The sequence below is a fragment of the Microbacterium sp. WHRI 7836 genome, assembly GCF_040223885.2.
GTDB lineage: Bacteria > Actinomycetota > Actinomycetes > Actinomycetales > Microbacteriaceae > Microbacterium > Microbacterium oxydans.
The window spans coordinates 2707262-2817404 of record NZ_CP168171.1 but is presented as its reverse complement, the minus strand read 5'-3'; the positions used below and the strand labels follow the sequence as shown (position 1 = coordinate 2817404).

General features: G+C 68.2%; 114 protein-coding genes, 5 tRNA genes and 1 pseudogene (1 of these 120 only partly in view). 64 read left to right on the top strand and 56 right to left on the bottom strand.

Annotated elements, in window-relative coordinates; genetic code table 11:
• The 10 genes from ABRP18_RS13510 to ABRP18_RS13465 all read left to right on the top strand — a co-directional run.
• On the top strand, window positions 1–248 hold the end of the coding sequence (locus ABRP18_RS13510) for a glycoside hydrolase family 65 protein (RefSeq protein ID WP_046747903.1). It extends 2260 nt beyond the left edge of the window; the window shows 248 of its 2508 coding nt (coding positions 2261–2508); its start codon lies off the left edge, out of view; the stop codon is at window positions 246–248.
• Between the two features lie 45 nt (window positions 249–293).
• A complete protein-coding gene (locus ABRP18_RS13505) occupies window positions 294–2606 on the top strand; it encodes a DNA polymerase III subunit gamma and tau (RefSeq protein WP_349884817.1) in 2313 nt (770 codons plus the stop codon).
• Window positions 2606–3199, top strand: a complete 594-nt coding sequence (recR, locus tag ABRP18_RS13500; RefSeq protein WP_046747905.1) for a recombination mediator RecR — start codon at window positions 2606–2608, stop codon at window positions 3197–3199. The genes ABRP18_RS13505 and recR overlap by 1 nt, the downstream gene beginning before the upstream one ends.
• Window positions 3196–4113: a DMT family transporter gene (locus ABRP18_RS13495; protein WP_349884816.1), complete on the top strand. Its 918-nt coding sequence runs from the start codon at window positions 3196–3198 to the stop codon at window positions 4111–4113. Before recR ends, ABRP18_RS13495 begins: the two co-directional genes overlap by 4 nt.
• Window positions 4114–4218: 105 nt before the next feature.
• The gene (locus ABRP18_RS13490; protein ID WP_046747949.1) at window positions 4219–5499 is read left to right on the top strand and encodes an aspartate kinase; all 1281 of its coding nucleotides are present in this window, start codon (window positions 4219–4221) and stop codon (window positions 5497–5499) included.
• A gap of 180 nt (window positions 5500–5679) precedes the next feature.
• Window positions 5680–6750 (top strand): aspartate-semialdehyde dehydrogenase, encoded by a 1071-nt coding sequence (locus ABRP18_RS13485; protein ID WP_113681259.1) that lies wholly within the window; start codon window positions 5680–5682, stop codon window positions 6748–6750.
• Window positions 6751–6832: 82 nt separating this feature from the next.
• Window positions 6833–8305: a malate:quinone oxidoreductase gene (locus ABRP18_RS13480; protein WP_046747908.1), complete on the top strand. Its 1473-nt coding sequence runs from the start codon at window positions 6833–6835 to the stop codon at window positions 8303–8305.
• A gap of 9 nt (window positions 8306–8314) precedes the next feature.
• Window positions 8315–8968 (top strand): thymidine kinase, encoded by a 654-nt coding sequence (locus ABRP18_RS13475; protein ID WP_058632094.1) that lies wholly within the window; start codon window positions 8315–8317, stop codon window positions 8966–8968.
• Window positions 8969–9072: 104 nt separating this feature from the next.
• Window positions 9073–9795 (top strand): FadR/GntR family transcriptional regulator, encoded by a 723-nt coding sequence (locus ABRP18_RS13470; RefSeq protein ID WP_046747910.1) that lies wholly within the window; start codon window positions 9073–9075, stop codon window positions 9793–9795.
• Window positions 9796–9805: 10 nt separating this feature from the next.
• Window positions 9806–11065 carry an alpha-hydroxy acid oxidase gene (locus ABRP18_RS13465; protein ID WP_179515850.1) on the top strand — a complete coding sequence of 420 codons (1260 nt, stop codon included), beginning with the start codon at window positions 9806–9808 and terminating at the stop codon, window positions 11063–11065.
• A gap of 38 nt (window positions 11066–11103) precedes the next feature.
• Here ABRP18_RS13465 and ABRP18_RS13460 read toward each other — a convergent pair whose 3' ends face one another.
• From ABRP18_RS13460 to ABRP18_RS13430, 7 genes are all read right to left on the bottom strand, one after another.
• Window positions 11104–11946, bottom strand: coding sequence for a DUF1295 domain-containing protein (locus ABRP18_RS13460; RefSeq protein ID WP_058632092.1), 843 nt, complete (start codon window positions 11944–11946; stop codon window positions 11104–11106).
• A gap of 52 nt (window positions 11947–11998) precedes the next feature.
• Window positions 11999–12754 (bottom strand): HAD-IIB family hydrolase, encoded by a 756-nt coding sequence (locus tag ABRP18_RS13455; RefSeq protein ID WP_058632091.1) that lies wholly within the window; start codon window positions 12752–12754, stop codon window positions 11999–12001.
• A complete protein-coding gene (locus ABRP18_RS13450) occupies window positions 12751–13227 on the bottom strand; it encodes a VanZ family protein (protein WP_179515851.1) in 477 nt (158 codons plus the stop codon). The genes ABRP18_RS13455 and ABRP18_RS13450 overlap by 4 nt, the downstream gene beginning before the upstream one ends.
• 66 nt (window positions 13228–13293) lie before the next feature.
• A tRNA-Pro gene (locus ABRP18_RS13445) sits at window positions 13294–13370 on the bottom strand.
• Window positions 13371–13425: 55 nt separating this feature from the next.
• Window positions 13426–13971 carry a hypothetical protein gene (locus ABRP18_RS13440; protein WP_113681257.1) on the bottom strand — a complete coding sequence of 182 codons (546 nt, stop codon included), beginning with the start codon at window positions 13969–13971 and terminating at the stop codon, window positions 13426–13428.
• A gap of 9 nt (window positions 13972–13980) precedes the next feature.
• On the bottom strand, window positions 13981–14928 hold the full coding sequence (locus tag ABRP18_RS13435) for a metallophosphoesterase (RefSeq protein WP_258546422.1): 948 nt from the start codon (window positions 14926–14928) through the stop codon (window positions 13981–13983).
• The gene (locus tag ABRP18_RS13430; RefSeq protein WP_061016518.1) at window positions 14919–17480 is read right to left on the bottom strand and encodes a transglycosylase domain-containing protein; all 2562 of its coding nucleotides are present in this window, start codon (window positions 17478–17480) and stop codon (window positions 14919–14921) included. The genes ABRP18_RS13435 and ABRP18_RS13430 overlap by 10 nt, the downstream gene beginning before the upstream one ends.
• Window positions 17481–17569: 89 nt before the next feature.
• Here ABRP18_RS13430 and ABRP18_RS13425 point away from each other — a divergent pair, with 89 nt between their 5' ends.
• Both ABRP18_RS13425 and ABRP18_RS13420 read left to right on the top strand, forming a co-directional pair.
• Complete coding sequence (locus ABRP18_RS13425; protein WP_021199127.1) at window positions 17570–17794, top strand: hypothetical protein; 225 nt, start codon at window positions 17570–17572, stop codon at window positions 17792–17794.
• Window positions 17791–18249 carry a RidA family protein gene (locus ABRP18_RS13420; RefSeq protein WP_179515852.1) on the top strand — a complete coding sequence of 153 codons (459 nt, stop codon included), beginning with the start codon at window positions 17791–17793 and terminating at the stop codon, window positions 18247–18249. Before ABRP18_RS13425 ends, ABRP18_RS13420 begins: the two co-directional genes overlap by 4 nt.
• 90 nt (window positions 18250–18339) lie before the next feature.
• Here ABRP18_RS13420 and acs read toward each other — a convergent pair whose 3' ends face one another.
• Window positions 18340–20307: an acetate--CoA ligase gene (gene acs / locus ABRP18_RS13415; RefSeq protein ID WP_113681256.1), complete on the bottom strand. Its 1968-nt coding sequence runs from the start codon at window positions 20305–20307 to the stop codon at window positions 18340–18342.
• 413 nt (window positions 20308–20720) lie between these two features.
• Between acs and ABRP18_RS13410 the strand changes: the two genes are divergently transcribed.
• The 12 genes from ABRP18_RS13410 to ABRP18_RS13355 all read left to right on the top strand — a co-directional run bounded on the left by ABRP18_RS13410 (window position 20721) and on the right by ABRP18_RS13355 (window position 31236).
• The gene (locus tag ABRP18_RS13410; RefSeq protein WP_231589625.1) at window positions 20721–21731 is read left to right on the top strand and encodes a TadA family conjugal transfer-associated ATPase; all 1011 of its coding nucleotides are present in this window, start codon (window positions 20721–20723) and stop codon (window positions 21729–21731) included.
• Entirely contained in the window at window positions 21722–22627 is a 906-nt protein-coding gene (locus tag ABRP18_RS13405; RefSeq protein WP_046746460.1) for a type II secretion system F family protein, read from the top strand. Before ABRP18_RS13410 ends, ABRP18_RS13405 begins: the two co-directional genes overlap by 10 nt.
• A 64-nt stretch (window positions 22628–22691) precedes the next feature.
• Window positions 22692–22889, top strand: coding sequence for a DUF4244 domain-containing protein (locus tag ABRP18_RS13400; protein WP_349884815.1), 198 nt, complete (start codon window positions 22692–22694; stop codon window positions 22887–22889).
• Between the two features lie 20 nt (window positions 22890–22909).
• The gene (locus ABRP18_RS13395) at window positions 22910–23284 is read left to right on the top strand and encodes a TadE family type IV pilus minor pilin (RefSeq protein ID WP_058632085.1); all 375 of its coding nucleotides are present in this window, start codon (window positions 22910–22912) and stop codon (window positions 23282–23284) included.
• Window positions 23284–23610, top strand: coding sequence for a hypothetical protein (locus tag ABRP18_RS13390; protein WP_058632084.1), 327 nt, complete (start codon window positions 23284–23286; stop codon window positions 23608–23610). The genes ABRP18_RS13395 and ABRP18_RS13390 overlap by 1 nt, the downstream gene beginning before the upstream one ends.
• Window positions 23611–23690: 80 nt before the next feature.
• Window positions 23691–26522 (top strand): type I DNA topoisomerase, encoded by a 2832-nt coding sequence (gene topA, locus ABRP18_RS13385; RefSeq protein WP_349884813.1) that lies wholly within the window; start codon window positions 23691–23693, stop codon window positions 26520–26522.
• Window positions 26519–27148, top strand: a complete 630-nt coding sequence (gene tmk / locus ABRP18_RS13380; protein WP_193761436.1) for a dTMP kinase — start codon at window positions 26519–26521, stop codon at window positions 27146–27148. The genes topA and tmk overlap by 4 nt, the downstream gene beginning before the upstream one ends.
• 59 nt (window positions 27149–27207) lie before the next feature.
• The gene (locus ABRP18_RS13375; protein ID WP_046746466.1) at window positions 27208–28365 is read left to right on the top strand and encodes a DNA polymerase III subunit delta'; all 1158 of its coding nucleotides are present in this window, start codon (window positions 27208–27210) and stop codon (window positions 28363–28365) included.
• The gene (locus ABRP18_RS13370; RefSeq protein WP_141368905.1) at window positions 28362–29915 is read left to right on the top strand and encodes an alpha/beta hydrolase; all 1554 of its coding nucleotides are present in this window, start codon (window positions 28362–28364) and stop codon (window positions 29913–29915) included. The genes ABRP18_RS13375 and ABRP18_RS13370 overlap by 4 nt, the downstream gene beginning before the upstream one ends.
• A 69-nt stretch (window positions 29916–29984) precedes the next feature.
• Window positions 29985–30057, top strand: a tRNA-Thr gene (locus ABRP18_RS13365).
• 67 nt (window positions 30058–30124) lie between these two features.
• Window positions 30125–30706: an isochorismatase family protein gene (locus ABRP18_RS13360; protein WP_058632080.1), complete on the top strand. Its 582-nt coding sequence runs from the start codon at window positions 30125–30127 to the stop codon at window positions 30704–30706.
• The gene (locus ABRP18_RS13355; RefSeq protein ID WP_349884812.1) at window positions 30703–31236 is read left to right on the top strand and encodes a DUF1697 domain-containing protein; all 534 of its coding nucleotides are present in this window, start codon (window positions 30703–30705) and stop codon (window positions 31234–31236) included. Before ABRP18_RS13360 ends, ABRP18_RS13355 begins: the two co-directional genes overlap by 4 nt.
• On the opposite strand, the gene ABRP18_RS13350 is transcribed toward ABRP18_RS13355, so the two are convergent.
• Window positions 31226–31441: a hypothetical protein gene (locus ABRP18_RS13350; RefSeq protein WP_058632078.1), complete on the bottom strand. Its 216-nt coding sequence runs from the start codon at window positions 31439–31441 to the stop codon at window positions 31226–31228. The two genes, ABRP18_RS13355 and ABRP18_RS13350, sit on opposite strands and share 11 nt — an antisense overlap.
• Window positions 31442–31466: 25 nt before the next feature.
• Here ABRP18_RS13350 and ABRP18_RS13345 point away from each other — a divergent pair, with 25 nt between their 5' ends.
• Complete coding sequence (locus ABRP18_RS13345; protein WP_058632077.1) at window positions 31467–31982, top strand: CGNR zinc finger domain-containing protein; 516 nt, start codon at window positions 31467–31469, stop codon at window positions 31980–31982.
• An 8-nt stretch (window positions 31983–31990) separates the two neighbouring features.
• Here ABRP18_RS13345 and ABRP18_RS13340 read toward each other — a convergent pair whose 3' ends face one another.
• The 3 genes from ABRP18_RS13340 to ABRP18_RS13330 all read right to left on the bottom strand — a co-directional run bounded on the left by ABRP18_RS13340 (window position 31991) and on the right by ABRP18_RS13330 (window position 33545).
• Window positions 31991–32536: a type 1 glutamine amidotransferase domain-containing protein gene (locus tag ABRP18_RS13340; RefSeq protein ID WP_046746470.1), complete on the bottom strand. Its 546-nt coding sequence runs from the start codon at window positions 32534–32536 to the stop codon at window positions 31991–31993.
• A 140-nt stretch (window positions 32537–32676) separates the two neighbouring features.
• Window positions 32677–32749 (bottom strand) — tRNA-Lys (locus ABRP18_RS13335).
• A 136-nt stretch (window positions 32750–32885) separates the two neighbouring features.
• Complete coding sequence (locus tag ABRP18_RS13330; protein WP_046746471.1) at window positions 32886–33545, bottom strand: fasciclin domain-containing protein; 660 nt, start codon at window positions 33543–33545, stop codon at window positions 32886–32888.
• 174 nt (window positions 33546–33719) lie between these two features.
• Between ABRP18_RS13330 and sigK the strand changes: the two genes are divergently transcribed.
• The 4 genes from sigK (at window position 33720) to ABRP18_RS13310 (ending at window position 36841) form a co-directional block, all read left to right on the top strand.
• The gene (gene sigK / locus ABRP18_RS13325) at window positions 33720–34307 is read left to right on the top strand and encodes an ECF RNA polymerase sigma factor SigK (protein WP_045262427.1); all 588 of its coding nucleotides are present in this window, start codon (window positions 33720–33722) and stop codon (window positions 34305–34307) included.
• Window positions 34304–35092 (top strand): anti-sigma factor domain-containing protein, encoded by a 789-nt coding sequence (locus ABRP18_RS13320; protein WP_046746473.1) that lies wholly within the window; start codon window positions 34304–34306, stop codon window positions 35090–35092. The genes sigK and ABRP18_RS13320 overlap by 4 nt, the downstream gene beginning before the upstream one ends.
• A 29-nt stretch (window positions 35093–35121) precedes the next feature.
• Window positions 35122–35751, top strand: coding sequence for a hypothetical protein (locus ABRP18_RS13315; protein WP_046746474.1), 630 nt, complete (start codon window positions 35122–35124; stop codon window positions 35749–35751).
• A 205-nt stretch (window positions 35752–35956) separates the two neighbouring features.
• The gene (locus ABRP18_RS13310; RefSeq protein ID WP_113680764.1) at window positions 35957–36841 is read left to right on the top strand and encodes an aminodeoxychorismate lyase; all 885 of its coding nucleotides are present in this window, start codon (window positions 35957–35959) and stop codon (window positions 36839–36841) included.
• Between the two features lie 234 nt (window positions 36842–37075).
• On the opposite strand, the gene ABRP18_RS13305 is transcribed toward ABRP18_RS13310, so the two are convergent.
• The 8 genes from ABRP18_RS13305 to ABRP18_RS13270 all read right to left on the bottom strand — a co-directional run bounded on the left by ABRP18_RS13305 (window position 37076) and on the right by ABRP18_RS13270 (window position 46297).
• On the bottom strand, window positions 37076–37882 hold the full coding sequence (locus ABRP18_RS13305; protein ID WP_349885361.1) for a type IV toxin-antitoxin system AbiEi family antitoxin domain-containing protein: 807 nt from the start codon (window positions 37880–37882) through the stop codon (window positions 37076–37078).
• Between the two features lie 296 nt (window positions 37883–38178).
• Complete coding sequence (gene pstB, locus ABRP18_RS13300) at window positions 38179–38958, bottom strand: phosphate ABC transporter ATP-binding protein PstB (RefSeq protein WP_017828973.1); 780 nt, start codon at window positions 38956–38958, stop codon at window positions 38179–38181.
• Between the two features lie 28 nt (window positions 38959–38986).
• Window positions 38987–40090: a phosphate ABC transporter permease PstA gene (pstA, locus tag ABRP18_RS13295; RefSeq protein WP_058633071.1), complete on the bottom strand. Its 1104-nt coding sequence runs from the start codon at window positions 40088–40090 to the stop codon at window positions 38987–38989.
• 1 nt (window position 40091) lies between these two features.
• Entirely contained in the window at window positions 40092–41042 is a 951-nt protein-coding gene (gene pstC, locus ABRP18_RS13290; RefSeq protein ID WP_021199103.1) for a phosphate ABC transporter permease subunit PstC, read from the bottom strand.
• A gap of 92 nt (window positions 41043–41134) precedes the next feature.
• Complete coding sequence (gene pstS / locus ABRP18_RS13285; RefSeq protein ID WP_058633070.1) at window positions 41135–42241, bottom strand: phosphate ABC transporter substrate-binding protein PstS; 1107 nt, start codon at window positions 42239–42241, stop codon at window positions 41135–41137.
• Between the two features lie 171 nt (window positions 42242–42412).
• A complete protein-coding gene (locus ABRP18_RS13280) occupies window positions 42413–43402 on the bottom strand; it encodes an NUDIX domain-containing protein (protein WP_349884811.1) in 990 nt (329 codons plus the stop codon).
• Window positions 43399–45564, bottom strand: coding sequence for an RNA degradosome polyphosphate kinase (locus ABRP18_RS13275; protein WP_046746479.1), 2166 nt, complete (start codon window positions 45562–45564; stop codon window positions 43399–43401). The genes ABRP18_RS13280 and ABRP18_RS13275 overlap by 4 nt, the downstream gene beginning before the upstream one ends.
• Window positions 45565–45613: 49 nt before the next feature.
• A complete protein-coding gene (locus ABRP18_RS13270) occupies window positions 45614–46297 on the bottom strand; it encodes a response regulator transcription factor (RefSeq protein WP_046746480.1) in 684 nt (227 codons plus the stop codon).
• Between the two features lie 71 nt (window positions 46298–46368).
• Here ABRP18_RS13270 and ABRP18_RS13265 point away from each other — a divergent pair, with 71 nt between their 5' ends.
• The 3 genes from ABRP18_RS13265 (at window position 46369) to ABRP18_RS13255 (ending at window position 48566) form a co-directional block, all read left to right on the top strand.
• Complete coding sequence (locus ABRP18_RS13265) at window positions 46369–46659, top strand: hypothetical protein (RefSeq protein WP_046746481.1); 291 nt, start codon at window positions 46369–46371, stop codon at window positions 46657–46659.
• A gap of 172 nt (window positions 46660–46831) precedes the next feature.
• Window positions 46832–47434 (top strand): FABP family protein, encoded by a 603-nt coding sequence (locus ABRP18_RS13260; protein WP_058630984.1) that lies wholly within the window; start codon window positions 46832–46834, stop codon window positions 47432–47434.
• A gap of 1 nt (window position 47435) precedes the next feature.
• Complete coding sequence (locus ABRP18_RS13255) at window positions 47436–48566, top strand: folate-binding protein (protein ID WP_349884810.1); 1131 nt, start codon at window positions 47436–47438, stop codon at window positions 48564–48566.
• Window positions 48567–48587: 21 nt separating this feature from the next.
• On the opposite strand, the gene ABRP18_RS13250 is transcribed toward ABRP18_RS13255, so the two are convergent.
• Entirely contained in the window at window positions 48588–49415 is an 828-nt protein-coding gene (locus tag ABRP18_RS13250) for a class I SAM-dependent methyltransferase (protein WP_349884809.1), read from the bottom strand.
• 59 nt (window positions 49416–49474) lie between these two features.
• Here ABRP18_RS13250 and ABRP18_RS13245 point away from each other — a divergent pair, with 59 nt between their 5' ends.
• On the top strand, window positions 49475–50224 hold the full coding sequence (locus ABRP18_RS13245; protein WP_349884808.1) for a phosphoglyceromutase: 750 nt from the start codon (window positions 49475–49477) through the stop codon (window positions 50222–50224).
• 72 nt (window positions 50225–50296) lie between these two features.
• On the opposite strand, the gene phoU is transcribed toward ABRP18_RS13245, so the two are convergent.
• The gene (gene phoU / locus ABRP18_RS13240) at window positions 50297–51007 is read right to left on the bottom strand and encodes a phosphate signaling complex protein PhoU (protein ID WP_046746522.1); all 711 of its coding nucleotides are present in this window, start codon (window positions 51005–51007) and stop codon (window positions 50297–50299) included.
• Between the two features lie 216 nt (window positions 51008–51223).
• On the opposite strand from phoU, the gene ABRP18_RS13235 reads away from it, so the two are divergent.
• Complete coding sequence (locus ABRP18_RS13235) at window positions 51224–52447, top strand: cell wall metabolism sensor histidine kinase WalK (RefSeq protein WP_046746523.1); 1224 nt, start codon at window positions 51224–51226, stop codon at window positions 52445–52447.
• Complete coding sequence (locus ABRP18_RS13230; RefSeq protein ID WP_349884807.1) at window positions 52444–53127, top strand: response regulator transcription factor; 684 nt, start codon at window positions 52444–52446, stop codon at window positions 53125–53127. Before ABRP18_RS13235 ends, ABRP18_RS13230 begins: the two co-directional genes overlap by 4 nt.
• Window positions 53128–53215: 88 nt before the next feature.
• Here the strand turns inward: ABRP18_RS13230 and ABRP18_RS13225 are convergent, their stop codons facing one another.
• Window positions 53216–53749, bottom strand: coding sequence for a restriction endonuclease subunit M (locus ABRP18_RS13225; protein WP_046746524.1), 534 nt, complete (start codon window positions 53747–53749; stop codon window positions 53216–53218).
• A 137-nt stretch (window positions 53750–53886) separates the two neighbouring features.
• On the opposite strand from ABRP18_RS13225, the gene ABRP18_RS13220 reads away from it, so the two are divergent.
• The 6 genes from ABRP18_RS13220 (at window position 53887) to ABRP18_RS13195 (ending at window position 59428) form a co-directional block, all read left to right on the top strand.
• Window positions 53887–54369: a CarD family transcriptional regulator gene (locus ABRP18_RS13220; RefSeq protein WP_017201416.1), complete on the top strand. Its 483-nt coding sequence runs from the start codon at window positions 53887–53889 to the stop codon at window positions 54367–54369.
• A gap of 69 nt (window positions 54370–54438) precedes the next feature.
• Window positions 54439–55620: a 2-C-methyl-D-erythritol 4-phosphate cytidylyltransferase gene (gene ispD, locus ABRP18_RS13215; protein WP_349884806.1), complete on the top strand. Its 1182-nt coding sequence runs from the start codon at window positions 54439–54441 to the stop codon at window positions 55618–55620.
• A 69-nt stretch (window positions 55621–55689) separates the two neighbouring features.
• Window positions 55690–56280 carry a short chain dehydrogenase gene (locus ABRP18_RS13210; RefSeq protein WP_113681572.1) on the top strand — a complete coding sequence of 197 codons (591 nt, stop codon included), beginning with the start codon at window positions 55690–55692 and terminating at the stop codon, window positions 56278–56280.
• A gap of 71 nt (window positions 56281–56351) precedes the next feature.
• Complete coding sequence (cysS, locus tag ABRP18_RS13205; RefSeq protein WP_349884805.1) at window positions 56352–57752, top strand: cysteine--tRNA ligase; 1401 nt, start codon at window positions 56352–56354, stop codon at window positions 57750–57752.
• Window positions 57745–58749, top strand: a complete 1005-nt coding sequence (gene rlmB / locus ABRP18_RS13200) for a 23S rRNA (guanosine(2251)-2'-O)-methyltransferase RlmB (RefSeq protein ID WP_058630990.1) — start codon at window positions 57745–57747, stop codon at window positions 58747–58749. Before cysS ends, rlmB begins: the two co-directional genes overlap by 8 nt.
• A 37-nt stretch (window positions 58750–58786) precedes the next feature.
• On the top strand, window positions 58787–59428 hold the full coding sequence (locus ABRP18_RS13195) for an NAD(P)-dependent oxidoreductase (protein WP_046746529.1): 642 nt from the start codon (window positions 58787–58789) through the stop codon (window positions 59426–59428).
• Between the two features lie 26 nt (window positions 59429–59454).
• On the opposite strand, the gene ABRP18_RS13190 is transcribed toward ABRP18_RS13195, so the two are convergent.
• The gene (locus tag ABRP18_RS13190; RefSeq protein ID WP_046746530.1) at window positions 59455–60759 is read right to left on the bottom strand and encodes a DUF4032 domain-containing protein; all 1305 of its coding nucleotides are present in this window, start codon (window positions 60757–60759) and stop codon (window positions 59455–59457) included.
• Between the two features lie 84 nt (window positions 60760–60843).
• Window positions 60844–61947: an ABC transporter ATP-binding protein gene (locus ABRP18_RS13185; RefSeq protein WP_046746531.1), complete on the bottom strand. Its 1104-nt coding sequence runs from the start codon at window positions 61945–61947 to the stop codon at window positions 60844–60846.
• Between the two features lie 230 nt (window positions 61948–62177).
• On the opposite strand from ABRP18_RS13185, the gene ABRP18_RS13180 reads away from it, so the two are divergent.
• The 3 genes from ABRP18_RS13180 (at window position 62178) to ABRP18_RS13170 (ending at window position 63753) form a co-directional block, all read left to right on the top strand.
• Window positions 62178–63122 carry a thioredoxin domain-containing protein gene (locus ABRP18_RS13180; RefSeq protein WP_058630991.1) on the top strand — a complete coding sequence of 315 codons (945 nt, stop codon included), beginning with the start codon at window positions 62178–62180 and terminating at the stop codon, window positions 63120–63122.
• A gap of 45 nt (window positions 63123–63167) precedes the next feature.
• A tRNA-Thr gene (locus ABRP18_RS13175) sits at window positions 63168–63240 on the top strand.
• Window positions 63241–63354: 114 nt separating this feature from the next.
• Window positions 63355–63753 (top strand): VOC family protein, encoded by a 399-nt coding sequence (locus ABRP18_RS13170; protein ID WP_058630992.1) that lies wholly within the window; start codon window positions 63355–63357, stop codon window positions 63751–63753.
• A 39-nt stretch (window positions 63754–63792) separates the two neighbouring features.
• On the opposite strand, the gene ABRP18_RS13165 is transcribed toward ABRP18_RS13170, so the two are convergent.
• Entirely contained in the window at window positions 63793–64425 is a 633-nt protein-coding gene (locus ABRP18_RS13165; RefSeq protein WP_349884804.1) for a hypothetical protein, read from the bottom strand.
• Window positions 64426–64540: 115 nt separating this feature from the next.
• Here ABRP18_RS13165 and ABRP18_RS13160 point away from each other — a divergent pair, with 115 nt between their 5' ends.
• Window positions 64541–64819, top strand: a complete 279-nt coding sequence (locus tag ABRP18_RS13160) for a hypothetical protein (RefSeq protein ID WP_061018024.1) — start codon at window positions 64541–64543, stop codon at window positions 64817–64819.
• A 30-nt stretch (window positions 64820–64849) separates the two neighbouring features.
• Here ABRP18_RS13160 and ABRP18_RS13155 read toward each other — a convergent pair whose 3' ends face one another.
• Window positions 64850–65173 carry a hypothetical protein gene (locus ABRP18_RS13155; protein WP_061018027.1) on the bottom strand — a complete coding sequence of 108 codons (324 nt, stop codon included), beginning with the start codon at window positions 65171–65173 and terminating at the stop codon, window positions 64850–64852.
• Between the two features lie 263 nt (window positions 65174–65436).
• Between ABRP18_RS13155 and ppk2 the strand changes: the two are divergent.
• Together ppk2 and ABRP18_RS13145 are read left to right on the top strand one after the other, a co-directional pair.
• Window positions 65437–66204, top strand: a pseudogene (ppk2, locus tag ABRP18_RS13150) (polyphosphate kinase 2); the annotation flags it as partial.
• A gap of 68 nt (window positions 66205–66272) precedes the next feature.
• Window positions 66273–67226 carry an aldo/keto reductase gene (locus ABRP18_RS13145; protein WP_349884802.1) on the top strand — a complete coding sequence of 318 codons (954 nt, stop codon included), beginning with the start codon at window positions 66273–66275 and terminating at the stop codon, window positions 67224–67226.
• On the opposite strand, the gene ABRP18_RS13140 is transcribed toward ABRP18_RS13145, so the two are convergent.
• From ABRP18_RS13140 to ABRP18_RS13120, 5 genes are all read right to left on the bottom strand, one after another.
• A complete protein-coding gene (locus tag ABRP18_RS13140; RefSeq protein WP_061018031.1) occupies window positions 67189–67908 on the bottom strand; it encodes a response regulator transcription factor in 720 nt (239 codons plus the stop codon). The genes ABRP18_RS13145 and ABRP18_RS13140 overlap by 38 nt on opposite strands.
• Window positions 67905–69179 carry a sensor histidine kinase gene (locus tag ABRP18_RS13135; RefSeq protein ID WP_061018033.1) on the bottom strand — a complete coding sequence of 425 codons (1275 nt, stop codon included), beginning with the start codon at window positions 69177–69179 and terminating at the stop codon, window positions 67905–67907. Before ABRP18_RS13135 ends, ABRP18_RS13140 begins: the two co-directional genes overlap by 4 nt.
• A gap of 9 nt (window positions 69180–69188) precedes the next feature.
• The gene (locus tag ABRP18_RS13130; RefSeq protein WP_046746539.1) at window positions 69189–70004 is read right to left on the bottom strand and encodes a transporter; all 816 of its coding nucleotides are present in this window, start codon (window positions 70002–70004) and stop codon (window positions 69189–69191) included.
• Window positions 70001–70912 (bottom strand): ABC transporter ATP-binding protein, encoded by a 912-nt coding sequence (locus ABRP18_RS13125; protein WP_046746540.1) that lies wholly within the window; start codon window positions 70910–70912, stop codon window positions 70001–70003. The genes ABRP18_RS13130 and ABRP18_RS13125 overlap by 4 nt, the downstream gene beginning before the upstream one ends.
• 96 nt (window positions 70913–71008) lie before the next feature.
• Window positions 71009–71689 (bottom strand): SOS response-associated peptidase family protein, encoded by a 681-nt coding sequence (locus tag ABRP18_RS13120; RefSeq protein WP_349884801.1) that lies wholly within the window; start codon window positions 71687–71689, stop codon window positions 71009–71011.
• A 48-nt stretch (window positions 71690–71737) separates the two neighbouring features.
• Here ABRP18_RS13120 and ABRP18_RS13115 point away from each other — a divergent pair, with 48 nt between their 5' ends.
• A complete protein-coding gene (locus ABRP18_RS13115) occupies window positions 71738–72649 on the top strand; it encodes a DMT family transporter (protein ID WP_349885360.1) in 912 nt (303 codons plus the stop codon).
• A gap of 1 nt (window position 72650) precedes the next feature.
• Here the strand turns inward: ABRP18_RS13115 and ABRP18_RS13110 are convergent, their stop codons facing one another.
• Together ABRP18_RS13110 and msrB are read right to left on the bottom strand one after the other, a co-directional pair.
• Window positions 72651–73214: a nitroreductase family protein gene (locus ABRP18_RS13110; RefSeq protein WP_113681370.1), complete on the bottom strand. Its 564-nt coding sequence runs from the start codon at window positions 73212–73214 to the stop codon at window positions 72651–72653.
• Entirely contained in the window at window positions 73211–73615 is a 405-nt protein-coding gene (gene msrB, locus ABRP18_RS13105; RefSeq protein WP_017828933.1) for a peptide-methionine (R)-S-oxide reductase MsrB, read from the bottom strand. The genes ABRP18_RS13110 and msrB overlap by 4 nt, the downstream gene beginning before the upstream one ends.
• Window positions 73616–73686: 71 nt before the next feature.
• Between msrB and ABRP18_RS13100 the strand changes: the two genes are divergently transcribed.
• The 4 genes from ABRP18_RS13100 (at window position 73687) to groL (ending at window position 77338) form a co-directional block, all read left to right on the top strand.
• Window positions 73687–74679 carry a DUF2332 domain-containing protein gene (locus ABRP18_RS13100; protein WP_349884800.1) on the top strand — a complete coding sequence of 331 codons (993 nt, stop codon included), beginning with the start codon at window positions 73687–73689 and terminating at the stop codon, window positions 74677–74679.
• A 9-nt stretch (window positions 74680–74688) separates the two neighbouring features.
• Complete coding sequence (locus ABRP18_RS13095) at window positions 74689–74946, top strand: DUF3263 domain-containing protein (RefSeq protein ID WP_046746544.1); 258 nt, start codon at window positions 74689–74691, stop codon at window positions 74944–74946.
• An 81-nt stretch (window positions 74947–75027) separates the two neighbouring features.
• The gene (locus tag ABRP18_RS13090; RefSeq protein ID WP_307723494.1) at window positions 75028–75594 is read left to right on the top strand and encodes a LytR C-terminal domain-containing protein; all 567 of its coding nucleotides are present in this window, start codon (window positions 75028–75030) and stop codon (window positions 75592–75594) included.
• A 124-nt stretch (window positions 75595–75718) separates the two neighbouring features.
• Window positions 75719–77338 carry a chaperonin GroEL gene (gene groL, locus ABRP18_RS13085; protein WP_058631003.1) on the top strand — a complete coding sequence of 540 codons (1620 nt, stop codon included), beginning with the start codon at window positions 75719–75721 and terminating at the stop codon, window positions 77336–77338.
• A gap of 63 nt (window positions 77339–77401) precedes the next feature.
• Here the strand turns inward: groL and ABRP18_RS13080 are convergent, their stop codons facing one another.
• The 3 genes from ABRP18_RS13080 to ABRP18_RS13070 form a co-directional block, all read right to left on the bottom strand.
• Window positions 77402–77689 carry a WXG100 family type VII secretion target gene (locus ABRP18_RS13080; protein WP_058631004.1) on the bottom strand — a complete coding sequence of 96 codons (288 nt, stop codon included), beginning with the start codon at window positions 77687–77689 and terminating at the stop codon, window positions 77402–77404.
• Window positions 77690–77811: 122 nt separating this feature from the next.
• Entirely contained in the window at window positions 77812–79506 is a 1695-nt protein-coding gene (locus ABRP18_RS13075) for a HAMP domain-containing sensor histidine kinase (RefSeq protein ID WP_349884799.1), read from the bottom strand.
• Window positions 79507–79567: 61 nt separating this feature from the next.
• Complete coding sequence (locus ABRP18_RS13070; protein WP_017828926.1) at window positions 79568–80260, bottom strand: response regulator transcription factor; 693 nt, start codon at window positions 80258–80260, stop codon at window positions 79568–79570.
• 163 nt (window positions 80261–80423) lie between these two features.
• On the opposite strand from ABRP18_RS13070, the gene ABRP18_RS13065 reads away from it, so the two are divergent.
• Window positions 80424–81488, top strand: coding sequence for a type II CAAX endopeptidase family protein (locus tag ABRP18_RS13065; RefSeq protein WP_349884798.1), 1065 nt, complete (start codon window positions 80424–80426; stop codon window positions 81486–81488).
• 10 nt (window positions 81489–81498) lie between these two features.
• Here the strand turns inward: ABRP18_RS13065 and ABRP18_RS13060 are convergent, their stop codons facing one another.
• The 3 genes from ABRP18_RS13060 to ABRP18_RS13050 are packed head-to-tail and all read right to left on the bottom strand — an operon-like array spanning window position 81499 to window position 85172.
• Window positions 81499–83139 carry a DNA repair helicase XPB gene (locus ABRP18_RS13060; protein ID WP_349884797.1) on the bottom strand — a complete coding sequence of 547 codons (1641 nt, stop codon included), beginning with the start codon at window positions 83137–83139 and terminating at the stop codon, window positions 81499–81501.
• 37 nt (window positions 83140–83176) lie between these two features.
• Complete coding sequence (locus ABRP18_RS13055) at window positions 83177–84886, bottom strand: helicase-associated domain-containing protein (RefSeq protein WP_349884796.1); 1710 nt, start codon at window positions 84884–84886, stop codon at window positions 83177–83179.
• 10 nt (window positions 84887–84896) lie between these two features.
• A complete protein-coding gene (locus ABRP18_RS13050) occupies window positions 84897–85172 on the bottom strand; it encodes a hypothetical protein (protein WP_046746551.1) in 276 nt (91 codons plus the stop codon).
• 118 nt (window positions 85173–85290) lie between these two features.
• Between ABRP18_RS13050 and ABRP18_RS13045 the strand changes: the two genes are divergently transcribed.
• The gene (locus ABRP18_RS13045) at window positions 85291–85671 is read left to right on the top strand and encodes a cold-shock protein (protein WP_045263389.1); all 381 of its coding nucleotides are present in this window, start codon (window positions 85291–85293) and stop codon (window positions 85669–85671) included.
• Window positions 85655–86257: a DUF3027 domain-containing protein gene (locus tag ABRP18_RS13040; protein WP_349884795.1), complete on the top strand. Its 603-nt coding sequence runs from the start codon at window positions 85655–85657 to the stop codon at window positions 86255–86257. Before ABRP18_RS13045 ends, ABRP18_RS13040 begins: the two co-directional genes overlap by 17 nt.
• A gap of 10 nt (window positions 86258–86267) precedes the next feature.
• On the opposite strand, the gene serC is transcribed toward ABRP18_RS13040, so the two are convergent.
• Window positions 86268–87380, bottom strand: a complete 1113-nt coding sequence (serC, locus tag ABRP18_RS13035) for a phosphoserine transaminase (RefSeq protein ID WP_193761515.1) — start codon at window positions 87378–87380, stop codon at window positions 86268–86270.
• 101 nt (window positions 87381–87481) lie between these two features.
• Here serC and ABRP18_RS13030 point away from each other — a divergent pair, with 101 nt between their 5' ends.
• The 3 genes from ABRP18_RS13030 (at window position 87482) to ABRP18_RS13020 (ending at window position 90107) form a co-directional block, all read left to right on the top strand.
• Complete coding sequence (locus ABRP18_RS13030; RefSeq protein WP_045263392.1) at window positions 87482–88183, top strand: metal-dependent transcriptional regulator; 702 nt, start codon at window positions 87482–87484, stop codon at window positions 88181–88183.
• 361 nt (window positions 88184–88544) lie between these two features.
• Window positions 88545–89300, top strand: a complete 756-nt coding sequence (locus tag ABRP18_RS13025) for a M23 family metallopeptidase (protein WP_046746555.1) — start codon at window positions 88545–88547, stop codon at window positions 89298–89300.
• 309 nt (window positions 89301–89609) lie between these two features.
• Window positions 89610–90107, top strand: coding sequence for an HNH endonuclease (locus ABRP18_RS13020; protein ID WP_045263393.1), 498 nt, complete (start codon window positions 89610–89612; stop codon window positions 90105–90107).
• A gap of 62 nt (window positions 90108–90169) precedes the next feature.
• Here ABRP18_RS13020 and ABRP18_RS13015 read toward each other — a convergent pair.
• The 9 genes from ABRP18_RS13015 to idi form a co-directional block, all read right to left on the bottom strand.
• Window positions 90170–90242 (bottom strand) — tRNA-Arg (locus tag ABRP18_RS13015).
• A 60-nt stretch (window positions 90243–90302) separates the two neighbouring features.
• Window positions 90303–92489 (bottom strand): MMPL family transporter, encoded by a 2187-nt coding sequence (locus tag ABRP18_RS13010; RefSeq protein WP_113681617.1) that lies wholly within the window; start codon window positions 92487–92489, stop codon window positions 90303–90305.
• A 35-nt stretch (window positions 92490–92524) separates the two neighbouring features.
• Window positions 92525–93418: a prenyltransferase gene (locus ABRP18_RS13005; protein WP_058631267.1), complete on the bottom strand. Its 894-nt coding sequence runs from the start codon at window positions 93416–93418 to the stop codon at window positions 92525–92527.
• A complete protein-coding gene (locus ABRP18_RS13000; protein WP_308431887.1) occupies window positions 93415–93762 on the bottom strand; it encodes a lycopene cyclase domain-containing protein in 348 nt (115 codons plus the stop codon). The genes ABRP18_RS13005 and ABRP18_RS13000 overlap by 4 nt, the downstream gene beginning before the upstream one ends.
• A complete protein-coding gene (locus ABRP18_RS12995) occupies window positions 93759–94103 on the bottom strand; it encodes a lycopene cyclase domain-containing protein (RefSeq protein ID WP_127012508.1) in 345 nt (114 codons plus the stop codon). The genes ABRP18_RS13000 and ABRP18_RS12995 overlap by 4 nt, the downstream gene beginning before the upstream one ends.
• Window positions 94103–95704 carry a phytoene desaturase family protein gene (crtI, locus tag ABRP18_RS12990; RefSeq protein WP_349884794.1) on the bottom strand — a complete coding sequence of 534 codons (1602 nt, stop codon included), beginning with the start codon at window positions 95702–95704 and terminating at the stop codon, window positions 94103–94105. The genes ABRP18_RS12995 and crtI overlap by 1 nt, the downstream gene beginning before the upstream one ends.
• Window positions 95701–96609: a squalene/phytoene synthase family protein gene (locus ABRP18_RS12985; protein ID WP_113681619.1), complete on the bottom strand. Its 909-nt coding sequence runs from the start codon at window positions 96607–96609 to the stop codon at window positions 95701–95703. The genes crtI and ABRP18_RS12985 overlap by 4 nt, the downstream gene beginning before the upstream one ends.
• Window positions 96606–97688: a polyprenyl synthetase family protein gene (locus tag ABRP18_RS12980; RefSeq protein ID WP_113681620.1), complete on the bottom strand. Its 1083-nt coding sequence runs from the start codon at window positions 97686–97688 to the stop codon at window positions 96606–96608. Before ABRP18_RS12980 ends, ABRP18_RS12985 begins: the two co-directional genes overlap by 4 nt.
• A 3-nt stretch (window positions 97689–97691) precedes the next feature.
• The gene (gene idi / locus ABRP18_RS12975) at window positions 97692–98213 is read right to left on the bottom strand and encodes an isopentenyl-diphosphate Delta-isomerase (RefSeq protein WP_058631261.1); all 522 of its coding nucleotides are present in this window, start codon (window positions 98211–98213) and stop codon (window positions 97692–97694) included.
• A gap of 89 nt (window positions 98214–98302) precedes the next feature.
• Here idi and ABRP18_RS12970 point away from each other — a divergent pair, with 89 nt between their 5' ends.
• Window positions 98303–98950 (top strand): MarR family winged helix-turn-helix transcriptional regulator, encoded by a 648-nt coding sequence (locus ABRP18_RS12970; RefSeq protein WP_113681621.1) that lies wholly within the window; start codon window positions 98303–98305, stop codon window positions 98948–98950.
• Between the two features lie 39 nt (window positions 98951–98989).
• Here ABRP18_RS12970 and ABRP18_RS12965 read toward each other — a convergent pair whose 3' ends face one another.
• Together ABRP18_RS12965 and ABRP18_RS12960 are read right to left on the bottom strand one after the other, a co-directional pair.
• Window positions 98990–99337: an Lsr2 family protein gene (locus tag ABRP18_RS12965; RefSeq protein WP_058631260.1), complete on the bottom strand. Its 348-nt coding sequence runs from the start codon at window positions 99335–99337 to the stop codon at window positions 98990–98992.
• A gap of 96 nt (window positions 99338–99433) precedes the next feature.
• Window positions 99434–100291: a LuxR C-terminal-related transcriptional regulator gene (locus ABRP18_RS12960; protein WP_046749803.1), complete on the bottom strand. Its 858-nt coding sequence runs from the start codon at window positions 100289–100291 to the stop codon at window positions 99434–99436.
• Between the two features lie 109 nt (window positions 100292–100400).
• Here ABRP18_RS12960 and ABRP18_RS12955 point away from each other — a divergent pair, with 109 nt between their 5' ends.
• Entirely contained in the window at window positions 100401–100748 is a 348-nt protein-coding gene (locus ABRP18_RS12955) for a DUF485 domain-containing protein (protein WP_058631259.1), read from the top strand.
• Window positions 100745–102379 (top strand): cation acetate symporter, encoded by a 1635-nt coding sequence (locus ABRP18_RS12950; RefSeq protein ID WP_058631258.1) that lies wholly within the window; start codon window positions 100745–100747, stop codon window positions 102377–102379. The genes ABRP18_RS12955 and ABRP18_RS12950 overlap by 4 nt, the downstream gene beginning before the upstream one ends.
• Before the next feature lie 66 nt (window positions 102380–102445).
• Here ABRP18_RS12950 and ABRP18_RS12945 read toward each other — a convergent pair whose 3' ends face one another.
• The gene (locus tag ABRP18_RS12945; protein WP_193761521.1) at window positions 102446–102958 is read right to left on the bottom strand and encodes a methylated-DNA--[protein]-cysteine S-methyltransferase; all 513 of its coding nucleotides are present in this window, start codon (window positions 102956–102958) and stop codon (window positions 102446–102448) included.
• Window positions 102959–103186: 228 nt separating this feature from the next.
• On the opposite strand from ABRP18_RS12945, the gene ABRP18_RS12940 reads away from it, so the two are divergent.
• The gene (locus tag ABRP18_RS12940; protein WP_349884793.1) at window positions 103187–106855 is read left to right on the top strand and encodes an AAA family ATPase; all 3669 of its coding nucleotides are present in this window, start codon (window positions 103187–103189) and stop codon (window positions 106853–106855) included.
• Window positions 106856–107139: 284 nt separating this feature from the next.
• Here the strand turns inward: ABRP18_RS12940 and mscL are convergent, their stop codons facing one another.
• The 3 genes from mscL to ABRP18_RS12925 are packed head-to-tail and all read right to left on the bottom strand — an operon-like array spanning window position 107140 to window position 108470.
• A complete protein-coding gene (mscL, locus tag ABRP18_RS12935; protein ID WP_113681623.1) occupies window positions 107140–107562 on the bottom strand; it encodes a large conductance mechanosensitive channel protein MscL in 423 nt (140 codons plus the stop codon).
• Between the two features lie 24 nt (window positions 107563–107586).
• On the bottom strand, window positions 107587–107859 hold the full coding sequence (locus tag ABRP18_RS12930) for an FmdB family zinc ribbon protein (protein WP_046749796.1): 273 nt from the start codon (window positions 107857–107859) through the stop codon (window positions 107587–107589).
• Between the two features lie 14 nt (window positions 107860–107873).
• Window positions 107874–108470 carry a 5-formyltetrahydrofolate cyclo-ligase gene (locus ABRP18_RS12925; RefSeq protein WP_349884792.1) on the bottom strand — a complete coding sequence of 199 codons (597 nt, stop codon included), beginning with the start codon at window positions 108468–108470 and terminating at the stop codon, window positions 107874–107876.
• Window positions 108471–108511: 41 nt separating this feature from the next.
• Here ABRP18_RS12925 and galU point away from each other — a divergent pair, with 41 nt between their 5' ends.
• Both galU and ABRP18_RS12915 read left to right on the top strand, forming a co-directional pair.
• Window positions 108512–109399: a UTP--glucose-1-phosphate uridylyltransferase GalU gene (gene galU / locus ABRP18_RS12920; protein WP_046749794.1), complete on the top strand. Its 888-nt coding sequence runs from the start codon at window positions 108512–108514 to the stop codon at window positions 109397–109399.
• 43 nt (window positions 109400–109442) lie between these two features.
• On the top strand, window positions 109443–110054 hold the full coding sequence (locus tag ABRP18_RS12915) for a GNAT family N-acetyltransferase (protein WP_058631271.1): 612 nt from the start codon (window positions 109443–109445) through the stop codon (window positions 110052–110054).
• Window positions 110055–110143 lie beyond the last annotated feature (89 nt).

The window sequence follows — 110143 nt, the reverse complement described above, 5'->3', positions numbered from 1 at the left end:
TGACGAAGGACGAGCTCCGCGTGGAAGTGCGCAACGGGCCGCCCGTGCCCTTCAGCGTGCGGGACACGGCCTACATCGCGACGGTGGAGGATGAGGTCGTCGTGCCGCTCGCCGATCAGGGTCCGCTGATCCCCGGACGGCCGACCCTCCGGCAGTTCGCCGACGCCCGACGCGAGGACGGGACGCGCATGTCGGCGTCCGTTCCCGTGATCACCACGGCGATCCCGGTGATCGAACCGATCGACTGACCGCTCGGCCCGCCGAAGGTCGGTGGCACGCCGTAGGCTGTTGTGGTGACCACAGCCCTCTACCGCCGCTACCGCCCCGAAGCATTCGGCGAGATGATCGGGCAGTCCCAGGTGACCGATCCGCTGATGACGGCGCTGCGAGGCGACCGTGTCGGCCACGCCTACCTGTTCTCCGGTCCTCGCGGGTGCGGGAAGACGACGTCTGCGCGCATCCTGGCGCGGTGCCTGAACTGCGCCGAGGGGCCGACCGACGTGCCCTGCGGAGTGTGCCCGAGCTGCGTCGAGCTGTCGCGCGCCGGCGGTGGATCGCTCGACGTGGTCGAGATCGACGCCGCGAGCCACAACGGCGTCGACGACGCGCGCGACCTGCGTGAGCGGGCCACCTTCGCCCCGAGCCGCGACCGCTACAAGATCTTCATCCTCGACGAGGCGCACATGGTGACGCCCCAGGGGTTCAACGCGCTGCTGAAGCTCGTCGAAGAGCCGCCGGAGCACGTCAAGTTCATCTTCGCGACCACCGAGCCCGAGAAGGTGCTCGGCACCATCCGCTCGCGCACCCACCACTATCCGTTCCGACTCGTGCCGCCTGCCGCGATGCTCGAGTACGTCGCCAAGCTGTGCGCCGAGGAGGGCGTGATCGTCGAGCAGGGTGTGCTCCCGCTCGTGGTCCGCGCGGGTGGCGGTTCGCCGCGTGACACCCTCTCGCTCCTCGACCAGCTGATCGCCGGGTCGGACGCTCCGGCCGGGTCCGAGACGGTCACGGTGGGCTACGCGCGCGCTGTCGCCCTGCTCGGATACACGCACGCTGCGCTGCTCGACGAGATCGTCGACGCGCTCGCGGCCGGCGACGCCGCATCCGCCTTCCCCGCGATCGACCGTGTGGTGCAGACCGGCCAGGACCCTCGCCGCTTCGTCGACGACCTGCTCGAGCGTCTGCGCGACCTCATCGTGATCGCGGCGGTCGGGCCCGGAGCCTCCGCCGTCCTGCGCGGGGTCGCGGAAGACGACCTGGAGCGCATGCGGGCTCAGGCCGACGCATTCGGCTCCGCCCGGCTCTCGCGCACGGCCGATGTGGTCAGCGCCGCCCTCGACGACATGTCCGGTGCCACCTCGCCACGGCTGCACCTCGAGCTCATGGTCGCGCGCGTCCTCGCCGGAGCGACCGACACCGCCGCGTCGGCGCCCGTGGCTGGAGGCGAGCGCGCGGCCACGGCTTCCGCCCGTCCGACTGCTGCTGCGGCCGCGGCAGCCCCAGCCCCGGCAGCTCCAGCCCCGGCAACTCCGGCCCCGGCAGCGGTAGCACCGTCTGCACCCCCGGCAGCCCCAGCTCCAGCGCCAACTGCGTCGGTTCCGTCCGCCGCTCCTTCGGGGGCGCCCGCCGCTGCTGCAGCGGAGTCCGCCCCTGCCGATCAGCGCCCGGCAGACGAGCAGGGAGAAGGCGCGCGAGGCGCAGACGAGACCGCCGGCGTCGCTCCCGAAGCAGCAGCCCCCGAGGTCGCCGCACCGCAGGGGCCGGTCACCTTCGAGCGGATCCGTGCAGCGTGGCCGGCGGTGCTCACGCGTCTCGAGAGCATCAGCCGCACGTCTTGGTTGCTGGCCACGGCCGTGCAGCCGCTTGCCTACGTCACCGAGACCGAGGTGTTGACCCTCGGGTTCACCAGCCAGCACGATGTGGCGAAGTTCAAGGGCACGACCCCCGGCTCCGGTCCCTCCGATCACCTGCGGTCGGCGATCGAGAACGAGCTCGGCGTGCGCGTGAAGTACCTGCCGGCGCCCATGCCGGCGGGAGGTGCTCCGCGTCAGCCCTCGCCGTCAGGGGCGTCGACGCCGGCGGATGCCGCTCCCGCATCGGAGCCTGCGTCAGCGGGTTCCCCCCGTCCGCAGTCCCGCAGCGCCTCCGCCTCGGCGGTGACGGAATGGGCTGTCGCGCCGATCCCGACCGCGACCGAGCGGCCGGTGAACCAGGCTCCGGTTCCGACGGCGCCCCTCGCCGTCGACGACGAGCCCGAAGAGGTCGAGGCTGCCGCTTCGGCTCCCGCGCCCCCCTCCGACGGTGCCGTGGACCGAGACGAGCCCCCGCTGCCCGGCGATGACGAGGCTCCGGCCTTCGACTATGAGCCGCCGTACGACCCTTCGTACGAGCCGCCCGCAGAGTCGCCGCTCCCGCGGCAGGCGTCTCCTGCGCGGTCCGCGCCGCAGACGCAGCGCACCGCTGTCGCCGCCGCCCCGCCGGTCGTCGTCGAGCGCCAGCCCTCCGCCGGGGGAGTGCAGCGCTACGGTGAGGCCGTGATCCGCCAGGTGCTCGGCGCGACGTTCGTGCGCGAAGAGCCCTACGAGCCCCCGACGAGGTTCTCCTGATGTATGACGGCATCGTCCAAGAGCTGATCGACGAGTTCGGACGGCTTCCCGGTATCGGGCCCAAGTCCGCCCAGCGCATCGCATTCCATATCCTGCAGACGCCGACGTTCGATGTCGCGCGTCTCGCCGAGCTGCTCGGCGAGATCCGTACCCGCGTGCGGTTCTGCGAGGTCTGCGGCAACGTCGCCGAGCAGGAGCGCTGCGCCATCTGCCGCGATCCGCGCCGCAGCCAGGCGCTGATCTGCGTGGTCGAAGACGCGAAAGACGTCGCGGCGATCGAGCGCACCAGGGAGTTCCGCGGGCTCTACCACGTGCTCGGCGGAGCGATCAGCCCCATCGCCGGCATCGGTCCGGACGATCTGCGCATCGCCCAGCTGATGACACGCCTCGCCGACGGCACGGTGCAGGAGGTCATCCTCGCCACCAACCCGAACCTCGAGGGGGAGGCGACCGCGAGCTACCTCAGCCGTCTGCTCACGACGATGCAGATCACGGTCTCCCGCCTCGCTTCCGGGCTGCCCGTCGGCGGAGACCTCGAGTACGCCGACGAGGTCACCCTCGGTCGTGCCTTCGAGGGCCGGCGCATCCTGTGAGCCCGAACGCGGGCTTCTCGCGGCGCGGCTGGCTCCTCTTCGGGGCCATGGCGCTGCTGTGGGGAGTGCCGTATCTGTTCATCAGCATCGCGGTCGAGTCGTTCTCCCCGCCGGCGATCGTGGCGGGGCGCACTCTCATCGCGGCTCTCCTGCTGCTGCCCTTCGCGATCCGCAGCGGAGCGCTGCGAGCCGCTCTGAAGCACTGGCCCTGGGTGCTCGCCTTCGGTGCCGTCGAGATGGCAGGGCCTTTCGTGCTGCTCGGGCATGCCGAGATGACGCTGCCCTCGGGCATGACCGGTCTGCTCGTGGCGACGGTGCCGCTGTTCGCCGCCCTGATCGCCCTGGGCGGCGGTGACCGCGGAGTGCTGAGGCCCGCCCGCGGCATCGGACTGCTGGTCGGCTTCGTCGGCGTGGCGGTCGTCGTCGCCGGTCCTGGACTCTTCGGCGGCGAGGTCAGCCTTCTCGCCGCTGGTGAGGTGCTCCTGGTCGCCGTGCTGTACGCGATCGCGCCGTTCATCGTGGCGCGCAAGCTCAACGACGTCCCCTCGCTCGGCACCATCACCCTGTCCCTGCTGATGATCGGGATCTTCTATCTGCCGATCGGAGCGCTCACCCAGCACGAGGTGCCCACGCTGCCGTCGATCGCCGCGCTTCTCGCACTCGCAGTGATCTGCACGGCGGTGGCGTTCCTGGCGTTCTTCGCGCTCATCCGTGAGGTCGGACCGGTGCGCGCCCCGCTGTTCACCTACGTGAATCCGGTGGTCGCGATCATCCTCGGTGCCATCGTCCTCGCCGAACCCCTGACTCCCGGTCTGCTGCTCGGCTTCCCGCTGATCATCGTCGGATGCTGGTTCGCTGCCACCGGCGGCCGCCTCCGTCCGGTCTCGCCCCAGGCGCTCCCGCCCTCGCTCTGACGCCTGCTCGCCGCGCACCCGGCAGGCGTCACATGCGCGGCGGGGCATACGCGCCGATCGTAGAATGAGCGTGGGCGGATCCGCCCATCATCCCAGGGAGTGATCGTGGCCCTCATCGTGCAGAAGTACGGCGGCTCATCCGTCGCCGACGCAGAGAGCATCAAGCGCGTCGCCAAGCGCATCGTCGACACGCGTCGCGCAGGACACGACGTCGTGGTCGCCGTGAGCGCCATGGGCGACACCACCGACGAGCTGCTCGACCTCGCGAACGAGGTCGCACCGATCCCTGCTCCGCGCGAGCTGGACATGCTGCTCTCCAGCGGAGAGCGCATCTCGATGGCGCTGCTGGCCATGGCGATCCACTCGATGGGCTTCGAGGCGCGCTCCTTCACCGGCAGCCAGGCGGGCATGATCACCGACTCGCAGCACGGTGCCGCCCGCATCGTCGACGTGACGCCGGTGCGCCTGCGTGAAGCCCTCGACGAAGGGGCGATCGTGATCGTGGCCGGGTTCCAGGGCTTCAACCGCGACACCCGCGACATCACGACCCTCGGTCGTGGAGGATCCGACACCACCGCCGTCGCGCTCGCCGCCGCGCTCGACGCCGACGTGTGCGAGATCTACAGCGACGTCGACGGCATCTTCACCGCCGATCCGCGTGTGATCCCGAAGGCGCAGAAGCTCGACCACGTCTCGAGCGAGGAGATGCTCGAGCTCGCAGCCAACGGGGCCAAGGTGTTGTACATCCGCGCCGTCGAGTACGCACGCCGCCACGGGGTCCTCATTCACGCCCGGTCGACCTTCTCGTCGTCCGAGGGCACGTACGTTCTGGGCGAGGGCATGAAGAACCCTCGCGAAGCCGAGGGAGCAGTCATGGAAGAACCGATCGTCGCCGGCGTCGCCACCGACTTCAGCCAGGCCAAGATCACGGTCGCGGGCGTGCCCGACGTGCCGGGCAAGGCCGCCGAGATCTTCAAGATCGTCGCGAAGTCGGGCGCCAACGTCGACATGATCGTGCAGAACGTGTCGGCGACCGGACGCACCGACATCTCCTTCACTGTGCCGAAGGCGGATGCCGCCGGTGCCCTCAAGGCCCTCGCGGGGGAGCAGACCGAGGTCGGGTTCCAGAACCTGATCCACGACGACCAGATCGGCAAGCTCTCGGTCGTCGGGGCGGGCATGCGCACGCACTCGGGCGTCTCCGCGACGCTCTTCGAGGCGCTCTCCGCCGGAGGAATCAACATCGAGATGATCTCGACCTCCGAGATCCGCATCTCCGTGGTGCTCCGCGACACCGACCTCACCGAGGCCGCTCGCACCGTGCACACCGCCTATGGGCTCGACGGCGACGCCGAGGCCACGGTCCACGCCGGCACCGGCCGCTGATCTCTGCCGTTCCCCCTCGTTTTCCTGCCGACGACTCGAGTGCGGGGAGCGGAGAGCCGGCACTCCTTCCGGTCGCGGTAGACTCACCGCAACCCTGACACCGGCGCCAGGCGCAGCCTCAGCACCCCGACGCCGCGCCCGAAGCCTCGTACGCAGTACCGCACGACGCCAAGGAACATCATGACCCGCATCTCCGATTCAGGACTCTCCGTCGCCATCGTCGGCGCCACCGGCCAGGTGGGCACCGTGATGCGCGAGATTCTCGCCGAGCGGTCGTTCCCGATCCGCGATCTGCGGCTGTTCTCGTCCGCGCGCTCTGCCGGCACGGCGATCGAGTTCGGCGGCGCCACCGTCATCGTGGAAGACGTCGAGAGCGCGGACGCTGCGGGGATCGATATCGCCCTGTTCTCGGCCGGTGCCACGGCGAGCCGTGCCTACGCACCCCGATTCGCCGCAGCCGGCGCCGTGGTCGTCGACAACTCCAGCGCCTGGCGCATGGACCCCGAGGTGCCGCTCGTGGTCAGCGAGGTCAACCCGCACGCGATCGACGAGCGCCCCAAGGGCATCATCGCGAACCCGAACTGCACCACGATGGCCGCGATGCCCGTGCTGAAGGCGCTGCACGCGGAGGCCGGTCTCGAGCGTCTGATCGTCTCCACCTACCAGGCCGTCTCCGGGTCCGGTCTCGCCGGTGCCCAGGAGCTCCTCGGTCAGGTCGAGGGAGTGCTGGCCCAGGGCGACACCCTGCGCCTCGTGCACGACGGATCCGCGGTCGACTTCCCCGAGCCGGAGAAGTACATCGCGCCCATCGCGTTCGATGTCATCCCGTTCGCCGGCAACCTCGTCGAGGATGGCGACAACGAGACGGACGAGGAGAAGAAGCTCCGCAACGAGAGCCGCAAGATCCTCGAACTCCCCGATCTTCGCGTCGCCGGCACCTGCGTGCGCGTACCGGTCTTCACCGGGCACTCGCTGTCGATCAACGTCGAGTTCGCCGACGACATCACGCCCGAGCGTGCACGCGAGGTCTTGAGCGCTGCGCCCGGCGTCGTGCTCGACGAGGTGCCGACGCCGCTGCAGGCTGCGGGGCAGGACCCGAGCTTCGTGGGTCGCATCCGTGCCGACCAGTCCGCCCCCGAGGGCAAGGGGCTCGTGCTGTTCCTCAGCAACGACAACCTGCGCAAGGGTGCCGCGCTGAACGCGGTGCAGATCGCCGAGATCCTGGCCGAGCGCCTGGCGGTCATAGCCTGACTGCATCCCCGTCATGTGGAAGCGGTCTGGTGGAACCCGCCGCATGGTCGGCGGCAGCGCGCCCGCGAACTAGACTGGCTCGGTGACTGAAAACGTCGATGTCGTCCTGATCGGCGGTGGCATCATGAGCGCCACCCTGGGTACTCTCCTGCACGAGCTGCAGCCGGAGTGGAAGATCGTCGCCTTCGAGCGACTCTCCGAGGTGGCTCAGGAGAGCTCCAACCCGTGGAACAACGCCGGCACGGGCCACGCCGCCCTGTGCGAGCTGAACTACATGCCCCAGCAGGGCGACGCTCCCCTCGACCCCGCCAAGGCGGTGTCGATCAACGAGCAGTTCCAGCAGAGCCGTCAGTTCTGGTCGTCTCTGGTGGAGCGGGGCGTGCTCGACGAGCCGTCGACCTTCATCAACGCGACACCGCACATGACGTTCGTGCGGGGCGAGAAGGACGTCGCCTACCTCAAGAACCGCTACGAGGTGCTGAAGAAGCAACCGCTGTTCGCGGGCATCGAGTACAGCGAGGACTCTCGCGTCATCAACAAGTGGGCGCCGCTGCTCATGCAGCAGCGGCGCAAGGGCGAGCCCTTCGCTGCGACGCGTGTGCCCGCCGGTACCGATGTCGACTTCGGCTCCCTCACGCACCAGCTCTTCGACCACCTGACCGACGCTGGCGTGTCGTTGCGCACGAATCACGAGGTGCGCAGCCTGAAGAAGCAGAAGGACGGAACCTGGCTGGTCAAGTACCGCAACAGCATCGGTCACACCCCGAGCGAGGTCAGGGCCCGCTTCGTGTTCGTCGGTGCGGGTGGCTGGGCGCTCAAGCTGCTGCAGAATTCCGGCATCCCCGAGATCAAGGGCTACGGCGTCTTCCCGATCGGCGGGCAGTTCCTCAAGACCACGAACCCGACCATCGTCGCTCAGCACAAGGCGAAGGTGTACTCGCAGGCGTCGGTCGGCGCTCCGCCCATGTCGGTCCCGCACCTCGACACCCGTGTCGTCGATGGCGAGGCCTCGCTCATGTTCGGACCGTTCGCGACCTTCAGCCCGAAGTTCCTGAAGAACGGCTCGATGCTCGACATCGTCACCCAGGTGCGTGCGCACAATCTGCTGCCGATGCTGCAGGTCGCGGTGAAGAACCCCGACCTCATCACGTATCTCGTGAGCGAGCTGCTGAAGAACCACGCCAAGAAGGTCGACAGCCTCCGCACCTTCATGCCCACGGCCAAGGATGAGGACTGGACCCTCATCGATGCCGGTCAGCGCGCCCAGGTGATGAAGAAGGACCCGAAGAAGGGTGGCATCCTGCAGTTCGGCACCGAGGTCGTCGCGGCGGCCGACGGTTCCATCGCGGGCCTGCTGGGGGCGTCGCCCGGAGCATCCACCGCCGTCCCGATCATGCTCGACCTGCTCAAGAAGTGCTTCCCGGCCGAGTACCCGGGGTGGGAGCCGGAGCTGCGTGCCCTGATCCCCACATTCGGTGAGAAGCTGAACGAGAACCCGGAGCTCGCTGAGAAGTCGACCGAAGCCACGGCAGCCGTCCTCGGCATCAACGTCTGAGATCGTCCCGTGGCGAAGCTCTACTTCCGCTACGGCGCGATGAACTCGGGCAAGTCGACCGCTCTGCTGCAGGCTGCCTACAACTACGAGGAGCGTGGGCAGCGGGTGCTGCTCGCGAAGCCGGCGATCGATACCAAGGGCGCGTCCGAGATCGAGAGTCGGCTGGGCGTCACACGCCGGGTCGACTTCCTCATCGCCCCCGACGACGATGCACGAAGGGTGTTCGCGAAGCATCGTGAGCGCATGCAGCATGCGGCCGACGACGAGCTGCTTCCCGAAGGCCCGCGCGACGTCGCGTGCCTGCTGATCGACGAGGCGCAGTTCCTCACCCCGACTCAGGTCGACGATCTCTTCCGTATCGCCGTCGTCGACGGCATCCCGGTGATCGCCTACGGCATCCGGAACGACTTCCTCACGCACGCCTTTCCCGGTTCCGCGCGCCTGCTCGCGATCGCGCACTCGCTGGAGGAGCTCAAGACCATCTGCCGGTGCGGACGGAAGGCCGTGTTCAATGGCCGCGTCGTGGGCGGGCGCTTCGTGTTCGACGGCGACCAGGTCGCCATCGACGAGGGCGCGACCGGGTCGGCGTCGCCCGAGCTGACCACTTACGAGTCGCTGTGCGGCACCTGCTATCTCGAGGAATCCGGCGGACGCCTGGGCTGAGCCCGCCGCCCTCCACCCGCGCCCGGCGCAGCGGGTGTGTCGGCGACCCTGTTTGCGTGGTCTGACCACACGCGATACTCTGTGGTCAGACCACAGGAGGATCGATGGCGGACCAGCCGGCACGCGCTTGGCGCCTCGTGCTCGAGCACATCGAACGCGACCTGCTCGACGCGCGCCTCGGCCCAGGTGACCGACTGCCGTCCGAGCGGGATCTCGCCACCGAGCTCGGCGTCGGGCGCTCGAGCGTCCGTGAGGCGTTCCGCGTGCTCGAGGTGATGGGGCTCATCCGCACCGCGACCGGTTCCGGCCCGCAGTCGGGGGCCATCGTGATCGCGACGCCCACGGGAGGCATGTCAGCGCTGCTGAGGCTTCAGGTCGCGGCGCAGGGGTTCCCCCTCGACGATGTCGTGCGGACTCGTCTGGTGCTCGAGGATGCGGTGGTGGTGGCGATGGCCGGCGCACCGGAGCGTGACACGAGCCGCGCGCGGGAACTGCTCGCCGCGATGGACGAACCCCTGCTCTCGCCATCGGAGTTCCTCGCCCTCGACGCTCAGCTGCACCTCTCGCTCGCCGAGGCCAGCGGCAACACGGTCATCGCCGCGATGATGGCTGGCCTGCGTTCCTCGATCGAGTCCTACGTGCAGGCGGGCGTCGCCACCATCCCGGACTGGGAGGCGATGTCGGCCCGGCTCCGTGCCGAGCACCGCGCGCTGGTCGCCGCGATCGATGCCGGCGACGTGGATGCCGCGCGGTCCCTGATCCACACGCACATCACCGGCTACTACACGTCCACGGGCCTCACCCGTGAGATTCACCCCCAGATCTGAGAGGCACATCATGGTGCAGCGCCAGTTCCCCAACCCCGCCGAACTCCTCGAGCTGATGAAGTTCAAGAAGCCGGAGCTCGACGGCCGCAAGCGACGGCTGGAGGGGGCCCTCACCATCGACGACCTGCGCCTGATCGCCAAGCGACGCACGCCCAAGGCGGCCTTCGACTACACCGACGGAGCCGCGGAGGGCGAGCTGTCCCTCACCCGGGCCCGTCAGGCTTTCCGGGACGTGGAGTTCCATCCCGGCATCCTGCGTCCGGCTCCCACGGTCGACACGACCGTCGAGATCCTCGGCGGTCCGTCCGCTCTGCCTTTCGGGATCGCGCCCACCGGCTTCACGCGCCTGATGCAGACCGAGGGGGAGACCGCCGGTGCCGGAGCTGCCGCGGCCGCCGGCATCCCGTTCACGCTCTCCACGCTCGGCACCACCTCGATCGAGGGTGTCAAGGCTGCCAACCCGCAGGGGCGCAACTGGTTCCAGCTCTACGTCATGCGCGACCGCGAGATCTCCTACGAACTCACCCGTCGTGCGGCGGCGGCGGGCTTCGACACCCTCCAGTTCACGGTCGACACTCCGGTCGCCGGTGCGCGCCTTCGTGACAAGCGCAACGGTTTCAGCATCCCGCCTCAGCTCACGCTCGGCACGATCATCAACGCGATTCCGCGGCCGTGGTGGTGGTATGACTTCCTCACCACGCCGAAGCTCGAGTTCGCCTCCCTCAGCACCACAGGGGGCACGGTGGGGGAGCTGCTGGATGCGGCGATGGACCCGACGATCAGCTACGACGATCTCGCGGTGATCCGCGACATCTGGCCGGGCAAGATCGTCATCAAGGGCGTGCAGAACGTCGAGGACTCGGTGCGCCTGCGTGACGCCGGAGTCGACGGCATCGTCCTCTCGAACCACGGAGGGCGTCAGCTCGACCGCGCGCCGATCCCCTTCCATCTGCTGCCGGAGGTGCGTCGGGCGGTCGGCGACGACTTCACGGTCATGATCGACACCGGCATCATGAACGGCGCCGACATCGTCGCCGCGGTGGCGCTCGGCGCGGACTTCACGCTGATCGGGCGGGCCTACCTCTACGGTCTGATGGCGGGTGGACGTCAGGGCGTCGACCGCACGATCGCGATCCTGCGCAGCGAGATCGAGCGCACGATGCGCCTGCTGGGTGTCGCGTCCCTCGCCGAGCTCGAGCCCGCGCACGTGACCCAGCTGACCAGGCTGGTTCCGGTCGCACGTGCCGCCGCGGAGGCCCGCGTGAGCTGAGATCCTGCCTGAGCGTCAGCACCCGGTGGGCGCCGGCTTCAGGACTGCGTGGCCACGGATCGCGTGCGTGGAGGCCACGGCACGAGCATCGATGTCGTGCGGCGGTAGTCGGCGTATGCCGGGTACTTCGACGCGGTGATCGACTCGGTGAAGATCGTCGAGCCGATGAACAGCACGGTGAGGAGCGCGGGTCCGATGATCGTCGGGTTCAGCACGCCGCCGATGACTCCGGCGCCACCCGCGACCGCTGCCGTCGCACCGATCGCGTAGAAGGCCCACCACTGCGCCTGCTCGAAGAAGAAGTTGGGGTGCCTGCTGTACCGGAACAGTCCGGTCGTGGCGAAGCCGGGAGGGAGGGTGCCGCCCGCCTTCTTCTTCCGCTGATGGAACACCCACTGCTGCTGGTCGGCGATCGTCTCGCCGACCAGGAACGCGAGGAACGCGGCGATGAACAGCGCATCCCATCCGGTGAGCGCAGACGGATTCCGGGCGGCGAGGGCAGCCGGCAGCGTGATGAGCACGAGCAGCGCCATCTGGTAGCAGATGATGAACAGCAGGTTGAAGATCTGGAACTGCCAGGGACGCATGCGTCCTCGGAGGATCGCCCAGCGGTAGTCCTCCATCCCGGTGTAGCCGCCCTTGCGGGCGAAGTTGAAGGTCAGCCGGGCTCCCCACGCCGTCGCCAGGACACCCATCAGGACGACGCGTGCCGAACCCTCGCCGTTCACGAAGGCCCCAGCGACGAAGATCCACACATAGGCGACGGGGACGATCGACCAGGCGCGATCGACCCAGGAGGTGTCACGGGTGATCAGGGAGAGCACCCAGCAGGCCGCACTGGAGACCGCGGCGACGACGATGACGATCAGCAGGGCATCCATGACGCCATGCTAGGACCATGCGGCGGTGGCGTGCCGCACGGCACCATGTGGATCAGAGGGTCAGCAGGAGTGCGTCGAGTCTGTCGGCGGTGTCTTCCCAACCCTCCACGGCGATGGAGGGCACGCCGATCGCGAGCACCGGATAGTCGTTCCCGCCCTCATCGAGCCGGTCGCCGTAGAACAGCATGTCGGTGAGGGCGATGCCGGTGTGTTCGGCGAGCTGCCGCATGCCGAAGGCCTTGTCGATGCCTGCCTGGGTGATGTCGATGGAGGTCGATCCACCGGAGCGGACCTCGAGGCCGGGCAGACGTGCGGCGACGGCGTCCCTCAGAGCGCTCCGCTTGGCGCCCGTCGGGTCCCAGTCGTGCTTCGCCTCGCGCGGTGCGCGCTGCCCGAGTGCCGAGAACGTGATCTGGGATCCGCGGTCTTCCAGGATGTCGCCCCACGGCTCGGCTTCCCACAGCCCGAGGCGCTCGGCCTCCTCGCGCAGAGCCGTGAGAGCCGCCTGCTTGTCTGCGTCGCTGAGATCGTGCGCGTAGACCGGTGCGAAGTCCGTGCCGTCGTGGCGGAGGTAGCGGGTGCCGCAGGTGGGCAGCAGGTGCAGGCGCGCGAGGTCAGCGGCATCCGCATCGCCGAGTCGGGCGACGACCTGCGATCGGAACTGCGCCTCGTTGCCGCCGGAGATGATGGCGACGTCGACGGTGCGCAGGAGTGCGCGCAGCAGATCGGCGATCCTCGGGTCGATCAGACCCTTCGAAGGGGCGAGCGTGTCATCGAGATCGAAGGCGACGAGCGTGGGCGTGGTCATGATGTCTCCAGCTTAGAAGGTGGACGCTGAGAGGATCTCGGGGCGAGCAGCAGGGTGAAGACGACCGCGACGGCGACGCCGAGGATCGCGCCGGTGGAGTTGGCCACGACATCGTTCACGGTCGCCGCGCGGTGGGGGAGAGCCATGCGCTGAGCGGTCTCGATCATCGCGGACAGCAGCGGTCCCACCAACAGTGCGAGGAACCACACGCGGCGGGGGAGGAGCAGGAAGGCGAGGATGCCGACCGGCACGAAGACCAGCACGTTCGCGATGATCTCGAGCCGCGTGAAGTCGAGCCACTCCCAGCCGAGACGGTGTGTGGTCGTGAGGATGACGTCGAGCAGATTCGGCATCGAGTCCTCGACCTTCGATGGCGTGAGGGTGAGGGCGGCGAGGCCGATCAGGAACGGGACGCTGAGGGCGAGCGCCCATACCCGGGTGAAACGGCGCGGCGGCGGGAGCAGAGAGCTCATGCGTTCCCTTCGTGCACGGTCCCGGTACAGAGAAGGCCGCCCCTGAGGGCGGCCTTCCGGTGTTACTGGTCGGGGTGACAGGATTTGAACCTGCGACCTCTTCGTCCCGAACGAAGCGCGCTACCAAGCTGCGCCACACCCCGTTTGCAACCCTCCGAGTCTACAGGGAAATGCTCCCCGCGCCGAATCGAGGCCGGATCACACCTGTGCGGTGATGCGTACGGTGATGAGCGCGACGATCAGGAGCAGGAGCCCCCCGCCCGTGGATGCCGCGAGCGTGATGAGGCGCGCACGCCCGCGTGGCAGAGCCATGCAACCGGCTGTGACCAGGATGGGCCAGACATTCGACGTCGTCAACACCCACACGGACAGCATCCCGACGGCACTTTCGCTGTTCCCTCCGCTGGCGCCCAGACCGATGGCCCACGCGACGATCACACCCCAGATCAGCGTGAACAGGAATGCGAGAGCGGCGAGAAGCACGCGCGCAGGGGGACGCACGAGCGAGCGGATTCCACGGAGGAGAGCCATCGCGGGCAGCAGGACACCGATGATGGACACCGCGAGCAGAGTGAGGGCGGATCGAGGCCAATCCGCCAGTCCGAGCGGTGGGCGCGTGGCCTCACTGACGAGGGGCAGAGCGAGCACCGAGAACGTCAGTGGGATCAGGAGGTACATCGCGCTCGCCCCGAAGGCTGCGGTCCGTGCCGTCTTCGCCTCGCCGGGCGGAAGCAACTGCGTCACCCGGCGCGCTCAGCGCCGAGGCTGTGCCGTGAGCGTGAGAAGCGTCGCCTCGGGTCGACAGGCGAAGCGGACCGGCGCGTAGATGGAGTGTCCGCACCCCGCGCTGACGTTGAGCGGCACGGTGCGTCCGCCGTGCGACCAGGTGCTGAGCCCCTTGGCCTGCTTGAGCGGGATGTCGCAATTCGCCACGAGAGCCCCGTACCCGGGAATGCACACCTGACCGCCGTGCGTGTGGCCTCCGAGGATCGCATCGGCGCCGAGATCGGTGAAGCCGTTGAGCACCCGCTGATACGGCGCGTGCGTGACGCCGAGGACGGGCGTCGCCGCGTCACGAGCGCCGAGTGCCGAGATCGCGTCGGGAAGCTCGTCCAGCCGGTCCCAGTCACGGTGGGCGTCGTCGACGCCGAAGAGATGGACGTCGGTGCCTGCGATGCGCAACCGTGCTGCGGCATTGTTCAGGTCGGTCCAGCCCAACTCATCCGTGAAGTACCGGTCCATCGCGTCGGTGTCGAGCAGCTCCGGTTTGTGGTTCTTCTTGGATGGGCCGAGGAAGTAGCGGAAGGGGTTCCGCGGAGACGGCGCTGCCACGTCGTTCGAGCCATGCACGAACACGCCGGGGATACCGGCGAACGGAGCGAAGGCACGCCGGATGCCGTCGAGTCCGTTCTCATGGCCGAGGTTGTCCCCGGTGTTCACGATGAGGTCGGGCTTCAGTTCGGCGAGGGAGGCGAGCCAGTCCTGTTTGCGATGCTGCCACGGCGCCATGTGCGCATCGGAGATGTGCAGGATGCGCAGCGGTGCTGCGCCGGGCGGAAGGGCCACTGCTGAGGCCTCGCGCACGGTGAACAGGTACCGCTCGATGCCGATGCCCCAGATGGCAGCGCCGGCACCCACGGCCCCCACCGCGCCGAGCGCGATGAGGGCCGGGTGCGCGCCGCGTCGTGCCGCTACTGGCACGTCACACGCACGGCGGTGGACTTGCTGGCCGCAGTGCCCGGCGCAGGGTCGGAGTTGCCCACGACGGATGTCGGCGGATTGCACGAGTTGTCGAACTCGATGTCCGTGAAGCCGGCCGCCCCGAGCGCAGCGGTCGCCTGAGCTCTCGACATCCCCACGAGGTTCGCGGGGACGGTCGTCCCCTGGCCGTTACTGGTCGTGAGCGTGACCGTCGCGCCGTTCGGAGCTTCCCCTGTGGGGTCCTGACCGGCGACCAGACCGGCGGCGAGATCGCTGTCGACCGCCCCTCCGACGGAGACCTGGAAGCCGGCGTCGGTGAGGATGCCGGTCGCCTCCTCGACGGACTTGCCCACGACGCTCGGAACCGTCGTCAGCTGCTGTCGGGTCAGCTTGCCGTCCGGCTTCGGGAAGGCGTCTCCGCCGTACGCGGCGTTGGCTGCCCCCTGCGCGGCCTTGGCCAGGGGGTATCGCATGTCGTTGAGGTTCCAGCCGTTGGCCCGCTTCTGGTAGATGTTGGCCTGACCCTGCCAGCGACCCGCCCAGACCGCGGTGGTGACCTTGGTGCTGGACTCGATCATCATGGTCGACCAGCGGTCGTGCGTACCGGTCTTGCCGATGAGGGGAGTGCCGTCGTTCGGGTTGGCGCGGGATCCGGTGCCACCGCCGCTCATCACGCTCTGCAGCGCGAAGGCGGCAGTCGCCGCGATCTCGGGCTGCAGCACGCCGTCGGTGCAGGACGACGCGGGCAACTCGCGGTCTTTACCGTCGGCGCCGACCACGCGATCGATCGCGCGAGGCGTGCAGTACTTTCCGCCGCTCGCGACGGTCGCATAGGCGTTCGCCATGGCGAGAGGAGAGATGTTCTTCGGTCCCAGCACATCGAAGGGGACGTTCTCGTCGGTGACCTTGCCACCGTTCGCGAGCGTCACACCCATGCGGTCGGCAACCTTGTTGATGTCGCAGACATCGAGCTTCGACGCCATCGCGAAGTACCCACTGTTGAGGGAGTTCCTCGTGAAGTTCAGCACCGAGCTCGTCCCGCCGCCGCCGCCGCCGAAGTTGCCGATCTTCTTCGTGTCGGTGCTCTGCTTGGCGCCGCACACGGGGATCCTCAGATTCGTCTGGACGCTTCCGTTGAGCACCTCGTTGACGGAGTGGCCCTTCTCGAGCCAGTCGATCAGCGTGAACAGCTTGTAGGTCGATCCGACCTGGAAGCCCCCAGAGTTGCCGTGGTCCTTGTCACCGGCGAACACCAGCGATGTGTAGGCCTGGTCGTCGGTGGGCGTCTCGGTGAACATGGTGTTCTGCGTCATCGAGAGGATTCGTCCGGTGCCGACCTCGACCGAGACGCCGGCGGCGCCGAAGTTCTGGTTGTCGGCGTTGGCGGGAACGATCTCGGACATGCTCTCGGCGGCCGGGTTCTGGATGCGGTAGTCCAGCGTGGTGTAGATCTTCAGGCCACCGCGGCGGAGCAGATCCGTGCGCTCCTGCTGCGTCTTCCCGAAGGCCTCGTCGTTCAGGACGATCGACTTCACGTACTGGCAGAAGTACGCGCTGGTTCCGGCGGATGCACACCCCTGCGTCGGGGGGTTGAGCGCGGGCGCGATCTCCGATGCGTCGGCCTCGTCGTACTGTGCCTGCGTGATCTTGCCGTCGGCGAGCATGCGACCCAGCACGTAGTGACGGCGGTCCTTCGTGAGTGCGTACCCATCCGCGGCCGTGTTCAGCGCCACGCCCTCGGAGTTCGTGATCGTGCCTTCCGGCTTGTCGATCCGGTAGGTGTTCGGGTTCTGCACGATGCCGGCGAGAGTCGCCGACTGCGCGACCGTGAGGTTCGCGGCCGTCGTGGAGAAGTAGTAGTTCGCGGCCGCCTCGATGCCGTACACGGTTCCACCGAAGTTGGCGATGTTCAGGTAGCCGAGGAGGATGTCGTTCTTGGAGAAGTCCTTCTCGATCTGGATCGCGTAGCGCATCTCCTGCAGCTTGCGCTCGATGCCCTTCGCCCCTGTCGCGTTGGTGGCGTCGAGCCAGCACTGCTGGAGGTCTTCCGAGTAGGTGTCAGACGTGGTGTCGACGTCCTGCTCGCACTTCTGGATCAGCACGTTCTTCACGTACTGCTGGCTGATCGTCGAGGCACCACGGCTGGAGGTGCCTCGTACGTTGTCGACCAGGGCCTTCACGGTCGCGCCGATGTTGACGCCGCCGTGACTGTAGAAGTTCTTGTCCTCACTCGACAGGATCGCGTCGTAGAGGGTGGGGGAGACCTGCTCGTAGGTCACCGGCACGCGGTTCTGCTCGTAGAACGACGCGAGCTCGACCTGCGAACCGTCGGGGGCGGTCGCGTAGATGGTCGACTGCTCCATCGGCGTGCTCGGGTCGAGGCTCTCGGGGAGCTGATCGAAGAGGGTGAGAGCCTGGGTGCCTGCGAGGCCGGTCATCGCGAGCACCGGGGTGACGCTGGCCGTGACGAGGAGACCGGCGACGGCGCTCAGGCCGACGAGCCCGACGAGACCGCCGAGCACGCCTCTCACCGTGCGATTCTTTTGGGGCATACGCTTGATCGTAGGGGAGTTCCCTGAATACCGCCTTTGACGAGCCCGCCCCGGATTTCCGGTGCCGCGCCCCGATCGACAGGAGTGCCATGACCACGTGGGAGTACCTCACCACGCCGCTGCTGATCCACAACACGGCAGCCATCCTCAACAACTGGGGCAAGCAGGGCTGGGAGCTCGTGCAGGTCGTGCAGGGGCCCGAAGGCGGGCTCGTCGCCTACCTGAAGCGCCCCGTCACGTCCGACGCGTCGACGAATGCCGGCCTCGCCGCCGCAGAACAGGCCGCCCGTCAGTTCGAGGGAGGCCAGGCATGAGCGTCTCCGCCCGCCTCGCCGAGCTCGGCATCGAGCTGCCTCCGGTCGCCGCCCCGGTCGCCGCTTACGTCCCTGCGGTCGTGCACGGGGGCCTCGTCTACACCTCGGGCCAGCTGCCGTTCGTCGACGGTGCGCTGCCGGCCACGGGCAAGGTGGGCGCCGACGTCTCCGCCGAGGATGCGAAGACCTACGCCCGCACGTGTGCGCTGAACGCTCTGGCCGCGGCGGCGGATGCCGCGGGTGGTGTCGACTGCATCGGCGGTGTGCTCCGCGTCGGCGGGTTCGTCGGATCCGCGGACGGTTTCACGGGGCAGCCCGCCGTCATCAACGGCGCGAGCGAGGTGCTCGGTGAGATCTTCGGTGACGCGGGGCGCCACGCACGGGCGGCTGTCGGCGTCGCGGAGCTCCCGCTCGGCAGTCCGGTCGAGGTCGAGGTGACGTTCCTCCTCGCCTGAATGCGTCCCGGCGGCGTCCTCCGTCGTGTCCGCAAGAGAAACGCGCCTCCCCGAGATGGGGAGGCGCGTTTCTCTTGCCTGCTGCTCGTCCTACTTCACCTGCGCCGAGATGATGCTCATCACGGCCGTGTCGGCGAGCGTCGTCGTGTCTCCCACCTCGCGGCCCTCGGCCACATCGCGGAGAAGGCGACGCATGATCTTGCCGGAGCGGGTTTTCGGCAGCTCGCCGACGATGTAGACGTCGCGCGGACGGGCGATGGCGCCGATCTGCTCGCCGACCCACAGGCGCAGCTGCTGCGCGAGGCCCGCGGGCTCGTGCGCGGCGAGGTAGCTCTCCTTGATGATGACGAAGGCCACCACGGCCTGTCCTGTGGTCTCGTCCGAGGCTCCGACCACGGCGGCCTCCGCCGTCGCCTCGTGCGCGACCAGGGAGGACTCGATCTCCGCGGTCGACAGGCGGTGGCCGGAGACGTTCATCACGTCGTCGACGCGGCCCAGCAGCCACAGGTCGCCGTCGTCGTCGAGGCGCGCGCCGTCGCCCGCGAAGTAGTAGCCCTGGTCCTCGAACTTCTCCCAGTAGGTCTCGCGGTACCGTTCGGGGTCGCCCCAGATGCCGCGGAGCATGCTCGGCCACGGCTCGGTGATCACGAGCAGCCCGCCGCTGCCGTTGCCGACCTCGACGCCCTGCTCGTCCACCACGTCGATCGAGATCCCGGGGAGCGGCACCTGAGCCGAACCCGGTTTGGTCTCCGTCACGCCGGGGAGGGCGGACACCATGATCGCGCCGGTCTCGGTCTGCCACCAGGTGTCGACGATCGGCGTCTTGCCGGCGCCGATGACCTCGCGGTACCACATCCACGCCTCGGGGTTGATGGGCTCTCCCACCGAGCCGAGCAGTCGCAGCGACGAGAGATCGAACTTCGCGGGGACGCTGCGGCCGATCTTCATGAACGAGCGGATCGCGGTCGGCGCGGTGTAGAAGATCGACACCTTGTACTTCTCGATGAGCTCCCACCAGCGGCCGGGGTGCGGGGCGTCCGGCGTCCCCTCGTAGAGCACCTGGGTCGCACCGTTGGCGAGGGGTCCGTAGGCGACGTAGCTGTGCCCGGTGATCCAGCCGATGTCGGCCGTGCACCAGAACACGTCGGTCTCCGGGTGCAGGTCGAAGACGTACTTGTGCGAGTACGCCGCCTGGGTCAGATACCCGCCGGAGGTGTGCAGGATGCCCTTGGGCTTCCCGGTGGTGCCCGACGTGTAGAGGATGAAGAGGGGGTTCTCGGCGGGGAAGGCCTGTGCCGTGTGCTCGGCGGAGGCTGCGGGGACGGCGTCATGCCACCAGATGTCGCGGCCTTCGATCCAGTCGACCTCGTTCTCGCCGCGCTTGACGACCAGGACGTGCTCCACGGTCTGCTGCTCGCCGTCTCCGCGGTCGGAGAGTGCCTGGTCGACGGCGGGCTTGAGGGCGGAGACGCGGCCCTTCCGGTAGCCGCCGTCCGCCGTGATGACGAGCTTGGCGCCGGCGTCGTCGATGCGCGAGCGGAGGCTGTCGGCGCTGAATCCTCCGAACACCACGGAGTGGATGGCGCCGAGGCGGGCGACGGCCAGCATGGAGGCGATCGCCTCGGGGATCATGGGCAGGTAGATCGCGACGCGGTCGCCCTGACCGATGCCGAGTCCCTCCAGTACGTTCGCGACGCGCTTGACCTCGTCGGTCAGCTCGGCGTAGGTGATGCGGCGCGAGTCGCCGGGCTCGCCTTCCCAGTGCAGCGCCACGCGGTCGCCGTTGCCGGCCTCGACGTGGCGATCGAGGCAGTTGTACGCGACGTTCAGCTCGCCGTCGTCGAACCACTTCGCGAAGGGCGGGTTGGTCCAGTCGAGCACCTGCGTGAACGGCTTGTGCCAGTGCACCAGCTCACGGGACTGCTCGCCCCAGAAGCCCTCGCGGTCGGCGGCCGCCCGCTCGTAGAGCTCGGGCGACGAGATGGTTTGGGCGACGAACTCCTCCGACGGTGCGAACTTCCGGGTCTCGTCGAGAAGATGGTCGATCTGGCTGCTCATCGGCAGGCGCTCCTTTGCGGCATACGGGTCTTGCGAGCATGGTCGTGGGGGTGGGCGACCAGGTCAGGGCGAATCTATCCCTGCGGCCTCGCCGCGCATACTGCCGAAAGTCGGTAGTGTTGCCGGTTTTGTCAGGACGGTCGCCTTGCGTACACTCGACGACAGCCGAATTCTCATTCCGGCCTTGGCGTGCCCGATTCCCCCAATCGTGGAACGTCGTGGGCGGCATCTCATTCCCCCCGTGAGATGCCGCCCATTCCTTTGGGAGCGCTCTCTGCGTCCTCGGGGCATCCTCGGTCTGCCCGACAGCCAGGCACTGCACCACGCGGTGACGAACCGGCTTCTCCACAGGCGCTGGAGGATCCGGATTTCTCTGGACTTCCCCCTCCGCGACTGCGCATAACGTCGCCGTCATGCCTGATTCCTTCGTCATCCAGCCCAGGGGAGTGCGCTCGCTCGCATCCGAGGAGACCACGTCGCCGGCACCCCTCCGTCTGGATCCCGTGTTCGGACCGCTTCTTCCTCACATCGACGACGCGGTGACCGATGTGTTCGTGAACGGTGCGGGCGGGCTCTATGTCGACCGGGGGAATGGCGCCGAGCCGGCTGCCGCCTGGAGGGCCTCGGAGCGTGAGGTTCGTGACCTCGCCGTCGCACTGGTCGGGCTCGGCGGACGCCATCTCGACGACCAGGCGCCCTGCGTCGACGTCCGCCTCGACTCGGGCGTCCGTGTGCATGCCGTGCTCTCTCCGGTGTCGACGACAGGAACCGCGCTCTCGATACGCATCCCCCGGGTGCGCGCCGCGGACCTTCGATCCCTCTCTGCGCTCGGCGCGTTCGATGCGCGCCAAGAGGCCTGGCTTCTCGGCCTGGTGGCCGAGCGGGCGAACATCCTCATCACCGGGGGAACGGGAACGGGCAAGACCACGCTGCTCTCCGCTCTGCTGTCCGAGGTCGCGCCAGGGGAGCGCATCGTGACGATCGAAGACGTCGCCGAACTGCGGCCGAGGCATCCGCACCACGTCGCTCTCGAGGCGAGGCAGCCGAATCTCGAGGGCGCCGGCGGCATCACGCTGAGCCGCCTGGTCCGTGAGTCTCTGCGCATGCGGCCGGATCGCCTGGTGGTCGGCGAGTGTCGCGGAGAAGAGGTCCGCGAGCTGCTCACCGCACTCAACACCGGACACGATGGCGGCGCAGGCACCCTGCACGCCAGCGGGCTCCGTGACGTTCCCGCCCGCCTCGAAGCACTGGGCGCCCTCGCCGGCATGGATGCGGTGGCACTCGCGCGACAGGCCGTGAGCGCATTCACCATCGTCCTCCATCTCGACCGTGCCCCCGGCGGCATCCGTCGGATCCGCCAGGCGGGCCGGCTCGTCATCGCAGCGGATCGGCTCGACATCGAGGAGGTGCAGCCGTGGCGGTGAGGCGATCTCCTCGCGCGGCGCAGCGGCGGGATGCGACCTCAGCGGACGCTGCGACGTCGGTGCAGACGCTGGCTGTGCTGCTGCAGGCCGGAGCGGTCCCCCTCGTCGCGTGGCGGCATCTCGCCGCCACCGACGACGTGCCAGCACGCGCCGTCGTCGATCGGCTCGATCGTGGCATCCCGCTCCTCGACGCCATCGAAGCAGAGGGCGGGGCCTGGGTCGATCTCGCCGCGGCCTGGGAGGTCGCGACGACGGTCGGGGCCCCGCTCGCCGAGGTTCTCCGCATGATCGCGGAGACGTTGCGGGATGCCGCCGCTGCTGCCGATGATGTGCGCATCGCTCTCGCGGAACCGGCCGGGACGGCGCGTCTGCTGCTCTGGATGCCCATGGCCGGGCTGCTCCTCGGTTTCGCGCTCGGCTTCGACACCCTCAGTGTCATCTTCGGGAGTGTGCTCGGGGCCGCCTGCGTGATTCTCGGCCTCCTCCTCGTGGTGGCGGCGCGGCTGTGGACATCGCTGCTCCTGAGGAGAGCGGCGCCGGAACCCGGCACCCCCGGCATGCGGGCAGAACTGGTCGCGATCGCGCTCGCCGGTGGCGCCTCCATCGACCGCGCGCTGCACCTGGTCTCGCAGACATCCGTCTCCGGAGGCGGCGACGAGCGGGTCGCCGCCGTGCTCGAGCTGTCCCGCGCTGCAGGGGTGCCTGCCGCAGAGCTCCTGCGGGCAGCGGCCGCCCAGGACCGGCATGCCGCGAGGGTCCAGGGGCAGCTCCGTGCGGCGAAGCTCTCGACACGGCTCTTGTTCCCGCTCGGTATCTGCACGCTGCCCGCCTTCCTGCTCCTCGGCGTCGCGCCTCTCCTGCTCAGCGTCCTCGCATCCACTCCGATGCCCCTGTGACCGCCAACAGTCCATCAGCACCATCCGATGCCTACGCATCGCCCAGAGAGAAAGAAGGAACACCATGAAGAACATCCCTGCGCTCGACCGCCGACGCGCGGCCATGCTGTTCGGCGACGACACCGGGGCGGCCACAGCCGAATACGCGATCACCACGATGGCCGCGGTCGCCTTCGCCGGGCTCCTCGTCGTGATCATGCGCTCCGATGAAGTCCGCGGCATCCTCACGGAGCTCGTGCGGCGCGCGCTCACGGTGTCGTGATGTGGGCAGGGAGACGCGCGATGACCGAGCTTGGCGGTGGCGATGCGGCGCCGACGCCGCGACATGCGGACGAGCGCGGATCCGCCGCAGCGGAGCTGGCACTCGCGCTTCCCGCCGTCGTGCTCGCGCTCCTTCTCGGGGCAGGGGCGCTCGGAGCGGCGTCTCGCCAGGTCGCGCTGCAGGACGCCTCCGCGGACGCGGCTCGTCTTCTCGGACGTGGCGAGGGACACGGTGCGGCAGAGCGGGTGGTGCATGCTGCCGTGCCAGGGGCGGGGATGTCGTCCTCGCCCCGGGGCGACCTCGTATGCGTCACCACCTCCGTCGATGTCTCCGTCGGCGCGCTGATCCGCATGCCGCTGCGGGCCTCGAGCTGCGCACTCGAGGGAGGACTCTGATGGCCGGTTCGGCGCTGGCGGCTGGCATACTCGCGGTCGCGGCCACCATCTCCCTGGGGCTCGCCGCTGTCGGAGGTGCGGCCGTGACGGCGCAACGAGCGGCGGGTGCGGCCGATGCTGCGGCGCTCGCCGCTGCCGATGCGGCGAGCGGTGCCGTGACCACATCCGAGCAGCCCTGCGCACTCGCCGAGAGGGTCGCGCTCGCTGCCGGCGCGACCCTCACCGGCTGCGTCCTCGAGGGCTTCGTGGCGACCGTGGAGGTGCAGGCGGCGTACGCTGGACTCGCAGCCGTCTCCCGAGCCCGTGCCGGGCCACCCGAGGGATAGCGACGGCAGCGCGACCTCGCTCACTGTGAACGACCCCACACAGTGGTGTGTATGGTGTGCTTCGAAGAAAGGACGCACCCTTGGCTGAAGGCAAGAAGCTCGTCATCGTCGAGTCCCCGACGAAGATGCGGTCTATTCAGGGATACCTCGGCGACGGCTACGAGGTGCTCAGCTCCGTCGGCCACATCCGCGACCTCGCTGACAAGAAGGACATCCCGGCTGCGGACAAGCAGGCGTACGGGAAGTACTCCATCGACATCGACAACGGGTTCGACCCCTACTACGTCGTCTCCGATCGGAAGACCAAGACGGTCGCCGAGCTCAAGCGTGCGCTGAAGAGCGCCGACGAACTCCTGCTCGCCACTGATGAGGACCGCGAAGGCGAGGCGATCGCCTGGCACCTGCTGGAGACCCTCAAGCCCAAGGTCCCGGTCAAGCGCATGGTGTTCCACGAGATCACCAAGGACGCGATCCAGGCCGCCGTCGGCAACACCCGCGAACTCGACCACGACCTCGTCGACGCGCAGGAGACCCGCCGCATCCTCGACCGCCTGTACGGGTGGGATGTCTCGCCCGTGCTCTGGTACAAGGTCAAGACCGGCATCTCGGCGGGTCGTGTGCAGTCCGCCGCGACGCGCCTCATCGTCGACCGCGAGCGCGAGCGCATGGCGTTCACCTCTGCCGAGTACTGGGACGTCGATGCGGCAGCCGCGGCGACGGGTACCTCGTTCAAGATCCGACTCGTCCGCGTTGACGGCGGCCAGCTGGCACGCGGCTCGGACTTCGACGACGACGGCAAGCTCAAGAAGGCCGTCGTCATCCTCGACGAGGCCGCGGCCACCGCGCTCGCCGAGGCTGTGGACGCCGTCGGCACCGGGAACGTCACCAAGGTCGAGGCCAAGCCGGGAACGCGCAGCCCCTACGCGCCGTTCACGACCTCCACGATGCAGCAGGAGGCGGGCCGCAAGCTGTCGATGGGCGCCAAGCAGGCCATGGGTGTAGCCCAGCGTCTGTACGAGAAGGGCTACATCACCTATATGCGTACCGACTCCACGTCGCTAAGCACCCAGGCGGTGCAGGCGGCACGGAGCCAGGCGGTCTCGCTCTACGGCGATGCAGCGGTGCCGCTGAAGCCGCGCGTCTACAAGTCGAAGAGCAAGAACGCCCAGGAGGCCCACGAGGCCATCCGTCCCTCGGGCGACAACTTCCGCACGCCGGCTTCCCTGTCATCCGAGCTGGATCGCGATGAGCAGCGCCTCTACGACCTCATCTGGAAGCGCACCGTCGCCAGCCAGATGTCCGACGCCAAGTACGAGACCACGACGGTCACCATCGCCGTCGACGCGGGGGAGAGGAAGGCCGAGTTCACGGCATCCGGAACCGTCTACACGTTCAAGGGCTTCCTGGAGGCGTACGAGGAGGGTCGCGACGAGAAGCGCGGAGATGCCGACGCCGCGGAGAACCAGTCGTTGCCTGCCGTCGCGGTCGGCGACCAGCTCGCCGTGTCGGATGCCGAGGCCAAGGGTCACCGCACCACGCCGAAGCCGCGCTACACCGAGGCCTCCCTCGTGAAGGTCCTCGAGGAGAAGGGCATCGGACGTCCTTCGACGTTCGCCTCGATCCCCGAGACGATCCTCGACCGTGGATACGCGGTCAAGCGCGGGCAGGCGCTCGTGCCGACCTGGCTCGCGTTCAGCGTGGTGCGTCTGCTCGAAGAGCATTTCGCCGACCTCGTCGACTACGACTTCACGGCTGCGCTCGAAGACGACCTCGACACGATCGCCCGTGGCGAGCAGAACCGCGTCGAGTGGCTCAAGTCGTTCTACTTCGGCTCTGACGCCCACGTCGGGCTACGCCAGGTCGTCGACAACCTCGGCGAGATCGATGCCCGCGCGCTGAACTCCACGCGCATCACCGACACCGCCACGCTGCGCTTCGGCAAGTACGGCCCGTACCTCGAGGTGGCCGACCCGGCGAATCCCGAGGCCAAGCCGCGCATCGTCAACGTTCCGGAAGACCTGGCGCCGGACGAGTTGACCGCCGAGAAGGCGCAGGAGCTCATCGACGCTCCCGTCGCCGGTGACCGCGTTCTCGGGGAGAATCCCGAGAACGGCAAGATCATCGTCGTGAAGGACGGCCGGTTCGGGCCGTACGTTCAGGAGAACGATCCCGTGTCGGAGGATGCCGCTGTCGATGAGGCGACCGGCGAGGTCGTCGACAAGCCGAAGCCGAAGCGGGGCGCGAAGAAGGAAGCGGCTCCCAAGCCGCGCACCGCGTCGCTGTTCCGTTCGATGTCCGTCGACGAGATCGACCTCGAGACGGCGCTGCAGCTGCTGAGCCTCCCGCGCGTCGTGGGCGTCGACCCCGAATCCGGCGATGAGATCACGGCGCAGAACGGGCGGTTCGGACCGTACCTGAAGAAGGGCACCGATTCGCGATCGCTCGAGTCGGAGTCGCAGATCTTCGACGTGACGCTCGAGCAGGCGCTGGAGATCTACTCCCAGCCGAAGTACGGCGCCGGACGCAGGGCCTCCAGCGCGCTCGCCGAGTTCGAGGCCGACCCGGTCAGCGGCAAGCCGATCCGGATCCGTGACGGCCGCTTCGGTGCGTACGTGACCGACGGCGAGACGAACGTCACGATTCCGCGTGGGCAGAAGGTCGAGGACATCACCTTCGAGATCGCAGTGCAGATGCTCGCCGACAAGCGCGCCAAGGGCCCCGCCCCCAAGCGCGGTGCCGCGAAGAAGGCACCCGCGAAGAAGCCCGCAGCGAAGAAGGCACCGGCCAAGAAGCCTGCAGCGAAGAAGACGACGGCCGCCACGTCCGCTGCGCGTTCCGCGGCGGCGAAGAAGGCCGCCGCGACGCGTGCCGCGAACGCCGCGGCGAAGGCAGCGGAGAAGGCGGACTCGTGACCTCAGGCCGCGGGGTGTGGATCACTCTCGAGGGCGGCGACGGCTCGGGCAAGACCACACAGTCGAACCTGCTCGCGGACTGGCTCGAAGGGGCCGGACGTACGGTCGTCCGCACCCGTGAGCCCGGCGGCTCGGAGGTCGGTCAGCTCATCCGCGACATCGTCCTGCACCATCGCGGCGACATCGCACCGCGCGCGGAGGCTCTGCTGTACGCCGCGGACCGGGCGCACCATGTCGCCACCGTCGTACGCCCGGCGCTCGGTCGGGGCGACATCGTGCTGCAGGATCGCTACCTCGATTCGTCCGTGGCGTATCAGGGCGCGGGTCGGGTGCTCGATGCGGCGGAGATCCGCGACCTCTCGCTCTGGGCCGCCGAGGGTGCGCTGCCCGACCTGACGATCCTGCTCGACCTCGCCCCCAGTGAGGCGCGGGCTCGGCTGGACTCCGCCGACAAGCCGTTCGACCGGCTCGAGGCGGAGCAGTCGGACTTCCACGGACGCGTCCGCGACGCCTTCCTCGACCTTGCGAGAGCCGAGCCGGACAGGTTCCTCGTCGTCGACGCCGCAGCGGCCCCGGATGCGATCGCGGAGCAGATCAGGGCGAGAATCGGCGCCCTTCTCGACTGACCAGCGCGGCGGCACCTCTCCGTGCTTCCGACGTCGGTGGTCACGATTAGGCTGAGTGCATGCCCCAGACCGTTCCGGCCCCTTTCCCGTGGGCGGATGTGTGGGGGCAGGACGCTGCCGTCGACACGCTCCGTGCCGCGGCAGCCGATCCGTCGGCGCTCTCGCACGCCTGGCTGATCACGGGACCGCCCGGCTCCGGCCGTTCGACTCTGGCGTACGCCTTCGCAGCCGCACTCATCGCGGATCGGCCGGACGACGAGACCGTCATGCGGCAGGTGCTCGCAGGCACCCATCCGGATGTCACCGCCTTGCGCACCGACAAGGTCATCATCACGATCGCCGAGGCTCGCGGTCTCGTCGAGCGCTCTTACTTCGCCCCCTCCGCCGGCCGCTATCGGGTCATCGTCGTCGAAGACGCCGACCGTATGGTCGAGCGCACCTCCAACGTGCTCCTGAAAGCGCTCGAAGAGCCTCCGGAGCAGACGGTGTGGATCCTGTGCGCGCCGAGCGAGGCCGATCTGCTGCCCACGATCCGATCGCGCGTGCGATCGCTGCGGTTGCGGGAGCCCGATGTCGCCGACGTGGCCAGGCTCATCAGCCTTCGCACGGGGGTGGATGAAGCCGTCGCCGAGCAGGCGGCACGGCATGCGCAGCGCCACATCGGCATGGCCCAGCGGCTCGCCACCGACGACGCGGCCAGGCGCCGGCGAGACGAGACGCTCCGCTCGGTACTCGGCGTCAGAGGAGTGGGCGATGCGGTCGAGGTCGCCGGACGGATCATCCAGGCGGCCACGGAGGACGCGAAGGCTCTCACCGCCGAGCGCGACGCCCAGGAGCGCGCTTCGCTGCTGCGCACGATCGGCATCGCCGAGGGCCAGGCGGTGCCGCCGGCGCTGCGGACACAGCTCTCGGCGCTCGAAGACGATCAGAAGAAGCGGGCCACGCGGAGCCTGCGCGACGGGATCGACCGTGTGCTCACCGACCTTCAGTCGCTGTACCGCGACGTCGTGATGCTGCAGTTCGGGCAGAGCGAAGGTCTCATCAACAGCGAGTTGCGCACCGAGCTGTCCGACCTCGCTTCCGCCTGGCCCGAGACCCGTACTCTTGTCGTACTTGACCACCTTGCCGAGACGCGGCAGTCGCTGGAGCGCAACGTCGCCCCGCTGCTCGCCCTGGAGAGCTTGCTCGTGACGATCACGAGCGGGAGGAAACCGTGAACAATCGATCGACTTCCCGCCTGCGCCGCGCCGCCGCGGTCATCGCAGGGCTCGCCGCCGCTTCCGTCGCCCTGTCGGGCTGTCTGTACGCGATGATTCCCGAGCAGTCGTCACGGCCGTCGACGACGAGTGCGCCGGACACCGAGGGCGTCGCCGAGGACCTGCTGCCCTTCTACTCGCAGGAACTGACCTGGACGGAGTGCGGTGTCGGCTTCGACTGCACCGATGTCACCGCTCCACTCGATTGGGAAGACCCGGGGAAGGGTGAGATCACCCTCTCGGTCGTCCGACACCGCGCCGAGGGCACCCCCGTCGGCTCGTTGCTCACGAACCCGGGCGGTCCGGGGGCCAGCGGTGTCGACCTGATCCTGAACAGCCTCGACTTCGCGGTCGGCGCCGACCTCATCGAGAACTTCGACGTGATCGGGTTCGACCCGCGCGGCGTCGGAGATTCCACCGCGGTCACCTGCTACGACGCACCGCAGATGGACGACTACCTGTACGGCATTCCCTCGGCAGCACGAGGCACGGCCGAGTGGGAGGCCGAGTTGCTCGACTCGCACAAGAAGTTCGCCGATGCGTGCGATGCCAACAGCGGGGGGATCCTTCCGTACATCACCACGGTCAACGCCGCCAGGGACATGGATCTGATCCGCGCGCTGCTGGGCGACAAGCAGCTGAACTACCTCGGCTACTCGTACGGCACGTTCCTCGGTGCGACCTACGCGAAGCTGTACCCCGAGAAGGCCGGCCGCCTGGTGCTCGACGGCGCGATCGATCCCGCTGTCCCCGGGCTCGAGGTCGGCGCGACGCAGGCGCTCGGGTTCGAGTCCGCGCTGCGCGCCTACATGCAGGACTGCCTCGACTCGGGGGAGTGCCCGTTCAACGGCAGCGTGGATGAGGCCATGGCCGATCTGGGGGCGCTGCTGGCGAGTGTCGACAGCACCCCTTTGAAGAGCGGAGACGGCCGCATGTTGGGTGCGGACTCCCTGATGACCGCCATCATCGCCGCGCTCTACTCGCAGGATAGCTGGGGCTACCTCACGCAGGCGCTCGATGAGGCACTGCAGGGCGACCCGACCTCGGCTCTGTTCCTCGCCGACTTCTACAACGGACGCGAGAACGGCACCTACACCGACAACTCCACCGAGGCCTTCCGCGCCTACAACTGCATGGACTACCCGGTCGAGGATGACCCGGCGGCTGAAGCCGCGACGAACGCGAAGATCGCCGAAGGCGCGCCCACGATCGCGCCCTACTGGGCGGGGCCTGACTCCTGCTCGGTCTGGCCCTACCCGCCCACGGGCACGCGAGGTGAGATCAAGGCTGAAGGCGCCGGCCCCATCCTGGTGATCGGCACGACGAACGACCCGGCGACCCCCTACGAGTGGTCGGAGTCGCTCGCGAACCAGCTCGAGGAAGGTGTTCTCATCACGCGTGTCGGCGAGGGGCACACCGGATACAACAAGGGCAACGCCTGCGTGGACGACGCGGTCGAGGCGTTCCTGCTCGACGATGTCGTACCGGAAGACGGGCTCCGCTGCGAATGAGGAGACCTCGATTCGCGAGTGAGCGCGAGACAGGGTAATATCGGTGATCGCGCCGCTCACGCGTCGCACGCCGCTTTAGCTCAGTCGGCAGAGCATTTCACTCGTAATGAAAAGGTCGTCAGTTCGATTCTGACAAGCGGCTCCGAAGGCCCCGTGATGCGAAGAACATCACGGGGCCTTTCCCGTTCCTCACCGCGTACTCTCGAAACATGAGCAGAGCGCTTCTCATCGTCGATGTGCAGAACGATTTCACCGAGCACGGCGCCCTTGCCGTCGCGGGCGGTGATGCGGTGGCTGCTGCCGTCACCGAGTTCCTTGCCCTCCACGCGGCCGACTACGACGTGATCGTCGCGTCGAGGGATTGGCACGATGCCGATGGCGACAACGGCGGGCACTTCGCGGAGGACCCCGACTATGTCGACTCCTGGCCTGTGCACTGTGTCGCGGGGACCGAGGGTGCCGAGTACGACCCTCTGTTCGTGACCGATGCCGTCACGCACCATGTCCGCAAGGGGCAGGGGATACCGGCTTACTCGATGTTCGAGGGGCGGACGGAGGCGGGGGAGACGGTCGGCGCGATACTTGCGGAAGCAGGCGCGTCGAGCGCCGACGTGGTCGGCCTCGCGACCGATCATTGCGTGCGGGCGAGCGCCCTCGATGCCATCGCTCACGGGGTGCGGGTCCGTATCCTCACCGACCTCGTCGCCGGCGTCGCGGCGGAGCCCAGCGAGGCAGCCCTCGCCGAGCTCGTCCATGCGGGGGCGGAGCTGGTCGAGAGCGCCCGCGAGTGAGGCGCAGCGTCCTGCTGCTGCGGGCGGTCAACGTCAGCGGCCGTAACAGCGTGCCGATGGCGCGCCTCCGCGAATTGCTCGCGGCCGAAACCGACCTGTCGGATGTCTCCACGTACATCGCGAGCGGCAACATCGTGTGCGCGACACCGGACGATCCCGCCGTCGCGTGTGCAGCTGTGCGGGTGGTCATCCACGACGAGTTCGGGGTCGACACGCCCGTCATCCACCGCACGCACGCGCAGCTGCTCTCCTCCGAGTCCGCGCAGCCGTTCTCCGAGGGGGATCAGAAGTTCGTGCACGCGATGTTCCTGGAGGGGGCGCCCGCTGCAGGCGCGATCGACGCGTTGCAGCTCCGCTTGCTCCCGGCGGAGCGCATCGCGCTGATCGGGAACGATCTGTGGATCGACTACGGGGAGGGCGGCGTGCACTCCACCAAGCTCACGAAGGCGGTGCTGGACCGTGCACTGGGCGTCGCGGGGACGGCTCGAAATCTGAGGACGACGCGCAGGCTCATCGAGCTCACGGCATGACGCCCGGCAGTTCCGCGCTCAGCGCCGTCGGCGGCGTGTGAGGGTGCGGCTGCACGTCGACGCGGTGTACGCGGCAGCTCGTGCATCGCACGTAGAGCACGATGCCCTCGCTCGTCGGGTGCCGGGACTCCACCGTCCAGGCGTGTTCGTGGGGGGCGGTCGACGGGTGGATGCGCGGGATGGGAAGAGTGCTCGGCGAGGTCATGCATCCAGCGTGATGTAATGGTCTTATGCATCTCAACCCTTACGGTGAATACGCGGTACTGCTCGCCGCTTCTCTCGCCAACGACTGGCCGGCCGACCGCGCCGGGATCGAGGAGCGCACACTCGCGCAGGGGATGACGATGACCTTCCCAGCGGCTCCCGGCGACTACGAGCGGGTCAGGGACGTCATCGACGAATGGCTCGCCATCGTCGATGAGCCCGACCCCGACGCGCGAGCAGCGCTCCTCAACGCGCAACTCGCCGTCGCGGCCGCCTACCCCCGGTTGACGAACCACGACGGCGAGGGGTGGCACCTGCACTATCGGGACGACGTGCCGTCGCTGCCCTTCGTATTGAGGGCGATCATCAGCCTCGGCACCTCGCTGCACCTGGTCACCCGGGGCATGAACCGCTTGAGCCGCTGCCAGGCCGCGCCCTGCACCAACGTCGTCGCGGATGTGACGCGCAACGGTCGTCAACGCTTCTGCTCCGTGCGCTGCGCCAACCGTGCGGCGGTGCGTCGGCATCGGGCGCGGGCCTAGCCCTGTCGTCAGGCGGTCTGCCCGGCGTGCTTGCCTTCGCCGATCTCCTCGACCAGCTTCGCGTTGAACGCCGGGAGGTCGTCGGGGGTTCGACTGGAGACGAGCCCCTCGTCGACCACGACCTCCTCATCGACCCACGTCGCGCCCGCGTTGCGCAGGTCGGTGGTCAGACTCGGATAGCTGGTGAGTGTCCGCCCATCGACGACGCCCGCCTCGATGAGGATCCAGGCGCCGTGGCAGATCACGCCGACCGGCTTGTGCTGCTCGAAGAAAGCCCGCGCCAGTTCGATGGAGGCCTTGTCCATGCGCAGGTGATCCGCATTGACGACGCCTCCGGGCAAGACCAGGGCATCGAACTGATCAGCTGTCGTCTCCGACGCGTGCAGATCCACGGCCTGCTCGTGCCCGTTCTTGCCGGTGATGGCTGCGCCGTCCGGGGCGATCATGGTCGCGCTCGCGCCTTCTGCCGTCACCGCTTCCCAGGGACTGGTGAGTTCGCTGTCCTCGAATCCGTCCGTTGCGAGGAATGCCACGCGGCTGCCGCTGAGGGTCATCGTTCATCCTTTCCTGGAGTGTCGTCCGCCGTTCGGGGACGACTCGACCATCTCTCAGGTCAAGCGGAGGCGAAAGGGGGTGGCCGATGCGAAGAGCCGGTGGTACAGGAAGGTCGTCGGTCAGATACGACGACGTGCGGTGGGCCCCGTGGGGCTCGAACCCACGACCCGCGGATTAAAAGTCCGATGCTCTGCCAACTGAGCTAGAGGCCCCTGCGTCAAGTCTAGTGCGCACGACGAGGGGCCGTCGGCGACACAGCACCGCCGACGGCCCCTTTCCTTCCCGGGTTCCTCCCCCTGCCCCGAGAAGGGCGCGTGCCGGGTGTCCTCCCACCCGGCTGTCCCAGGCTCAGGAAGCCGGGGGCATCAGAACCGTGTCGATGAGGTACACGGTCGCGTTCGCGGTCTTGACTCCACCGCAGATCACCTTGGCGTCGTTGACCATCAGGTCATCGCCGCTGCCCGTGACCTCGAGGTCAGCACCCTGCACCGTGGTGTGCGTGCCGTCGATGTCGGCCGGCTCGATCTGGCCGGGGACCACGTGGTACGTCAGGATCGAGCTCAGCGTCGCGCTGTCGGTCTTGAGAGCCTCGATGGTGGCCGGGTCGATCTTCGCGAAAGCGTCATCCACCGGAGCGAAGACGGTGAACTCGCCGCCGTTCAGGGTGTCGACCAGGTCGACGTCGGGGTTGAGCTTTCCGCTGACCGCAGCGACCAGCGTGGTCAGCAGCGGGTTGTTGGAGGCGGCAACCGCCACCGGGTCCTCAGCCATACCGGCGACCGAGCCCGCGCCGTCCGGCACAGCGTCGGCGTATGCCGCGCAACCGGGGCCGACCAGGTTGGCGGCCGGGTCCATCTCCATCGGCGTCGACTCCGACGTCTCCGGTGCCTTCGGCTCGGACGACGAGTCCGAGGTGCTGCCGCTGCCCATGGAACAGGCGGAGAGCAGGAACGCGCTCGCCAGGCCGAGGGTGATTGCCGCGGTGACCTTCTTCTTGGTGCTGAACATGTCGAGCTCCTTCAGAACTGAGCCACGGCCTCTCCGTGGCGTCGAGTGCTGTTCGGAGCCCCATCCGGATCGGATGGGACGAATCTGAGAAAAGTTTCTGATCGGTGCTCCGATCCGTCACATTCAGGTGACGCCTGCGCGCGATAGAGCCTCTGATGCGGCATGCTGTGAGAGATGGTCATCGATGGTTTCGACGTTCCCGACGAAGGAGCGACGCAGGATGCTGTCGCCGACCTCCTCGTCCGCGTCGCGTCCGGTGATCAGGCTGCCTTCGCGACTCTCTACGACACCCTCTCCTCTCGCGTGTTCGGTCTCATCCTCCGCGTGCTGGTCAACCGCTCTCAGAGCGAAGAGGTGCTGCAAGAGGTTTTTCTGGAGATCTGGCAATCCGCTTCGCGCTTCGCTCCGAACAGAGGTCAAGGACGAGCGTGGATCATGACGATCGCTCATCGCCGGGCCGTCGATCGAGTGCGAGCATCGCAGTCGAGTGCCGACCGGGATGTACGGGCAGGATTCAAGGACATCGGCATCGCGCACGACAGTGTGGCGGAGCAGGTCGAATTGGGGATCGAGGGAGGGAAGGTCGTCGAGGCGCTTTCGGGGCTTCCGGAAGCGCAGCGGGAAGCACTCGTCCTCGCTTACTACGGCGGTTACAGTCAGAACGAGATCGCGGCCCTCGTCGGGGCGCCGCTGGGGACAATCAAGACACGGATGCGAGACGGGCTCAGCCGTCTGCGCACGGCGATGGGGGTGACGGCATGAACGAGAAGGACTTCGAGGAGCTCGCGGCAGGTGCCGCCCTGCATGCGCTCTCCGCTGACGACGAACGTCGCTATCGAGCCGCCCTCGCAGAGCACCTCGAGGGGGAGGAAACGGTGGATGCGGATATCGCGACGGCTGCGCTCCTCTCAGACTCCGTGGAGCCCGTCACGCCCCCCGCGCATATCCGTTCCGCCCTGCTCGCCCAGATCGCCACCATCCCTCAAGACGGGGAGGATCGAACCGATCGCGAGGTCTCGGATGATGCGCCTCGGCTCGAGCCATCGAACGGGTCCGCGCCTGAGGGTCAGCCCGAACGCGAGAAGCCGCGCCGTTGGACGCGGACCATCTTCGCCCTGGCAGCGTGCCTCGCCCTGCTGGTCGGAGTCGGAGTCGGAGCGATCGCTCTCAACCAGCAGCTGAACCCGCCGGCGAGCGTTGTCGCTCTGCAGGAGATCGAGGCCTCAGGAGACGCTCAGCAGGCGACGGTGGAACTCGACGGTGGCGGAACCGCGACCGCGCACTGGTCCGGCTCTGCGGGCAAGGCCGTCCTCGTGGCGGATGGTCTTCCGAGCGCCGGCGACGGCAAGACGTACGAGCTGTGGTTCGTGCGCGGCGATGCGCCGGTCTCCGCCGGTGTCTTCGATGTCGACGGCGGTGATGCCACGGCACTGCTCGCCGGCGACATGCAGGCGGGCGACGCGATCGCAGTCACGGTCGAGCAGGCAGGCGGATCACCCACCGGCCAGCCCACGACCGATCCCGTGATCGTCATCCCCACGGCCTGAGCTGCTCCGATCGCGCGTACCCTAAAGGGATGCCCGAGCAGCACCATCGCCCCGTGCGTCGTCCGACGAGTGCTTTCGACAACATCGTCGGCGCGCACGATCCCGCCGAGGAGACTCGTATCGCGCACGCCACGGCGTCCGCCCTCTTGACGCGCGTCCGTGCGGACGAGAGCGGTGCGAGTGCGGAACGCCTGGTGGCATTCACTGCCGAGCACGGCATCGACGAGATCGCCGAGCTCTGGTCGAAGGCGCCGTCGCGCACGCTGCCCGGCGCGCTGTGGCGTCTCTACGTCCTGCAGCTCGCGATCCATGGCGACCCGCACACGGCGGCTCTCCTGTACGACCGTGGGCGCGTTGAGCTGCCGTCTGCGGATGCGGTGATCGCCGGGGCGCCTGTGCCGGCGAGCCCCGACGAGTTGGTCGTGCTGATCGACACGATCCTGCGCGGGGCGTTCCGCGGTGACTTCGCCGTCGCGCTCGACCGTGCCGCGGCGTTCTGCCGGGTGCAGGCGTCAGGTGCGACTCACACCGCGGACGACTACGAGCCGACAGAGCCGGCTCGGGCCAGTGAGTTGACCACCCGGGCCCTTCGCCTCAGCAGCTACGGCCAGGATCTGGCGGCCGCTGCCGTGCTGTGGCGCACGGACGCCCTCGCCTGAGCCGATCTCAGCGCGCAGGATGCTCACGGCGTGAGGAACCCGGATACGAAAAGACCGGCCGGATATGAAAAGACCGGGCCGCAAGAACGCCTCTCGGCGGAAGGCCGCTCGCAGCGGCAAAAATTGGAGCCCGGGGTTATGCGGCCCGGCCATTCAATTGTAACGCGATGAGGCGATGGGTATTCCCGCCCTCTAGGCTCGGATCATGACCGGGCGCTTCGCACTCATGATCGATCCCGTTGCTGCCGACGTGCAGCGCTCCGACTTCGCGGACACGTTCACGCAGGTGGACGCCGCTGCGCCCGCGCTCAGCGTCGGGGAGCTGAGCACGCAGCGCGGTGACGGTGTTTTCGAATCCATCGGCGTGATCGATGGACATGCCCAGGAGGTGGTTCCGCACCTGGAGCGTCTCGCGCACTCCGCTCGGCTGTGCGACCTCCCGGTGCCGAATCTCGCGCAGTGGCGACAGGCGATCGATCATGCAGCGTCACAGCTCGGCGCGGGCGAGTCGGTCATCAAGCTCATCCTCAGCCGAGGAGTCGAGCACGGGCCCACTCCGACCGCGTGGGTGACCGCTGCGCCGGCGGCCGACTTCACCGCCGTGAGGGAGAACGGGGTGCGGGTGGTCACTCTCGACCGCGGGTACGACCTGGACGCCGCAGAGCGGGCTCCGTGGCTGCTGCTGGGAGCGAAGACGCTGTCGTATGCCGTGAACATGGCAGCGCTCCGTGAGGCGCATCGACGGGGAGCGGACGATGCGATCTTCCTCTCGAGCGACGGCTTCGTGCTCGAGGCCCCGACCGCCTCGCTGATCCTCCGATTCGGAGACCGCTTCCTGACACCGGCCCCGACCGGTGGCATCCTGCACGGGACGACACAGCTCAGCGTCTACGAGCATCTCGCCGCTCAGGGCTTCGAGACCGGCTACGACCGCATCCCCGCGACCGACCTCACGCGGGCTGATGCTGCGTGGCTCGTGTCTAGCGTGCGCCTCGCCACGGCCATCACCTCCGTCGACGGCACGCCTCTCCCGGTCGACCGCACCCTCACGGCCGCCCTGAACCGCTACCTTCTCTCTCCCCGCACCTGACCTCTCCGACCTACCGCGCGCTCACCACGCCGCCCCACCGTGCCCGCACGGCGACGCCAGAACGGAGACCACCCGTCCGCTGCACGGCGTGTCTGGGCGCGACGCGCCATCACCTTCGCAACTGGTCTCCGTTTTGGCAGGAGGACGGGGATGGCTGGGGGACGGGGTGGCTGGGGGGCGGGGTGGCTGGGGGCGGGGTGGCTGGGGGCGGGGTGGCTGGGCGGGGTGGTGGAGTCAGACCGCCGGCGCGAGGTGGGCTCCGCGTGCGACGGCGCCGCGGATCGCGGCCTCGACGAGATGCCACTCGTCGACGATCAGCTCATACGTGAAGCGCAGAGTCGTATACCCGGCAGCGGCAGCCGCGGCGTCACGCTTTAGGTCCTTGCTCCGCTCCTTCCCCCTGGCATGGTTCTCCCGGCCGTCGGCCTCGACGATCAGGAAGTCGCCGATGACGAGGTCGACCTCCCCGACACCGGAGACGTGAACCTGGGTCCTGACCGATATCCCGATCCGGTGCAGCCGAAGCCGGATGAGCGATTCGAGCCCGCTGTCCGCATCCGCACGAGCGAAGGCGACGAGCCAGCGCATCGACGTCGGAAGATGGCGTCGAAGCCAGATCAGCCCAGCGGGGGAGAGCAGTGATTGTCGCAAAGCCGATTCGAGCGCGGTGAAGAACGTGTCCTCGCCGCAGCACGCCGCGATCTGAAGGAGCGCATTCGGCACGGGAGCGGCTTCTCCGACGCGAACGTGGCCTTCATCCCAGTGCAGCACGCAGGCGTCGCACTGCGATCGTGGAGTCCCTGCAGCTCCCATCCAGATGTGATTCGTGGAAGGAAGCTCGAGCACCCAGAGCCCGTGCGCCGCTGCCGCTTGGGCACATCCGACCGTTCCTCCGTGAGACGCGGCATGGATCCAGGCCTCCGCAGTGTCGGGCAGCGCATAGACACCCTGACGCGGTCGCAGTACTTCACCGGAGTGCACCGCGCGCGAGAGCTCATCGCGGCTCACACCCCTCCTGCGAAGCTCCGATGTCCGTGCCATCCTCCCGAGCGCACCCAGCACAGAAGCGGCGCGCACGAAGGACATCGCCCGATACTGCCCTGAGCACGCCATCGGTCGAGGCCGAAACCGCACGAGCTATGGACAACTCCCTGCATTCCGGGCCGGTGCAGGCACAGTGCACCTCGACCCGGGTAAGCCGAAACCCAGACCATCCGACGGTGCGACGGCGTGTCAACAGCTGACACGCCGGCAGCCACTCGAGTGGTCTGGGTTTCGGAGGAACAGCCGCAGGGGAGGCAGGGGAGGGGAATCAGCAGTAGGGGAGAGCAGTGGGCTCAACCGAAGCGGCCGGAGACGTAGTCCTCGGTGGCCTGCACGGACGGAGTGGTGAAGATGCTCGTGGTGTCGTCGTACTCGATGAGCTTGCCGGGCTTGCCGGTACCGGCGATGTTGAAGAACGCCGTCTTGTCGGAGACTCGGGACGCCTGCTGCATGTTGTGCGTCACGATCACGATGGTGAACTCGTTCTTGAGCTCGCCGATCAGTTCCTCGATGGCGTAGGTCGAGATGGGGTCGAGCGCGGAGCAGGGCTCGTCCATCAACAGCACCTGCGGCGACACGGCGATCGCGCGCGCGATGCACAGACGCTGCTGCTGACCGCCGGACAGGCCGGAGCCGGGCTTGTCGAGGCGGTCCTTGACCTCGTTCCACAGGTTCGCACCCGTGAGCGACTTCTCGACGAGCGCATCCTGATCGCTCTTCGACATGCGGCTGTTGTTGAGCTTCACGCCGGCGAGGACGTTCTCCTTGATGGACATCGTGGGGAACGGGTTGGGGCGCTGGAAGACCATGCCGACCTGTCGACGCACCAGCACCGGGTCGATGCCGGGGCCGTAGAGGTCCTTGCCGTCGAGCAGCACCTCTCCCTCGACGCGGGCACCGGGGATGACCTCGTGCATGCGGTTGAGCGTGCGCAGGAAGGTGGACTTGCCGCAGCCGGAGGGGCCGATGAACGCGGTCACGCTGCGCGGCTGGATGTCGAGGGAGACACCCTCCACGGCGAGGAAGTCGCCGTAGTAGACGTTCAGGTCGTTGACTTCGATGCTCTTGGACACTGCAGTTCCTTGCTTTTCGGGTCGAGGCTCAGCGGCCGGTCTTGGGGGCGAAGATCTTCGCGACCAGCCGCGCGATCAGGTTGAGCAGCATGACGATGATGATGAGCGTCAGGGCGGCGGCCCATGCTCGTTCCACGTATGCCTCAGCGGGAATGCCCTGGTACGCGTACTGCGAATACGTGAACACCGGGAGGGTCTGCATGCGACCGCTGAACAGGTTGTAGTTCATGGCGTCGGTGAATCCGGCCGTGAGCAGCAGCGGCGCGGTCTCGCCGATCACGCGGGAGATGGCGAGCATCACACCCGTCGTGATGCCGGCGATCGACGTCGGCAGGACCACCTTGACGATCGTGAGCCACTTCGGCACGCCGAGCGCGTAAGACGCCTCGCGCAGCTCGTTCGGCACCAGCCGCAGCATCTCCTCGGTGGAGCGCACGACGACCGGGATCATGAGCACGGCCAGGGCGACCGAGCCCGCGATACCCATACGCACACCGGGCCCGAAGATCAGCGCGAACACCGCGTAGGCGAAGAGACCAGCGACGATCGAGGGGATACCCGTCATGACGTCGACGAGGAACGTGATGGTGCGTGCCATCCGTCCGCCCTTGCCGTACTCGACCAGATAGACGGCCGTCATGAGGCCGATGGGGATCGAGATGATCGCAGCAGCCAGCGTGACGAGCAGCGTGCCGATCACCGCGTGCAGGGCGCCGCCTCCCTCGCCGAGCACACCACGCATCGACGAGGAGAAGAAGAGTCCGTCGAAGCGGGCGACGCCGTTGGCGACCACGGTGATCGCCACCGAGACCAGCGGGACCATCGCGATCGCGAACGCCGAGGTGACGATGCCGGTGATCAGACGGTCGAGCGCCTTCCTGGAACCCTCGACGATGCGCGACATCACGTAGATGAGCACGAGGTAGATCACAGCGCCGAGCACGACGGAGCCGGCGATGTTGAGGTCGGATCCGCTGGCGACGGCCTCGAGGGCGAACGGCGTGAATCCGATCAGGAGCGAGACGGCGAGCAGGGCCCAGGGCGCCCAGCGGGGGAGGTGTCCCGAGCTGAGCGAGAGCTGGGAGGGGGCCGCGCTGGCCGTGCGAGCGGACTCGGGGGCGGTAACGGTCATGTCAGTTCGCTCCCGAGAATTCCTTGCGGCGGTTCACGAACCAGCGTGCGAGAGCGTTCACCGCGAACGTCACGACGAACAGGATCAGACCGGTCGCGATGAGGATGTTGATGTTGACCTGGTACGCCTCCGGGAACGTCAGCGCGATGTTGGCGGCGATCGTGGAGGGGTTGGTGGAGGTGAGCAGTTCGAACGTGACCGCCTTGCTCACCGAGAGCACCATCGCGACGGCCATGGTCTCACCGAGCGCGCGGCCGAGGCCGAGCATCGAGGCGGACACGATTCCGGAGCGGCCGAAGGGGAGGACAGCCATCCGCACCATCTCCCAGCGGGTGGCTCCCAGGGCGAGGGCTGCCTCCTCGTGGAGGCGAGGGGTCTGCAGGAAGATCTCGCGGCAGATGGCCGTGATGATCGGGACGACCATGACCGCGAGCACCATGGCGGCGGTGAGGATCGTGCGGCCCGTGGGCGAGACCACACCGTCGAAGAAGGGGATCCAGGAGGCGTTGGTGTTCAACCAGACGTAGATGGGCTGAACCGCCGGAGCGAGGACCAGGATTCCCCAGAGGCCGAACACGACCGAGGGGACGGCGGCCAGCAGATCGACCACGTAGCCGAGCCCTTGGGCGAGGCGGCGCGGGGCGTAGTGCGTGATGAAGAGCGCGACCCCGAGCGAGAGGGGGACTGCCAGCAGAAGGGCGAGGAAAGCCGCCCACACGGTCCCGAACAGGAGTGGGCCGACGTAGTCCCAGAAGTTGGTCTTGAGGAGCGAGGCGTCTTCGGCCGTCGCGGTGAAGGCGGGGATCGACTGAACGATGAGGAAGATCGCGACCGCGGCCAGCGTGATCATGATCATGGATCCGGCGGCGACCGCCGTTCCGGAGAACCAGAGGTCACCGGCGCGTTTCTTCGCGACGATGCGCGTCGACGCCGGCGAGGTCGTGGCTGTCATGGGAGCTGCTTCCTGCTCAGTGGAGATCGGGTGTCTGACGCGAGCAGACGGTCTCCGGGATGCCGCGGGGCATCCCGGAGACCGTCACCAGCTCACTTGATGAGGTCGATCGCAGCCTGTGCCTGCGTGCGCAGGTCGTCCGAGATCGGGGCGCTGCCGGCGTTGGTCGCGGCGGCTTCCTGGCCTTCGGCGCTGATCGCGGTCGTGAAGAACGCCTTGGTCAGTGCGGCGACGTTCTCGTCCTCGTACTCGGCGCAGCCGATGAGGTAGCTGACGAGGAGAACCGGGTAGGCGCCTTCGGCGGTGGTGGTGCGGTCGATCGCGAAGGCGAGGTCGCCGTCGGTGCGGCCTTCCTCGATCTTCGAGGCGTCGAGCGTCGCTGCGGCGCCCTCGGCCGAGTGCGGCACGAACTCGTCGCCGACCTTGACGTTGACCGACGAGAAGTCCGCCGCCTGCGAGGAGTCGATGTAGCCGATGAGGCCCTGACCGCCCTTGACGGCGTTGGCGACGCCCGAGGTCTTCTCCGCGGACTCGCCGGCGAGGTCGGCCGGCCACTCCTCGACGCTGCCTGCGGTCCACACGTCACCCGCGGTCTGCGCGAGGTAGTCGGTGAAGTTGCCCGTGGTGCCCGACTTGTCGGAGCGGTGCACGGGGGTGATCGCGAGGTCGGGGAGCTTCGCGTCGGGGTTGTCCTTGGCGATCGCCGGGTCGTTCCAGTTGGTGATCTTGCCGGCGAAGATCGACGCGATGGTCGTCGGGTCGAGGTTCAGCTCGTCGACCCCGTCGAGGGAGAAGACGATGGCGATCGGCGACACGTAGGCCGGGATCTCGACGAGGTCGGAGCCGTCGACGCAGGCGCCGAAGCCGCCGGCCGAGATCTCGTCGGTCTTGAACGCACGGTCGGAACCGGCGAAGTTGACCGCGCCCTGCTGGAAGGACTCGCGTCCACCACCGGAGCCCTGCGGGTCGTACTCGACCTGGGCGTCGGGGTTGGTCTTCTGGAACTCCGCGGTCCAGGCCTGGATGGCGACCTGCTGCGAGGAGGCGCCGGCGCCGACGAGCGAGCCGCTGACCGCTGCGCTGTCGGAGGTGGGAGCGTCGGTGGAACCGGTGCCTGCTTCGTTCGCGGCACAGCCGGCGAGTGCGAGAGCGGCGACGGCGCCAATGGCGCCGATTCGTGCGATTCGGGAGATCTTCACTGTGGATCCTTCGATCTGGAATGGGTGGGGCCCGGTGCAGGGCACACAGTGACGCTATGGGCGACGGTTAACGAGACTCTCCCGAGCAGGTGAACGGCAGGTGAACGGCGGGCGACTCTCTGGGGGTCTCCCGCGGGATTCCGGGCCTGGGCCGTTGAGCCTGTCGAAGCGTCAGACCTTGGGGACGTGCGTCTCGATCGCGATGATCCCGGATCCGGGGTTGGTCGCAGAGAGATGCACGACCGAGAACGCCGCCGGTTCGAGGTCCGACGCACTGCTGAGATACGACCCTTGGATGGTGCCGGTCGCCAGCGCGATCTCCGAGAGCAGGCCCGGCAGCACGGGGCCGTGACTGCACACCACGGCCGGCTTGCCTGCGCGGATCCGGCGGCCGACGATGGAACGCAGATCGGAGTCTCCGTCCTCCCAGGCGTCCTGGCTGATCTTCTCGGTCTTCACGATCTTGCGATCCAGCGCGCGCGCGAGCGGAGTGACCGTCTCGACGCAGCGCACCGCATCGCTCGACACGATCCGGCGCACGCCGAAGGCACGAAGCGGTCCGACGATCGACTTGGCCTGCTTCCGTCCGCGGTCGGTCAGGGGGCGGGAGGCATCGGATCCGTCCCACTCCGAGCGGGCAGTGGCCTTCGCATGGCGCAGCGCGATCACCGGGAACGTGCGCAGCACACCGTCGTCGACGAGCTTGGCGAAGAAGTCCAGGATCTCGAGATCGACCGGGTAGCTCAGGCGTGCGCGGGCCTTCTTCACGCTGACCCACTCGAGCGCGGCGATCTCCCGGTTCGGCACGAAGGTCGATTCGCGGATGGCCACGTCCGTCGCCTCCGCGGCCCAGTAGTGCACGACCTTCTGCTTCTGCGAGGCGAGCAGGTACCGGCTCACGCCGACCGAGACGCCCAGCGACACCCGGATGCCGGTCTCCTCGTGCACCTCGCGGACGGCGGTCTCGGCGAGCATCTCGCCGGGGTCGACCTTCCCCTTGGGCAGCGTGACGTCACGGTACTTGGTGCGGTGGATCAGCAGGATGCGCAGCTTGCCGTCGACCAGACGCCACACGACGGCGCCCGCCGCGTACACCGCCTTGTCCGTCCACTTCGCACTCGTCGTCGTGTCGGCCGGGAGCTGCAGCTGCCGGCCGCTCATCGAACCGCCCGAGCCCGACGGCGCCGCTGGATCAACCCCATGGTCTTATCCTGCAGGTCGATCAGAGGCTTGCCGTCCGCATCCGTGGCGTGGCGCGTCCAGACTCCCTCAGGGCCGAGGTGCCACGACGAGGTGCCGTCGTCCATCGCCAGGTCGAAGAACGTGCTGAGCTCCTTGAGGTGGGCGGGGTCGGTGACGCGCACGAGGGCCTCGACACGACGGTCCAGGTTGCGGTGCATCATGTCGGCGCTGCCGATGTAGACCTGCGGGTCGCCGCCGTTCTCGAAGGCGAAGATACGCGAGTGCTCCAGGTAACGCCCGAGGATGCTGCGAACCGTGATGTTGTCGCTGATGCCGTCGAGGTCGGTGCGGAGACTGCAGATGCCGCGCACCCAGACGTCGACCTTCACTCCTGCCGCGCTCGCCCGGTATAGAGCGTCGATGATCTCCTCGTCGACCATCGAGTTCACCTTGATGCGGATGTGCGCGGGGATGCCGGCCTCGGCGTTCTTGCGCTCCGCGTCGATCTGACGCACGAGCCCCTTGCGCAGGTGCAGAGGGGCGACCAGCAGGCGCTTGAACTTCTTCTCGATCGCGTAGCCGCTGAGTTCGTTGAACAGACGCGTCAGGTCTTTTCCGACCTGCGCATCCGCGGTGAACAGTCCGAAGTCCTCGTAGATGCGGCTGGTCTTCGGGTTGTAGTTGCCGGTGCCGACATGCGAGTAGTGCTGGAGCTTGCCGTCTTCCTCGCGGATCACGAGGGCGAGCTTGCAGTGCGTCTTGAGTCCGACCAGGCCGTACACCACGTGCACGCCGGCCTTCTCCAGCTTGCGGGCCCAGACGATGTTGTTCGCCTCATCGAATCGCGCCTTCACCTCGACGAGAGCGAGCACCTGCTTGCCCGCCTCGGCCGCGTCGATGAGCGCCTGCACGACGGGGCTGTCTCCGGAGGTGCGGTACAGCGTCTGCTTGATGGCGAGCACGTGCGGGTCGCGGGCGGCCTGCTCGAGGAACGCCTGCACGCTGGTGGTGAAGGACTCGTACGGGTGGTGGACGAGCACGTCGGACTTGCGGATCGCTTTGAAGATGTCGGCCCGGGTGCTCGATCCCGCGGGCTGGAAGGCGACGGCGGTGGTGGGCAGGTGCGGCGGGTACCGCAGGTCGGGGCGGTCGATCCGCGACAGGTCGAAGAGTCCGCGCAGATCGAGCGGCCCTGGAAGGCGATAGACCTCGAGGTCGGTGATGTCGAGTTCCCGGACCAGCAGGTCCATGGTCACGTCGTCCATGTCGTCGGTGATCTCGAGCCGGATCGGAGGCCCGAACCGACGACGCAGCAGCTCGGCTTCGAGCGCCTGGATCAGGTTCTCGCTCTCGTCCTCCTCGATCTCCACGTCTTCGTTGCGGGTGAGACGGAACGCGTGATGGTCGAGCACCTCCATGCCGGGGAAGAGGTCGCCGAGATGGTTGGCGATGAGCTCTTCGAGCCGCAGGAAGCGCTTGATCTCGCCGCCGCCCGGTACCTCGACGAAGCGGGGGAGCATGGGCGGCACCTTGAGACGCGCGAACTCCTGGCGCCCCGTGCGGGCGTTGCGGATGCGGATCGCGAGATTCAGCGACAGACCGGAGATGTACGGGAACGGGTGGGCAGGATCCACGGCGAGGGGCATCAGCACCGGGAAGACCTGTGCGGAGAAGTACTCGGAGAGCGCCGTGCGCTCGTCGTCGGTCAGCTCCGACCAATCGGCGATCTCGATTCCGGATTCGGCGAGAGCGGGTCGCACCAGCGACGTCCATGCGTCGGCGTGGCGCAGCTGCAGCGCGTGTGCCTCGCGCGAGATGTCGGCGAGGGCGTCGACGGGGGAGCGGCCGATGTTGGTGGGCACGGCGAGGCCGGTCATGATGCGTCGCTTGAGGCCAGCGACGCGCACCATGAAGAACTCGTCGAGGTTGCTCGCGAAGATCGCCAGGAAGTTGGCCCGCTCCAGTTCGGGGAGCGACGGATCCTCGGCGAGCTCCAGCACGCGCTGGTTGAAGGCGAGCCAGCTCAGCTCGCGATCCAGGTAGCGGTGGTCGGGGAGCTGGGCGTCGTAGGACTCGATGGCGTCGAAGTCGTCGTCTTCGGCATCACCCAGCCCGGCGTCGGCGAGTGCGGGATCGATCATGGGGTACATCTAAGCACCGAGAAGTGACGCGCGTGTGAACGGAGTCGCCTCACCCCGCGCTGGCCAGACCTTCGTCTTCGTTGACGTTGAAGCGGTAGCCGACGTTGCGCACCGTTCCGATGATCTGCTCCTGATCGCCGAGCTTCGCCCTCAGTCGTCGCACGTGCACATCGACGGTGCGGGTGCCCCCGAAGTAGTCGTAACCCCAGACCTCGCTCAGCAGCTGCTCCCTGGTGAAGACGCGAGCCGGGTGGGTCGCCAGGAAATGCAGCAGCTGGAACTCCTTGTAGGTGAGGTCCAGAGGTCTGCCGCGCAGCTTCGCCGAGTAGGACTGCTCGTCGATGGTCACGCCGGATGCCTGCACGCGTGCGGGTTCGGCGACCTCGTCGCGTCGTGCCAGCACGAGACGCAGCCTGGCATCGATCTCCGCCGGACCCGCGGTGGAGAGGAGCACGTCATCGATGCCCCAGTCGCCGGAGAGGGCGCTCATCCCGCCCTCCGTGACGACGAGCAGCAGCGGGGAGTCCTGTCCTGCCGTCCGCAGCAGACGGCACAGCGACTTCGCCCCGACGAGGTCGTGACGGCCGTCGACGATCACGACATCATGATCGGGCGCACTGATCAATTGCGAGGGCTCTGCGGGGATCTGGCGCGTGCGGTGGCTCAACAGCTCGAGCGCGGGGAGCACCTGCTCGGAAAGCGGAGCGTTGGTCAGAACCAGGACCTGGGCCACACGCACTCCTCACAGACGCGGATCGACGTCGTGCCGCCATGATACCGGGAGCGATAGGTCACAATGGAGACATGACGGATCCCGCACTCGCACCGCGCAACGCGTTCGTCGGTGTGCTCGTCGTCTGGGCCACGGCCTTCCTCGCGACCGTCGTCATCGGCATCTTCGTGCCGGAGGAGTGGCGTGTGCCGTGGCTCCTCGTCGGCTTCGGCGGCGTCGTGCTCCTGTCGTTCGCCGTGCAGCTCTGGTACGGGCGCACTCAGGGCTTCATCTTCCGGGTGGCCGGCAGCGTGATCGGCGCTCTGCTGCTGATGGGGATCATCTCGGTCGGGTTCGGCCTCGCAGCGCTGATCCCGACCTGATTCCCGCCTGATCCCCGCCGGACGTCGGCGCGGCGCGGTAAGGTGGAGCACATGGACCTCATGGCGCTCGAAATCTTCTTCATCGGCCTGCTGGGCCTTGCGAGCCTCGCTATCGTCTTCGTCTCGGCGGTGGTGCTGCGCAACCTCTTCCGCGGCCAGCGCTGACTCGACGATGCTCGAGCTTCCCGTCGACCTTCCGGCCGATCTCGTCCCCTTCGCGTGGCTGATCGGCGTCTGGGAAGGCACCGGCGTCATCGACTATCCGGTCGGCGACGAGCGTCTGCAGGGAGAGTTCACGCACCGGGTCAGCTTCAGCCATGACGGCGGTCCTTTCCTGAACTACTCCGGAACGGCCACCCTTCTGACCGAGGAGGGTGCTCCCGCGGCCGCACTGCTCGCCGAGACCGGATTCTGGCGACTCGCGCGTCCGGCGGCAGCGGCTGATCCCGGCCCCGCGCTGTTGCCTCCCACCGCGCCGGCCGTGACCCGCACAGTCGACGACGTGGAGGAGTTGCGCGCTCCGAGCGGCGGATTCCCGATCGAGGTCTCTCTCGCACACGCCGACGGTGCCCTCGAGCTCTACATCGGCGAGATCAACGGGCCGCGCATCGACATCGGCTCCGACGCCGTCGTGCGCAGCGCCGGCGCGAAGGTCCACACCGCTTCTTCCCGCATGTACGGCCTCGTCGACGGTCATCTGCTGTGGGCGTGGGACATCGCCGCCCTCGGCACGCCTTTGCGCTCGCATGCATCGGCCCGGTTGGCCAAGGTCTGACGTGTCCGCCTTCCACCAGGTCGACGGTGCGGTCTCCGACGGTGAGGTCATCACTCATTTCGGTGATGCCTTCCGCGAGCAGCGGCGTCTCGCCGACGGCGCGGCCCTTGCGCCGCTCGGGGATCGCACGGTCATCGAGGTGGCGGGTCCCGAGCGCCTCACCTGGCTCGACTCGATCACCTCGCAGTCGGTGGGACGTCTCGCGCCAGGAGACAGCACGGAGCTGCTGATCCTCGACCCGCAGGGTCGCGTCGAGCACGCCGCCGGAATCCTCGACGACGGCTCATCGGCGTGGTTGATCGCCGACAGCGGCGATGCGGAAGCGCTCGCCGCCTGGCTGACGCGCATGAAGTTCCGTACGCAGGCGACGGTCGAGGTGCGCTCCGACCTCGAGCTGGTCGGCTACATCGACGGCAGGACCGTCGGAGCGAGAATCACCGCTGCCGCGTTCGCCCCGAACGGCGTCGCCCTCGTCTGGGCAGACCCGTGGCAGCGCATCAGCGTCGGAGGTCATCAGTACGCGGAGGTCGCAGAGCATCCTGCCGCCGATTTCGCCTGGCGGGTGGCCGTCGTCACGGAGGAATCCGCTCGTGCTCTCGCCGGTTCCCTCGATCGGGAAGCCCTCGCAGGAACTCTTGCGGCCGAGGCGCTGCGGGTCGCGGCGTGGCGTCCTCGGTGGACGACCGAGGTGGACGAGCGCTCGCTGCCCCACGAGTCCGACTGGATCCGCAGCGCGGTCCACCTGAACAAGGGCTGCTACCGCGGCCAGGAGACCGTCGCCAAGGTGCACAACCTCGGGCATCCGCCTCGACGGCTGGCCGCACTCCACCTCGATGGCAGCGATGCCGTCCTGCCGGAGCCCGGTGCGCCGGTCTTCGCGGGCGATGACGAGGTCGGCCACCTGACCTCCGTGGCCCGGCACCACGAAGACGGCCCGATCGCGCTCGCGATCCTCTCCCGGCGTGCACCCGTCGGCGACCTCGTCGTGCGTGCGGAGGGCATCGACATCGCTGCGTCCCAGCAGGTGATCGTCCCGGCGGATGCCGGTTCCGTGGCCGACATCCCGCGCCTCCCACGGCTGTCGCGACGACCGGCGGCGCCCGACCCGCGCGACGCACGCGACGCTGGCTGAGCCGACGTCGCCGGCCCGGAGTCAGTCCGCGCGCGGAGCGACGGCCGCCCATGGCAGTGTGAGCTCGCCCAGACGCCAGCGCGTGCGCCCACCGATCACGGGCCAACCCTGATCACGCAGTGAACCGACCGCGGCGAGGAAACGCTGCGTCGCCCCGAAGGTCGACAACGGCGCGGCGCGGTCCCATTCGCGATCGAGGTCGACCAGGAGGGCATGGATGCGTTCGCCGGTGACGTTGCGGTGGATCAGTGCCTTGGGCAGGCGTTCGGCGACGATGCTCGGGTGCTCGAGGTCCGCGAGCCGGAGCGAGAGCGTGAACCGCAGCGGGGTCGCCTGTGCATCGATGTCGATCCAGCTCGAGACGCGGCCGATCTCGTCGCAGGTGCCCTCGAACAGCAGGCCACCGGGCGCCAGCCGGGCGGCCATCCGTGACCAGGCGCCGGGGACATCCTGCTCGTCGTACTGGCGCAGCACGTTCATCGCGCGGATCACGGCTGCTCTGCGCCCATCGGGAAGCGGAACCTCGAAACCGCCGCGCGCGAACGTCACCGGAAGGTCGGACGCGAAGGAGGTCCGGCCCGCGCGCACCTCGTCGAGCTGCGCATCGGCCGTCGCGACGCGGGCGGGGTCGATCTCCAGTCCGCGCACCTCCACGTCGTCACGCACCCGGACCAGGCGCGTGGCGAGCTCGAAGGCCGTGACCCCGCTGGCGCCGTAGCCGAGGTCGACGACCAACGGGTCGGATGCTCGGCGCAGCGCCTCACTCGCGGCGATCCAGCGGTCGTTTCGCCGAAGGCGGTTCGTCCCCGTGGTGCCGCGGGTCGGCCGACCGAGGGGAGATGACGCCATGTCTCCATCCTCCCAGCATCCGACTCGGGTCCTCAGCCCCGGACGGATAAACTGACGGCATGACTGCGACGCGCACCCTCATCCTGCTCCGCCACGGCCGGAGCGAGTGGAACGAACTGAACCTGTTCACCGGTTGGGTGGACGTCCGCCTCAATGCGCAGGGCGAGAAGGAGGCACGCCGCGGCGGCGAGCTGCTGGCGGAGTCCGGCATCCTCCCCGACGTGCTGCACACCTCGCTGCTGAGCCGTGCCATCCAGACGGCGAACATCGCCCTGGATGCCGCCGACCGTCTGTGGATCCCGGTGACCCGCTCCTGGCGCCTGAACGAGCGTCACTATGGCGCGCTGCAGGGCAAGGACAAGGCACAGACGCTGGAAGAGTTCGGCCCGGAGCAGTTCCAGCTGTGGCGTCGTTCGTTCGACGTGCCGCCGCCCGTGCTCGACGACGAGAGCGAGTTCAGCCAGGTGAACGACGTCCGTTACGCGCACATCGACGGCGAGGTGCCGCGCACCGAGTCGCTCAAGCTCGTCATCGACCGCCTGCTGCCCTACTGGGAGAGCGCGATTGTCCCCGACCTCGAAGCCGGCAAGACGGTGCTCGTGACGGCGCACGGCAACTCGCTGCGTGGTCTCGTCAAGCACCTCGAGGGCATCAGCGACGACGACATCGCCGAGCTGAACATCCCGACCGGCATCCCGCTGGTGTACGAGCTGGACGAGAACAACGTCCCCACCAGCCCCGGCCGCTACCTCGACCCCGAGGCCGCCGCCGCCGGTGCAGCCGCCGTCGCGGCGCAGGGCAAGAAGTAGAAGCCCTCTGCGGATACGACGGAGCCCCCGATGCGATGGCATCGGGGGCTCCGTCGTATCCGCGAGTGGGTGTCAGGCGTGGCCGAACTCCTGCTGACCGAGCTCCTGCTGCTCGACGGCGAGCGGGATGTCGTGTTCCTCGACCGCCCAGTCGCCCGTGGCGAGGTAGACGACCTTCTTCGCGACGGCCACCGCGTGGTCGGCGAAGCGCTCGTGGTACCGGCTGGCGAGCGTGGCATCGACGGTGGCCGTGGCCTCGCCCTTCCAGTTGTCGCTGAGCACCTTCTCGAAGACGGTGGCGTGCAGCTCATCGACGTCGTCATCGGCGTTGCGGATGGCGTCGGCGAAACGCAGGTCCTGCGTGCGCAGCAGTTCGGACAGGGTGCGGGCCACCTCGACGTCGAGCTCGCCCATCTTCACGAACGTGCCCTTGAGGCCCTTCGGAATGGCGCGCTCGGGGAAGCGGAGGCGGGCGAGCTGGGCGATGTGCTCCGACATGTCGCCCATGCGCTCGAGCGAGGCGCTCACGCGTAATGCAGTGACGACGATGCGGAGGTCGCGGGCGACCGGCTGCTGGCGCGCGAGGATCTCGATGGCCTGCTCGTCGAGGGCCACGGCCAGCTCGTCGATCTTCGCGTCGTCGGCGATGACCTCTTCGGCCAGAGCCACGTCGCTCGTCGCGAACGCCCTGGTGGCCTTGTCGATGGACACCGTGACGAGGTCGGCGATCTCGACGAGGCGGTTCTGCAGGTCCTCGAGGGACTGGTGGAAGACTTCGCGCATGTTGGGGCGCAACCTTTCATTCGGATCTCGGCTGGATCAGCGCGAGGCGGCGGGTCGTCCGCACGAGAGCAGGTCTGTGCTCCCGCACAGGCCCGAAGCGATTGTCTGCTTCGAAGGTTAACGAACGGTGCCCAGCACGTGAATAGTACTTCTCCTGTTCCCGCCAGGGCGCGGAAACCCGCCGGACGGACGGTGAACGCACTCTACGCTGGAGTCATGACCCTGCCGCAGCTCGCGCTGTCTTCGCTCGCCATCGGGCTCGTGATCGGCGTCGGCCTATCGCTCCTCGTGGTGTGGGCGTACCGAGCGCGGGCTCGAGTGCAGGAGGAGACGTCGCTGGCGATCCCCGCCGGCATCACCGACGTCCTGCACAGCATGGACGATGCGGCGGCGATCGTCGACGCCTCCGGTCTGGTGCTGGCCGCATCGCAGGCCGCGACGCGCTTCGGGATCGATGTCGGCTCGACTCTCGACAACCCGGAGCTCCGGCAGCTCGTCCGCGGCGTCAGAGAGGCCGGCGGCTCCGTCACCGAGTCGATGCGCATCACGCGCGGCGGGGTGAGCCTCGACCCCCGCCTGGTCTCGGCTCGGGCCAGCGTGATCGGCAGCCGCCTCGTCCTGCTGATCATCCGTGATGTCACGGAGCAGGAACGACTGGACCAGATGCGTCGCGACTTCGTGGCGAACACGAGCCACGAACTGAAGACGCCGGTCGGTGCGGTGAGCCTGCTCGCCGAGGCGATCGAGTCGGCGGCCGACGATCCCTCCCAGGTGCGCATCTTCGCCGCGCGCATCTCGGCGGAGGCGGGTCGTCTCGGTCAGCTCACCGGTCGCATCATGAGCCTGTCCCGGCTCCAGGCCGAGGACGGGCTGTCCACGGTGGGGCCGGTCGCGATCGACGAGGTGATCGCCTCCTCCATCGAGGCCCATGTCGTGCAGGCCGATTCCGCCGGTGTGGAACTCGCCAGGGGTGGAGACCGTGGTGTCTGGGTGCGCGGCGATGCGCAGATCCTGATCGAGGCGGTCGGCAACCTGATCGCCAACGCCATCGTCTACTCGCCGCGCGGCTCCCGAGTGGGCGTGGGCGTACGGGCGGAAGACGGTGTGGTCGAGATCGCGGTGTCGGATCAGGGCATCGGCATCGCGGAAGCAGATCGCGAGCGCATCTTCGAGCGGTTCTATCGGGCCGACGAAGCCCGATCGCGGCGCACGGGCGGCACGGGCCTCGGCCTGTCCATCGTCAAGCACGCCACCCAGCGTCACGGTGGCGAAGTGCGGCTGTGGTCCCGTCCCGGTCGCGGGTCCACGTTCACGATCCGGCTTCCTCGGATCGATGCCCCAGACAATCGCGACGCGGGCAAGAAGAACAAGAAGAAGCGCGCGCGCAAGGCGGCCAAGAACGCCGCGTCCGCCCGCGTGCGAAACGGAGAGAGAGCATGACCCGAATCCTTCTCGTCGAAGACGAGCCCGACCTCGCCGACCCGCTCGCCTACCTGCTCCGACGCGAGGGGTACGAGGTGGAGATCGCGGAGGACGGCCCCGGCGCACTCGCGGCCTTCCGGGAGCGCGGAGCCGACATCGTGCTGCTCGACCTGATGCTGCCGGGGATGCCGGGCACCGAGGTGTGTCGGCAGATCCGCTCGACCTCTGCTGTGCCGATCATCATGCTCACCGCCAAGGACTCCGAGGTCGACATCGTCGTCGGCCTCGAACTCGGAGCGGACGACTACATCACGAAGCCCTACTCGTCCCGGGAGCTGCTCGCCAGGATGCGGGCGGTGCTGCGCCGGGTGGTCCAGGCGGACGGTGAACTGGACGAGCGTGTGCTGGACGGTGGACGTGTGTCTCTCGACATCGACAGACACACCGTCTCCGTGGCAGGTGCGCAGATCAACATCCCGCTGAAGGAGTTCGAGCTGCTCGAGGTGCTGATGCGCAACTCGGGACGCGTCCTGACCAGGGGGCAGCTCATCGACCGCGTGTGGGGGAGCGACTACTTCGGCGACACCAAGACGCTGGACGTGCACATCAAGCGCATCCGCTCGCGCATCGAGGAGAACCCGAGCGAGCCCGTCATGCTCGTCACGGTGCGTGGTCTGGGGTACCGCTTCGAGGGCTGAGCGTCCGATCGGTGGCGCATGCTGCCGGTGAGACGCAGAAGAGGCCGGTACCCCGAGGGGTGCCGGCCTCTTCTCGCTGCGTGCGGCGTCAGTTCGAGGGCGCCGGGGCTGCCGTATCGGTCGGCAGCGGGGTCGGCGACGATGTGGGTGCCTTCTCGCTGGGGACCAGATCCGAGTAGTAGGGGAGGGTGCCGTCGAGCACCGGCACCTGGGTCTTGACTCCGGTGGAATCTCCCGACTGGAAGTGGATCTCGACGGTAGCGCCGGGCTTGGTGTCGAGGCCCACGATGCGCACCGGGTCGGCGTCAGAGCCGAGGCTCACGGTGTCGTTCGCCGGGACCGTGATGGCGAAGGGGTCGACACCCTCGACGGTGACGGTGAGCGTGGCCTTCTCGTCGGTCGGGTTCACGATCGCGGCGACGAAGTTGCCGACCGAACCGTCCTCCGTGGCGACCACGAGGGCGTTGCGCACGTCGATGGGCCCGTCTTCGTCGGAGACGTTCACTCCGTCGGAGGCGGCGTACTCGGTCTTGGTGGACTGCGGGGTGATGAACGTGCACCCGGTCGCACCGAGCAGAACGAGGGCGCTGAGGGCTGCAGACGCAACAAGGCGCGATTTCACGGGTCCTCCTGAGGTCCGGCGGGGATATCCGGAACCATTCTATGCGTAAGTCGTGAGGGCTCCTGCGGCCCTGGGGGCGCGAACCTTAGCGCATGTCCCCTGTGGTATCCTTGAGGTTGCCGAAAGGACACGTTTTTATGCTTTTTGAGGTTGGCGAGACCGTCGTCTATCCCCACCATGGCGCTGCGACCATCATCGAGGTCAAGGAGCGCATCATCAAGGGTGAGGCGAAGAAATACCTGAAGCTCAACGTCACCCAGGGAGATCTCATCATCGAGGTCCCCGCGGAGAATGTCGACCTGGTCGGCGTTCGCGACGTGATCGGCAAGGAGGGCCTCGATCATGTTTTCGAGGTGCTGCGAGCACCCTTCACAGAAGAGCCCACGAACTGGTCGCGCCGGTACAAGGCGAACCTCGAGAAGCTCGCCTCCGGCGATGTGATCAAGGTCAGCGAGGTCGTGCGCGACCTGTGGCGCCGTGACCAGGACCGCGGTCTGTCCGCGGGTGAGAAGCGGATGCTGGCGAAGGCTCGCCAGATCCTCATCTCGGAGCTGGCGCTCGCCGAGAAGACCGACGAGGACAAGGCGGGCGCACTGCTCGACGAGGTTCTCGCTTCCTGAGCTCTTCCACGACGAAAGGCGGGTGCTTCGGCACCCGCCTTTCGTCGTCTCGGCCGGTAACGTGAAGCCGTGACCATCCTTCCCGTTCCACGCACAGCGATCATCGTCGTGGCCGCAGGCTCCGGCACCCGACTGGGGGCGAGCGCCCCGAAGGCCTTCGTCGGCGTCGACTCCCGTTCCGTGCTCCACCATGCCCTCGACGGGGTGTTCGCCGCCGCGCCGGCCCAGGTCGTCGTGGTCGCCCCCGCAGGCTGGGAGGGCGACGCCGAGACCGAGCTGCGCGAAGCGGCGGGGGAGCGCGCCGACTTGGGGCGCGTGGTCACCGGCGGCGCGACCAGGCAGCAGTCGGTGGCCGCGGGTCTGAGCGCGCTCTGGGGCGACATCGAGACGGTGCTGGTGCATGACGCCGCACGTGCGCTCACCCCTCCCTCACAGATCGATGCCGTCGCAGCGGCTGTGACCGCAGAGGTCGGCGTGATTCCGACGCTGCCCGTCGTCGACACGCTCAAGAGGGTCGTCGATGGAGCCGTGGCGGCCGCCGTCGACCGTTCCGAGCTCGCAGCGGCGCAGACGCCACAGGGCTTTCCGCGGGCAGCGCTGGAGGCCGCCTACGCCGCCGCGCGTGAGAGCGGGGTCGAGTACACCGACGATGCGGCGCTGTTCGCGGCGACAGGCCGCCCCGTGCGGCACATCGACGGCTCCGAACGCGCGTTCAAGATCACCACGCCGGCCGACCTCGAGCGCGCGAGACACCTTCTGGGCTCGCACAACGCAGGCGCCGGCATCCCGCGGGTGGGCATCGGCACGGACGTTCACGCCTTCGGCGGCGAGGGCGACCTCTGGCTCGCCGGTCTGGAGTGGCCAGGGGAGCAACCTCTGTCCGGCCATTCGGATGGAGACGCGGTCGCCCATGCCATCGTCGATGCGCTCCTGGGAGCGGCGGGCCTCGGCGACATCGGCGAGCACTTCGGCACCGCCCATCCCGAGTATGCGGGGGCCCATGCCGAGGTCTTCCTGGCCCGCACGCGCGAGCTGCTCCGGGAAGCCGGCTTCGCGGTCGGGAACGTCTCGGTCCAGTTCCAGGGGAACCGTCCGAAGTTCAGCCCTCGACGGTCCGAAGCCCAGGAGCTCCTCAGTGGGATCCTCGGCGCTCCGGTGTCCGTGACAGCCACCACGACTGACGGGCTGGGATTCGCCGGGCGGGCGGAGGGCATCGCGGTCACCGCGATCGCGACGGTCTTCCCGCTCTGACTCGGCGGGGGAATGCGCGGTCCGTGCGGATCGTTTCCTGTCGACGAGACCATCACAGAAGGAGCCGCAGTGAAGATCCTCATCATCGGAGCCAGTGGGAATGTCGGACGGGCGGCAGTCGGAGCGCTCGAAGGGCACGACATCGTGGCCGCCTCGCGGAGCGGTGATCCGTCGGTCGACGTGACGGACCCGACATCCATCGAGCGGCTCTTCGACGATGTGGGCCACGTGGATGCGGTCATCGCCGCTGTCGGCAGCGTCCCGTTCGCACCGCTGGCCGAGCTCGGGCGTGACGACTTCGAATCCGCGCTCCGTGGCAAGGTGCTGTCCCAGCTCGACATCGTCCGCATCGGTACGCGGTTCGTGCGTGACGGCGGCTCCTTCACCCTCACCTCCGGCATCCTGGCCCGCGAGCCGATCGCCACGGGTGCCGCGGCCTCGCTCGCGAACGGAGCGATCGAGGCGTTCGTGCTGGGCGCAGCAGCCGAGCTCCCGCGTGCGATCCGCATCAACGCCGTCAGCCCCTCAGTGCTCGAGGACGCGCCTTCCTACCATTCGTCGTTCCCCGGGTTCGTCCCGGTGTCCTCGTACCGGGTCGGCATGGCGTACGCGAAGAGCGTCCTCGGCGTGCAGACGGGGCAGATCTTCCCCGTGGACTGAGTTCGCCCGTCATGGATGACGCATTCGCACGCGCCCAGGCTCAGGAACGACGCTCCCGGTAAGCTTGAGCGGTGACAGTCCGCCTCTACGACACCCGCGCGCAGCAGTTGCGCGACTTCGTGCCTCTCGATCCTGAGAACATCACGATGTACGTGTGCGGACCCACCGTGCAGTCGGGCCCGCACATCGGGCACGTCAGAGCGGCCCTCAGCTTCGATCTCCTGCGGCGCTGGCTCGAGTACCGCCACGGTCGCGTGACGTTCGTCCGCAACGTGACGGACATCGATGACAAGGTGCTCGCCAACGCGACCGAGTCCGAGCCGTGGTGGGCGCTGGCCTACCGGATGGAGCGCGAGTTCACCGCTGCCTATGCGGGCGTGGGGATCCTCCCGCCGACCTACGAGCCCCGAGCCACGGCGTCGGTTCCGCAGATGCAGGAGCTCATCGCGCTGCTGATCGAGCGCGGCCACGCCTACCCTGCGCCGGACGGATCGGGGGACGTCTACTTCGACGTGCGCTCCTGGTCCGACTACGGCTCGCTCACCCATCAGTCGCTGGACGCGATGGAAGCGGCGGAGGACGCGGATCCCCGAGGCAAGCGGAATCCGCAGGACTTCGCGCTCTGGAAGGGGAGCAAGCCCGAGGAGCCGTCCGATGCGACCTGGGCATCGCCCTGGGGGACCGGCCGTCCCGGATGGCACATCGAATGCTCCGCGATGTCGAAGCGTTATCTCGGCGCGGAGTTCGACATCCACGGCGGCGGGCTCGATCTGCGTTTCCCCCATCACGAGAACGAGCTCGCGCAGTCGACCGCAGCAGGAGACGGCTTCGCCCGCTATTGGGTGCATAACGGCCTCGTGACCGTCGACGGACAGAAGATGTCGAAGTCGCTCGGCAACTTCACGTTGGCCGCAGACGTCCTCGCCGCGCACGACCCGCTGGTGGTGCGCTACGCGCTCGCTTCGGCGCACTATCGGTCGAGTCTCGACCTCACGGAGTCGTCGTGGGCGGAGGCGGAGGCTGCGCTCGGTCGCATCGCGACGTTCCAGCAGCGTGCGGCACGCGTTGCCGAAGGGGGCATCGGATTCTTCGTGTCGCAGAGTCTTCCCGAGGCCTTCGCGGCCGCGATGGATGATGATCTCGGGGTTCCGGAGGCGCTGGCTGTGCTGCACGAGACGGTGCGCGCGGGCAACTCGGCGCTCGATGCGGGGGAGACGGAAGCCGCGCTGCACGCTCTTCGGGCCGTGCTGGCGATGACCTCCGTCCTCGGTCTCACCACCTCATCCGGCGCCAGGACTCACGCGTCGGAGTCTGTGCTGGACGCTCTCGTCCAGACGATGATCACCCAGCGCGCACAGGCACGCGCTGACAAGGACTGGGCGGCGGCCGATCGCATCCGAGATGCGATCGCCGCCGCAGGAATCACGCTGGAGGACACTCCGGCCGGAACTCATTGGAGTATCGATGGCTAAGCCAGGGCGCCCCGGCGCGAGCAAGGGAAACAAGAAGGGCCCGACCAAGGGCACCGGCGGACTCGGGCGCAAGGCGCTCGAGGGTCGCGGACCGACGCCGAAGGCGGAGGACCGCGCCTGGCACCCGGCGGGCAAGCGCAAGGCTGCGGCCGAGCGGTACGCCGCGGCGACCGGGGGCAAGGGGCGGCCGGGCGGCGGACGTCCCGGGGCTGGCGGCGGGAACCGCGCGTCCAAGGCCAAGGCAGGAGACGACACCGAGATCGTCACGGGTCGCAACTCGGTGCTCGAGGCACTGCGGGCGAAGATCCCGGCGACGGCCTTCTACATCGCGCAGCGCGTGGAGATGGACGACCGTGTGAAGGAGATGCTCTCGATCGCGACCCACCGCGGCATCCCCGTGCTCGAGGTCACGCGTCCCGAGCTCGACCGGATGGCCGGCTTCGACGGCGTGCACCAGGGCGTCGCGATCAAGGTGCCCCCGTACGAGTATGCGCACCCCCAGGATCTGCTCGAGCAGGTCATCGACCAGGGCCACGTGCCGCTGTTCGTGGCGCTCGACGGCATCACCGACCCCCGCAACCTCGGCGCGATCATCCGCTCCACGGCGGCGTTCGGTGGCCATGGCGTCATCCTTCCTCAGCGTCGCTCGGCGAGCGTCAACTCCGCGGCCTGGAAGACCAGCGCCGGAGCGGTCGCCCGCACCCCGGTGGCTCTCGCGAGCAACCTCACCACGCAGCTCAAGGAGTTCAAGAAGCAGGGTGTCTTCGTGCTCGGGCTCGACGGTGACGGCGACGTGTCGCTTCCGGAACTGCAGCTGGCCGATCGCCCCGTCGTGATCGTGGTCGGCTCCGAGGGCAAGGGGCTGTCCCGTCTCGTCTCCGAGACCTGCGACCAGATCGTCTCGATTCCGATCTCCGCGGCCACCGAGTCGCTGAACGCCGGCATCGCGACGTCCGTCGCGCTGTACCAGGTCGCGTCGCTCCGCGCCGCGAAGTGATTCCATCGCCACATACGTCTGACTAGGGGAGAACCGCATGGCTCGCATCGTCGTCCTCGGAGGAACCGGCTACGCCGGCCGTCACATCGTTGCCGAGGCGGTGTCGCGCGGTCATGCGGTCATCGCCCTGTCGCGCTCGGAACCGACGGATCCCGTCGCCGGCGCTGCGTATCTGCAGGGCACGGCGCTGGACCTCGACTCGTTGGCCCCGGCGCTCGACGGAGCGGATGCGGTGGTGTCCGCGCTGTCTCCTCGCGGCGACATGGAGAACAGGGTCCTGGAGGCGTTGAGCGGGCTCGCCGATCGACTCACCGGGACGGAGACGCGCCTGGGCGTGATCGGCGGTGCTGGGGGCAGTCTCGTCGCTCCCGGTGGGCCGCGTCTGTTCGATCAGGATTTCCCCGAGGAGTACAAGCACGAGGCGCAGGTCGGCATCGACTCGCTCGCACTGCTCGAAGCCACCGATCCGCGTCTGGACTGGTTCTTCGTGCACCCCGCCGAGGTTTTCGGTCCGTGGGCAGAGGGCGAGCGCACCGGACACTACCGTGACGGCGGCGATGTGATCGTCCGCGACGACGAGGGCAAGTCGTTCATCTCGGGGGCCGACTTCGCGGTCGCGGTGGTCGATGAGATCGAGCAGGGCAACCACCATCGCGAGCGGTTCACTGTCGGCTACTGAGTCGCGGCCCCGACGCCTCGGAGCGGTCAGACCAGATCGCGCCAGTCGACGTCATCATCGTCGTCGGCGGTCGGCGTCGCGCCCGTGATGACGGGAAGGCTCATCGTCTCGGTGGGCGGGCCCATGATCGTGGCCTCGTCGCGGCGATGGCGCAGCACCTCGTTGATGTAGCTGGTGAGCACCTCGGCGAGGGGGATGGAGCGTCCCTCCGCCTGGGACAGGTACCAGCGGTGCTCCAGCACCTGGTGGAAGACCTCGGCAGGCTCGAGCTTGGCCCTCAGCTCATAGGGGATCGCACGGACGACGGGCTCGAAGACACGGGTGAGCCATTCGTGGGCGTACATCTCCTCGTCCGCCCACTGCTTGGTCGAGCGGGCGCGGAACTCGTCGAGGTCGTTGAGCAGGCGACGGGCCTGGTTCTCCTCGACGTCGAGGCCTGTGAGGCGGATCAGGCGCCGCTGGTGATGCCCTGCGTCGACGACCTTCGGCTGGATCTCCACGACGGTGCCGTCGGCTGTCGTGGACATGGACATCTCGTCGATGTCGAAGCCGAGGGCGTTGAGGCGCTCGACCCGTTCCGTGATGCGCCACGTCTCGGCCGCGGAGAACGACTCCTGAGCGGTGAGCTCGGCCCACAGCGACCGGTACGACGACACGATGCCGTCCGCGATCGCCACGGCATCCACTCCGTGCTCCAGACGTCCACCGGCCGCGAGGTCCATGATCTCGCCGGCGATGTTGGTGCGGGCGAGGTCGAGGTCATACGCGCGCTGGCCGTCAGTGAGGCCCTCCTCGTGGAGCTCCCCGGTCTCCGCGTCGACGAGGTAGGCCGCGAACGCACCGGCATCGCGCCGGAAGAGGGTGTTCGACAGCGAGACGTCGCCCCAGTAGAAGCCGACGTTGTGCAGGCGCACCAGAAGCAGCGCGAGCGCGTCGACGAGACGGTTCGCGGTGTCAGGGCGCAGCACCCGCGTGAACAGCGCGCGATACGGCATCGAGAAGCGCAGGTGTGATGTGACCAGGGCGGCGGGGAGGGGGTCACCATGGGCATCGGTGCGGCCGGCGATCACGGCGACCCTGTCGACGCATGGCACATCGAGGCGCGCCAGGTTGCCGAGCATGTCGTATTCGCGCTGGGCCATCTCCGCAGTGGTCTCCTTGACGGCGACGACGCGACCGGAGAGATCGGCGAACCGCACGAGGTGGCGGGAGAGCCCCTTCGGGAGCGACACGATGTGCTCGGACGGCCACTTGGCGAGGGTGGTCGACCAGGGGAGCGCGAGCAGTCCCGGATCGATCTTGCTGGCGGTGATCCGCAGCGAGTCCTGCATGGTGCTCCCTGATGGCGGGCGGTGAGGAAAAAGAGACGCGGCGCAGGTGACCGAGGTCAGCCCGCGCCGCGTCTGTGGATCCGATCAGGCGGAGACGACCGGCTTGTCGTTCAGTCGCACGCCGGACTCGCTGTCGAACGCGTGCACGTGACCCGCGTTGGCAGCCAGCGTGACCGTCTCGCCGGCGTTCGGGTGGCTGCGGCCGTCGACACGGGCGACCAGGTCGGTGCGCTTGCCGTTGATGTCGGTGTGACCGTAGAGGTAGCCGTCTGCGCCGAGCTCCTCGACCAGGTCGACGACGACCGAGAGGCCCTTGCCGTCTGCCGGGCCGACGGTGATGTCCTCGGGGCGGACGCCGACCGTGACCTGCGAGCCGTTGGCGCGGCCGACGGTGTCGCGGTCGAGCGGCACGACCTCGGTGCCGAAGCGCACGCCGCCGTCGGCCAGGTCGGCCGAGAACAGGTTCATCGCGGGCGAGCCGATGAAGCCGGCGACGAAGACGTTCTCGGGCTTCTCGTACAGGTCGCGCGGCGAGCCGACCTGCTGGAGCAGACCGTCCTTGAGCACGGCGATACGGTCGCCCATGGTGAGCGCCTCGGTCTGGTCGTGCGTGACGTAGACCGTGGTGACGCCGAGGCGACGCTGCAGCGACGCGATCTGCGTACGGGTCTGGACGCGGAGCTTGGCATCGAGGTTCGACAGCGGCTCGTCCATGAGGAAGACCTGGGGCTGACGGACGATCGCGCGGCCCATGGCCACACGCTGACGCTGACCACCCGAGAGCGCCTTCGGCTTGCGGGTCAGGTACTGCTCGAGGTCGAGGAGCTTGGCGGCCTCGAGGACGCGCGACGCACGCTCCTCCTTGCCGACGCCGGCGATCTTGAGCGCGAAGCCCATGTTCTCGGCGACGGTCATGTGCGGGTACAGCGCGTAGTTCTGGAAGACCATGGCGATGTCACGGTCCTTCGGCGGCACGTCGGTCACGTCGCGGTCACCGATGAGGATGCGGCCGGCGTTGACCTCTTCCAGGCCGGCGAGCATGCGGAGGGATGTCGACTTACCGCAACCGGAAGGACCGACGAGGACGAGGAACTCGCCGTCACCGACCTCGAGGTTCAGCTTGTCGACAGCGGGACGGGTTCCGCCGGGGTACAGGCGGGTGGCCTCGTCGAAAGTCACAGATGCCATTGTCGTTTCTCCTTCACCGGCAGGTACGTGCCGGACGATCCGTAGTGATGAAGCGGTGGGATGAGCCACCGTGACCCGTCTTTGGGTCGAAGTCAGTATGACATGAACAGCGGTACCTGGGTATTTCTCAGCCTCACTGGCTAGCATCGAACTCGGCCGCGCCCAGCGGCGATCGTCGCCGAGCGGCGGTCGGGGCCAACCCGGACCCCCTCAGACTCACAAGAGGAACGATGTCGAGCGACGAAACGCCGAACGTCCCCACACCTCGCAATTCTCGCGAGGTCGTGCGGGAGAAGGCTCAGAAAGTGCACGCCCAGCAGTCGAGGGCGCGCCTCATGCGACGGATCATCATCGGTGCCGTCGCGATCGTCGCCGTAGGCGCGATCGGCACTGCGGTGACCCTTGCGGTGTCAGCACAGGTGTCGAAGCCGAAGCTCACCCCCACCGGAATGGAGTCGGACGGCGTGGTCGTCACCGACATCACCGCCGTGGCGGGGTCCGATGAGGTGCCGGTATCGCCCTCGGAGGAGCCGTCCGATGCCGCAGCCCCGGTAGAGCCGACGCCCGAGGCCACGGCCTCCGAGAAGGTCGACATCCACGTCTACGTCGACTACCTCTCGCCGGACGCGGGCAAGTTCGAGCGGGCCAACGCCCGCCAGCTGGCCGGCTGGATCAGCGAGGGAGCGGTCACGGTCAGCTACCACCCGGTCGCTCTGCTCACCGCGAGCTCGAACGGCACGAAGTACTCGCTGCGGTCCGCAGCGGCTGCCGCCTGCGTGGCCAGCCACTCGCCTGCACAGTTCTACGCGTTCAATCACGACCTGCTCGACAAGCAACCCGACGTGGGCAGCGACGGCATGTCGGATGAGGATCTCGCCAACCTCGCAGCCGCCGTCGGCACCGACAACACCAAGGCCGTGCGCTCGTGCATCGAGGACGGGGACTTCGTCAGCTGGGCGAAGGAAGCGACCACCCGCGCGCTCGAAGGACCACTGTCCGGTTCCAAGGACCTCAAGCTGAACGCGTCGCCCATGATCGTCGCGAACGGCGAGGCATACGTCGGTGCGTTCGACGATCCCGCCGAGTTCTCGCAGTTCGTGCTCAGCGTGGCCAGCGACGCCTCTCGCGAGACGCCGACCCCCACGCCGACTCCGACCACCACGCCTGCCTCCTAGGTCGAGGTGTGGTCGATGCCATCGCTAAGCTGATGGATGGCATCCGCCGACTTGGCGCAATTGGTAGCGCACCGTACTTGTAATACGGGGGTTACGGGTTCGAGTCCCGTAGTCGGCTCCGCACACGAAGGCCCGCATCCCCTTGGAAACACTGGGGATGCGGGCCTTCGTCGTCGCACTGATCGTGACCAGGGCGTGGACGCGAGCCCGTCCTTGACACCAGGATGGGCGCATGACTCTAGGCGACTTTCCGGTGAGGGCTTCGATCGGCGTGAAGGACATCAAGCGATCCGTGGCCTTCTACGAAGGCATACTGGGGCTCGTCCCCGCAAGCATCGGCCCGAGCGCCGACATCGAAGGGGGCGCCCGTTTCTACGCGTGCGGGCAGGGCACCATGCTCAACGTCTTCGAGACCCCGACGGCGGGGTCGACGCACTCGACGGTCGCCACTTGGTACGTCGACGACCTCGATGCGATCGTCACAGAGTTGACGGCGGCCGGCGCTGAACTCGTCCACTACGACGGTTTCGACCAAGACGAACGAGGGATCGGCCCCCGTGCCGGCGGTGGTCGCATCGCTTGGGTGGAAGATCCCGACGGAAACACCCTCGCGTTCGAGACAGATGACTAGGAACGCGTCACTCGTGTCCTCCGCCTTCCGGGTCGGAGTTCAGCTGCAGAAGCCGGTTGCGGGAAGCGTGTCCGTGACGGTGATGCCGCGGACGAACGGCTCGGCTTCGGAGACCTCGAAGACCATCCACCGAGGACTCGTACCGACGACGTAGCCGGAGGTCCCCGGCGCCGCGTCGAATGCCCCGTCCGGTTCCGCGGTGGTGAGCTCGTCTAACGTCGATCCCAGGCCGATGCCGCTCTCCGTGAGAGGTGAGGTCGCCACGGGGCCGGACAGGGGGACATCGCCCGGCACGCGAATGGTGATGCCGCTCACGCCGCTCTCTCCGGGGTGACTGATGATCCCGAAGCTGGCCTGTGCGCCCTCCGCCGTCTCGTAGTACTCCAGGTCTTCGCAGGGGTCGGTCAGGGCGAACGTGGGGCTCAGCGCATCGACGATCGACTCCGAACCGAGCTCTGCGCGGCCGATCCCCTGGTCGGTGATGAGCCAGGTCGACGTGTCCGCCGCGTCGAAGCTCGGCGTCGATGACGGGGTCGGGCTCGGGGGAGCGGTCGGAGTGGTCGAGGCTGTCGCAGACGGGGTCGGATCCGCGCTCGGAGCCGAGCATCCGGCGAGGGTGACGGCCAGGGCCGCGGCTGCGGCGAGGCTGAAGAGCCGAACGGAGGTGCGCATAGGTCGAGCATAGGAGTGCGACAGGGATCGCCCGGTGACCGAGCGCTTCCCGCGAGGGTGTCGTCGGTCGCACGGCCGGCACCGGAACGGAACGCGGGCGTCCTAGGCTGGTCTGATGCTCAAAGGACTGATCCGCCCCGTCGAAGCCCACAGCGTGACCCTCAAGGGCGAAGACCTCGTCGAGGTCCGCGCGCAGCTCACGGCTCAGGCTCCCCAAGGGTGGGACCTGGTGTCGGCCATGGCGACGATGGAGAAGGCCGGGTCGATGCGCTCTGTCGAGGGCAAGTTCCTTCGCCGCGACGGGATTCGCGAGATCGAGGCCGACGACATGGCCGCGCTCGAGGGTCAGGTGCCGGAGGGATGGCAGTTGCTCTCCGTGTGGAAGACGGACTGACGTCTCCCTGCGTGTCCGGCGCGGGTGAGTTCAGCTCGCTTCGTCGATCGGCGGCGCCTCGACGACCTCTTCGATCAGGCTGATCCCGCCTGTCGAGCTCGCCGACTGCATGAGGTCCTGAATCCACTTCGGGTTCAACTGCGGCGCCTCCGGTTCGTCGAAGGTGAAACGGAGCGGAATCGACGGGTGCAGCCAGATCGTCGAGCGCCCGGGGGAGTCGCTGTCAGGGTGACGCCACGACAGGGTGAAGCTCTCGTTGCGCCGCAGTTTCGTCGCGATGACCACCTTCAGATGTGCGAGCGCCCGATCCTCGATGTGGATCGCATCGCCGTTGCCGTACTGGATCGTTCCCATGGGGGAAACCCTATCCGCCGACACCTCCCACCCGCTTCTGCCCTCAGCGGCACGCGGAGGCGAGACCATTCCGGAGTATCGCACTAGAAGGTGATATGTTACTGACTGTTGAGTTTCCTGGCGGTCCTGCGGATGCGCCAGGTCGAAGACGGCGCAGGTGGCCGACTCCCCGCCGCGGCCACCTGCGCTTGCCTCCTGAAGGCGGGATCCCTGGAGCGCTCATGCCGGAAGCGATGACGCCGGAAGGGCGGCACGATGTCACGGAGAAGCTTGCGCGCGCCGCGTACGAGCGCGAGAAGCGGCTGCTGCAGATCGAGCTCCTGAAACTGCAGGCGCACATCAAGCGCTCATCCGAACGTGCGCTCGTCCTCTTCGAAGGCCGCGACGCCGCGGGGAAAGGAGGCGCGATCAAGCGATTCATGGAGCATCTGAATCCTCGCGGTGCGCGTGTGGTCGCCCTCGACAGACCCAGCGACATCGAGCGCACGCAGTGGTACTTCCAGCGCTACGTCGCGCACCTGCCGTCGGGTGGCGAGATCGTCCTGATGGATCGTTCCTGGTACAACCGCGCGGGGGTCGAACGGGTCATGGGGTACTGCTCGTCTGCCGAGTACGAGGAGTTCCTCCAGACGGCACCGCAGTTCGAGCGCATGCTCGTCGGCTCGGGCATACGGCTCATCAAGCTGTGGTTCTCGGTCAGTGAGCACGAGCAGCGTCGACGCTTCGCCCGGCGGGCCGAAGACACTGTCAGGCAGTGGAAGCTGAGCCCGACCGACGTCGCGAGCATCGATCGATGGGATGACTACACGGCAGCGGAAGAGGCGATGTTCCGCCAGACCGACACCGCGGCACTTCCGTGGCTCGTCATCAGGTCGGACGACAAGAGACGAGCGCGACTGGAAGCGATGCGGTCTGTCCTCACCCGCTTCGACTATCCCGGCAAGGATCCTCTCATCGCTCACGCGCCGGATCCGCTGCTCGTCGCCCGTCCGTCGCAGCTCTACGGTGACGACGAGACGCCGACGCCGTGACCGGCACCCCCGACGCAACACGGCGTCATCTGGGAATGCGGGCGATGGGATCGACTGTTGTGATCGTCATGACTCGCATCGGAACAAGTGACCTCGACGTCCTCCCCCTCTCGCTCGGCGGCAACGTGTTCGGTTGGACAGCCGACCGCGACACCTCGTTCGCCGTGCTGGATGCCTTCGTGGACGGCGGCGGCGACTTCATCGACACCGCCGATTCGTACAGCGCCTGGGTTCCGGGAAACGAGGGCGGCGAGAGCGAGACGATCGTCGGCGAGTGGCTCGCGTCTCGGAAGCCCGCAGGGGTGGTCGTCGCCACGAAGGTGAGTCAGCATCCGGACTTCCGCGGTCTGGCCGCCTCGAACGTCCGTCGGGCCGCCGAGGCATCGCTGCGGCGTCTGGGCGTCGATGAGATCGACCTGTACTACGCCCACTTCGATGACACGTCGGTTCCCCTGGAGGAGACCGTCGCAGCCTTCGGACAGCTCGTCGACGACGGTCTCGTGCGTCACGTGGCGGTGTCGAACTACTCCGCCGATCGCATCCGTGAGTGGATCGAGATCGCACGGCGCACGGGTGTGGCGCTCCCCGTCGCCGTGCAGCCGCATTACAACCTCGTGCACCGCAACGAGGTCGAGGACTCGATCATCCCGGTCGCCGAGGAGTTCGAACTCGGACTCGTGCCCTACTACTCCTTGGCGGGTGGCTTCCTCACGGGAAAGTACCGGTCGACGGAGACCGTGGGCCAGGATTCGCCGCGCGCGCAGGGAGCGGCGAAGTACGCGACCGAGGCGGGACTGCGGATCATCGACGCCCTCGAGGAGATCGGGGATGCGCACGATGCCTCCATCGCCGCGACCTCCCTCGCCTGGCTTCGCGCGCAGCCGACGGTGGTCGCCCCGATCGCGAGTGCGCGCAGCGTGGAGCAGGTTCCCGATCTTCTCGCCGGGGCGCGCCTCGAACTGTCGAGCGAAGAGGTGCAGCGGCTCAATCGGGTCTCGGAGTGGACGCCGACGAACGCGTGATCGGCGGGCTCTCGTCGCCGACGAGCCCGAGCCGGTGCGCCAGGATCACCGCGTGGATCCTGTCACGGGCACCGAGCTTCGCGAGGACCCGACCGACGTGCGTCTTCACCGTGGACTCGCCGACGTAGAGCGTCTGAGCGATCTCTGCGTTGGTGAGGCCGCGGCCCATCGCGACGAACACGTCGCGCTCGCGCTCGGTGAGCGACTCGAGAGCGGCGCTCTCGGCGGGTGCAGGAGCCGCGGCGGCGCCGAGCTGCGGCGTCACATGTTCCAGCAGCGTTCTCGTGATGCGAGGAGACAACGCGGCATCGCCACGATGCACGGCGCGTACGGCGGAGATCATCTCGTGTCGCTGCGCGTCCTTCAGCAGGAATCCGCTCGCCCCCGCCCGGATCGCCCCGAACGCGTACTCGTCCAGATCGAACGTCGTCAGCACGAGCACCTTGGTCTGCGGACGGTCCCGGATGATCGCCTCCGTGGCGGCGATCCCGTCGAGTTCCGGCATCCGGATGTCCATCAGCACCAGGTCGGGCGCGAGCACGGCGCTCTGTGTGATGGCCGCCCTGCCGTCTCCTGCCTCGCCGACCACGACGATGTCGTCCTCCGATTCGAGGACCATCCGGAACCCGACTCGGATGAGCTGCTGGTCATCCACCAGCAGCACCCTGATCCTCTGCGTCATCCCTCTTCCTCTCTCGTCTGGGCCCGTGCGACGGACGCGCCCCCCGATGCGGGCAGGACCGCCCGCAGGACCCATCGTCCTCCACCTGCCGGCGCCGACTGCACCGTGCCGTGCACGTGGGCGGCGCGCTCCGACAGGCCGCGGATGCCGAACCCGTCCGACCCGATCGCGCCGGAGACGCCGTCGTTCACGATCTCGATCGTCACGGCGTCGCTCGTGTACTCCAGGCGCACACTGATGCTCTCGGCCGTCGGGGCGTGACGCATGGCGTTGGTCACGCCCTCCTGGACGATCCTGCCGATCGCGTGCGCGACAGCGGGGGAGACCTCCGTCTGCCCGACCACGGTGAGCGTCGCCGGGTAGCCTGCGCGCTGAGCGGCTTCCACGGTGTCTCGTGCGGGCACGGGCTGCATAGGGGCCAAGGGCAGCGGCGACTCGTCGTCGCGCAGCACCCCGAGCATCGCGCGCATCTCGGTGAGTGCGCCTCTGGCGGTGTCCGCGACGTGCGCCGCGGCCTTCTGAGCCTGTTCGCGGTCGGGGGTGGCCGCCGCTCCCTCGGACAGCGCGACGATGACGGTGAGCGAGTGGGAGACGATGTCGTGCATCTCGCGTGCGATGCGTGCTCTCTCCGATGCGGCCGCGAGCTGCGCCTGCTGGTCGCGCTCGATCAGCAGCTGGCGCGAACGGTCGATGATGGCGAGGAGATAGCGTTTGCGGCCACCCACGTTCACGCCGACCAGGGTGCCGATGAGGCCGAGCGCCGCGTAGCCGAGGGCGGTGTCGATCCCGACCTGGAGCACGGTGGCCCCGCTCAGCATGAGCACCGTGGTGAGCACGAGGAACCAGGCAGCGCCGATCCCGTAGCAGATCCACGCCAGGCGGGCCGAGCTGTAGACCGCGATGCCGTAGCAGGCCACGAGCAGGAGCACGATGCCACCCGACATGCCGGTGAAGAGCCCGACGGTTCCCAGGATCACGGCGGCGATGAAGGGACCCAGCGGCGCTCGACGGCGCCAGAGCAGGGTGCTACATCCGATCGCGACCATGACCAGGGTGGCGATGTTGACAGTGACGTACGTGGCCTCGGGCAGCGTGCTGCGCGGATAGGGCGCGGCCGGAGTGAGCGTCAGGAACAGGCAGATCAGCGCGATCAGGATGTCGGCGAAGAGCGGGTGACGAGCCCAGAACCGCCGGAAGAGACCCGGGGCACGCGGAAGCCGCAGCTCCTCGTCCTCGCGGATCGAGTCGCTGCGGCTTCGCGTTCTGCTCACAGGCCGACTTTACGCGTCGCGCGTGCGCAGCACGCCCCACGCGACCAGGGCGCCACCGGCGACCCAGCAGCCTAGCGTCAGGAACGCGACGGGGGCGTCGAGAGCAGCCGTCTCACCGGGCATGATCGCGGACTGTGCGGCTGCCACCGGGAGGTACGCCGACGCTTCGGTGACCCATGCCCAGGCGTCGCCGGCGAAGGAGAAGAAGCTCGCGACGATCGGCAGGACGAACAGCACACCGACTGTCGCTGCGATCGCTCCGGCGCCCGAGCGCAGGATGAAGCCGAACGAGACCCCGATCAGCGCGAAGACGGCCATCGCGAGCGAGGCGACGACGATCGGCAGCAGCGATGCGGACGGGTCCGACCACTCGATGCCCTGATCGCGCGGCGCGACGATGAGCGTGACCGCGAGCGCCGCGACGGCGAAGATCACCAGCGACGAGATGAACATGAATGCGGCCAGTACCGTCGACTTCGCCGCCAGCACCGAGCCGCGGACCGGGTTCGCCGTGAGCGTCGAGCGGATCATGCCCGTCGAGTACTCACCGGTCACGGAGATCGCACCGATGATGCCGGCGAGCAGCATGGTGAACTGGATCGGCATGATGACGGCCTGGATCGGTTCGAAGTCCGGCATGTCGAGGGCTTGGGCGATGAGCACGGCGATCGCGACGGTCAGGGCTGCAGCGATCCCGATGGACCACCAGGTCGAGCGCAGTGTGGCGAGCTTGATCCACTCGCCGCGCAGTGCACGCCCGAACGTCAGCTTCCGACCGGTGTCGACGCGCGGCCGCGTGGGTGCGGGGGCTTGTGTCGTGGTCATGAGATCTCCTTGGTGCGGTACTCGACGGAGTCGCCGGTGAGAGCGAGGTAGGCGTCTTCCAGCGAACCGGTGGTCGGGGTGAGCTCGTGCAGCGGAATGCCGCGGTCGGCGGCGAGGTCGCCGATCCGCGCAGCGGGCAGGCCCACGATGTCGAGGAGGTCGGGAGCGGAGCTCGCGATCTCCACGTCGGGTCCGCCGACGGCCGCAGCCAGGTCGGCCGGTCGCGGGGTGCGCACCCGCACCGTGTTCCTCGTCCATGACCGGACGAGATCTGCGAGCGGTGCATCGGCGAGCACGCGCCCACGTCCCATCACGATGACGTGATCCGCGGTCTGTGCCATCTCGCTCATCAGGTGGCTCGAGAGGAGCACGGTGCGCCCTTCCCCTGCGGCATGACGGACGAACTGACGCACCCAGCGAACACCTTCGGGGTCGAGGCCGTTGACCGGCTCGTCGAGGATCAGCGTGTGCGGATCGCCGAGCAGCGCCGAGGCGATGCCCAGCCGCTGGCCCATGCCGAGCGAGAACCCTCCCGCACGTTTGCGGGCCACGGACCCGATGCCGGCGAGGTCGATGACCTCGTCGACGCGCGAGGAGGGGATGCCGTGGGTCGCTGCCATCGCGCGGAGGTGGTTGCGGGCCGTGCGGCCGGTGTGCACCGCCTTCGCGTCCAGAAGCACTCCCACCTCCGTCAGCGGGGCGCGGAGCTTGCGGTACTCGCGGCCTGCGACGGCGGCGCGCCCCGACGTGGGACGGTCGAGGCCGACGATCATCCGCATGGTGGTCGACTTCCCCGCACCGTTCGGGCCCAGGAAGCCGGTGACGCTGCCCGGCTGGACGGTGAACGACACGTCGTCGACGGCGGTCTTGTCTCCGAACCTCTTGGTGAGGCCTTCTGCTGTGATCATGAGGACAACGTTACGGAGCGAGGTCGGGAGTGCGCGTCCCCCTCAGGTACACATCCGGTGCCGAGGCGTCCGACCGACGGCGGATGTATCGGTGTGTCAGCGGCGCGGACGAGCCTGAACCCGCGCGGCCATCTCGTCGGACGCGATGATCGCCTCGTCGATGATCTCCCGCGAAACCGGAGCCGTCAGCCAGTCGTGGCTCAGCGACGCCGGGATGAGCAGCGGCATCCGATCGTGGAGATCGACGAGGTGCGCAGGCGCGGGGCGCATGACGATCGAGTAGCACGTGTACCACTGGTCGTCTGCGGTGCGGCCGCGTTGCGTCACGGCGGCCATGCCGAACAGGGTGCCGTCGTCGACGATGAACTCGTTCCACTGCCGGGACGGCTTCTGCATCTCGTACCAGCTCGTTGCCGGGACGATCCCCCGCGACTTCGCGCCGCCCGGGCGCTCCTGCGGGCGCTCGGAGCGGGTGTTGATCGACGGGAACTTCGCCGGCTCGCCGTTCACGAGGAAACCCCACCATGCGGGTTCCAGCGTCGGCGCTGTGTCGGGCTGCACGATCAGCGGATTGAGGTTGCGCAGGTTCTTGCCGGTAGGACGGACGGTCTCACCCGCGTTCTCCTGCGCCCAGACGCGCAGGCCCTCGAGCACCGCGTCGTCTGCCGCGGCGAGGAGCTCTGCATCGGTGAATCGGGGATCGAGACCGTAGCTCGCGCACATGCCGTCAGCGTAGCGCGGGGCGCCGACATCCGGGTGGGAGGGAGCGGGCAGCATCTCGGGTAGGGTCGACGGGTGCCAGAGCCTCGTCGAATCCCCGCCCCGGTGGCACTCGGAGGGGCGGTCGCGATCGGGGTCATGACGGCGATCCAGGCGCGGATCAACGGCGTGCTCGGGGTGCGCGTGGACGACGGCATCGTCGCCGGCTTCCTCTCCTTCTCCGTCGGCCTGCTGGCACTCGCGATCGTGATCGCCTGCCTCCCCTCGGCTCGACGGGGAGTGGCGCGTCTCTGGAGCGGCGTCCGACAGCGCACAATCCCCTTCTGGATGCTCCTCGGAGGCGCCTGCGGTGCACTCACCGTCTCCACCCAGGGGCTCACGGCCGGAGTCCTCGGCGTCTCGCTGTTCACGGTCGGCGTGGTGGCGGGACAGACCGTGCACGGTCTGGTGCTCGATCGCATCGGATTCGGACCGGCCGGCGTCGTCGCGGTCACGCCGGGACGTGTCCTGGGAGGTGCGCTCGCGCTCGCCGCGGTCGGCATCTCGCTGTCCGGGGACGTGCTGGCGTCAGCGCCGCTGTGGATGCTGCTCCTGCCGTTCGCGGCCGGGGTCGGCATCGCGTGGCAGGCAGCGACCAACGGACGTCTGGCCCAGCGCGCGCGCTCACCTCTGGCCGCGACCCTGATGAGCTTCGTCGCCGGAACCGTGGTCCTCGCGCTGGCGTCCGGCCTGAGCATCGCGTTCCGTGGGGCACCCGCTGCCCTCCCCGCCGAGCCGTGGCTGTACCTCGGAGGCTTCCTCGGCGCCGCCTACATCCTCCTCGGCACGTTCATCGTGGCGCAGACGGGGGTGCTGCTGATGGGCCTGGGGTCGGTGCTCGGCCAGCTGACCACGTCGGTGGTGATCGACCTGGTGTGGCCGCCCGCAGCAGGGCCGGCGCTCTGGCAGGTGCTCGCGATGGTCGTGGTCGCCGTCGCGTCTGTCGTGGTCGCGGTGCCGTGGCCTCGCCGCCGCTGAACTACTTCTTCTTCGCCTTCTTGGTTGACGGCTTCGGCATGCGCGTGACGAGCTTGCGGGCGTCGACGGTCTTGCGTCGTCCCGGTTTCTTGTGTTCGGGCTTGCCGCCGACGTAGAGCCAACCCAGGAGCTCCTCGTTCTTCCCGAGCCCGTGGGCCTTGGCGACGGCCTTGGCTCGCGTGTAGTGGCCCGTGCGCCAGATGACGCCCCACCCTGCCTCGTCGAGGAGAAGGCTCAACGTGTGGGCGACCCCGGAGGCGACGGCCTCCTGCTCCCACCGGGGTACCTTCTCGCTCTTCTGGTAGCTCGCGACGACGGCGATGAGCAGCGGGGCGCGCAGCGGCTTCGACGAGGGAGAGGAGTCGCCCTGTGCCTTCGCGATCGCCGCGCCGAGCACCTCCCGATCCGCGCCTCGCAGCTCGATCAACCGCCAAGGGCGCAGCGACGAATGATCGGCCACGCGACCGGCGGCCGCGACCAGCGTGAGCAGTTCGTCGCGGGTGGGCGCGGTGTCTTCGACCTTCGACCAGGACTGCCGTGCGCGGACGGCGTCGAGAGCGCTCACGACGCGTCGGGCGTGAAGTTCAGCGCGATGGAGTTCATGCAGTAGCGGTCGCCGGTCGGCGTCCCGAATCCGTCGGGGAAGACGTGACCGAGGTGCGACCCGCAGTTGGCGCAGCGCACCTCCGTGCGCACCATCCCGAGGCTGTCGTCCTCGATGAGCTCGACCGCGTCAGGACGGATCGACTCGTAGAAGCTCGGCCAACCGCACCCGGAGTCGAACTTCGTTCCGCTCTTGAAGAGCTCGGCGTTGCAGGCACCACAGGTGTAGAGGCCGGCGCGTTCCTCGTCGAGCAGCTCGCCCGTCCAGGCCCGTTCGGTCGCGGCCTGACGCAGCACCGCGTACTGCTCCTCACCGAGTTCCTCGCGCCATTCGTCTTCGGTCTTGTCCACGCTGTACGACATGTGTCCTCCTGAGTCGCTTCCATTCTCTCCCGGGAGACGAGGTCTCGGGTGCTCAGCGTCAGAATGGGACGATGACCGATGCCGTGCAGGACCGCTACGCACGATTCGCCCGCGACGAGGCGCCCGGACGCAGCGCCCTCTACGCCGAATGGGCCGCCGGTGTGGCGGACGACGACGAGCTCAAGGGCATCCTCCAGCGGATCCCGGAGAATCGTCGGCAGCCGCCCCTCGTGTTCGCCGTGACGCGCATGCTCGGCTCCGGACTCGTCGGGTACCCGCAGTGGAGGGACTTCGTGCTCCGCAACGCCGACGCGGTGGTCGCCGAGTGCGCGAACCGCAGCCTCCAGACCAATGAGCCCCTCCGCCTCGCGGCGCTACTGCCCGTGCTGTCGGAGATAGCCGGACCGATCGCGCTGCTCGAGGTCGGAGCGTCGGCGGGGTTGTGCCTGTACCCGGACCGCTACTCGTATCGCTTCATCGCGGCGGATGGATCGGTCAGGAGCGCCCTCGATCCTCTTGACGGACCCTCGACCGTCGTGCTGGAGAGCCGGGTCTCGGGCGCGCTGCCTCCGCTGCGGATGCCGGACGTGGTCTGGCGGGCGGGCGTCGACCTCGCGCCCCTCGATGCGGCGGATGAACGGGATCGGCGCTGGCTGCGTGGGCTCGTGTGGCCGGGAGAGGAGGGGCGGGAGGAGCGCATCGATGCCGCGCTCGAAATCGCGGCATCGGATCCGCCGCTGATCGTCGCCGGCGATGCCCTCAAGGAGATCGATGCGCTCGCCGCGGCGGCGCCGAGCGGGGCGACCCTGGTCGTCACCACGCCGGGTGTGCTGGTCCATATCCCGAGGGCCCGGAGGGAGGCGCTGGTCGCGCGCATCTCCGCTCTGGACGCCCGGTGGGTCACGATCGATCCGCCCGGTGCCCTCGATGTCTGGGAGCCGCCGGTCGAAGGCGACGACTGGCCGGGATTCGTGGTGGCGCTCGACGGACGGGTGCGCGCGGCCGCAGATCCGCTCGGGGGCTGGTGGGAGTGGCGAACGGCTTCGCTGTCTGATGCGTCCTAACCTGGACTCATGCTCGGAGATCTCACGGAGCGCGACCGCACGATCCTCGCCCTGGAGGTCGCTTGGCCACGCCATGGATCGGCCAAGGAAGAGGTCATCCGAGCTCAGCTCGGGATGAGCGCCGCCCGCTACTACCAGCTCCTCGGACGCCTGATCGAGTCGGAGGCCGCCCTGGAATACGACCCCATGCTGGTGCGGAGATTGCGCCGGATCAGGGATTCACGCGCCAGGCAGAGGTCGGCTCGGATACCGGGCTTCGTCGGCTGAAGCGACTCGAGGAAGGCTCTCGGAACGAGCAGTGCCGCGCCGGAGAACGGATTGCCAGGAAGGTGCCGCTAGCATCGAGGGGTGTCCAAGCCCTCCCGCGATCGCTTCGATGACGTTCCCCGTTCCACCGGACGGGTGGGAGCGCATCGCGCCGAAGCTCCGGGAATGAACGGCTGGGTCGTGCTGCTGTGGTCCTTCGTCGCCGCCCTGGTGCTCATCATCGCCGGCATCTTCGGATCGCTCGTGGTCATGGGACGCATCTCGCTCTTCCCCGAGGCCGCTCCCAGCGCCGTTCCCACCCCGGTGGAGACGGGCGTGGTGGACACCTCCATCTCCGTGATGATCCTCAACGGCACGCCGGAGGAAGGGCTCGACACCCAGATGCGCGACCTGCTCATCAACAACGGGTGGGCGTCGGAGAACGTCTTCGCCGGTGACAGCTCCAGCCAGGACTTCGCCACCACGACCGTGTTCTACGTCAACGACGAGGACGAACTCGCGGCGATCGGATTGGCGAACGTGCTCGGTGGAGCGGCCGTGCAGCAGAGCGACTACTACTCGGGTCAGACCGAGGAGGGCAACAAGCAGTTCACAGTGGTCATCGGCCTCGATCGATCGAGCTCAGCCGGCGAGACGCCCACCCCCTGACCTCGGCCGGTGCCGTACCTCCGGCGGCTTGCACTCGAAGGTGTCGAGTGCCAGAATGGCGTTAGCACTCTCTCACTCTGAGTGCTAAACCCAACGTCTACGTCCAGGAGGGACGAAAAAACTCATGGCAAAGATCATTGCTTTCGATGAGGAGGCCCGCCGCGGCCTCGAGCGCGGCCTGAACATCCTCGCCGACGCGGTCAAGGTCACCCTCGGCCCGCGCGGCCGCAACGTCGTTCTCGAGAAGAAGTGGGGCGCCCCCACCATCACGAACGACGGCGTCTCCATCGCCAAGGAGATCGAGCTGGACGACCCGTACGAGAAGATCGGTGCGGAGCTCGTCAAGGAGGTCGCCAAGAAGACCGACGACGTCGCGGGTGACGGCACCACGACCGCCACGGTCCTCGCTCAGGCGCTGGTCCGCGAGGGTCTGCGCAACGTCGCAGCCGGCGCCGACCCCATCTCGCTCAAGCGCGGCATCGAGAAGGCCGTCGCTGCGATCACCGAGGAGCTGCTCGCCAGCGCCAAGGAGATCGACTCGAAGGAGCAGATCGCCGCCACGGCTTCGATCTCCGCCGCTGACCCCGCCATCGGCGAACTGATCGCCGAGGCGATCGACAAGGTCGGCAAGGAGGGCGTCGTCACCGTCGAGGAGTCGCAGACGTTCGGTACCGAGCTCGAGCTCACCGAGGGCATGCGCTTCGACAAGGGCTACCTGAACCCCTACTTCGTCACGGACCCGGAGCGCCAGGAAGCGGTCTTCGAGGACCCGTACATCCTCATCGCGAACCAGAAGGTCTCCAACATCAAGGACCTGCTGCCGATCGTCGACAAGGTGATCCAGGACGGCAAGGAGCTCGTCATCATCGCCGAGGACGTCGAGGGCGAGGCTCTCGCGACGCTCGTGCTGAACAAGCTCAAGGGCATCTTCAAGTCGGTCGCCGTCAAGGCTCCGGGCTTCGGCGACCGCCGCAAGGCGCAGCTGCAGGACATCGCGATCCTCACGGGTGGCCAGGTCATCACCGAAGAGGTGGGCCTCAAGCTCGAGAACGCCACGCTCGACCTGCTGGGTCGTGCGCGCAAGGTCATCGTCACCAAGGACGAGACCACGATCGTCGAGGGTGCGGGCGAGGCCGACCAGATCGAGGGTCGCGTCACGCAGATCCGTCGCGAGATCGAGAACACCGACAGCGACTACGACCGTGAGAAGCTCCAGGAGCGCCTGGCGAAGCTCGCCGGTGGCGTGGCGGTCATCAAGGCCGGTGCCGCGACCGAGGTCGAGCTCAAGGAGCGCAAGCACCGCATCGAGGACGCCGTCCGCAACGCGAAGGCAGCCGTCGAGGAGGGCATCGTCCCCGGTGGTGGCGTCGCGCTCATCCAGTCGGGCACCAAGGCCCTCGACGCTCTCTCGCTCTCGGGCGACGAGGCGACGGGCGCGAACATCGTCCGCGTCGCGATCGAGGCTCCGCTGAAGCAGATCGCCATGAACGCCGGGCTCGAGCCGGGCGTCGTCGCGAACAAGGTGTCCGAGCTCCCCGCGGGCCAGGGCCTCAACGCAGCCACGGGCGAGTATGTCGACATGTTCGCCGCCGGCATCATCGACCCGGCGAAGGTGACCCGCTCCGCGCTGCAGAACGCAGCGTCGATCGCGGCTCTGTTCCTCACCACCGAGGCCGTCGTCGCTGACAAGCCGGAGAAGACTCCTGCTCCGATGGGCGACCCGTCGGGTGGCATGGACTTCTGATCCTGCACTCATGACAGAACGCCCCCGGCTTCGGCCGGGGGCGTTCTGCGTTCACGGCGCGTGTCAGCGGAAGAGGCTGGCGGAGTACTGATCGGCGTCCGCGTACTGGGTGGCGACGGAGCCGAGCGAGGTGCCGATCGATTCGAGGACCTGTTCCACGTGGATCTGTGCGCCCTGCCACTGCTCAGCGCAGTTCTGAAAGGCGTTGGACGCGGTGCCCGACCAGGTCGACTGCAGCTGCCGGAGCTGAGACATCAGGGTCGCAGACTCGCTCTGGAGGCGCTCGATGGTGGCGCGTGTCGCACCGTGAGCGGCGTGGACGGCTTCGGTGTCGACGGTGAAGACAGACATGGGAACTCCTTCTCGTAGGGGTTCCGAGGCTAGGCGGGGCTCGGCCGGATGAAGACGCACCAGGGGGCCGGGCACCGCGTCCTGTGCGCAACCCGGGGAACGCGACCCTCCGTGCAGTGACGTCAGGGGAGGTCGACGCGATCGAGTGGCTGCGTGTCTTCCAGGAGGTGCGCAGGCGTTGCTCGTGCCGGCGCGAGCGGAAGCGTCACGGTGAACGTCGCGCCGCCGCCCGGGGTCTCCGACACGTCGACACCGCCGTGAAGCGCCTTCAGGATGGACGCGACGATCGCGAGTCCGAGGCCGGAGCCGCCGGTCTCCCGCGCGCGTGAGGTGTCGGCTCGCCAGAAGCGCTCGAAGATCTGCTCCCGGATCTGCGGCGGGATGCCTTCGCCGTGGTCGACGATCGCGATGCTCGCTGTGCCCGCGGCACGGTCGGAGTCGACGACGATCTCGATGGGGCCGTCCTCAGGGGAGAACCGACGCGCGTTGCCCAACAGGTTCGTCACCACCTGGCGCACCTTGTTCTCTTCGCCGAGCACGATCGGGGGAGTGCGCACAGGGAGGTCCGGAACCTCGGTGAAGTCGATCACCGGAGCCTTCTCCTGCTGACGGGACCGGCGGCGAAGGCGGGAGAGCGTGGCGCGGGAAAGCCCGCGGGGGGTCGGCTGCTCGGGAGGTTGAAGGGGCGGGATCTCATGCAGGGGGATCACGGTCTTGCTGTCGGCCGTCCGGTCGATCACCGTGACGGTCCGACCGGGGGCAGCGGCACGGAGGTCGAGCGCTGCATCCCGCGCGATCGGGCGGAGATCGAGCGGCACGATCTCGGGCTCGCGCTCCTCGTCCAGCCGCGCGAGCGCAAGCAGGTCCTCCACCAGGACGCCCATCCTGATGGCCTCCTTCTCGATGCGCTCCATGGCCCGAGCGGTGTCCTCCTCGCCCTTGATGGCACCCATCCGGTAGAGCTCCGCGTAGCCCCGCACGCTCACCAGCGGGGTGCGCAGCTCATGGCTCGCATCACCGATGAATCGCCGCATGTGCTGCACGGTGCGGTCCCGTTGCGCGAGTGAGGCGTCGACACGGTCGAGCATCGTGTTGATGGCGGTGTTGAGGCGACCGACCTCCGTCGTCGGTTCGAGGTCGGTCAGCCGCTGACGGAAGTCGCCGGCGGCGATCGACATGGCCGTGGCCTCGACCTGACCCAGACGGCGGAACGTGAGCGTGACGAGCCCGCGGGTGAGGAGCGCGGCGATCAGGATGGTGATCAGGGCGATCGTGATGTAGATGCCGAAGTACTGACTGATGATGCGATCGGCGGGCGCGAGGGGGAGGGCCACCAGCTGGATGCGCAGGACCCCGCCCTCCGAAGGGACGACGGCGACCGCGGCGTGGAACAGCTCCCCGTCGGCTCCGGTCATCTCGAGCGGGATCTGATCCGTGTTGGCCGTCGCCTTGGCGAGCGAGTACTCGGACGGGAAGAGGGGAGCCTGGCCCGAGGTGCCGCGAGCGGTCGCACGCAGTTCGCCCGTCGCATCGTAGATCGCGAAGGAGAAGTCGCGCGGCTGCTCGTCGCGCGGGCTGTACGTGGTGACGCCGTCGACCGTCACCGAGTCGAAGTAGCGCTCGACCAGATCGCTCGACACCAGAGCGGGCAGCTGCGCGTCGATGTTCGCGACCAGGGCGTTGCGCAGGATCGGCACGGTGCCGATGCCGGCGATGAGCAGTCCGAGCGCGAGCACCGCGACGGTGACGCCGGTGACCTTCGCGCGAAGACTGATGCGCCGCCACCAGCTGGTGACCGCATCGGGCTTGTGCGCCATGCGGTCCTCCTCGGTGCGGCGACACCACCGTGAGACGGTGGCGGTGATGGTGCGGTGGTCGTCAGACCGTCTTGCCGACCTTCAGCATGTATCCGAAGCCGCGCTTGGTCTGGATGAGCGACTCCTCGGTGTGCGGATCGATCTTGCGGCGCAGGTACGAGATGTAGCTCTCCACGATGCCGGCGTCGCCGTTGAAGTCGTACTCCCACACGTGGTCAAGGATCTGCGCCTTCGACAGCACGCGGTTCGGGTTGAGCATCAGGTAGCGGAGCAGCTTGAACTCGGTCGGGCTCAACTCGATCGGCTCCTTGCCGACGTGGACGTCGTGCGTGTCCTGGTCCATGGACAGCTCGCCGGCGCGGATGATCGACTCCTCGTCGGCCTGCATCGTGCGGCGGAGGATAGCCTGTGCCCTGGCCACGATCTCGTCGAGGCTGAAGGGCTTCGTGACATAGTCGTCCCCGCCCGCGTTGAGGCCCTCGATCTTGTCGTCGGTGCCGTCCTTGGCGGTCAGGAACAGGATCGGCGCGGTGAACCCGGCGCCACGGAGACGCTTCGTCACGCTGAAGCCGTTCATGTCGGGCAGCATGACGTCCAGGATGATCAGGTCCGGCTCCTCTTCGAGGACGGCCGAGATCGTCGCGGCGCCGTTGGCGACCGTCTTCACCTGGAATCCGGCGAAGCTGAGACCCGTGGAGAGCAGGTCACGGATGTTGGGTTCGTCGTCGACGACCAGGATGCGCGGAGCAGTCATGTCCCCATTATGGTGACTCCGGCCATGTGGATGCTGACTATTGTGCGGAACGGCGTCGACTCGCGCGTTCGCGCCGGCCTTCGTGAGCCGTGTATCGGCATCGGGGAACGGGATCGTCCCGCGGTCGGATGCGTCGCATAGCCGGACCCGGGAGGATCGAGGTATGAGCTCTCACGAGGACGACGTCGCCGCCCCCGAAACTCCCGCCGCACGGGCCGATCGCCCCGACGGGGAGGAACTCGCATACCATCGGCTGGCACACCTGCGGCCACGGTATCGCTGGTGGCGCATGCTGCTCACGGGGCTCGTCGGCATCGCTCTCTATGTCGTGATCCTGCTGATCGTGATCGTGCCTCTCGCGATCATGTCGATGTTCATCCCCGGGTGGCGCGTCGAATCAGAGGTGCTCCTCAGCACCACGCAGTTCTTCGATCTCGATCGGCCCTGGCTGCTCGTCGCGCTGGTTCTTCCCCTGATCCTGATGATCCCGGCGCTGCTGCTGGCGTCACGCCTCATCGAAGGGCGCGGGGTGGGACTGCTGTCCTCCGTGACCGGGCGCCTTCGCATGGCATGGCTCGGGAAGAGCCTGCTGCTGGCCCTGGCGGTGTTCCTCGTCTATTTCGCCGTCGTGTTGGGCTGGTCGGCGCTGAGCGGCGACGCGGTGACCGCCGACTTCTCCCACCCCGGGCTGTGGACGATGGTGCTGCTGGTCCTGCTGCTGATCCCGTTGCAGGCTGCCGCCGAAGAGTATGTCTTCCGCGGGTACCTGATGCAGTTGGTCGGTGGCTGGCTACGCCATCCTGCCTTCGCCATCCTCCTGCCCGTGCCGATCTTCGTCCTCGGTCATGGGTACGACGTGTGGGGTGCGGCCAGCGTCGGGATGTTCGCGATCGTCGCCGCATGGCTGACCTGGCGAACGGGGGGCCTCGAGGCGGCGATCTCGCTGCACATCGTGAACAACGTGCTCATCTTCCTGCTCGGCTCCGTCACGCTCGTCGATGCCAACGCGACCTCGGGAACGGCTGTCGATCTGTTCGCCTCGGCACTCGCGATGGTGATCTACGCCGTGCTCGCCGACCGATGGGCTGCGCGACTCGGGATCGCGCGGACAGCGTGGCGCACGACTCCGGTGCGCGCGTCAGAGACCCATCAGCCGTCAGGGACCCATCAGCCGTCGGGGACCCACCAGCTGGGTGCGGTGCTCCACGGACGCGTCGCACGCGGGTGACAGGGGAGCGTCAGGCGGCGATCGCGTCGGAGTCCATGATCGTGTAGCTGTACCCCTGCTCGGCGAGGAAGCGCTGACGGTTCTGGGCGTAGTCCTGGTCGATCGTGTCGCGGGCCACGAGGGTGTAGAAACTCGCGGTGTGCCCCGACTGCTTCGGACGCAGCAGACGGCCCAGACGCTGGGCCTCCTCCTGACGCGATCCGAACGATCCGGACACCTGGATGGCGACCGATGCCTCTGGCAGGTCGATCGAGAAGTTCGCGACCTTGGAGACCACGAGCAGCGAGATGTCACCCTCCCGGAACGCGCGGTACAGCTCTTCGCGCTCATCGACCGGGGTCGCACCCGTGATCTGCGGGGCGTTCAACGCCTCGGACAGCGATTCGAGCTGGTCGAGGTACTGCCCGATCACGAGGATGCGCTCGCCCTCGTGCTTGGCGATGAGCTCGCGCACGGCTGCGACCTTCGCCGGCGCGGAGGCCGCGAGGCGATAGCGCTCGTCGTCGGTCGCGGCGGCGTACTCCAGACGGTCGCTCGGCGGCAGGTCGACCCGCACCTCGTAGCAGGCGGCGGGCGAGATGAAGCCCTGCGCCTCGATCTGCTTCCAGGGGGCGTCGAAGCGCTTCGGCCCGATCAGGCTGAACACATCGCCTTCGCGACCGTCTTCACGCACCAGGGTGGCGGTGAGGCCGATGCGACGACGCGCCTGCAGGTCGGCGGTGAGCTTGAACACGGGGGCGGGAAGGAGGTGGACCTCGTCGTACACGATGAGGCCCCAGTCGAGGGCGTCGAGCAGTGCGAGGTGCGCGTACTCGCCCTTCCGCTTCGCCGTGAGGATCTGATAGGTGGCGATCGTGACGGGCTTGACCTCCTTGGCCTGCCCGGAGTACTCGCCGATCTCCTCGGGGGTGAGGCTGGTGCGCTTGAGCAGCTCGTCGCGCCACTGCCGTGCCGAGACGGTGTTCGTCACGAGGATGAGGGTCGTCGTCTTGGTCGCTGCCATCGCTCCGGCACCGACGATCGTCTTGCCGGCGCCGCAGGGGAGCACGACCACGCCCGAGCCGTCCTTCGAGAACGCGTCGACGGCATCCTGTTGGTAGGGGCGGATGTGCCAGCCGTCCCCGGCGAGGTCGATCTCGTGGGGAGTTCCCGGGGTGTAGCCCGCCAGGTCTTCCGCCGGCCAGCCGATCTTCAGAAGCTCCTGCTTGATCTGGCCGCGTGCCCATGCGTCGATGACGAAGGTCTCGGGGGTCGGGTGCCCGATGAGAAGGGGCTGGATGCGCTTGTTGTTCGCGACCTGTGCCAGCACGGCGGGATCGGAGGAGCGCAGGATCAGGGTGCCCTCGTCGTCGCGCTCGATCACCAGCCGGCCGTAGCGGTTCACCGTCTCCCGCAGGTCGACCGCGACGGACGGCGGGACCGGGAAGCGGGACCAGCGATCGAGCGTCTCGAGCATGTCCTCTGCGGTGTGCCCTGCGGCGCGGGCGTTCCACAGACCGAGCCGCGTGATGCGGTAGGTGTGGATGTGCTCGGGAGCGCGTTCCAGCTCGGCGAAGATCGCCAGTTCGTGGCGGGCGCTCTCGGCATCGGCGTGGGCGACTTCGAGCAGCACGGTGCGATCGCTCTGGACGATCAAGGGGCCATCAGACATAGCTGACCAGTTTAGCGGTCGCCCGATGCGCAGGGCCTCATGGGGCGACGATCGTCGCTGTGAGGATGCTCGAAACCGGCAGCGTGCGTTCGACGTCCGCTGCGCGGTCTCGTCCACGGAGTCTGCCTCCACCGAGGCCCGTCGCCTCCAGGAGCAGGTCCCTGGTCGACCCGTCCGGCATCCCGACGGTGACCTTGAGGACGGACTTCGCCCGCACCGCAGCTTCGAGTTCGCGATCGAGCCATGCCGCATCGGCGTCAGGCCCCTGGTGTGAGCGCAGGCGCGCGATCAGAGGAGCCAGTCCGGAGGAGTCGTCGGTCGACGCCGGAGCCGGCGGCGCTGGGTGTCGTTCTCTGACCAGGAGAGCGCCGTCGGAGCCGACGAGTGTCGCCGGGTATCGCGCATCGGTGAGCGCCCAGTACACGGTGTCGCGACCGACGCGGGTCGTCAACGAGTCGACGTGCGCAGTGAGACCGAGTGGGCGCAGCGTCTGATCGACGGTCATCGCCTGGAGGAGATGGCTGTCGGCGCTCTCGATGCGCGTGCGGCCTGTCTCGTCGTCGGTCGAGACGCGGACCAGGCCGTGTCGCTGGGCGGTCTGGGTGAGGAGGTAGCTGAGGGGCTGCGGGATGCCCGTGAGCGAGACGGAGGAGAGGAGATCGAGGATCGACTGCTCCGTCTCGCCGACGACGAAGGCGTGCGCCACGGATTCGGCGGTGAAGCGGTAGGACGATGCCTGCGCGGCGGACTCGCGGACGGCGATGGTGCGCAAGCGCACGTCGAGCGCGGGCTCCAGCGGGCCGGGTGCGATCGCCGTCAGATCGTTCTGCAGGAAGATGCGATCGACCTCGGCGGGCAGCAGGGCCACGAGTGCGCCGGCATCCGCGGGACCTCCGCTTCGCAGGCTCACCGCCCACTCCGGTTCGGTCCCATCCTCCGCGATCAGTCCGAGAAGCGCTGCCGCCTCCTGCATACCCCGAGAACGATCGGGCCACGCGGGGTCCCACGGATGGGCGAGAGGCCACAGCTGAGGGGGGATCCAGCCACCGGTCTGGGAACGGACGCCGCGGGGGAGAGCGTCGCGGAACGCCGTCGCGAGGACGGTCCAACGATCCGCCGCGGACGAGCGCAGCCAGCTCTCGGCGGAGAGGCTCGACCGCAGCCGCCGGTCGGTCGACACGGCGAGGCCCGCCTGGAGGGCGATCGCCGCGAGAGCGTCGACGATCTCCGCGGGCACTCCGGCCTCGGCGAGCTGGCGCTTCTCGCCGGCGCTCACACCGCCGCCGGTCAGGAGGGCGAAGGGACTCTCCCGCGCGATCAGCAGCACGTCGGCGAGCACGGCGACCGTCGTGAAGGCGCGCTCGGCGGCATGGGCTGCCGCGGATGCAGATGCAGGAGCGACGGTGGGGACCGGGGTCGTCGGAGGGGCTGAGCGGCCTGCGAGGGCGGCCGTGACCGGCGGATACGGCGACCCATCGGGCCGCAGCAGCGCGAGTGCTGTCAGCGCCTCTCGTTCGGGCCCGGCGTCCCCTCCGGAAGCCGCCGTGAGGAGCGCGGTCGCCTCGATCGCGGTCAGCGACGGGAGGACGCGGGAGATCGAAGCGGGGTCCAGGAGCGCTTCCGCGGCATCGAAGAAGTCCTGCCACGGGGCGTCAGAGCGCACCCCACGCGCGGCGAGGAGTCTGCAGAGCTCATCGTCGCTCGCCGCAGCCAGCCAATCCGCCAGCGGTCGCGCGTGAGTGCTCATGGCCGATGCCTCATGAACGCGAAGACGCGCGGCCCTTCCGGATGAAGCTCATCGTGAGGAGCGCGATGATCATGAGGAAAGCGACGGGCAGGCCCCAGTAGGGGATCGCCGCGACGATCGGCCAGAGGCCCTCGCCGAACGCGGTCTGATCCATCCCGAGCGCGGTCCCGATGATGATCGCGAAGAAACAGACCACCGATGCTGCCGCGATTCCGAGCGCGGTGAACGCCAGGATGCGATCCAGCCGCCGGATGGGAACCTCCGGTTCGGAATTCTTCGTGCTCATCCGCTCCAGCCTACTCGCACCGCGGCCTTCGGCTTCGCGCGCGTCGTGACCGGTAGGCTGGGGGCACGCGCATGAGCGCGCCCACTGTTCTGCACGACGATCCCAGCGAGGTTCTCCCATGCCCACCGGCAAGGTCAGGTTCTACGACGAAGACAAGGGTTTCGGCTTCATCGCCAGCGATGACGGCCAGGATGTCTTCCTGCACGCCTCCGCGATGCCGGCCGGCACCGCGGTGAAGGCCGGTGCGCGCGTGGAGTTCGGCGTGGCCGACGGCAAGCGCGGGCTGCAGGCACTGTCAGTGCGCGTGCTCGAGGCGCCTCCGAGCCTCTCCAAGGCCAAGCGCAAGCCGGCCGACGACATGGCGATCATCGTCGAGGACCTCGTGAAGCTCCTCGACGGCATCGGCGGAGACCTCCGCCGCGGTCGCTACCCCTCCTCCGGTCAGGGCCGCAAGATCGCGGCCGTCCTGCGTAAGGTCGCTGATGACCTCGAAGCCTGACGCCGACGCGCGTCTCTTGGACGCCCACGATCTCGCGCTCGCCGCGCTGGCCGAGATCACCCCGGCGTCCACCGTCGGCCCCGCCGCCGGATACCTCGCGGAGGAGGACGGGTCGGTCTCGTTGCGCTTCGAGAACCGGCTGGCCGGCTACCCGGGGTGGTACTGGACGGTGACCGTCGCCCGCGTCGAGGATGAGGAGCCGACGGTGCTCGAGGTCGAGCTCCTTCCCGGCGATGGCGCCCTGCTGGCTCCGGAGTGGGTTCCGTGGGCCGAGCGCCTGGCCGAGTACCGCGCGCACCAGGTCGAGCTCGCTGAAGCGGCCGCGGCTGCCGGCGACGACGTGGTGACGGACGACGGCGGACTCGAGGACGACGAAGACGGCGGGCTCGACGACGACCTCGACGACGATGATGACGATGATGAGGGGGACATCCTCCACGCCGGCGACGTGGACGGTGTGGACATCGACGAACTCGACGAGGGCGCTGTCGACGACGAGTCCGTCGCGTCGGAAGAGGATGAGTCCGAGGACGACGACGCCGACGCCCTCGATGAGGACGCCGGCGAGGTCGACGAGGAGGAGTGACCCCGGGCGCTCAGCCGCCCAGGTTCTCCAGCACGTATTCGATCGACCGGGTCAGCTGACGCACGTCGTCGGGTTCGATCGAGACGAAGGTCGCCACCCGCAGCTGGTTGCGCCCGAGCTTGCGGTACGGCTCCGTGTCGACGATGCCGTTCGCCCGTAGTGCCTTCGCGATCGCTGCCGCGTCGATGCTGTCGTCGAAGTCGATCGTCGCGACCACGGGGGAGCGGTGCGCCGCGTCCGCCACGAACGGCGTGGCGATGGACGAGGCTTCGGCCCAGTCGTAGAGGACGGCGGACGACTCGGACGTGCGCGCCGCCGCCCATGTGAGGCCACCGTTGTCGAGGATCCAGCGAAGCTGGCTGTCGAGCAGGTGCAGGGTGGTGAGCGCCGGGGTGTTCAGCGTCTGGTTCAGCCGCGAGTTGTCGACCGCGTTCTTCAGGCTGAGGAACTCGGGGATGTAACGACCCGAGGCGGCGATGCGCTCGATGCGCTCCACGGCAGCGGGCGAGACGGCGGCGAACCACAGACCGCCGTCGGAGCCCAGGTTCTTCTGCGGCGCGAAGTAGTAGACGTCGGCCTGAGCGGCGTCGAAGTCGATACCACCGGCGGCGCTCGTCGCGTCGATGACGGTCAGCGCGCCTTCAGCGGCGATGCGTCGGATCGGGGCCGCGACGCCGGTCGAGGTCTCGTTGTGCGGCCAGGCGTAGACGTCGACACCCTCCACGGTCTCTGCAACGGTCAGCGAACCGGGCTCGGCCTTGCGCACATCGGGGGCTTCGAGCCAGGGAGCGCCGGCGGCGGCGGCGAACTTCCCGCCGAACTCGCCGAAGACGAGGTTCTGGCTGCGCTTCTCGATCAGTCCGAAGGCCGCCGCGTCCCAGAAAGCGGTCGAGCCGCCGTTGCCCAGGACGATCTCGTATCCCTCCGGCAGGCGGAACAGAGCCGCGAGCTGCTCGCGGACGCTGCCCACGAGGTTCTTCACGGGTGCCTGACGGTGGGATGTGCCCAGGATCGAGGCTCCCGACGAGAGCAGCGCCTCGAGCTGCGCAGGGCGCACCTTGGAGGGACCGCAGCCGAAGCGGCCGTCGACGGGCAGGAGGTCACGGGGAATCTCGATCGCCATGCGTCGATTCTAGGGGGCGCTCGGCGTGCCGCAGGACTGCTCGCGAGTCCGATGTCGCCGCGGGAATGTAGGCTTGCCTAAGAACCTCGGAGGGCCCGCACATGACCGATCTGATCGACACCACGGAGATGTATCTCCGCACCATCCTCGAACTCGAGGAGGAGAACATCGTTCCGCTGCGCGCGCGCATCTCCGAGCGTCTCGGCCACTCCGGCCCGACGGTCTCGCAGACGGTCGGGCGCATGGAGCGAGACGGTCTCGTGATCGTCTCGGAAGACCGCACACTCGAGCTCACCGACGCCGGTCGGCGCAAGGCGGTCGACGTGATGCGCAAGCACCGTCTCGCCGAGCGCCTGCTCTCCGACGTGATCGGACTCGACTGGGCCTTCGTGCACGAAGAGGCGTGCCGCTGGGAACACGTCATGAGCGAGCAGGTCGAGCGTCGCCTCGTCGAGCTGCTCGGACATCCGACGGAGTCGCCGTACGGCAACCCCATCCCCGGACTCGATCAGCTCGGCGATCTGCCGGCGCGCACCTTCGACGAAGGCGTCATCGGACTCGTCCAGCGCCTGAACGCCGCCGGCGAGCCCGTCGAAGGCACGGTGCGTCGTCTCGCCGAGCCGGCTCAGGTCGACCCTGAGCTGCTCGAGCAGCTGCGCGATGCCGGAGTCGTTCCCGGAGCGCACGGTGACTTCCGCTTCAGCGAGGGCTACGTCCTCATCCAGATGGACGGCAAGGACGATGGACTCGAGCTTCCCGTCGAGCTGGCCTCGCACATCTTCCTGGTCGGCGAACCGGCCTGATCCCGCGAGAATTCGCGGGTGCGATCGGCGTGGAAGGAGAGCGGCGTCGCCCTCTCCGAGAATTGCCAGTTTCCCAGGGTGACATGATCGTTATCTTCCGGTAACCTCGGTCAGGTCGCCAGCGAAGAAGCCCGCTGGAGATGAACCCGCTGAAGATCGCCTTCCAGGCTCGTCGTCTTCACGGCAAGAACGCACAAAGTACCCGAGCTACATTCGTGCCACGAGAGCAGAGTGCCGACGAGCCAGCGCTGACCCGAACAGCGTGAGGGCCCAGGAGGACCAAGTTTTGGCCGCAGACATCGAATCGCCCGCGAAGAAGACATCTGAAGAAGCAGTACCCGCCCGCCGCACCGGCGCGCGAATGAGTGCTCGAAAGGCCGTCAAGCCTCTTCGATCCATCGCCATCTTCGGGGCGGTCGGTGCGCTGGTCGCCGGCATCGCTCTGCCCGCGTTCGCCTCGTCGAAGCCGAGCGAAGCAGCGCCCACGACTCTCCAGCAGCTCGCCGCCGTCGATGCGCAGTCGCTCGTCGTCGCCTCGCAGGCGACTGCTGCTCCGCTCGCGCGCGGCACGTTCAGCGCGACCACGCCCGAGGAGATCGAGAAGAAGAAGGCAGAAGAGGCTGCTGCCGCCCGTGCAGCCGCTGCTGCCGCGACCGCCTCCGCGGCCGGCACCTCCTCCTCGCGCTTCAACACCGCGGGCTACGCGCTCACGTCGCCCGGCTCGGGCGAGGTGCGCTATCCGCTCCCCATGGGATCCTGGAACGTCAGCCGCACGGTCGGCGGTGGCCACAACGGTGCAGACATGCTCGCTCCGGCCGGCACGCCGATCTACGCCGCTGCTGCCGGAGTGGTCCGCGCATCGGCCGAGAGCATCGGCGGCTACGGTGTGGCGGTCATGCTCGACAGCGTGGTCGGTGGACAGCGTCTGCAGACCACCTATGGTCACATGCTCTACGGCTCGCGTCAGGTTCAGGTCGGGCAGTCGGTGTCGGCAGGACAGCTGATCGGCTACGTCGGCAGCACCGGTCGCTCCACCGCGAACCACCTCCACTTCGAGGTCTGGATCAACGGCGGGCTCGTCGAGCCCATGTCGTGGCTGTCGGTCAACGCCGGCTGATTTCCAGACACGCTCCGCTCCATTCACCTCCCGTTTCGCCCTGCACCCAGGGAGATGGGTTAGCCTGATCCCGTTGTCGTACAGGTGGGAGAGGCTGATGGAGCGAATACCGAGCATCCGAACCATGGATGCCCTCGGTCGTCACGTCCTTCTGCATAGCCCGCAGGGATGCCACGGCGCTGCCGTGCGCGAAAGGCGCTGTCTCTAGACGGCGCCTTTTTTCGTCCTCGCGATCGATCTGCCTCCTGCGCGACCTCGTGTGAGTCGAGAGTGCCGGGAAGCCGTCCCGGCGGATCGAGAGGATGACGAATGCGCACACTGGTCCTGAATGCCGGATACGAGCCGCTGGCGATCGTGTCGTTCAAACGCGCCCTGGTGCTCGTGATGAACGACAAAGCCACCGTGATCGAACGCGTCGAGGAAGACCCCGTCTGGGGCTCGCACGGCGTCTACGACCGCCCTGCGGTCATCATCCTGGCGCGCTACGTGCGCGTCCCCACCAGCAGACGCGTGCCCGTCACCCGGCGCGGCGTGCTCCGTCGTGACGATCACCGGTGCGGCTACTGCGGGAAGTCGGCCTCCACGATCGACCACATCCTGCCCCGTTCTCGCGGAGGAGCTGATTCCTGGGAGAACCTCGTCGCGTGCTGCTTGCGGTGCAACAACGTGAAGAGCGATCGTACGCCTCAGGAGATGCGCTGGCAGTTGCGCTTCACCCCTCGACCCCCGCACGGCACCGCCTGGACGGTGCGCGGGACGGAACGCAGCGACCCGCGGTGGGAGCCGTATCTCGCGCTGGCGGCGTGACGAGGGCGGCACGACATGCAGAAGGGGAGCCGTCGCCAGGACGGCTCCCCTTCTGCATGTCGTGCCCGCGACAGGATTCGAACCTGCGACCTGCCCTTTAGGAGAGGGCTGCTCTATCCCCTGAGCTACGAGGGCGTGCATCCAGTCTAAGCGACCGGATGCACGCCGCTGCGTCTCCGTCGTCCCCGCTGTGGTTCAGTCTTCTCCGCGACGCCACAGCTTCGACGGCCACCAGATCGCCTTGCCGATGTCGTAGGTCAGTGCAGGGACCAGCAGGGAGCGCACCACGAACGTGTCGAGGAGCACGCCGAAGGCGACGATGAAGGCGAGCTGCACCAGGAACAGGATCGGGATCACCGACAGCGCGGCGAAGGTGGCCGCGAGCACGAGGCCGGCCGAAGTGATCACCCCACCCGTGATCGAGAGCCCTCGCAGGATGCCCTCCCGCGTCCCGTGCGCCTTCGACTCCTCACGGACTCTGGTCATCAGGAAGATGTTGTAGTCGATGCCGAGCGCCACCAGGAAGACGAATCCGAACAGCGGGACGGCAGGGTCGGCGCCCGGGAACTGGAAGATCCCGTTGAAGACGAGCGCCGAGACTCCCATCGCCGTGCCGAAGGACAGCACCGTGGTGAGGATCAGCAGCACCGGCGCGAGGATCGAGCGCAGCAGCAGCATCAGGATCAGCATGATCACGACGAGGATGACGGGAATGATGAGGTTCCTGTCGTGGATCGATGCGTCGTTGGTGTCGATCGAGGTCGCCGTGACACCGCCGACCAACGCATCCATGGCATCGAGGTCTTCGCGAAGCTCTCGCACGGTCGAGGCCGCGGCCTCGGAATCCGCCGCATCGGTCAGGGTGCCCTGAAGCAGGACATCGCCCTTCACGGTGGTCGGTTCCGGGGCGGGCGTGCCGGGAGGGCCGACGGCCGTGATGCCGTCTTCCGTCACGGGTGCCGAACCACTCGGGGAATCGGCCGCGGTGACCGTGACGCCATCGACGCCGTCGTTGGCGAGGAGCACATCGGCCGCGTCCTGCAGCTGACCCTCCTTCACGACGACGTACACGGGGCTTCCGGATCCGCCGGGGAAGTGCTCACCCAGGGCCACCTGGCCGTCGCGCGCTTCGGACGCGCCGAGCACCAGATCGGACTGCGGTACGCCGTCGGCGTCGAGCTGCGTGATTCCCGCCGCCCCCGCGAGCAGCACGAGCGTCGTCACGATCCAGATGACCCGAGGGCGGCGCTTGATGAGGCCGGCGAGCCGCGCCCACAGGCCCGTGGTGCGCATGCCGTGCTCAGCGGCCACGACCTCGGGTTCGAAGCGTGGGCGCCGCGGCCAGAACACGGCGCGACCGAAGAGCAACAGCAGCGACGGGAGCAGCGTCAGCGCCGAGAGCATCGCGAACACGATGCCGATCGCCGCGACCGGTCCCAGAGTGCTGTTGGATTTGAGGTCGCTGAGCAGCAGGCACAGCAGGCCGGCGATCACGGTGCCGCCTGAGGCGACGATCGGCTCCACCGAGCCCTTCCACGCCGCCATCACCGCGGTGCCCTTGTCCTGAGCGACGCGCAGTTCCTCCCGGAAGCGAGCGACGAACAGCAGGGCGTAGTCGGTGGCGGCGCCGATCACGAGGATGAACAGGATCCCCTGGGTCTGGCCGCTGAGGAGCAGCACCTCGAACTTCGCAAGCCACCAGACGACCAACAGCGCGACGCAGAGCGCGAAGAGGCTGGTGGACAACACGACGAGAGGAAGCAGGAACGACCGGTAGACCAGCACCAGGATCACGAGAACGGCAAGGAGCGCGACACCGAGCAGGAGCCCGTCGATACCGGCGAAACCGGCCACCAGGTCGGCGCTGAAACCGGCGGGTCCCGTGATGTAGACGGTGACCCCCTCCGGCACGGCGGCGCGCAGCTCGTCGCCCAGGGCCGTCGTCACATCCGCGAGCTCGGCGTCGGAGTCGATCGGGATGAACGCCTGCACCGCGCGTCCGTCGTCGGAGGGGAGCGCGGGAGAGACGTCGCCGCCGACGCCCTCGACCGTCGGCGCATCCGCGACGGCGGCGGAGATGGCATCGAGCTCGGCAGAGGTCAGCTCGTCGTCGGCGGTGAACACGGCGATGGCCGGGATCGAGTCGCTGTCGCTGAATTCGCCGAGAAGCTTCTGTACCTGCGTCGCATCCGCCGATTCCGGGAGATACGTCGTCTGCTCGTTGGACGACACCTCGTCGACCTTGCCGAACAGCGGTCCGCCCAGCGACGCGCCCACCAGCCACACGAGGATCAGGGCGACGGGGAGGAAGACGCGCACCCAGGAGTGCCGTCGAGTGCGCTCTCTCGGCGGCGGGGTCTGCGCGGTGTCGGGGCGGGACATCGGGGGTCCTTTCGGGGGTGCTTCGGAACGGGCGGTCAGGAGATCCAGGCGAGGATGAGGATCATCGTCGCGAGGAAGCCGGCGAAGTAGTTGAGGGCGATGAAGCGTCGCCAGGCGCGGTTCGTGGAGGCGGAAGTCGCGTCCGTCACGTTCCACCACGGTGCTGCATTCACCACATAGGGCAACGCGAGGACGGCAGCGAGCGGGCCGGGCCACGGAGTCCACAGCATGGCCGTGCCTGCGATCACCCACAGCGCGAGCGACAGGCGTACGGTCGCCCGTGCACCGATGACCGTGGCGATCGAAGAGATGCCGCCCGCCCGGTCGGGGCCGATGTCCTGCACGGCGCCGAAGGCATGGGCGGCCATCCCCCAGAGGAAGAACGCGCCGAGCGTGACGACGGTTCCCGTCGTCGCCGACGCTCCGGCCAGGGCGAGGCCGACGATCGCGGGACTGACGAAATGTGTGCTGGAGGTGACGGAATCGAGGAACGGGCGCTCCTTGAATCGGAGGAACGGCGCGGAGTATGCGATGACCGCGAAGACGCTCACCGCAAGCCAGGCCGTCGAGGCCGGGTTCCCGACGATCACGAGGTAGACGAGGAAGGGGATGTTCGTCGCCGCAGCCGCCCACAGGGTCGCTCGATGGATGCGGGGTGCGAGCAGTGCTCCCTCGATGCCTCCCTTGCGCGGGTTCGCCAGATCGGAGGCGTAGTCGAACACGTCGTTGATCCCGTACATCGCGAGGTTGTAGGGGATGAGGAAGTACAGGGTGCCGAGCACGAGGGTGAGGTCGATGTCGCGCGTGCTCAGGAGGTAGGCGGCCGCGAACGGGAAAGCCGTGTTGATCCAACTGATCGGACGCGACGACAGCACGATCTGGGCGATGTCCCGTGCGATGCCGTTCGACGGCGCGGTGGCTCCGCTCAACGTCGTTCCTCCTCATCTGTCGGTGTCCGCCCGCGGGACCGCCGAAGGGCGCGCATCGCGGTCCACGCGGCCGGAAGGAGCAGAGCACCTGCGAGCGGGTAGGCGAAGTCCTCGATCGGCGCGAGCCCGACGTGCACTCCGAGCAGCGGATCCTGGGCGTAGTGGAACAGCCCGCTCGCGATCATCACGGTGTCGAACGCGGCGGTGAGGAGGAAGAGCACGAGGACGGTCAGGAGCACGGATGCGGGGCGTGGTCCGCGACCGCGGGACGCGAGCACGAGCGCCGCGCCGGCAACTGCGGAACCGGCGACGAACCAGGCGGAGAGCTGGAGGTAGGTCATCATCGCTCCCTCTGTGCCCTTGTGCGTGCACGGAGTCGGGCGAGCACACGCGTCGTCCCGGTGTAGATGATCATGGTGCAGACGACGAGGAACAGCAGGAAGACGGGTTCCTCGATGGGCAGCTCGGGAGCGAGCACCAAGCCCGTCGCGATCGCTCCGTCGCCGCGGAAGAAGATCCCGTTCGCGATCCCGGCCACGTCCCACACGAGGAAGAACACGAGGCCGAGGGCCGTCACGACGGCAGCGGAGACCGCGTCGCGCCAGAAGAAGAGCCGGAACCGCCAGTCCAGCAGCAGCATGCAGCCCAGCGACACCAGGAGGGCCGCCAGATACACCGCACCCATCAGGACGCCTCCGTCCCGACGGGGGAGTGTGCGGGAACGGGGAGCGGCCCCGGCGAGTGGTCGCCCCTGATGCGTTTGAGGACGACCTCCGCGCTGATCAGACACATCGGAACCCCCACGCCCGGTGCCGTCGTGGCGCCGGCGTAGAACAGACCCTGCACGCGCTTGGATGCGTTCTGGGCGCGGAACATCGCACTCTGCGAGAGGATGTGGGCCGGGCCCAGCATCCCGCCGCGCCAGGAGTGATAGTCGTCACGGAAGTCCGCGGGCCCTGTCGTCTGCCGCACGACGATCCGCTCCCGCAGGTCGGGGATGCCCGCCCAGGTCGCCACCTGATCGATCGCCGCGTCGGCCGCGCGCTCGACCGCAGGGGATCCGTGTCCGTCGGCCCCACCGTTGCCGAGATCGACGTCGGCGGGCACCGGGATCAGGACGAACAGGTTCTCATGGTCGGCGGGAGCGACGTCGGGGTCGGTCGCGCTCGGCCGGCAGACGTAGATCGATGCCGGGTCCGGCACCGTCGGGGCGGAGCCGAAGATCGCGTCGAAGTTCGCGTCCCAATCGTCGGTGAAGAACAGCGAATGGTGGGGGAGCTCGGGCAGCGCGCCGCGTACGCCCAGCATCACGAGGATCCCGCCGGGTCCGCTGGTACGTCGCGCCCACCACGATTCCGGATAGGTCTGCAGCGAGGCAGGGAGCAGGGCGGTCTCGGTATGGTGCAGATCGGCTGCTGAGACCACCACGTCGGCGCTCTCGACGTGGGAGGCACCGGACTCGTCGAGCCAGCCGACGCCGGTCACGTGCGTGCCGTCGGCACCGTCCTGCGTGCGGATCCCGGTCACCTGCGCCTCGGTCACGATCCGTGCTCCCGCATCGCGTGCGAGTGCCTCGATCCGTTCGACCACGCGCCAGAATCCGCCCTGCGGGTAGCTGACGCCCTGATCGAGGTCGAGCGCACTCATGAGGTGGTACATCGCGGGAGCGCTTCGGGGATCGGTTCCGAGGAACACCGCGGGGTAGCCCAGGATCTGGCGCACGACAGGGTGGTCGAAGCGCCGCGCGGCGTAGGACTGCAGGCGTGTTCCGAGCAGGGCGCCCAGTCGGGGCAGAGCGCGGACCACCTCCGGCGCGAGAAGCGACCGCATGCGCGTGAACGGGTTGTAGAGGAAGTACTTCCGGGCCATCGCTCCGGCATCCTGCGCGGAGTCGAGGTACGCGTCGAGCGCTGCCGTTGAGCCGGGTTCGAGCGCTTCGAACAGCCGTGTGACCTCTTCCCGTCCTGCGGGCACGGTCACCGGTGTCGGGGAGGCATCCACCGCTCCGGGCGCTCGGAACACGCGGTAGCCCGGATCGAGCCTGACCAGGTCGAGCTGCTCGGCGGTCGTGGTGCCCATCATCTCGAAGAAGTGGTCGAAGACCTCCGGCATCAGGTACCACGATGGGCCGGAGTCGAAACGGAACCCGTCGCGTTCGATCGTCCCTGCTCGGCCACCGACACGATCGTTCTTCTCGAGCACGACGACGTCGTGTCCGTCCCGTGCGAGCAGTCCTGCCGTGGCGAGACCGGCAACGCCGGCGCCGATGACGACCACCCGGCTCATCGGTCGCGCTCCAGCGCTGTGACGAGCACGGATCGAGCGGCGAGGACGGCCTTGATCGGATCGGGAACGCGGACCCGGCGCCGGTAGAGGACGTCGACGGGAGTCGTCGACACCCGCCGAGTGAGCGCGGCGAACAACGCCAGGGCACTGCGAACCGCGGCGCGCGCGTCCTTGGGCAGCAGCGGGATCGCGGCGCGCGCGTCGGCCAGCTGCCCGAACACGGTCTCTACCCACGCGTCGCGATCAGCGTCGGTGAGACGCGCGCTCCCGCCGAGGTAACCGCGGTGCAGGCGGTCGGTGTCGTCCGCGAGGTCGCGCAGGAAGTTCACGTTCTGGAAAGCGGCGCCGAGCTGCCGTGCCCCGTGCCGCAGGATCTCCTGTTCCTCCCGTGTCCGCTCGGCGTCTCGGAGGAACACCTGCAGACACATGAGCCCGACGACCTCAGCGGAGCCGTAGACGTAGGCCGCATGGGCGTCGATGTCATACGCGGCGAAACCGGAGTCCGCGTCGATGTCCGCACGCATCGAGTCGAAGAACGGCTGGGTCAGGTCCTCGCCGATCGCGCACTCTCGCGCCGTGCGAGCGAACGCATGCAGGATCAGGTCGCTGCTGTAGCCGCTGCGCATCGACCGATGGGTCTCCGCGATGTACGAATCGAGGGCGGCTGATTGTGCCGTGACGTCAAGGCCGGCCTCCGCAGCCACACCGTCGACGATCTCGTCGGCGATGCGGACCATCGCGTAGATGTTGCGCACGTGCTGCCGATGGCGTTTCCCGAGCAGGCGGCTGGCGAGTCCGAACGACGTCGAGTACGTGCGGATGACATCGGTCGTGGCGATCTCCGCCGTGCGGTTGAAACGTCGGAGTGCGGTCTCATCGCGGTGGCCGGATGGGGTGGTGCTCATCGGCGGCGACTCCCGACTCGGGAAGCGAGGCTCCGAATGGCCTCTGCCGCCGTGGTGGGGACCAGGCCCGCGGATTCCGCGTCGAGAAGCGCGGCATCGGCGGCATCGAGATGCTCCTGCACCAAACCCTCGACGAAGGCCTCGGAGCCGCATGCGCGCAGTCGGTCGCGAGCAGCCGCGGCGTCCGCCGGGCTGAGGTCGGTCCGTCCGAAGTGCAGCTCGATCCCGTCCCATTCGCTCGTCATGCGCGCGTAAGCGATGATCGCCGTCTCCTTGCCCTCTCTCAGATCGGAGAAGGGGTCCTTGCCGTGCTCTTCGGGGTCGCCGAACACCGACAGCAGGTCGTCCTGCAGCTGATAGGCGAGTCCGAGGTTCCATCCGATCGCCGTGAGGTGCTCCTCGGCAGCGGTCGACGAACCCGCGAGCACCGCAGCGGCGCGCAGCGGCAGGACGAAGGAGTAGGTCGAGGTCTTGTACGCGCTCGTGGAGAGGATCGTCCGCAGATCGGGAGCGATGATGCCGTCGCTGAGTGCGACGTCGGTGTGCTCCCCCGCCACGGTCTCGAAGATCGTCTCTTCGAGCAGGCCGAGCAGGCGCTCGCGAGACTCTGCGGCGACCTCGGCGCGCGCGAAGCCCAGCACCGCCGACGACAGGAGCAGATCCCCGAGGAGGATCGCGCTCGAGCGCGCCCAGTGCAGGGAGGTCTCGGTCGGTCCTGCGGGGCGGGATGCCGCGAGCGCTCCGATCAGATTGGGTCTTCTGCGCCGCGTGAGGTCACCGTCGATCACGTCGTCGTGGAGGAGGAAGGCGTAGTGGAGAAGCTCGACGTGGGCGGCCACCTCGATCGCGGACTGCGTCTCGGCGATCGTCAGCGGCGCGGGTGCCAGCGCATGCGTGAGATCGAGGAGCAGGCGGGGACGGATCAGCTTTCCCCCGAGAGCGTGTTCCTCGGCGGCCCGCCACAGTGCGACGAACTCGCTCCCGTAACGCTCGGCCGCTGTGCTTCTCTCGGAGAACCGGTGGCGAAGTGCCTCCTCGATCCGGGTGCTCAGCGATTCCTCGGTGGTCGTCGCGCTCATCGGTCACACCTCGCCGCGTTGACGTAACAGGGGCAGCTGCTCGACCAACCACGGACTGAAGGCGAAGGGCGCATGCGCCACGGCCTCGATCAGCGGATCCACGTCGACCCACGTCCACTCGGACACCTCATCGGGATTCGCCGTGGGGTCGGCGTCGAGGACGGCGACGTGCACTGGACAGATCTCGTTCTCGACGATCCCGCTCGCATCGACGGCGCGGTACCGGTAGTCGGGGAGCGCGGTGCGGATGTCCGACACCTGGATGCCGAGTTCCCCGCGACCGTGGCGAAGCACCGCATCGACCATGGCCTCATCCGGTCGCGGGTGGCCGCAGAAGCTGTTGGTCCAGACACCCGGCCACGTCTTCTTCGTGAGCGCCCGGCGGGTGATCAGCAGGCGACCGTCACGGTCGAAGACGTAGCAGGAGAAGGCCAGGTGCAGGGGAGTGTCGCTGGTGTGGACTTCGCTCTTGGGGAGCGTTCCGACAGCCGTCCCGTCTTCGGCGAGGAGGGTCACGTCATCCACGGCATCTCCTTGGCCTCGAGCGTTCCCGATTTAGCTAACTTGGTGAGTAGTCAACTTAGCATGAAACTGTTGGTGTGTAACATGATCGCATGGACTCGGAGCCCGGCACCACCCCGAACGCGGGCGCGCAGGAGTCGTCCCCCGCGCCGGGAGCAGGGGTGAGTCCGACGGGCGAGGCGCCGGACGGGCTCATCCACACCGCGATCTACGACGTCGAGGCCAGCGACCCCCGCAGTGTCCTGATCGACCGCACAGGCGTGCCGCCCGAGGAGCTGAAGCAGATCGCGCAGGTCATGGAGTCGTTGGCAGGGCTGCGCGAAGCGGAGCAGACCCTCTCGCAGGCCTCGCGCCGGTACATGCGCCTGAACGAGACCGACATGCGCGCGTTGCACTATCTGATCGTGTGCGCGAATCGAAACCTCGTGGCCACTCCGGGGGGCATCGCCCACCACCTCGGCGTCTCCACCGCGGCGACCACGAAGCTTCTCGACCGCCTCGAGCAGGGAGGGCATATCGCCCGCGCTCCGCACCCGACCGACCGCAGGGCGTTGCAGATATCCATCACCCCGGAGACTCGGCATGCGGCGATGGAGACGGTGGGTCGGCAGCAGGCGAAGCGGTTCTATTCCGCCGCTCGCCTGACGCCGGCCGAAAGGGAAGTCGTGATCCGCTTCCTCACGGATATGACCGAGGAGATCACGCTTCGGGACGAGCCCTGGCTGCAGGAGGGCGCGTAACAATTACCCCGAAGGGGGTGAAGAACGTCTGGAATGACGTCAGTGCGCCGCGTTGTACGCGTCGACGACCTGCGCAGGAATGCGTCCACGCTCGGAGAGCTTGTGGCCATTGTCATTAGCCCATGCGCGGATCGCCGCGACCTCGGGGTTCCGCGCTGGACGCTTGCGTGCGGACGACGTGCGTGAGGCGTTCGAGGACGATCCCGCCTTGCGTCCGGCCGCCACGTAGGGCTCCAGCGCCTTGCGCAATTCATCGGCGTGCGCGGTGTTCAGGTCGATCTCATAAGCGGTGCCGTTGAGCGAGAAATGCACAGTCTCGCCTTCTCCGACCTCCAGAACGCTGCCATCGATGTCGTCGACCAGCTGGTGCACAATTCGTCTCGCCATGGGGGCGACTTTACTCCCCTGAGAGAAATGCGACAACTCGAAATGCTCGATCGCATTCATCTCGCAAAGGCCGTGCGATTATTCCATTCCCTTTGATCAGGGAAGAAGCCCGATTCGCCGGGCTCTCGCGACAGCGGCGTGGCGTGTCGACGCATCCAATTTGGACATCGCCGTCCCCAGATATGCCTTGATGGTGCCTTCTCGCAGACCGAGTTGCGACGCGATCTCCGCGTTGGTCGAACCGAGCGCAGCGCATGCGAGCACGTCGGTCTCGCGCGGAGAGAGGTGGATCGCGGGGATCGGCCCCGTGGCCGGCGCCGCACCGTCTCCGGCGAGGGTCAGCAGGCGCCGCTCGACGTGCGCGATCCTGGTGCGGAGATCTTCGTCCTCGACGGAGGCCGCGATGCTGCGGAGTTCCGCGAAGCTCTGCCGCAGTTCCTCGCGTTGCGCCGGGGCGACCACGTCTTCATTGAGGGCGGTCTCCTGGAGTCGCCGTTGCACCTCGTCGCGGATGCGCAGTTCATCGGCGACGGATCGGGCGACCTGCATGGCGGGGGCGGTGGTCACCCCGCCGACTCGCTCCTCGTCCCACCCGCCGGCGTAGAGCACCCCGCGGGAGCGTCCCTGGACGACGATGGGAAGAGCGAGGAGCGTACGCAGACCTTCTCCCAGCACGAAGACGTCGTAGTCGTGGGTGATCTGCTGGGACGACCCGTAGTCACTCGTCATGCGGGGGCGGAGCTCCATCATCGCGCGACCGCCGAGGCCGCGTTCCGGACGCACGCGAAGACCGTCCAGCGAACGCGTGCGAGCGCCGACGATGCTGGTGACGCTCACCACGCCTTCTTCGATGAGGCCGCCGAAAGCGACAGGGAAGCGTGTGCGCCGTGCAAGCTCCCGCACCGCGTTCGCGACGAGATCCGCCTCGGATTCGCGGGCGACGGGTGAGTTCACGACTACCTACTTTCGGGGGTGACGACGCAATGCCCCGTTTCGTAGCGTCGACCCTACCATTCGCGCGAGGTGGCTCGTGCGAGCACCGGACATGTGGCAAGGAGGCCCCATGAGCGACCAGACGAACACGGATCCGAACGGTGAGATCGACTACACAGCGGTCGAACGATCCCCGAGATTCCTGACCTTGAAACGCACGCAGAGATCGTTCATCTTCCCGATGGCGGCCTTCTTCCTTCTCTGGTACTTCGTCTACGTCCTTCTGGCCGCCTTCGCTCCGGATTTCATGGGACAGCGGGTGTGGGGTGACATCACGATCGGCCTCCTCTTCGGCCTCGGCCAGTTCGTTACCACCTTCGCGATCACGATGGCCTACGTCTCCTTCGCGAATCGCAAGCTCGATCCGCTCGCGGCGCAGATCCGCGAGGAACTCGAGGAAGCGCAGAGCGCGGCATGAGCGGCGTGCGCACGGCAGCACCCGCTGCCCTCGAGATCAATCCGGTCTTCAACATCTCGATCTTCCTGGCGTTCGTGGCGGTGACGCTGTTCATCGTGATCAGAGCGAGTCGCAACAACAAGACCGCGGCCGACTACTACGCCGCCGGCCGCTCGTTCACCGGTCCGCAGAACGGGTTCGCTATCGCGGGCGACTACCTGTCCGCCGCATCATTCCTCGGGATCTGCGGTGCGATCGCGATCAACGGGTACGACGGATTCCTCTACTCCATCGGCTTCCTCGTGGCGTGGCTCGTGGCCCTGCTCCTGGTCGCCGAGCTGATGCGGAACACCGGCAAGTTCACCATGGCGGACGTGCTCTCGTTCCGCCTGCAGCAGCGGCCTGTGCGGATGGCGGCCGCCATCACGACGCTCGCCGTGTGCTTCTTCTACCTGCTGGCGCAGATGGCGGGTGCCGGCGGTCTGGTGTCCCTGCTGCTCGGCATCGACGGTCGGGTCGGTCAGTCGGTCGTGATCGCGGTCGTCGGCATCCTCATGATCGTCTACGTGCTGATCGGCGGCATGAAGGGAACGACCTGGGTGCAGATCGTCAAGGCCTTCCTCCTCATCGGCGGTGCCCTCGGGATGACCGTGTGGGTGCTCGCGATCAACGGGTTCAGTCTGAACACGCTGCTCGAGGCCGCGGTGGCGAACTCGGACAAGGGCGACGCGATCCTGGCGCCCGGTCTGCAGTACGGAGCAAATCCGTGGGACTTCCTCTCTCTCGGTCTGGCGCTCGTGCTGGGCACTGCGGGATTGCCGCACGTCCTGATGCGCTTCTACACGGTTCCGACCGCCAAGGAGGCCCGTCGCTCGGTCGTCTGGGCCATCTGGCTCATCGGCGGGTTCTACCTGCTCACGCTCGTGCTCGGGTACGGTGCCGGCGCCCTGGTCGGAGCGGACGTGATAGCCGCGGCCCCGGGGGGTGTGAACTCCGCGGCCCCGCTGCTGGCTCTCCAACTCGGCGGACCGGTGCTGCTCGGCTTCATCTCGGCTGTGGCATTCGCGACGATCCTCGCGGTCGTCGCGGGACTCACGATCACCGCTGCCGCGTCGTTCGCGCACGACATCTACGCGAACGTCATCCAGAAGGGGCGCAAGGACTCGGAGGGCAAGCCGATCGAAGCCGACCCCAACGGAGAGGTGCGCGTCGCCCGACGTACGGTCATCGTGATCGGCATCCTGGCGATCGTCGGCGGGATCGGCGCGCAGGGGCAGAACATCGCGTTCCTGGTGGCGCTGGCTTTCGCCGTGGCCGCGTCGGCGAATCTGCCCACCATCCTGTACTCGCTGTTCTGGCGCCGATTCACCACTCGCGGGGCCGTGTGGAGCATGTACGGCGGGCTCGGGTCGGCGATTGTCCTCATCGTCCTCTCGCCGGTGTTCTCGGGAACCCCGACATCGATGATCCCGGGGATCGACATCGCCGTGTGGCCGCTGAACAACCCGGGCATCGTCTCGATCCCGTTGGGCTTCCTGCTCGGCTGGCTGGGCACGATCACCAGCAGCCGCAAGGAGTCTCCCCGGTTGGCCGCCGAGATGGAGGTGCGATCGCTCACCGGATTCGGCGCGGAGAAGGCCACGGAGCACTGAGCCTGAGCCCGAAGTCGTGGACCCGGCGGCCTACTCGCCGGGTCCACGACACCGCCTGCCGACGGCTCAGCTCGTCTCGAGGTCGAGCAGGAACTTCTTGCGCTCAGGGTGCGCGCCGTATTGGCCCGCGCTGCCGTCCGACCGCACGACGCGGTGCACCGGGACGATGATCGAGAACGGTGTGATGCGACACGCTGTGCCGACGGCGCGCGCGGCGCCGGGGTGTCCGGCGAGGACCGCGACCTCTCCGTAGCTCATCGTCTCGCCCCACTCGATGTCGCAGATCGTCCGCAGAGCGGTCAGAGCGAACCCGTCGACGAGTCGCCAGTCGAGGCGGATGTGCGCGTCGAAGCGCACCTGCTCGCCGTCGAAGTAGTCGGCGAGCAGATGGGCGAGCTCGTCGGCGGCACCGGGGTCGGGCTCCGGCACGGATCTCAGCTGGCGCGACACGCCTTCGAGCAGCCAGGGCACGCGCGGGTCTTCGGATTCGGAGAGATCGAACCGCACGATGCCCTCGTCGGAGAACACCGCGAGAGCATCGCCGAAGGGAGTCGGCGCGAAGTCGTAGCGGAAGGTCATGCCCCCATCCTGACCGCTGGACGGGACACCGCACGCCGCTGTTGCCGCTCCGGGTGGAGAACCTCGTCGGCGCGGACGCCGGGCAGGAGAAGTGGACGGTGCATCGCATCGCGGAAATTCGGCGGAAACCCGCCCGGGATACCCCGCGTCGGCATGTCGCGCGCCTAGGGTGTCATTGTGTGGCGACGTGAAGGAAAGTCTGCGGACGACACAGCGGTGGATCCTGCTGTGTCGATCAGCGACCTGCACGGGTCCACTGCCGGCATCGACATCGCGCACGCAGCGGAGTCGGAGCGCACGCGTCTGAGAGCGGAGGCCGCGGATCTCGGCGGCCCCTCGCCACTGGTGAGCTTCCGCGACAGCCCCGAGTCGGGTATCGACATCTCCAAGGCGCACCCCGGCAGCCTGCCGCAGTTCATCACCGGCAAGTCGACGCTGCTCTCGAACCTCTTCCGCGATGAGGTCGGTCTGCGCACAGCGAGACTCGCCGCGGAGCGCATCACAGCAAAGAACACCGAGCTGCGCACCGTCCGCGGCATCGAGGCCGTGCACCTCGCCGTCGGCGTCGCCCGGTGGCGCATCGGGGGAGCGGGGTTCGCCGCACCTGTGCTGTTGCGTCCGCTGGCGATCCGCCGCCACCACTCCGACTTCGAGCTGAAGCTGCAGGGCACCTTCGAGGTGAATCCCGAACTCGTGCGGATCGCCCGCGATCACTTCGGTCTCACGATCGACGCGACAGCTCTCGCAGCCCTCGCCTACGACGGCGGGATCTTCAAGCCGCAGCCGGTGATCGACAGCCTGCGCGCGATCACGCGATCGATCGACACCTTCTCGGTCGAGCCGCGCCTGGTCGTCTCGACGTTCGCCGACGTGTCCGGGGTGATGTCGCGCGACGGCGGCAGTCTCGACCATCAGGTGCTGAACGCCCTCGCCGGACACGTGGGCGACCGCGAGCGCGTGACCGCCCCACGGGCGATCCCGCACCACATCGGGCCGGACGACCGCGCTCCTGCGTCCGACAATCTCCTCCTCGACGCCGACGCCGAGCAGGAAGCTGTGCTCGCGCGCATCGCCGCGGGGCACTCCCTGACCGTCGCGACGCTTCCGGGGACCGGCGGCACGCAGACCGTGATCAACGCGCTCGGCGAACTCGTGCGCGGAGGCAAGCGCGTCCTCGTCGTGTCCGCGCGTCGCTCGACCCTCGACGGCGTCCGCCATCGTCTCGCCGGCATCGGACTGGACAGCCTCGCGGTCTCGCCGGCGAACGTGCGGCGCGATCTGGTCAGGGCCATCGGGCGCAACGAGAAGGCCACGGCGCCGAAGGTCGGCGAAGTCGACGATGCCCTCGTGCGTCTGCGGACCGTCCTGCGCGACTACCGTCAGGCGCTCAGCGCGCCGATCGCCGGGTTGGGCGCCTCGGTCCTCGACGCCACCCGCCAGCTGACGCGCTTGGCGTCGCTCCCTGTTCCACCGTCGACCACCGCGCGTCTCGGACCCGATGCGCTTCGTCGCCTCGCCGCCGACCGCAGCGAGGCTGCCGAGGCCCTCGCACAGGCCGCCCGTCTCGGCGAATTCCGCTTCGGCCCGAACGACTCGCCCTGGTACGGGGTCACCTTCTCCAGCACCGAAGCCGCACGAGCGGCGCACGAGCTCGCCGGGCGACTGCACTCGCAGAGCGTGCCCACCCTGCTCGAGCGCGGATACGAGCTGATCGCGCAGACGCACATGCGTCCGTTCGCGACCATCGACGAGCTCGGCGAGTACCTGCGGCTGCTGCAGGGGATCCGCGATTCGCTCGACCGATTCAGCCCCACGGTCTTCGAACGTCCTCTGGGTGAGCTCATCCAGGCGCACGGTTCGCGCCGCGACGCTCCCGGCCTGTCCGGGGCGAACAGGCGGAGGCTCCGTCGGCTCGCCAAGGAGTATGTCCGCCCTGGAGTGCATGTCACCGAGATGCATGAGGCTCTCCTGCGGATCCAGGCGCAGCGCACCCAATGGCAGCGCTTCGTCGACGCCGGCGTCGCGCCGGAGATCCCGCTCGGTCTCGCCGACGTCCACGCGGCCTGGCAGCGTGTGGAAGCCGAGCTCGCCGAACTCGACACCGCCCTCGGACGCCGTGAGCCGTTGGCATCGCTGCCCGTGGCCCGGCTCGTTCGCACCCTCGCCGGCCTCGCTGCCAAATCCGACGTCTTCGAGAACCTGGTCGAGCGCGCCCAGCTGCGTGACCGACTCGCCCTCCTCGGGTTGGAGCCGCTTCTCACCGAGCTCTCCGTCCGCCACGTCTCGGAGTCCCAGGTGGGGGAGGAGCTCGAGTTCGCCTGGTGGCAGTCCCTCCTCGAGCGCGCCCTGCAGGACAACCGCGCCCTCCTCGGAGCGAACACCGCGGTCGTCGATCGGCTCGAGCGCGATTTCCGCCTGGTCGATGAGGCGCATGCCGCTATGGCCGGACCGCTGCTCGCATGGCAGCTGGCCAATCAGTGGCGCATCGCGATCGTCGACGAGCCCCAGCAGTCGCAGCACCTGCGTCAGGCGCTGACGCAATCCGCGACGAGCACCGCGCAGGTGGTCAGCGCTGCGCCCACCCTTGTCGACGTGCTCGCGCCGGCCTGGATCTCCTCGCCGTACCTGGTGCCCGAGATCCCCGACTCGGTCGAGTTCGACACCGTGATCCTCGTCGATGCCGCAGCGATCAACCTCGCAGAAGCGGCCCCGGCGATCCGTCGTGCGCGCCAGATCGTCGCGTTCGGCGATCCGGTCACGCAGCGCCCCACCCCGTTCCGCATCGCGGTCGATCCGGAGGAGTCGTGGGAGCCCGAGGTGCCCTTCGACGACGTCTCGGCCTTCGAGCGGCTGTCCGAGCTCCTGCCCGTGCTGACCCTCACCCGCAGCTACCGGGCGGGTGGCGAGGACCTCGCGGAGCTCATCAACGATGCCTTCTACGGAGGCGAGATCGTCTCCCTTCCCTGGGCGGGCTCGTACCTCGGTCGTGGCAGTCTGACGGTCGACTACGTCGAGGGCGGTACGGGAACGCCCGATCCGATCTCGGGCGCGGTCGAGAGCCCGGATGCCGAGGTCGCCAGGGTCGTGACCCTCGTGGTCGAGCACGCGGTGCACCGCCCGTCGGAATCCCTCATGGTGGTCACCGCGAGCGCCCGCCACGCCGAGCGCGTGCGCGCCGCCGTCACTTCGGCGTTCGCCGGCCGATCCGATGTCGCGGACTTCGTCGGCCGAGACACGGTCGAACCGTTCGCGGTGCTGACGCTCGAGGAGTCGGTCGCCGAGAGCCGCGATCGTGTGATCTTCTCGCTCGGCTTCGGCCTCACCAAGCACGGCCGCGTCCTGAGCGACTTCGGCGACCTCTCCACACCGGACGGCGAGCGACTGCTCACGGTCGGGATGACGCGAGCGCGCCGTTCGATGGTCCTCGTCTCGTCGATCCGTCCCTCCTCGTTCGACGATGGGCGCCTGGAGCATGGGGCGGCGACCTTGATGTCGATCCTCGGCGGCCTGGCCGCCCGGAGCCGGGATGCGCGGCTGGAGGATCTCGCCGACCCGCTGACCCTGGCGCTTGCCCGCGAACTGCGGCGCCTCGGCGCCTCGGTGGACGTCGACTACCGCGGACTGCTCCCGCTGGTCGCGCAGCACGGCGGCAAGGCCGTCGTGATCGAGTCGGATCCCGAGACGCGAGGCGAGTCCCTGCGCGAGACCCTGCGTCTGCGCCCGCACGTGCTGCGCCGCCTGGGCTGGCACTACGTGCGCGTGCACGCGTTCGACCTCTACAGCGACCCCGTGACCGTGGCGACCCGGATCGCCGCAGTGCTCGGCATCTCGGATTCCGCCCCGCGCGCGGAGAACGATACGCAGCCGATCGACACGCTCGACACCCAGAATGACTGAGCACCCGGGGCCCGCGGGCCCGCGCCAGCACGTGGAACGCATCGCCGGATCTCGTCGTGCGCGTCTCACTCCGGTGCCGGGGAGCGACCCGGAACCGGAATCGGGGCCAGCGGAGACGCCGCCGGCGCGGAACCGGCCGAAGGGTGCTAAGGGGCCGAACGACGACCAGCTGCTCCAGGACGTCCCGCCGCACTACTGACTGTGCGGCTCCTACCTCAGCCGGGAACGGAGAGACGCACGGTCCCTCCGAAGAGGGACCGTGCGTCTCGAGTGGTTCCAGCCGGTCAGGCTCCGCGCTGTGCCTTGAGCAGATCGCGGATCTCGACGAGCAGCTCGGACTCGGTCGCCGCGGCCGGCTCCTCCTCCGGCTCCTCCGCGGGCGTGCCCTTGCGGGCCTCGACATGAGCTTTGAACGTGTTCATCGGCAGCACGAACACGAAGTACACGACGACGGCGACGGCGAGGAAGCTGATGATCGCCGAGATCAGGTCGCCGATCGGGAAGGTCACCGTCTCGCCGTAGATGTTCGGAACCTGGATCCCGAACTTTCCGGCGGCGTCCGCCTTGAGGAAGAGCGCGATGAGCGGGTTGATGATGCTGTTGACGACGGCCGTGACGATCGCGGTGAACGCCGTGCCGATGACGACCGCGACGGCCAGATCGATGACGTTGCCCCGGAGCAGGAAGTCCTTGAAACCTTTGAGCATGGGATCCCCCAACAGATCGATACCTCAGGAAGAGGCCGGAGTCGACGCAGCCGCCGGTTTGGCGCTCGTCGTCGATTCCGTCTTCGATGATGCCGAACCATCCTTCGATCCACCGGATTTGGCGCGCGAGTCCGTGCGATAGAAACCGGAGCCGTTGAAGGTCACACCGATCGAGCCGTACTGCTTGCGCAGCGCGCCACCGCACTCGGGGCACACGGTGAGAGCGTCGTCGGCGAAGCTCTGCACGGCGTCGAAGGTGTGACCGCACGCGGTGCAGGCATAGGCGTAGGTGGGCATGGGGGTCCTTGGGATCAGCGTCGCCGAGGCGACAGGGTGAGGGTCTGCGACGGGGTCACGACGCCGTTCACCGGCTGGTCGTGAACCTCTCGCGGAAGTTCGTCGAGTACCTCGGAATCATAGATGACCGCGTAGACGGGAGGGCACTTCTCCATCGAGCCGATCGTCTTGTCGAAGTACCCGCGACCCCAGCCCATGCGCATGCCGGAACGGTCGACCGCCGCGGCAGGGACGATCATCAGGTCGACGTCGTTCACGGCGATGGGGCCCAGCACCTCGCCCGTGGGCTCCGGCAGGCCGAAGAGGCCCTCGGCGACCTCGTCATCGTCCGTGGCGACAGCCCAGTCCAGCAGTCCGTCGGCGCGGGTGACGGGGAGGAGCACGCGGATGCCGCGGCGCACGGCCCTGGTCACGAAGTCACGGGTGCCCGGCTCCGTCGTGGTGGAGAGGAAGCAGGAGATGGATCGGACGCCCAGTTCGTCGACGAGGGCATCGAGGCGTTCGCCGATGGCCGTGGCCGCCGTCTCGCGTTGTGTGTCGGAGAGGAGCTGGCGTCGTTCGCGGAGCTCGGCGCGGAGTGCGCGCTTGGCGTGTTCGACGTCGTTCGACATGGCTCCGAGTCTACGTCGACGCTCACCACTAGGCTGAGAGGATGGGCAACCACAAGATCAAAGCAGTCATCCCCGCCGCCGGACTGGGGACACGATTCCTGCCCGCCACGAAGGCGATGCCGAAGGAGATGCTCCCGGTCGTCGACAAGCCGGCCATCCAGTACGTCGTCGAAGAGGCGGCTGACGCCGGGATCGACGACATCCTCGTCATCATCGGGCGCAACAAGAACGCGATCTCCAACCACTTCGACTCGGTCCCCGAGCTCGAGGTGAAGCTCATGGAGAAGGGCGACACCGGTCGCCTCGAGCGCGTGATGAAGTCGAGCGACCTCGCCGACATCCACTTCGTCCGTCAGGGGGAGCCGAAGGGTCTGGGACATGCAGTGCTGCGTGCGCGCACCCATGTCGGCGACAGTTCTTTCGCCGTGCTGCTCGGTGACGACCTGATCGACGAGCGCGATCCGCTGCTCACCGAGATGATCGCCGAGCACGAGCGCACCGGCGCCGCGGTGATCGCGCTGATGGAGGTCGATCCCGCGAACATCCACATGTACGGCGCCGCTGCGGTCGAACCCCTCGAAGGGTCGGATGCGGTTCGGGTCACCGGTCTCGTCGAGAAGCCGGCACAGGAGGACGCCCCCTCGAACCTTGCGGTCATCGGACGCTACGTCCTCCCGGCCTCGGTCTTCGAGATCCTCGAGCACACCGAGCCGGGCAAGGGGGGCGAGATCCAGCTCACGGACGCACTGCAGGTGATGGCGGCCGACCCTGACGGCCCCGGCGTCGTCGGCGTCGTCTTCGGTGGTCGCCGCTACGACACGGGCGACCGCGTCGACTACATCAAGGCGATCGTCCAGCTCGCGGCAGACCGCGACGACCTCGGTTCGGAGCTGCGCCCCTGGCTCAAGGAGTTCGCGGAACGCCTCTAGGCGGCTTCGCGGGCGTCGGTGCGGCATGGATCTGGCGACGGGGATGCGACACGGCCCGATAGAGCTGCGGCTCGTCCGAACGAAGGATGCGCGGCCTCTGCAGCATGAGCTGCTCGCCAACAGGTCATGGCTTCAGCCGTGGGAGGCGACTGTCCCGTACGGATCGGTGTCCTTCGATATGAGGCTCAGCATCCGTCGCCTGCTCCAGCAGTACCGTGACGGCTCCGGCTACCCCTTCGTCATGGAGTACGACGGGGAGATCGCGGGGCAGCTCAACGTATGGGGAGTCTCTCGGGGCTCGCTGTGCTCTGCCACGATCGGGTACTGGGTGAGCGAGCGGTTCGCGGGTCGCGGGATCACCCCGACCGCGGTCGCGATGGCCACCGATGCGTGCTTCACCGAGTACGGCCTGCACCGCATGGAGATCTGCATCCGTCCGGAGAACGCCGCGAGCCTGCGCATCGTCCAGAAGCTCGGGTTCCGGTACGAGGGATTGCGGCGGCGCTACATCCACATCGACGGGGACTGGCGCGACCACTACGCATTCGCCCTGACCACGGAAGACGTGCCGCAGGGTGTGCTGGCGCGGTGGCTCAGCGGCCAGGTGCCTCCCGACGCCGCGACGGTGCCGCCGGCCGACCGCATATCGTCCTGAAACACCCGTCCGGACAGCGGATCCGGACGAACACGCCGCGACACGCGCCCGTCTGCACGGCGCTGCCCGCTCCCAGCCCTTAGCGTTGT

What these genes read in the sequence shown, in the direction of transcription:
- recR (WP_046747905.1), top strand. Translation starts at nt 2,606, where the DNA reads ATGTATGACGGCATCGTCCAAGAGCTGATCGACGAGTTCGGACGGCTT.
- ABRP18_RS13485 (WP_113681259.1), top strand. Translation starts at nt 5,680, where the DNA reads ATGACCCGCATCTCCGATTCAGGACTCTCCGTCGCCATCGTCGGCGCC.
- ABRP18_RS13470 (WP_046747910.1), top strand. Translation starts at nt 9,073, where the DNA reads ATGGCGGACCAGCCGGCACGCGCTTGGCGCCTCGTGCTCGAGCACATC.
- ABRP18_RS13465 (WP_179515850.1), top strand. Translation starts at nt 9,806, where the DNA reads ATGGTGCAGCGCCAGTTCCCCAACCCCGCCGAACTCCTCGAGCTGATG.
- ABRP18_RS13460 (WP_058632092.1), bottom strand. Translation starts at nt 11,946, where the DNA reads ATGGATGCCCTGCTGATCGTCATCGTCGTCGCCGCGGTCTCCAGTGCG.
- ABRP18_RS13455 (WP_058632091.1), bottom strand. Translation starts at nt 12,754, where the DNA reads ATGACCACGCCCACGCTCGTCGCCTTCGATCTCGATGACACGCTCGCC.
- ABRP18_RS13450 (WP_179515851.1), bottom strand. Translation starts at nt 13,227, where the DNA reads ATGAGCTCTCTGCTCCCGCCGCCGCGCCGTTTCACCCGGGTATGGGCG.
- ABRP18_RS13430 (WP_061016518.1), bottom strand. Translation starts at nt 17,480, where the DNA reads ATGCCCCAAAAGAATCGCACGGTGAGAGGCGTGCTCGGCGGTCTCGTC.
- ABRP18_RS13425 (WP_021199127.1), top strand. Translation starts at nt 17,570, where the DNA reads ATGACCACGTGGGAGTACCTCACCACGCCGCTGCTGATCCACAACACG.
- ABRP18_RS13420 (WP_179515852.1), top strand. Translation starts at nt 17,791, where the DNA reads ATGAGCGTCTCCGCCCGCCTCGCCGAGCTCGGCATCGAGCTGCCTCCG.
- acs (WP_113681256.1), bottom strand. Translation starts at nt 20,307, where the DNA reads ATGAGCAGCCAGATCGACCATCTTCTCGACGAGACCCGGAAGTTCGCA.
- ABRP18_RS13410 (WP_231589625.1), top strand. Translation starts at nt 20,721, where the DNA reads ATGCCTGATTCCTTCGTCATCCAGCCCAGGGGAGTGCGCTCGCTCGCA.
- ABRP18_RS13400 (WP_349884815.1), top strand. Translation starts at nt 22,692, where the DNA reads ATGAAGAACATCCCTGCGCTCGACCGCCGACGCGCGGCCATGCTGTTC.
- ABRP18_RS13395 (WP_058632085.1), top strand. Translation starts at nt 22,910, where the DNA reads ATGACCGAGCTTGGCGGTGGCGATGCGGCGCCGACGCCGCGACATGCG.
- ABRP18_RS13390 (WP_058632084.1), top strand. Translation starts at nt 23,284, where the DNA reads ATGGCCGGTTCGGCGCTGGCGGCTGGCATACTCGCGGTCGCGGCCACC.
- ABRP18_RS13375 (WP_046746466.1), top strand. Translation starts at nt 27,208, where the DNA reads ATGCCCCAGACCGTTCCGGCCCCTTTCCCGTGGGCGGATGTGTGGGGG.
- ABRP18_RS13360 (WP_058632080.1), top strand. Translation starts at nt 30,125, where the DNA reads ATGAGCAGAGCGCTTCTCATCGTCGATGTGCAGAACGATTTCACCGAG.
- ABRP18_RS13350 (WP_058632078.1), bottom strand. Translation starts at nt 31,441, where the DNA reads ATGACCTCGCCGAGCACTCTTCCCATCCCGCGCATCCACCCGTCGACC.
- ABRP18_RS13345 (WP_058632077.1), top strand. Translation starts at nt 31,467, where the DNA reads ATGCATCTCAACCCTTACGGTGAATACGCGGTACTGCTCGCCGCTTCT.
- ABRP18_RS13340 (WP_046746470.1), bottom strand. Translation starts at nt 32,536, where the DNA reads ATGACCCTCAGCGGCAGCCGCGTGGCATTCCTCGCAACGGACGGATTC.
- ABRP18_RS13330 (WP_046746471.1), bottom strand. Translation starts at nt 33,545, where the DNA reads ATGTTCAGCACCAAGAAGAAGGTCACCGCGGCAATCACCCTCGGCCTG.
- sigK (WP_045262427.1), top strand. Translation starts at nt 33,720, where the DNA reads ATGGTCATCGATGGTTTCGACGTTCCCGACGAAGGAGCGACGCAGGAT.
- ABRP18_RS13320 (WP_046746473.1), top strand. Translation starts at nt 34,304, where the DNA reads ATGAACGAGAAGGACTTCGAGGAGCTCGCGGCAGGTGCCGCCCTGCAT.
- ABRP18_RS13315 (WP_046746474.1), top strand. Translation starts at nt 35,122, where the DNA reads ATGCCCGAGCAGCACCATCGCCCCGTGCGTCGTCCGACGAGTGCTTTC.
- ABRP18_RS13310 (WP_113680764.1), top strand. Translation starts at nt 35,957, where the DNA reads ATGACCGGGCGCTTCGCACTCATGATCGATCCCGTTGCTGCCGACGTG.
- ABRP18_RS13305 (WP_349885361.1), bottom strand. Translation starts at nt 37,882, where the DNA reads ATGGCACGGACATCGGAGCTTCGCAGGAGGGGTGTGAGCCGCGATGAG.
- pstA (WP_058633071.1), bottom strand. Translation starts at nt 40,090, where the DNA reads ATGACCGTTACCGCCCCCGAGTCCGCTCGCACGGCCAGCGCGGCCCCC.
- pstC (WP_021199103.1), bottom strand. Translation starts at nt 41,042, where the DNA reads ATGACAGCCACGACCTCGCCGGCGTCGACGCGCATCGTCGCGAAGAAA.
- ABRP18_RS13280 (WP_349884811.1), bottom strand. Translation starts at nt 43,402, where the DNA reads ATGAGCGGCCGGCAGCTGCAGCTCCCGGCCGACACGACGACGAGTGCG.
- ABRP18_RS13275 (WP_046746479.1), bottom strand. Translation starts at nt 45,564, where the DNA reads ATGATCGATCCCGCACTCGCCGACGCCGGGCTGGGTGATGCCGAAGAC.
- ABRP18_RS13265 (WP_046746481.1), top strand. Translation starts at nt 46,369, where the DNA reads ATGACGGATCCCGCACTCGCACCGCGCAACGCGTTCGTCGGTGTGCTC.
- ABRP18_RS13260 (WP_058630984.1), top strand. Translation starts at nt 46,832, where the DNA reads ATGCTCGAGCTTCCCGTCGACCTTCCGGCCGATCTCGTCCCCTTCGCG.
- ABRP18_RS13250 (WP_349884809.1), bottom strand. Translation starts at nt 49,415, where the DNA reads ATGGCGTCATCTCCCCTCGGTCGGCCGACCCGCGGCACCACGGGGACG.
- ABRP18_RS13245 (WP_349884808.1), top strand. Translation starts at nt 49,475, where the DNA reads ATGACTGCGACGCGCACCCTCATCCTGCTCCGCCACGGCCGGAGCGAG.
- phoU (WP_046746522.1), bottom strand. Translation starts at nt 51,007, where the DNA reads ATGCGCGAAGTCTTCCACCAGTCCCTCGAGGACCTGCAGAACCGCCTC.
- ABRP18_RS13235 (WP_046746523.1), top strand. Translation starts at nt 51,224, where the DNA reads ATGACCCTGCCGCAGCTCGCGCTGTCTTCGCTCGCCATCGGGCTCGTG.
- ABRP18_RS13230 (WP_349884807.1), top strand. Translation starts at nt 52,444, where the DNA reads ATGACCCGAATCCTTCTCGTCGAAGACGAGCCCGACCTCGCCGACCCG.
- ABRP18_RS13220 (WP_017201416.1), top strand. Translation starts at nt 53,887, where the DNA reads ATGCTTTTTGAGGTTGGCGAGACCGTCGTCTATCCCCACCATGGCGCT.
- rlmB (WP_058630990.1), top strand. Translation starts at nt 57,745, where the DNA reads ATGGCTAAGCCAGGGCGCCCCGGCGCGAGCAAGGGAAACAAGAAGGGC.
- ABRP18_RS13195 (WP_046746529.1), top strand. Translation starts at nt 58,787, where the DNA reads ATGGCTCGCATCGTCGTCCTCGGAGGAACCGGCTACGCCGGCCGTCAC.
- ABRP18_RS13190 (WP_046746530.1), bottom strand. Translation starts at nt 60,759, where the DNA reads ATGCAGGACTCGCTGCGGATCACCGCCAGCAAGATCGATCCGGGACTG.
- ABRP18_RS13185 (WP_046746531.1), bottom strand. Translation starts at nt 61,947, where the DNA reads ATGGCATCTGTGACTTTCGACGAGGCCACCCGCCTGTACCCCGGCGGA.
- ABRP18_RS13180 (WP_058630991.1), top strand. Translation starts at nt 62,178, where the DNA reads ATGTCGAGCGACGAAACGCCGAACGTCCCCACACCTCGCAATTCTCGC.
- ABRP18_RS13170 (WP_058630992.1), top strand. Translation starts at nt 63,355, where the DNA reads ATGACTCTAGGCGACTTTCCGGTGAGGGCTTCGATCGGCGTGAAGGAC.
- ABRP18_RS13165 (WP_349884804.1), bottom strand. Translation starts at nt 64,425, where the DNA reads ATGCGCACCTCCGTTCGGCTCTTCAGCCTCGCCGCAGCCGCGGCCCTG.
- ABRP18_RS13160 (WP_061018024.1), top strand. Translation starts at nt 64,541, where the DNA reads ATGCTCAAAGGACTGATCCGCCCCGTCGAAGCCCACAGCGTGACCCTC.
- ABRP18_RS13155 (WP_061018027.1), bottom strand. Translation starts at nt 65,173, where the DNA reads ATGGGAACGATCCAGTACGGCAACGGCGATGCGATCCACATCGAGGAT.
- ABRP18_RS13145 (WP_349884802.1), top strand. Translation starts at nt 66,273, where the DNA reads ATGACTCGCATCGGAACAAGTGACCTCGACGTCCTCCCCCTCTCGCTC.
- ABRP18_RS13140 (WP_061018031.1), bottom strand. Translation starts at nt 67,908, where the DNA reads ATGACGCAGAGGATCAGGGTGCTGCTGGTGGATGACCAGCAGCTCATC.
- ABRP18_RS13130 (WP_046746539.1), bottom strand. Translation starts at nt 70,004, where the DNA reads ATGACCACGACACAAGCCCCCGCACCCACGCGGCCGCGCGTCGACACC.
- ABRP18_RS13125 (WP_046746540.1), bottom strand. Translation starts at nt 70,912, where the DNA reads ATGATCACAGCAGAAGGCCTCACCAAGAGGTTCGGAGACAAGACCGCC.
- ABRP18_RS13120 (WP_349884801.1), bottom strand. Translation starts at nt 71,689, where the DNA reads ATGCTGCCCGCTCCCTCCCACCCGGATGTCGGCGCCCCGCGCTACGCT.
- msrB (WP_017828933.1), bottom strand. Translation starts at nt 73,615, where the DNA reads ATGTCGTACAGCGTGGACAAGACCGAAGACGAATGGCGCGAGGAACTC.
- ABRP18_RS13100 (WP_349884800.1), top strand. Translation starts at nt 73,687, where the DNA reads ATGACCGATGCCGTGCAGGACCGCTACGCACGATTCGCCCGCGACGAG.
- ABRP18_RS13095 (WP_046746544.1), top strand. Translation starts at nt 74,689, where the DNA reads ATGCTCGGAGATCTCACGGAGCGCGACCGCACGATCCTCGCCCTGGAG.
- groL (WP_058631003.1), top strand. Translation starts at nt 75,719, where the DNA reads ATGGCAAAGATCATTGCTTTCGATGAGGAGGCCCGCCGCGGCCTCGAG.
- ABRP18_RS13080 (WP_058631004.1), bottom strand. Translation starts at nt 77,689, where the DNA reads ATGTCTGTCTTCACCGTCGACACCGAAGCCGTCCACGCCGCTCACGGT.
- ABRP18_RS13075 (WP_349884799.1), bottom strand. Translation starts at nt 79,506, where the DNA reads ATGGCGCACAAGCCCGATGCGGTCACCAGCTGGTGGCGGCGCATCAGT.
- ABRP18_RS13070 (WP_017828926.1), bottom strand. Translation starts at nt 80,260, where the DNA reads ATGACTGCTCCGCGCATCCTGGTCGTCGACGACGAACCCAACATCCGT.
- ABRP18_RS13065 (WP_349884798.1), top strand. Translation starts at nt 80,424, where the DNA reads ATGAGCTCTCACGAGGACGACGTCGCCGCCCCCGAAACTCCCGCCGCA.
- ABRP18_RS13060 (WP_349884797.1), bottom strand. Translation starts at nt 83,139, where the DNA reads ATGTCTGATGGCCCCTTGATCGTCCAGAGCGATCGCACCGTGCTGCTC.
- ABRP18_RS13055 (WP_349884796.1), bottom strand. Translation starts at nt 84,886, where the DNA reads ATGAGCACTCACGCGCGACCGCTGGCGGATTGGCTGGCTGCGGCGAGC.
- ABRP18_RS13050 (WP_046746551.1), bottom strand. Translation starts at nt 85,172, where the DNA reads ATGAGCACGAAGAATTCCGAACCGGAGGTTCCCATCCGGCGGCTGGAT.
- ABRP18_RS13045 (WP_045263389.1), top strand. Translation starts at nt 85,291, where the DNA reads ATGCCCACCGGCAAGGTCAGGTTCTACGACGAAGACAAGGGTTTCGGC.
- ABRP18_RS13040 (WP_349884795.1), top strand. Translation starts at nt 85,655, where the DNA reads ATGACCTCGAAGCCTGACGCCGACGCGCGTCTCTTGGACGCCCACGAT.
- serC (WP_193761515.1), bottom strand. Translation starts at nt 87,380, where the DNA reads ATGGCGATCGAGATTCCCCGTGACCTCCTGCCCGTCGACGGCCGCTTC.
- ABRP18_RS13030 (WP_045263392.1), top strand. Translation starts at nt 87,482, where the DNA reads ATGACCGATCTGATCGACACCACGGAGATGTATCTCCGCACCATCCTC.
- ABRP18_RS13025 (WP_046746555.1), top strand. Translation starts at nt 88,545, where the DNA reads ATGAGTGCTCGAAAGGCCGTCAAGCCTCTTCGATCCATCGCCATCTTC.
- ABRP18_RS13020 (WP_045263393.1), top strand. Translation starts at nt 89,610, where the DNA reads ATGCGCACACTGGTCCTGAATGCCGGATACGAGCCGCTGGCGATCGTG.
- ABRP18_RS13010 (WP_113681617.1), bottom strand. Translation starts at nt 92,489, where the DNA reads ATGTCCCGCCCCGACACCGCGCAGACCCCGCCGCCGAGAGAGCGCACT.
- ABRP18_RS13000 (WP_308431887.1), bottom strand. Translation starts at nt 93,762, where the DNA reads ATGATGACCTACCTCCAGCTCTCCGCCTGGTTCGTCGCCGGTTCCGCA.
- ABRP18_RS12995 (WP_127012508.1), bottom strand. Translation starts at nt 94,103, where the DNA reads ATGGGTGCGGTGTATCTGGCGGCCCTCCTGGTGTCGCTGGGCTGCATG.
- crtI (WP_349884794.1), bottom strand. Translation starts at nt 95,704, where the DNA reads ATGAGCCGGGTGGTCGTCATCGGCGCCGGCGTTGCCGGTCTCGCCACG.
- ABRP18_RS12985 (WP_113681619.1), bottom strand. Translation starts at nt 96,609, where the DNA reads ATGAGCACCACCCCATCCGGCCACCGCGATGAGACCGCACTCCGACGT.
- ABRP18_RS12980 (WP_113681620.1), bottom strand. Translation starts at nt 97,688, where the DNA reads ATGAGCGCGACGACCACCGAGGAATCGCTGAGCACCCGGATCGAGGAG.
- ABRP18_RS12970 (WP_113681621.1), top strand. Translation starts at nt 98,303, where the DNA reads ATGGACTCGGAGCCCGGCACCACCCCGAACGCGGGCGCGCAGGAGTCG.
- ABRP18_RS12965 (WP_058631260.1), bottom strand. Translation starts at nt 99,337, where the DNA reads ATGGCGAGACGAATTGTGCACCAGCTGGTCGACGACATCGATGGCAGC.
- ABRP18_RS12955 (WP_058631259.1), top strand. Translation starts at nt 100,401, where the DNA reads ATGAGCGACCAGACGAACACGGATCCGAACGGTGAGATCGACTACACA.
- ABRP18_RS12950 (WP_058631258.1), top strand. Translation starts at nt 100,745, where the DNA reads ATGAGCGGCGTGCGCACGGCAGCACCCGCTGCCCTCGAGATCAATCCG.
- ABRP18_RS12945 (WP_193761521.1), bottom strand. Translation starts at nt 102,958, where the DNA reads ATGACCTTCCGCTACGACTTCGCGCCGACTCCCTTCGGCGATGCTCTC.
- mscL (WP_113681623.1), bottom strand. Translation starts at nt 107,562, where the DNA reads ATGCTCAAAGGTTTCAAGGACTTCCTGCTCCGGGGCAACGTCATCGAT.
- ABRP18_RS12930 (WP_046749796.1), bottom strand. Translation starts at nt 107,859, where the DNA reads ATGCCCACCTACGCCTATGCCTGCACCGCGTGCGGTCACACCTTCGAC.
- ABRP18_RS12925 (WP_349884792.1), bottom strand. Translation starts at nt 108,470, where the DNA reads ATGTCGAACGACGTCGAACACGCCAAGCGCGCACTCCGCGCCGAGCTC.
- galU (WP_046749794.1), top strand. Translation starts at nt 108,512, where the DNA reads ATGGGCAACCACAAGATCAAAGCAGTCATCCCCGCCGCCGGACTGGGG.
- ABRP18_RS12915 (WP_058631271.1), top strand. Translation starts at nt 109,443, where the DNA reads ATGCGACACGGCCCGATAGAGCTGCGGCTCGTCCGAACGAAGGATGCG.